This window comes from Myxococcus eversor (assembly GCF_010894455.1).
Classification (GTDB): Bacteria; Myxococcota; Myxococcia; order Myxococcales; family Myxococcaceae; genus Myxococcus; species Myxococcus eversor.
The window spans coordinates 229011-342983 of sequence record NZ_JAAIXY010000003.1 but is presented as its reverse complement, the minus strand read 5'-3'; the positions used below and the strand labels follow the sequence as shown (position 1 = coordinate 342983).

Sequence of the window (113973 nt, the reverse complement as noted above, 5' to 3'; positions counted from 1 at the left end):
CGCGCGCCCGATGATGGAGGCCGCGCCTCCCGTCGTGAGCGACACCTCCACGGTCGCGCTGCCGCCCGGCTCCAACGCCACCCGCGCCGAGCCCGTGCGTCCGTCATGCGTCTGCACGTGCACCTTCACCACCTGCCCGGGCGCGTCCCTCATCTCGAAGGTGTCTCCACTGAAGCGCCGCGTGGACGGGGCCAGCGGTTCCCACGGCAGCTCCTCGCCGGTGTCCTCCGTCAGCCGCAACGTGAAGCCCGCGGGCACCGCGCCACCACGCGCCACCACCTTGCCGCGCAGATGGGCCGCGGGTGAGAGACGCAGGTCCACCAGGCCCTGGCCCTCGCGCACAGAGGGCAGTCGCACCACGCGCCCTCCGTTGTGGGCCACCAGTTCCTCCAATGGCGGCGCGCCCGAGGGACGCGTGGGGATGGCGAACGTCCCGTCCTCGTCCGCATGCACGCGCATGGTGAAGGGCATGCTCCCGCCCTGCACCGCCGCCACCACGGCGAAGGGACTGGGCGTGCCGGAGGGCTCGCGCACCGTGCCGGAGATGCCGCGCTCCTCCACGAGCACCAGGTCCTGCTGCACGGCGCTCCCCGCGTTCACCGTCACGCTCGGGTCGTCGTCCTGAAAGTAGATGAAGCGCGCGCGAGGCAGCACCGCGGTGAGCTGGTACACGCCCGCCGGCAGCTCGAGCTGATACAGGCCCGCCGCGTCCGTCTCCGCCCACGCCAGGTCCGACGTGCCACCCGGAGCGCCGCGTGGCACCGCGCGCACCACGGCGGGCTCGGACAGGGGCTCGCCCGAGGCCTGTGTCACGCGTCCCTGCACCATGCCGGACTCCGTCAGCGTCAGGTCCACGCGCGTGCGCACGCCGGCCTTCAACGTCTCCATGCGGCTCGTCCAACCCTGCGAGCCATCTCTGCGCGCGCGCACCGACGTCGGTCCGGGCAACAGCCCGCTCAGTGTGTACGCGCCTTGCGTGTCCGTGCGCGTGGTGCTCGCGGCGCCTCCGCCCCTTCGCGGTTGGGCGCGCACCTCCGCGCCCGCCACCGGCTGCCCACTGGGATTGAGCACGACGCCTTCGACCTCGGCCGTGGCCGGCTCCAGCTTCACATCGAGCGTCCCGGGCGCCCCCTCGGTCACCACCACTCCCTCATGCGTGGCGCTCGCGAAGCCCCGCGCCCGCACCGTCACGTCGTACTCCCCGGGCGGCAGGGCCAACTGGTAGAGGCCCTCGCCGCTGGACGTCGTGCGGCCCAGCTCGCCATCGGCGCCCGAGGGACTGACGACCACCACCGCGTCACGCACCGGCGCGCCATCGCCCGTCGACACCACCTGCCCGGTCAGCCCGCTCGCCGCGCCCAGCCTCACGGTGAGGCCGCGCAGCGTCTGGCCCGGGGCCACGAACAGCGTGCCGGGCACGCGGCCCAGGGTGTCGCCATGTCGCGCGGTCACCACCCAGTCACCTCCGCCCACCTCGAGCGCGAAGCCGCCGCCCTCGCTGGTGGCGGTGTTCACGGGCTCCCTCCCTCCCGACGCCGTCACCTGCGCGCCGGAGACGGGCTGGCCCTGCGCGTCCACCACGAAGCCCTCCAGCGTGCCCGCGCCCCACAGCCCCACCACCAGCTCTCCCTGCTGGGGCACATGGAGGAAGCGCAGCGTGCGGCGGCTGTAGCCCGGTGCCTCGGCCGTGAGGCCATAGCGGCCCGGCGCCAGTCCGGAGAACTGGAACTGGCCGCGCCCGTCGCTCGTCGCCGTCACGGCCTCCTCCGCCATCGTCGCGGGCTCCGCCCAGGCGATGGCGGCTCCGGGATACGGATGGAGCGTCACCTCCGCCAGCGGCACCGGCTCGCCGCCTTGTTCCTCCACGGTGCGGCCCTGGAGCGTCACACCCGCGCTCAGCGTCAGCTCGACGGACGTCTCCGACTCACCCGAAGGACGCGTGGCCTCGCGGCGCGCGGGCGCATGGCCCTGCGCGCGCGCGGACAACAGGTAGTCACCGGGTCGGGTCGGCAGTCGCAGCGTGCCGTCCTCGGCCGTGACGCCCTCGCTCGCGAGCCGCCAGGAGTACGGTGAAGTATCGGCGCGGTTCATCGCCTCGTTGCGCCAGGCCCGCACACTCGCGCCCGGCACCGGACCCGAGGGCCCCACCACTCGCACCACGAAGGCGCCTTCCTCGGCGGCCGCGGGCTCGTCACGAGCCGTCGTGGCCGACACGGGCTCGGCGCGGGCGACGAGGCCTCCGACGTTGGCGGTGGGACTCGCGTGGAGCCCCGAGGGCGTCGGGTGGGACGGCGCGCCGGGCCTCGGCACGCGGAACCAGAGCAGCAGCACCGCGCCAATGGCGAGCAGCGCGGCGAAGAAGAGGGGACGGTGGGACCGCAGGCGCATGTTGGCTCGTCCTCGGGAGGACGCCAGCGTAGGCCAGCCTGGGTCATTTCGGAATTATGCGGGAGCGGGGGCGTAGACGCGCAGGGCCGCGGGGGCCACCTCGAAGCGCATGGGCGTCAGGCCGACGAGCTCCCCGTCCGCGTTGACCTCCTGCGCCGGAGTCGCCTCGACGTACAGCCGCACGGCGCGCAGCGAGGTGACGGCGGGATTCTCCCCATGCTCCCCGCTGCGGACCGCCAGCGCCACCCGCGCGAGCGTGGCCAGGTCCTGGAGCTGCCCCAGGCCCGTGCCGTCACGGCCGGACGTCGTCGAGGGCGCGGAGACGGCGTAGACGTGCAGCCGCCGGTCATCCAGGCGCGCGTCGGGCGCCACCATGTTGCCGGCGCCGTGGTACAGCCCGTTGCCCACCACGAGCTGCAGCACATCCAGCTCCAGCTCCTGGTCATCCGCCTTGATGCGGATGCGGAAGGGGCGGAGGTCCTTCGCCTCGGCGGCGGCGGCCACCGGATAGGCCAGCTTGCCCGCCCGCTGCTTCAGTTGTTTCGTCAGGCGCCGCGCAATCGCCGAGGCCAGCCCCAGGCTCGCCGCGTTGAGGAACGGCCGCCCGTTGGCCAGGCCCACGTCCACGCGCGCGGTGTAGCCCCGAGCGATGACGTCACACGCGGACTCCACGTCGGGCTCAATCCCCAGCGAGCGCGCGAAGTCGTTGCCGGTGCCCAGCGGCAGCACGCCCAACGTCACGTCGCGTCCCAGCAGGTGCGCCACCACGCCGCTCAGGGTGCCGTCTCCGCCGCCGACGATGATGCGGCGGGTGCCTTTGCCCAGCACCTGCTCCAGCACGCGGCGCAGCCGTCCGCTTTTCGACAGCGCGTGGCTCTCCGCCACGATGACACCGCGCGAGGCGAGGGCGGCCCGGGCAAGCGCATAGGCCTCCCGGCCCGAGCGCGACTGCGTGTTGACCACCAGGGCCGCGGGCCCGTCGTCCGGGGCCAGCCGGCGTGGAGGCTCGATGAGCGCGGGTTCCAGGGGGACCTCCTCCTTGCTGCGTGCGGGAAAAGGTGTGCACTCGGAGTCCAAGGGGCCAGCGGGCCCCGGGGGATGACGACCGAAAGCCACCAGCCAGTCGAAGCGCCGAGGCCCGGAAGAGGGCAACCTGGGAGACGAGGGGTTCAGTCCTCCGCGTCGCGTCCCTCGATGATGCGGCGCTGGATGTCCTGGCGCAGCGCCAGGGCCTCCTCGGTGCTCAGGCGGCCGTCGCCGTTGGTGTCATACGTGGCCAGCAGCGTCGCGCGGCGCTCCTGGGCCGCCTCCACGCGGTCCGCGCGCAGCGCCACGCGCTCGCCCGCGTCGAGCACGCCGTTGTCATTCGTGTCGTACGTCACCAGCCGCTCCTGCCGCCGCGTCTCCCACCGGGCGCGCCGGGCCACCCGGGCCGCCTGCCGCTCGGACTCGTCCAGCGAGCCGTCGCCGTTGGCGTCGTGCTGCTCCAATCGCTCGGTGCGCAGGCGCTGGCAGCGCGCCTCCATCGCATCCACCATCGCGACGCGCTCCTCGCTGGACAGCACGCCGTCGCCGTTCTCGTCGAAGGCCCAGCGCACGCGCCAGAAGGCCCAGTGCCGCGCGCGGCGGCCGAGCTGCGCCAGGCGGGGACGCAAGCTGTCGCGCCGCTCACCCACGTCCGCCTTCAGCTCGCGCAGCTCCCGCACGTTCAGCTTGCCGTCGCCGTCGTCGTCGTACTTCTCCACCACCACCTGGCGGTACGCGCTGAAGTCGCACGTCTTCCCGTCGTCGGTGGGCTCCGTCTCCAGGCCTGTCACGTCCTCGTCGGCCATGGCCTCGCGCTGCGAGGCGTCCGTGTCCGCCACCGCGTCCGCGCCCAGCGCGCCGTCTTCCTCGGCGGCGGTGAGATAGGACGCGGCCTCGCCCACGTACTGCGTGGTCTCGTCCGGCGCGTCATCGCCACAAGCGGCGAGCCCGAAGGGCAGGGTGAAACACAGCGCTGCGGCGAGGATGCGACGGTGAGCGGTGATTCGGTTCATCGGAAGGGCTCCAGGTTCGAAGTGCGGCGGTGTCCGGCCTCGCTTTGCTGAAACCCGGTGCGTCAGAAGAAGTTGCGGCGGTGGACAGCGGTGGGTGTCCCGCCCCTTCCCGGCGCCAGGGGCGCTGCACACCTTTCAGGCACGGCCGGCTGCATGCCGGCGGAGCACGAAGCCTGGAGGTTGCCGCATGGCACGAGGAAGCAAGGCGAAGTACACGGCGAAACAGAAGCGGATGGCCGCGAAAATCGAGAAGGGCTACGAGAACCGGGGCACGTCGGAGAAGAAGGCCGCGGCGAGGGCCTGGGCCACGGTGAACAAGGCCACGGGCGGTGGGATGAAGGGTGGCTCCGGCAGCAGGGCGAAGGTGGCCCGACGCCGTCCCCTGGTGAAGGCCGCCGCGAAGAAGGCCGCGAGAAAGCGCACCGCCGCGCAGCGCTCCGCGTCGGCCCGCAAGGCGGCGGCCACGAGGAAGCGCAACAAGCCGGTGCGAGCCACGCGCTCCGGGAGCAAGTCCACCGTGCGTCGCGCGGCGGGTCGCCGGGTCACCGCGCGTCGCGGCTCCACGAGCACGCGCGCCAAGAGCGGCACGGCGCGAAAGAGCACGCGGAGCGTCTCCAAGCGCGGCGCCAGCAGGCGGACCTCGCGCGGCTCGCGCAAGTAGGGCGTGAGCGGCTCCGTGCCCCCTCCCCGGTGACTTTCGGGGTGGGGCGCGGACGCCCTGCTGCTTCAGCGGTTCTCTTCGTCCTTGGAGGCCGGCGGCGTGGCGCCGGGTCCATTCCACGGCCAGTCGACCGAGGAGTCCTCGGCCAGCCGCAGCAGCTCCGAGGGGTCCTTCACCAACAGACGGCAGCCCGCGGCGCGCAGGTCCTCCGGAGAGAAGCCTCCGGCCAGCATGCCCACGGTGGACAGGCCCAGCTTGCCCGCGGCGAGCGCGTCATACGGCGTGTCGCCCACCACCACCGTCACGTCCGGCGCGGGACGGCCCAGCCTGGCCAGCGCGCTCTCGAAGATGTCGGGGTGGGGCTTGCTCTTGTCCACCTCGTCCTTGCTCGCCTTCGTCTCGTACAGGCCGTCGATGCCGCACAGCCGCACGTAGTGCTGCAGCTCGTCGTCGTTGGCGCTGGAGGCCAGGGCGATGCGCCGCCCGTGCTGACGCAGGCGCTGGAACAGCTCCCTCACGCGAGGAAACGGCCGCACCTTGGGCAGGAACTCCTTCAGGAACAGCTTGGAGCGGTACTCCTCCAGCTCCTTGCCGAAGCGCTCCAGCTCGTCGTCGTTGAAGAAGACGGGAATGAGCTGATCCGCGCCCTTGCCAATCTGACTGCGTACGTGTGCGAACGGGAAATCCCTGCCGAAGTGCAGGAACGCGCGTCTCCACGCCTCGGCATGCTCGTCCACCGAGTCCACCAGCGTTCCATCCACGTCGAAGATGACGTTCTCCACCATCGCGCGCCTCCCGGGCCAAAGTGGGGACGCCCCGGGTGGCGGTCAACCGCCCGTGGGTGGGTTCTCCGCAGGCGCCTCCACCAGTGTTCGTGTCTTCACATCGTAGCCCTCGGGCGGCATGAGGGTGAAGGCATCATTGGGAGGGGGGCTGTTCAGCTCCACACGTCCCAGCACCGTCTCGCCGATCTTCCGCCCGCCCAGCCACCGGGTGAGGCGCTTGGGGACGCACAGTCCCAGGGCCGTGTCGCAGTGCTCCTCCTCCATGCGCACCTCCGCCTCGGTGCCGTCCGGCGCGCGCGAGCGCTTGTCCAGGAAGTCGAGCCCCGGCCAGCGCAGCACGTACACCAGCGCCATGCCCTCGGCCTCGCCCCCCAGCGTGGCGGTCAGCTCCACGGCCTCCTGGGCGCGGGGGTGCTTCACGCGGCGCAGGGTGGCGCCCCGGGAGAGCAGCGGCGCGCGGAAGCCCTCCGGCGTGAAGACCCCGAAGGTCTCCGTGAGGAAGCCCGCGAGCTTCGCGGGCGGCAGCTCCGACTTGAACGTGGTGAAGCGCTTCTCGCTGTCGAGCTGCTCGAAGAGGTGGGTGCCGTCCCACGAGAAGATGCGCGTGGGCGGCGTGCCCAGCGTGCCGCGCATGCGCTGGGGCGCGCGGTAGTCGTAGGTGAAGGGGACCGCTTCCTGGCCCTCGTCCTTCACCGTGCCGGCGAGGTGATAGCCGGAGAGCTTCGCGTCGCGCTCCGCCAGCCGCTGCTTCACCTGCCCGGCGAGCGCCGCGGTGTCGTCCGTCTTGCGTGAGCAGCCCGCGAGGGCGAGGAGGACACAGGGGGCGACGAGGCTGGGGCGCATGGAATGAGAAAGTGGGTCAGGAGGGGGGCTGAAACGCAAGGAGGCCCTCCTGTCGCCAGGGGGCCTCCCGAAAGGTGCCGCCGTGAGGGCCGGCCGCCTGACTACTTCACCGCCACGCCGGTGGCGGAGGAGGAGGTGATGCCGATGATGGTGCCGAACAGGGCGTAGATGCCGTGACGGGGGGTGGTGCTGGCCGACTTCAGGTCGACCTTGGACGCGCCCATCGCCTTCGCCTCGGCGATCAGGAGCTTGTTCACCACGGTGTCCAGGTCGCTCTGGACGATGTCGATGATGTGGAAGATGGCGGTCAGGCCCAGCGCGTTGGTCTGGATGACGGCCACGGCCTCACCGTTGGCCGCGATCTCGGTGCCGGAGACAACGGCGCTCTCGACGCTGGTGCAGCCGATGAGGCTCGACGCGGCAACGGCGGACAGGATGAGCTTCTTCATGGTTTTCCCCTCGTTAGGATGTTGCTTGGATGGTGGTCGAGCACTCCCAGGAAGAGAGCGCCCGTCCGTTTGATTGGGACCGCAAGCGGCGGGGTTCGTACCAGATGTCGACTCCATGTCAAGGTCCGTCCGGACACACTGTACGCCCGTCGGTAGAGCGCGCTCGCGTTGCAATGCACATCTCGCCTTGCTAGCCCAACCCCGAGGCTCCTGAATGGACATCGTCCCCGCCGCACGTCCCGCGCCCCGGTACTGGCTTCACCTGCTGCTGCTGCTGCTGACGGTGGTGACGACCTTCACCTCGTACCTGCTGTACTTCCACTTCCAGCGGCCCTACTCGCCGGACGAGGTCTCCACCGAAGCGGCGCTGCGCGCGCTGTCGTTCAGCCTGTCGCTGCTGGCGATTCTGGGCACCCACGAGATGGGCCACTACGTGCTCGCGCGCCTCCACCGCGTGGACACGTCGCTGCCGTACTTCATCCCGCTGCCGGTGCTGGGCGTGGGCACGCTGGGCGCCGTCATCCGCATCCGCGACCGCATCCCCCACCGCAATGCGCTGGTGGACATTGGCGCGGCGGGGCCGCTGGCGGGCCTGGTGGTCGCGCTGCCCATCCTCTACTGGGGGCTTTCGCACTCCACCGTGGTGGACGCGCCCCAGGTGCCTTCCCAGTTCCCCGGCGAGGCGTCGCTGTGGGTGTATGGGAAGGATTTGTTCACCTGGGTGATGGCGAAGCTGACGCACGCGCCCGCCGCGCCGGAGGAGACGTTTCATGGCGTACAGACCCTGTTTGGTGACAGCCTGTTGATGCAGGGGCTGACGTGGCTGGCGTTGGGGCCCCTGCCGGAGGGCAAGGACGTGCTGGTTCATCCAGTGGTCATCGCGGGCTGGTTCGGTCTGCTCGTCACGCTGCTCAACCTGATGCCCATGGGGCAGCTGGATGGCGGGCACCTGGCGTTCGCGCTGTTGGGCCGTCACGCGCACTGGGTGGGGCGCGCCATGGCGGCGCTGCTGTTGTTCCTCACGCTCTTCGTCACCGCGTCCTGGGGGCTGTGGCTCCTGGTGACGAGCAAGGTGGTGGGCTTCGGGCATCCGGAAGTGGTGGAGCCGCTGGAGCCGCTCAGTCCCTCGCGCAAGCTCATCTGCGCGCTGTGCCTCTTGGCCCTCATCGGCTGCGCGATGCCCGTGCCGCTGCGACAGGTGGTGACATGAAGTTCCAGTGTGAAGCCTGTGAGCGGCTCATCCCCCTGGAGTCCTTCCGGATGGAGGGGGGCGGGCTGGTGGTGCAGTGCCAGCGCTGTGGCGCGGAGAGCCGCGCGCGCGCGTCGTCGCAGGTGGTGTTGTCCAACGAGGGCTCGGGCTCGTCCCAGTCCGCGTCGTCGGAGGATGCGTCCTCGCCGTCCCTGCCCGCGCGCGCCAGTTCGCCCGCCCTGCGCGTGGTGCGGGGCGCGACGGTGCCCGTGACGCTGGACGACGAGTCGCTCTTCACGCCGCCGCCGGGACACTGTCCCAAGTGCGTGTCGTCGCGGCGGGAGGTGGACACGTCCTGCGCGCAGTGCGGGCTGGTGTACGCCAACTTCCTGGCGGAGGACCACCAGCCCTCGGAGGATTTGAGAGGGGCCTGGCGCTCGCTGGCGGAGCGTTGGGAGGAGTGGGAGGCGCACGACAGGCTGCTGACCCTGGCCATGGGACGCGGGGAGCTGGCGTCGGCGGGGCGGCTGTATCGCGTGCGGCTGGCGCGGGCGCCGGACGACGCCGTGGCGCACCGGGCCCGGGAGGAAGTGGTGCGCCGGGCCACCCTGGTGGTGCCCACGGAGGTGGAGCCCTCGGAGCTGTCGGCAGGCAAGCGGCGGCTGCGCACGGCGGCCATCGCGGTGCTCTCGCTGGTGGTGTTGATGCTCTTCGCGTTCGTCATCCAGCGCGTGCGAATGCTCCTGTCGGGCGAGCTGCCCTGACGCGGTGGGCGGCGCCTCTTTCGTGGGGCGGCCGGCCATGCGGGCGAGGGGCGTGGACAATGGACGGAAACGGGCCTGGGGCGCGACTGGCTGCTATCGTCTCGGGCTGCTCCCGCGAGGCTCGCCACTCCCGATGACGCTCCCTGTCTCTCCGTCACTCACCGTCGACAGCCTGCTCGGTCCGGGGGGCGCGCTCCAGGTGGCCCTGCCCGCGTACGAGCACCGGCCGGAGCAGCTCCAGATGGCGCGCGCCGTGGAGCGGGCCTTCGCGGAGCGCAGCTACCTGTTGGCGGAGGCGGGCACGGGCACGGGCAAGACGCTCGCCTACCTGGTGCCCGCGTTGTTGTCGGGCCGCCGCGTCGTGGTGTCCACGGCGACGAAGACGCTACAGGACCAGATCTTCTTCAAGGACCTGCCGCTGCTGCGCGAGAAGATGGGGCTCACCTTCGAGGCCGCGTACCTCAAGGGGCGCAACAACTACCTCTGCCTGCACCGCTACGGGGCCTTCGCGAAGGAGCCGCAGTTCGGCTCGCGCGACGAGGCCCGGTACTGGCCCAAGCTGAAGGCCTGGGCGGAGGACACGCAGACCGGGGACCGCAGCGAGCTGGACCTGCCGGAGTCCTTCAGCGCGTGGGCGCGGCTGTCCACCACGTCCGAGACGTGCGTGGGCACGCGCTGCCCGCTGTACGAGACGTGCTTCGTCACGCGCATGCGCAAGCGCGCGGAGAGCGCGGACCTGCTGGTGGTCAACCACCACCTCTTCTTCGCGGACCTGTCGCTGCGCAGCTCCGGCAAGCGCACCGAGGGCGTGCTGCCGTATTACGAAGCCGTCGTCTTCGACGAGGCGCATGCGCTGGAGGACGCGGCCAGCGGCCACTTCGGCGTGGGCGTTTCGAACTACCGGCTGGAGGAGCTGGCGCGCGACGCGGTGGCGTCGTTGAAGGAGGACGACTCCAGGCACGCGATGTTGCGCGCGCTGACGGCGCGGCTGCGCACCGGCGCGGATGCGTTCTTCGCGCAGGCGCCCCGGGCGCTGGGGCTGTCCGGCAACGAGGCGTCGGTGGCGTTGCAGCCGGAGACGATGGGCAAGCTGTCCACGGCGCTGGAGGGTGTGCGCGAGGGCCTGGCGGCGCTGTCCGCGTTCACCGCGGGCGAGCGCGAGCCGGAGCTGGCCGCGATTACGCGCCGCGCGGACGAGCTGGAGGAGCAGCTCTCCTTCCTGGAGAAGGCGGAGTCGTCGGACCACGTGTACTGGGCGGAGCAGCGCGGCAAGGGCCTGTTCCTGCGTGCCAGTCCGATTGACGTGGCGAAGGAGCTGCGCGAGCGGATGTACGGCGCGCTCGATACGGTGGTGTACACGTCCGCGACGCTGGCGGCGGAGAGCCGCTTCGACTTCTTCGCCCGGCGGATGGGGTTGTATGGCGAGGATGGCCAGACGGTGACGCGCGTGCGCACGCTGGCGGTGCCCAGCCCGTTCGACTATCCGCGCCAGTCCGCGCTGTACCTGCCCACGCACCTGCCGGACCCGAGCGCCCCGGGCTTCATCGAGGCGGCGGCGGAGGAAATCGTCCAGCTCTGCGAGGTGACGGGGGGCCGGGCCTTCGTGCTCTTCACCTCGCTGCGCAACATGGTGCGCGCGTATGAGCTGGCGGCGGGGCGGCTGCCGTACCAGGCGCTGCTCCAGGGGGAGCGGCCCAAGCAGCAGTTGCTGGAGGCGTTCCGCGACACGCCGAGCGTGCTCTTCGCGGCGCACAGCTTCTGGGAGGGCGTGGACGTGCCGGGAGACGCGCTCAGCCTGGTCATCATCGACCGGCTCCCGTTCGCCTCGCCGGGAGACCCGCTGGTGGCCGCGCGAATCAAGCAGCTCCAGACGCGAGGGGAGGAGCCCTTCGAGCAGTACCAGCTCCCCCAGGCGGCGCTGGCCCTGCGTCAGGGCTTCGGGCGCCTGATTCGGACCCAGTCCGACAAGGGCATCGTCGCGATGTTGGACCGGCGCATCCTCACCAAGGCGTACGGGCGTGTCTTCCTGGACAGCCTCCCCGACGCGCGGCGGCTGGACGACCTGGTGGAGCTGAGCCGCTGGTTCAACGGCCCGGTGCGCCCGGTGCGAGCCTTGCGTTCGGTGGAGTGAGCCGGGTTTTTTCGGGCGAAATTGCCCGAGAATCCGGCTCGGTTCGTATGCCATCGGCCGGGTCTGCTGCCCACGGCCGTCCTCGCACCCCAGAGCCCTGACGTGGACTGTCCGGTCCTTTCATTCCCGCGCCTCGTCCTGTTCGCCGCCGTGGCGCTGGTGTGTGCGTGTGAGCCCATCTCGCTGTCTCCCATTGCGTCGGACCCGGCGGACTCGGGCTCCGGCTCGGACGACGGGGGCGACGGTACGGGGGGGAATGACCCGGATGGAGGTGAGGAGCTCGGTGCTCCGGACGGTGGGGGTCCGATTCCGGAGGACGCGGGAGTGGACGGTGGGCCGCGAATCCCCCGTCCCCCGCTGGGCGATGGAGGGGTGGATGCGCGGATGACGGAGTGGAACACCTGCGTGTGGGGGTGGCAGTCGCGGACGGTGCTTCCGCTGGGGAACGACCGGGGTTATCCGCAATTCGCGCTGGATGCGGACGGCGAGGCGTACCTGGTCGAGTACACCGGCGAGGTCCTGCGGGTGGTGACCACGAAGCCCTGGCGCGTGTTCGCCGACATGGAGGTCGTGGGAGGGCAATGGTGGTTGGGTGGCATCCGGGTGGATGCGTCGGGTGACCTCCACCTGGCCCTCAACCCGCGGTTCGATGACCTGGTGGCGGTGGTCCCCACCGATATCCTCCACCACTCCGAGGGCCGTTGGGAGCGTGTTCGGCTGTCGAGTGGTTGGGTGCGCGCGTTCGACCTGGATGCGTCGGGGCGGTTCCATGTGCTCTCGCTGGTGGATGCCGAGAAGCATCGAATCAACTACGTGCAGGGTCGCATCGGTGATGTGACGGTCGTCGACACGGGCCTCGAGCTGGGCGTGATTTTCACCCACCTGTCGATGCGCGTGGATGCCCGGGGCAAGGTCCATGTGACGTATGAGGGTGGGGCCTCCGCTGGCCGTCCTGTCATCTATTACGCCACGAATGCCTCGGGGACCTGGGTGAAGGAGCAGGTCGCCGCCGAGGGGGCGTTGCCGGTCATCGCGGTGTCGCCAGCAGGGGTGCCGCATATCCTCTGGGCGAGTGTGGGCGTCGTGAGTCTGAGCACTCGGAGTGCCGAGGGGGAGTGGTCCACGACCGTGCTTCCCTTCGAGGGGGGCGGGGAGATGAGGATCTCCTCGTCGGGCGTGGTGCATGTGCTGCGCAATCTGGGAAGGCAGTTGGAGTATCGCAACAACGCGCAAGCGGGTTGGGTGGCGAACACGGTCGTTGCTCGGGAGGCCAGTTCCCTGAATCTGCCCTTCCATGACTGGGCCCTGGAGGTGGACGCCCGGGGCCGCGCGCATGTCATGTACTCCGAGCTGGTCGAAGACGGGGTGCGAATGCTCCGGCGCATCGGCTATTCGCGGCAGTGTCCGTGAGCGTCAAGGGGCATCGCGAAGTCGCAGGCCCACGCGCGCGAGCAGCGGCGGCCCCAGCGTGTCCACTCCCGCGCGGCCCGCCAGGTACTCGCGGTCGAAGAGGTTCTCCACCGCGGCGAACAGGTCCACCTTCCAGAAGAGGCGCCGACTGACGGCGGCGTCCACGACGAGCGCTCCACCCATGCCTCGCTCGTTGAGGTCATCCTCGAACTGAGGACCGGTGACGCGCAGTTGCACGGTGGCGGTGACGAGAGATGGGTCCTCGAACGTGAGGCTGGCGGCGCCTCGGTGTCTGGGGTCTTGCGCGAGCTGTCTGCCGACGAGCGCCGGCTGTCCGGGCGCATCCGTGACGGTGGGGTCCACGAAGGTGTACCCGAGGAGCGCGGTCCACCGGCGCGACAATCTCCAGTCGAGACTGGTCTCCACTCCGCGCACGCGGGCCTTGCCCAGGTTCTGGCGCTCACGGCCCGAGCCATCGGGGAGCGTGACGTTCGTGATGGGGTCCTCGAGCACGTTCCAGAAGCCGGTGACGCGGGCGGTGAGCGTGCGAAGGGGTTCGACTTCCACACCGGCCTCCGCGCCCCACAGGCGCTCCGCGCCGAGGTTCGCGTTGGCGGCGGTGAACACGGTGCCGACCTGGAAGGGACGATAGAGCTCGTTGAGCGTCGGTGCGCGGAAGGCCCGATACCCGGAGGCACGCAGCGTGACAGCGTCCCAGGGGCGCAAGCGCACGCCCAGCCGTGGACTGAGCTGGTTCTCGGTGCGGTCCTCGAAGGGCGTGGTGTCCACTGTGCCGCTGGCTCGTTCGACTCGCTGAAGTCCTTGGGTGTTTCGCCAGACGTCGAAGCGGAGCGCCGCGGACAACTCCAGGGCGGAGGTGATGGCGTAGAGGTCCTGGAGGAACACGCCACCGGTCCACTGCGTGCCGCCAGCATCGCGGGCGAGGACGGTGTCCGGAGTCTGCGTGGGCGGGAAGAGTTGCTCGCGGGAAGTGCCCGCCATGCGTCGGGCATCGAGACCGGCGGAGAGCTGATGGGTGCCTCCCGCGTTCCAGCTCGGAGCCGTCCACACGAGCGAGGCGCCCTGGTCATCCGCGGGGACGTCCTGGGACGCGGCGAGGGACTCGGCGGCGCGGTCCTGGGCGACGCGGGCGCGGTTCTGTTCGAAGCGCAGGGCTCGGCCGAAGAGGTCCAGGGAGAAGGTGCCCAGCGTGTCGGTCTGGAGTCGAGCACCCGCGCCGAACTGCGCCAGCTCCACGCGAGCGGTGGTGAAGCGGGTGCCGCCGTTCTGGTTCTCACGGAAGAGGTTGGCGCGAGCGGACAGCGTCAGTGCATCGGAGGCCTGGGCTTCCACGCGGCCGTTGAGGACGACGTGATTGCTGGGCGTGTCGCTGTCGATGGCACCGCGCTGGCCTGGGGTGACGATGCGGTAGCCGTTGCTCGTGAGCAGCTCGGTCTCGACGGCGGCGGCGATGGCCCCCCAACGTTGGGCTCCGCGTGCGGCGAGGAGACCGGTGTCGCGGTTGCCGTAGGAGACGTCCGCGTCGAGTGCCGGGCCGGTGATGGGCCGAGAGATGAGCTGGACGACGCCGCCGAGCGCGGAGCTGCCATAGAGGGCGGAGCCGCCACCGGGGACGACCTCGATGCGCTCCAGCCCGAGCCGAGGCAGCGAGCGCCAGAAGACCCATCCACCGAGCGGGTCGTTGACGGGAACGCCGTCCAGCAGGACGAGGGTACGAGAGACGCCGGACGGAGCAAGGCCCCGCAGGTTGAGGCCCTGGGCAGTCGGGTCGGAGACGAGGCTCGGCGTGCGGCGGAAGGTGGCGACCGAGGGCAGGGAACGGACGAGGGTGTCCTGCGTCAGCGTGGGACTGCGATCGATTTCTTCACGAGGGAGCACCACGGTGGTGGCGGGCACATCTCGCACGGGGCGCGGAAGGCGCGTGCCCGTGACGACGGTGCGTGACGATGCGCTTGTCTCGTTTGGCGGTACTGCGCTTGATGGCGCCTCAGAGGAAGCGGGCACATCGGCGACGGGACGAGAAGGCGCTTCAGGCTGCGAGGGGGCCTCGGCGAAGGCGCGGGAGGCCGCCTGCTCCATGGGCGCATCGACAGCGACACGAGGGGACGTCTCAGGCGCCGTGGGTACATTCTCGGCGGGCCGCTCCGGAACAGGCGTGGAGGGGCCGTCGGAGCTGGTGGTGCGAGTGCGCGACTCAGGAGACGAGGATGGGCCGATGACGGTGTTCCGCGCGCCGGGCTCCGTCGTCGTTGTTCCGGTGTCCGGTGTCTGGGCCCAGGCCAGTGAAGAGAGCAGAACCCAGGGAACCACGAGCCGATGAGGCGATGACGGGATGCGTGACGACCTGCGCGACATGTCTGACGGTTCCCTTTCGGTCCTGGCGCTCTCGGCGCGTCAGTATGTCCCCACCTCGTATACGGGCGACCGCTGAGCGTCATGGGGCGAATCGAGGCCGAGAGGTATCGTCCAGTTCGCAACGCGTGAGGGGGCGGTTCGGATGTGTGGTCAGGACGTGCTGGAGCGGGCTTCACACCCGCGAGGCGGAGTGATGCGGGTGCTCGCCGCGCGGAGACTCAATGACAAGGACTGCGCGGTCTCCCTCGAGGTGACCGGGTCACATTACGAACTCGTGGCCGAGCGCATCTGGGAACCCGAGGAGGGGATGGGACTGGCGTTGAGCGATTTCTCGCCACCGCGTGTCTTCGCCGACCTGCCGCTCAGCGCGCGCCAGGTTCGTGAGCTGGTTCGCGCGGCGGTCCTCACCCACCGGGGTGAAGCCCTGCCGTTCCCACTGGAGGTTCCCGAGTAGCGAGCAGGCGAGCTCTCACCCGCTCGTGTCGCGCGGTGCGAGGCCGCGCACGGTGTGCACCGCGGTGTCCACCTCCGCGAGGATGCGACGCGCGTGGAGCAGGAACACCTCTCCGGCGGGCAGCAGGCTCATTCCCTGTCGCGTGCGCTCGAAGAGCGGCGTGCCGAGCTCATCCTCGAGTGCGAGGATGTGGCGGCTCAGGGGCGGCTGGGTGAGATGGAGCCGGCGGGCGGCGCGGCCCACGTGCCGCTCCTCGGCCACCGCGACGAAGGACTGGAGGTGGGTGATGCTCACGGCCCCAGGTTAGCGCGATCGCCCCTTTCGCGCACCCCCGCCCCCGGGCGCGATACCGAAACAGCATTGGACGCTGAAGGCCCCCGGAGACACCTTGGCTCCCCATGGGAACTCCATTGTTCAAGGGCACCGAGGTGGAGCGTCTGCGTCTCGCGGGCGCGGCGGCGGCGGGCACGCTCGCCTGGGTCGCGGGGAAGCTGACGCCGGGCATCTCCACGGGGGACATCAACGAATGGGTGCGCGAGGACACTGCTCGTCGAGGCGGCACACCCAGCCAGCTCGGCTACCACGGCTTCCCCGCGACGGTGTGCACCAGCCGCAACCACGTCGTCTGTCATGGCGTCCCGAATCCGCACGAGAAGCTGGCGCTCGGGGACATCATCAACGTGGACGTCACCACGTGCCTGGACGGCTACCACGGAGACACGTCGGCCACGTTCTGCATCGGTGAAGTGTCCGATGATGCTCGGCACGTGGTGGACGTGGCGCGTCGGTGTCGTGATGTGGGCGTCTCCGTCGTGCGTCACGGTGCTCGGATGGGCGACATCGGCGCGGCCATCCAGGAACTGGCGGAGCGGGAAGGGTGCAGCATCGTTCGGGAGTTCGGCGGGCACGGCATTGGACGCTCCATGCACGCGCCGCCCCACGTGCCCCACTTCGGCACGAAGGGCACGGGCATCACCCTGCGCTCCGGCATGGTGCTCACCATCGAACCGATGGTGAACCTGGGCCGCCCCGAGATTCGAATGCTCTCGGACGGTTGGACGGTGGTGACCGATGACGGCAGCCTCTCCGCGCAGTTCGAGCACACCATCCTCGTGACGCGCGAGGGCTGCGAGGTGCTCACCCCGTACCCAGGTGCATACCCCCTGATTCCATCCGCCTCCCCTCCGTCACAACCCGAGGCCCGCTGAGTCGAGCCAGCTCACGGGCCTGTTCAGTGATGCACCCTGGATGCACTGTCGCCGTCACTCGCGCTGAATCCCCCGAGCCTCCGGCTGTTTGATGCCGACGGGAATTGAGGCTAGACGTGAGGCCTGCGAGTGGGGACCGCATGCGCGCACGAGGCGACCAGGTCGGAATCGGGAGTGTGGTGCTGGGCGTCGTCCTGCTCGCGGCGGGAATCCCCCTGCTGGTGCCTAGGCACCTGTTGCGTGAGGACTCCGCGGCCGTGAGCCAACGGGAGCCGAACCCGGTGGCTCGGCTCGAAACACCTCCTGTCCCGCGCAAGGATTCACAGGAGTCTGTTCTTCACGTCGAACAGGTCCAGGGCCCTGGTGGCCTCACGGTGGAGGTGGCGACTCCCGCTCCCGCGACGTCTCCGCTGACGCGGTTCGCGAAGGACGCGTTGGTGCCACTGACACCGGACGAGGAGGCCTTGCTGCGCGAGGAGCCCGTCGACGACCTGGCAACGCTCGTGACGCGAACGGAGCGAGCCTTCCAGGACGCGAGCCCCGAGACGCGTGCGCGCCAGGAGCGGCGCTATCTCGCCGCGCTCAACCTCGTCGCGAAGGTTTCCGCCCCACCGGCGGAAGACACGCACGCGAGGGACCAGGACGCGCGCTACCAGCAGGCGCTCGCGCGAGAGCAGGCGAAGTGGAGAGACCTCTCGCCCGAGGAGCAAGCGCGCGCGCAGGAGACCTTCAAGGAGTGGTTCTTTCAGGGGGAGCAGAAGCGATGAAGTCGTTCATGGGGGCGCTTCGCGCGGTGTTGCTGCTGGCGCCGATGATGGCGTGGGCGGGACCGCACTACGTGGCATCGCGGGACTGGGGCAGCTTCATCTGGCTGAGCACCTGGCTCGACGCGGGACAGACGTACACCTTCGAGACGCGAGACCTGGCGGGCTCCGCACCCGACACCGTGTTGCACGTGCTGCGCGACAGGAGTGGCTGGAGCCAGGTGGCCGTGAGTGACGACTGCCAGGGAAACACGCGCTCGTGTGTGACGTTCGTCGCGCCGGACTCCGGCTACTACCGTGTCTGGGTGCGCGCCTACGCGGAGGGGCGCGGAGGCACGGCGAGCCTGTATCGCAACGGGACGCTGCTCCTGTCGCAACAGCCCTTCGGCGGCGTGCCGCTCCTCTTCGCGTGGAATGCCAAGGACACCTTCAGGGCCTCGGCCACGAGCCCCGGCGGAGGAGACCATCTGCTCTTCCTGCTGCGCTCCAATACCGAGTACCTCCAGCACGATGACGACAACGGGCCGAAGTACTACCCGCTCGTCACCGCGACGAGCGCGCAGAACGTCGGCACCCAGCGCGTGGTGGTGGGGCGCTATCCGGGCAGCGCGGGCACGGCGACCTTCGTCCACGACGAGGAACTCTGGTCCACCATCTTCGATGACAACGACGGTGACGAGGACGGGCTCTCGGACTCGCTCGAGCCGCTCATTGGCCTGAGTCCGAACAACGAGGACTCGGATGGGGACTCGATAGCGGACACGCTGGAGGTGTTCGGCAACGACGGCTTCTCCTTCTCCGAGTGGAGCAGCCCCACGGCGAGAGACCTCTACGTGGAGATCGACTGGATGCAGCACCCGACGAACCCGTACCTCACTCGGCAGCCATACGCGGGACTGGCGGCGGACGCGGCGGCGGTGTTCGCCCAGGAGACGGGCGGGAGCGTGCGACTGCATGCCTTCATCGACAGCGTGCTGCCCTGGTACGAGGTGGTCTGTTACGGGAGCTGCCCTGGCGGCGTGGACTTCTACGCGCTGAAGCAGAGCGCCTTCTCGTCAGCGAATCCGGAGCGTCGGCCGTACTTCCATTACGCGATGTGGGCCAACCGGCACTCGAGCCTCACGAGTTGCTCCTCCGGCAAGGCCGAGCTGCTGGGCAATGACCTCATCATCAGCATGGGCTGCTTCAGCAGTCCGAGCATCCAGGAGCAGCGCGGCACCTTCATCCACGAACTGGGCCACAACCTGAACCTGGACCACAACGGCAATGACGTGGCGGGGCAGTACAGCGTGGTGCACGACAGCGTGATGAACTACCGCTACCAGTTCGCGGGCGTGAGCAACTCCGGGTGGCACTCGTACTCGTTTGGAGACAACGGGTGCGCGGCGTGTGGTTCGTCACCGAAGGCGGAGTGTGTCGACTGTCGCGATGGTTTCCTGGGCTGCGGCTTCCCGGGCTGCGGCTCCTGCGACTGTGACGTGGGGGAGTGGGGCTCTCTGGAGCTCGACTTCTCCGACGATGGCGACGCGGATGACGGCGCGGGCCGTGGCTCGAAGCGCTCACTGATGACCCGCTATGTTCCGGACGACAAGGGTGGCCCCGCGCGCTTCCAGCCGAGGGTTCCGCACGAGGAGTCCTCACTGGTGAGACGGCGTGACGACGTCCGCCGCAAGCGGGAGCGGCTCATGTCACGAGGCCGCGTGGAGGGCCGCGACTTCCATGTGTCGGCGGATGGAACGCTGCTGTACGCGGAGTGCCTCTGACCGCGACGGTCAGGTCACGACCGGTACCAGGGATGCGTCAGGTTCGTCGGGAGCAGGGTGCCCCAGCCCGCGTCAATCACCACCGGTCCCCGGCCCGGCTTGCCGTAGACGTCCACGGGGGCATCCGCCACCCCATGGTCGAAGGGGTACTGGAGTTGAGCGCGTGTCGTCATTCGGGTCCTTCCTCGGACGGGCGAGAGTAGGTGGGGAGCACCGTGACCGAAAGCCGCGAAGCAGACCTGCCTCCGCATCGCTGGCCTCCCCTGACCAGAAGGGCGAAAGTCGGCGGAGGCGGAGGGCACTTGCCCTGCAGAGGAGCACGTGATGCCGAAGTCGGAAGGACCACACCGGCTGGGTGCGTGGAGCTGTGCGCTGGGGTTCTTGCTGATGCACGGTGCCTGCTGGCTTCGCCCCGAGCCTCCCGCGACGGACGCGGGCTCTGCTGTCGCGGCGCGGTCCGAGCCCCCACCGTCTTCAGCCCCGGGCGGGGTTCGTGAGCCGCCCGCTGGTGGCCTCGCTCCGTCCGCCGTGGCTTCGCGTGACGCCAGGCTCGCGGTGCCCTCGTCCGCCGATGGAATCACGGTGTCGGGCATCTCCGCGGAATCGACGCCGGATGGAGGCACACGCGCTGCGGAGTCACCTGGCCTTCTCGCGTGCGCGGAAGTCTGGCGCGCGGCCCGGGTGGACGTGGCTTTCAAGGAGACGCCGGAGACGCGCTCCATCCAGCGCACGGGCCCACGGCTGGAGCGACGGTTCACCGTGGCCCGACAGCTCAGAGGTGCATACCGCCATGGGGACCAGTGGGCCTCGGTGCTGGAGTACGAGGCAGACGAGACACGCGGAGGCGTGAGCTACGGACTCACCGTTCCAGAGGTACTGGCGGACCTGACGGGACGGACCGTGGGCTGGGCCAGCCACCGCGAGCCCGCGAGCTGCGTCTCCAGCGACGGAGAGCATCCCGAACTCCTCTCGGGCGACACGCTCCGCGACGCGGACGGAGGGCTCTTGCTTCTCACGGTACCGAGCGCGCCCATCACGCCAGAAGGCGAAGTCCTGCTGCCCACGGGACTGGTGCCGGAGCTGCGAGTCCGGTGGGAACTTGCCGGCTGCGAGCGCCGAAAGGACGCACGCACCCGGGGCGCACGGCTTCGGTTCGAGGATGCCCGGAAGCGTGGCGCATCACCCGTCACTGTCTCTGTTGGAGAGACGAAGCGACTTCTGCTGGGAGGTGTCCGCTACGAGGTGCGCGTGGCGAGAGCGCAGGCGGACGCTTCGGACCGCTGTGGACAGGCGGTGTTCACAGTGTTCCGAGAGGGGCTCCGCGAGGAGTTGTAGTCTTCCCGTGCCTCGGGAGGCCGCGCGGACACGTCGATGCTCAGTCGACCCCGTACACTCGGCTCGGGGTTCCTTCATAGTCGGTGATGCGCTCGAACCGCAGCCCGAGTCGCTCCGCGACGCGGAGGGACGGTGCATTCTCCGGATGGATGATGGCGACGAGGGGCACATCGGGGAGGTGTCGCCGGGCCTGCTCCACGGCGACGCGCGCGGCTTCCGTCGCATAACCCAGCCCCTGGGTCCGAGGCGCGAAGCGATAGGCGAGGTTCAACACCGTCCGACCCTCGAACAGCTTGTGGCGCACGCCGCAGACGCCCACGACGACGCCCGGTGTCTCTCGTTGCTCCACGGCCCAATACCCCACGCCGTGTTTCGCCCAGTCACTCAACCACAGCGCCAGCAGCTCTCGCGCGGCGTCCAACGAGCGCAATGGGCCGGAGGGGTTGAAGCGAGACGTCTCCGGGTCGCCATGGAGTGTGAACACCGCGTCCAGGTCGGTCTCGCGAAACGGCCGAAGCAGCAGCCGTTCCGTCGTCGTGCTCTCGAAGCCGTGAATCATGGCCGGCATCTTGTTCCGAGGTGCCCGCGCTCGCCACGGGAGTTCTCTGGGGGCCAGCGGTGCACGCGTCCGCACGGGAGGTGGGTCAGCTTGGGCTTGGGGATGGCGGCGAGCGTAGCGGTGAGGTCACCCCCCAGGCGATGAAAGACCTGGAGAAAGAAGAGCGTCGGGAGTTGGGTAGACGCACCTGTCCGCGAATCACTCTTCCTGGACGTCTCCGGCCGGCTGTCGAAGCCGAGGTCATCCAGGAAGGAGAGCACGTCATGCACGCCAAGCAGCAGGCGAGGGGCGTTGCATCCGTGGAGGACTACATGGCGCTGGCCGTCGCGCCCCCACTTCACGCTCCATCCCGAGGCCGTCGCATGCTTGAGATAGCCGTTGAAGGACTTCTGACCGGTGGGAAGTCGCAGCAACTCGCGCAGGAGCTGCGCCAGCACACCTCGGTCGTGGATGGGCTGGCTCTTCTGAGGGCCGCGCCGGAAGTCCCGTCGCGACAGCTCCACGGTGCTCAGGAAGTGCTCCACGCCTTTCAAATGAGAAAGCGCGTGATGCCCGATGAGACCTGGAGGAAGTGCTCCTCTCACCAGCCCCAGTCGCAAGTCGCGAGGCTGCTTCAGGGTTCGTCGCTTCGCCCACCGGATGAAGGGGTTGACCTTGTCGGCCTGACGACGCCAGAACACCACCCCTCTCATGTCGGAGGAGGAATCGTCATCCAGCTCCGCGCAGTCCTCGGAGAGCTCGGGGGCTCGGATGAGCTGGGCGATCCGGGTGCTGCTCGTACGGCGGGCGCGCCGACTCACGTTCACGCGATTCTTGCGCGCCTCCCGACGGCTGGTGGAGGGCAACAGGCTGCGTGCCATCTCGAAGGCCTTGTCTTCGCCGTAGCGCATCGGGTGTCTCCCTTGAGCGTCAGCGACGCGAGGGCTTCCCACTCCTGACTGGAGGAGGGTGAGGACACCCCTACCGACAGGAGCCCGCGGATATTCTGTGCGGGCGACTACGCCTTCATCGACTCCGGCAGCACCCAGTCCGGTTTGAGGCGCTGGATGACCTTGGCCAGGTTCTCCTTGTCCTGGGCCTTCTCCAGCGCGGCGTCGGGCGTGATGATGTTGTCGCGCACCAGCCGCTCCAGGTGCATGTCGAGCGTCTGCATGCCCTGGCCCTGGCCGGCCTGCATCTTGGACGCAATCTGGAAGACCTTGCCCTCGCGAATCATCGCGGCGATGGCCGCGCCGCCCACGAGGATTTCCAGCGCCGCCACGCGGCCCTTGCCGTCCGCCGTCTTGATGAGCTGCTGCGCGACGATGCCCGCCAGGCTCTCCGCCAGCATGCCGCGCACCTGCTGCTGCTCGTCCGCCGGGAACGAGTTGATGATGCGGTCGATGGTCGCCGGCGCGCTGTTGGTGTGCACCGTGGCGAACACCAACACGCCGAAGCTCGCCAACTGGAGCGCCAGCTTCATCGTCTCGTTGGTGCGAAGCTCGCCGATGAGGATGACGTTCGGGTCCTCGCGGCCCGCCGAGCGGATGGCCGTGGCGAAGCTCGACGCGTGAGGCCCCACCTCCCGGTGCGTCACCTGCGCCCGAGCGGACTCGTGCACGAACTCCACCGGGTCTTCAATGGTGAGGATGTGCGCGGGGCGCGTCTGGTTGATGTGGTTCACCATGCCCGCGAGCGTCGTGGACTTGCCGCTGCCCGTGGGGCCCGTCACCAGCACCAGCCCGCTGCGGCGCTCGGCCAGCTTGCGGACGATTTCGGGCGTCTTCAGGTCGTCCAGCGTGAGGACCTTGCTGGGGATGGTGCGGAACACCGCCCCCAGGCCCGTCTGCTTGTAGAAGTAGTTCGCGCGGAAGCGGGCCTTCGTCCCGTAGCCATAGGCGAAGTCGAGGTCCAGCTCCTCGAGAATCTGCTGCTTCTGCGTCGGGTTGATGAGCTCGAACAGGAGCCCTTCGACTTCCGGAATCGTGAGGGGCTCCTCGCGCAGCGGCGTCAGCTCGCCACGGATGCGGCCCATGGGGGGATAGCCGGTGCTCAGGTGCAGGTCGCTGCCCTTCTGCTCCAGCAGCATGTCGAAGAGCGCGGCGATGCGCGGCGTGGTGCTCATCTCAGCCCCCCTTCCTTCCCATCAGCGAGCCCATCTTGCTGAGCAGCCGGGCGCTGTCCTGCTGCGTCTCCGGCGCCGACACGGCCGTCGTGCCCGGCCGCTTCCCCGTCACCACCGCCTCCAACTCGTCCGGGTTGTCCACGAAGCCCTTGGCCACTTCCAGCTTCACCTTCTGCGCGCGCACCAGGTCCGCCATCGAGTCCTCGAAGCGGATGATGCCCAGGCTCTTGCCGCGCTGCTGGAGCGAGGGAATCTGGTACGTCTTGTTGTCGCGGATGAGGTTGCCCAGCGCCACCGAGCCCGGCAGCACCTCCGCCGCGGCCACCATGCTCTTGCCGTCCGCGCTCGCCATCAGCCGCTGGCTGACGATGAGGCGCAGGCCGCTCGACAGCGACAGGCGCACCTGCTGCTGGTCCGCCGGCGGGAAGAGGTCGATGAGCCGGTCAATCGTCTTCGCCGCGCTCGGCGTGTTCATGGTGCTGATGAGCAGGTGGCCCGTCTCCGCGGCGGCCAGCGCCATGCGCACCGTCTCCGTGTCGCGCAGCTCGCCCACCACGATGACGTCCGGGTCCTCGCGCAAGCTGCCCTTGAGCGCGCTGGCGAACGTCCTCGTGTGCGCGCCCACTTCGCGCTGGCTGATGAGCGCCTTCTTGCGCGGGTGGACGAACTCCACCGGGTCCTCCACCGTGAGCACGTGGTGGGACGTCTCGCGGTTGATGAGGTCCACCAGCGCCGCCAGGGTGCTCGTCTTGCCGTGGCCGGACGGGCCCGTGACGACGATGAGGCCCTGGTGGTGGTGCGTCGCCTTGGCGATTTCGACAGGCAGCCCCAGCGACTCCAGCGTGGGGATGTCGCGCGCAATCACCCGGAAGGTGCCCTTGAGGCCCGTGCGGTGGCGCGAGACGTTGACGCGAAAGCGCCCCATCTCCGGTGAGTCGAGCGAGAAGTCACAACTGCCCTCGCGCACGAGCACCGGGCGCAGTCGCTCCGGCACCACCGGCATCAACATGCCCTCCACCCGCGCCGCATCCAGCGCGCCGCCCTGGGGCACCAGCTCTCCGGCGAGGCGGAAGAGCACGGGGCGCTCGGCCACGACGTGCACGTCGCTGGCGCGGCTGCCGCGCCCCTGCTCCAGCACGATGGCCAGGTCCCTGGCCCCTCCCGACATGCGCGACGTCGCCAGCGAGCGCGCGGCCTCCTGGGCACCCGTGGGCGCATACCCGGCGCTCTGCGGCGCGGCGGCGGGAGCCGAAGGCGCTGGGGCATATCCGGGCGAGGGAGCGGCGGTCGGCGCGGGCGTATACCCGGCGCCCTGGGGCGCGGCGGTGGGCGCGGGCGCATACCCCGCCGAGGGAGCGGCGGCGGGGGCGGGCGCATACCCGGCCGATGGCGCGGCATACCCCTGGGCGACGGGGGCGGCTCGTGTCGCTGGAGCCGGAGCGGCGGCGGGCGGGGCCGCCGCGGGCGCGGTGGAGGCCTCCGCCGCGCGAGACAGTCGCAGGTGCATCAAGTCCCCTCGACGCACGGCGGCAATGGACAGCGAGCCCAGGCCATTGGCGTTGACGGACCAGTTGGAGGGCGAGTCGGAGACGCTGGATGCGCGCGCGACTCCCACCATGGCCTGGAGGGCTCGGACGACGTCGTCCGTCGTCACGGCGGCGGGGTCCACCGGCTCGTAGCCGTTGCTGCCGCGAATCATGGGAGGACGCCCGGTGGCCAGGGTCAGCTCCGTCACTCCGGGCCGCGACAGATGGCGCAACAGCTCAGCAAGGGGTTTCATGCGGATTCGAACTCGAGCTGTGACAGAGCGCGGAGCGCGGGGGACCGCAGGATAGTCGACATTGGCGCAAAAGCGCCCACCCCCTGGACGTACGTCCAACGCATCGCCGCGCGCGGTGGGCTCCACACCCACCCCGTCGAGGCAGAGAGTCGACACCTGCCTGGATGTGAAATGTGAGAGGGGGACTCCGGGGCCCAAGGGCCCGCTCGGAGCGGTGGCGGCGGGAGGCGCACGGCCCCCCGCCAGCCAGGGGCGCGCGAACTACAGCTCGCGGGACATCAGAAGCCGGAGCTTGCCGGACTTCTTGGACACCACCGTGGCCACGGTGGTGAAGCCCGCCTTGCGGTAGAAGCTCACCGCGGGGGCGTTGGACGGGTCCACTCGCAGCGCAATCGTCTTGCGGTACATGTCGCGCGCGGCTCGGAGCGCCTGCTCCAGGACCACGGCGCCCAGGCCCTTCTTGCGCAGCTCCTGCTTCACCACGATGTTGCGCAGGTACGCGGCGCCGGGCACCGGGCCGTCGCGCTCCACCGTGACGTAGCCGACGATCTGCGTCTGCAGCTTCGCCACGTGGATGTAGGGCTTGAGCTGGGCCAGGGCCTTGAGGCTGTCTTCCTGCGTCTCACCCCGGCTCTTCCAGGGTTCGGAGCTGGCGCGCAGGGCCGCCACCGCCGTCATGTCCTCGTCGGTGGGCAGGGTGAACTTCACCGCCGCCGTCAGGTCATTGGGGAGGCCCACCGCCGCTTCCAGCACCGGGGCTGGGGCCATCTCCACGCCCGGGTCCACCTGCTTCATCGTCATCGCCATCTCCTCCGTCGCTCTGCGATCCTAACCGCACCCCCGCCACCGGTGCACGCGGTCATTCCGCGCACATTGTCTTCCCAAGTGAGGAGATTGCCTCCCCCGTGGATGTGAGGGCCGGATTCCGGTCAACCCGAGCATGGCCCGTCCCATTCCAAGGATGGGCATCGCTTCCACGGCTGGCACCCAGCCGGCCTTCCGCGCCGGGCGCCTTCCCACTATAAAACCGGGGTCGTCGTTCACGGAGGGCTGGCCTCCTCATCCCGACCCCGCCCGCCCGAGTCACCCTTGCAACTCAACCACGCCCAGCGAGAGCTGACGCTCAAGATCGTCTACTACGGGCCCGGACTCAGCGGGAAGACGACCAATCTGCGCCAGCTCCATGCCCGGGCGTCGCCGGAGGTGCGGGGCCGGTTGCTGACGGTGGACACGCACGACGACCGGACGCTGTTCTTCGATCTGCTGCCCGTCTTCTTCTCCACCTCGTCCGGCTTCAAGGTGAAGGTGAAGCTCTTCACCGTGCCCGGCCAGGTCATCCACAACGCGACCCGCCGTATCGTCCTCCAGGGCGCGGACGCGGTGGTGTTCATCGCGGACAGCCGGCACGGCGCGACGGCGGAGAACAACGCCTACTGGCGCAACCTGCAGGACAACATGAAGGAGAACGGGCTGGACGTGGACCAGGTGCCCGTCGTCATCCAGTTCAACAAGAGGGACCTCCCCGACGCGCGCACGGACGCGGAGCTGGAGGAGGCGCGCAAGCGTGGCGGCGAGGCCGTCGTCGGCGCGGTGGCGCTCAAGGGCGAGGGCGTGCTGGAGACCTTCCACGCCGTGGCGCAGGCGGCCTACCGGCGGCTGGATGCCCGGGCGCACCTGGCGCGCAACGTGGGGCTGACCGAGGCGGAGTTCCTCTCCCAGGTCTTCGGGCGGATGGACCTGTCGGGCACCACGCTGGCCGGCCGCTACACCGCGGTGGGGCGGGACGAGCAGTGGGGGGGCGGGCGATGAGCGGCTATCAGGGCGCCCCGCCACCGGAGGGCTCGAGCGGTTCGCGCCGCGAGTCGGTGCTCCAGCGCCGCCTGTCGCTGGGCGAGATGTTGGATTTGCCCTCCTTCTCCGAGGTGGTGAGGAGCTTCAGCGAGCTGTACCGCGTGGGCATCAAGGTGCTGGACGCGCGCGGCACCAAGCTGGCCGACGTGAAGGTGGGCCACGGCGACTTCTGCGCCTACGTCTTCTCCTTCCCGGACGGCCGCTCGCGCTGCACGGCGACGGTGGCGCGGGTGAAGGACGGCCCGGTGCTCCCGATGCAGGGCGCGCGCGTGGCGCAAGGCGACGGCGCGGAGGAGGCGGGCCTCATCGCCCTGCCGTGCTTCACCGGCCTGCGCTACCTGGTGATGCCGGTGCGCTGGGAAGGCGACTTCCTGGGCCGCGTCATCCTGGGGCCCTTCACGCCCGAGGAGCTGGGGGACTTCCCCGACACGCTCACGGATATCTCCGGCCTGGAGCTGACGCGGGCGCAGGAGCTGGTGGCCAAGGTGCGCCGCGCGCCCGAGCGCACCGCCGCGCAGGTGCTCACGCACTTCGGCCAGGTGCTCGCCGCGCTGGTGGCCAGCGGCCACCGCACGTACCTGACGACGCAGCTCCACATCGAGGCGATGCTGGAGACGCACCGGGAGCTGGAGGCGCAGAACTCGCGGCTGGCGCAGGTCAACACCCGCCTCAAGGAGCTGGACCGGCTCAAGTCCACCTTCCTGGGCACGGTGAGCCACGAACTGCGCACGCCCCTGGCCTCCATCATCGGCTACTCGGAGATGCTGGCCGAGGGGCTGGCCGGCATGCTCAACCCCGAGCAGCTGCTCTACGTGCGCACCATCGTCGAGAAGGGCGAGTCGCTGCTCAACCTCATCTCCTCCATCCTGGACCTGAGCCAGATTGAGGCCGGCAAGCTGCGGCTGTCCATGGGCCCGGTGGACCTGGCGGGCGTCATCCAGACGGCGGTGTCCACGGTGATGCCGCAGGCGCAGCGCAAGGGCGTGGAGCTGGAGGTGCGGCTGCCGCCCCTGCCCAGGCCCCGGCTGGCGGGAGACGGTGACAAGCTGCGGCAGGTGCTCATCAACCTCCTGGTCAACGCGCTGAAGTTCACCGCCTCCGGAGGCCGCGTGTCCGTGGTGATGTCGGAGCCGGGCCCGCAGGAGCCGCTGGGCCTCTCCGGCTATCGCATCAGCGTGGAAGACACCGGCGTGGGCATCCGCGAGGACCAGTTCGAGCGCATCTTCCAGAGCTTCTATCAGGTGGACGGCAGCTCCACGCGCGAGCACGGCGGCGCGGGGCTGGGCCTGGCCATCGTCAAGAGCCTGGTGGAAGGACACGGCGGCAAGGTGTTCGTGGAGAGCGAGTTCGGACGGGGCTCGCGCTTCACGGTGGTGCTGCCCATGCAGCCGCCCATTCCGGAGCACGGACTGCTGGCCGTGTCGGCGCCCCTGCCGGAGATGCCGCCGGGGCCTGACCGCTTCTGACGCGTCAGGTCGCTTCCGGACGTCACGCCGCGCGAGACGTGTCCGGGAGCGCTCGCCCGGCGCACGCAATCCCCCCAGGAAGTGGCGCGCGAGCGTATTGTCCGCGCCCATGCTCACCGGACGTCCCCCCGCCGCCTCCTATGTGCTCATCGATGCGGAGAACATCGACTGGGCCGTGTCCAACGTTGTCGGCCGCAAACCCGAGTCACAGGACCGCGTCCAGTTCGACCGGCTGGTGGCGTTCTGCGAGAGCTACTTCCCGGCGCCCGTGCGCTGCATCGTCGTGCTCAACGCGCGGGGTGAGCAGCTGCCGGACATGATGATTGGCTTCATCCGCGCGCTGAAGTCCGCGGGCTGCGAGGTGGCGCTCCTGTACGGACGGCAGGACCAGAAGGTGGTGGACCTGGGCATCCTCAAGCTCCTGGAGTCCATCCGCGTCCAGCGGCCCAAGGCGGCGGTGGGCCTGGCCAGCCACGACGGCGGAGACTTCGCCGAGGCGCTCAAGCCCATGCTGGAGGAGAAGCGGCAGGTGGCCGTGCTCGGCCTGCGCGAGTATGTCAGCCAGCGCTTCCGCGACCTGGTGCCCTCGGGCCTCAAGATTGTCGACCTGGAGCTCAACGCGAAGGTGTTCCAGCGCCCGCTGCCCCGCCTGCTGCCCGTCAACGTGGATGAGTTCGACCCGCTGATGTTCGTGTAGCGGCCCGCCGCGAGCCGCGAGGCTCCAGGCTTCGAGTGCGCGGGCACGAACAGGTGCCCGCGCGTCCCGTCCCACGGCGAGCCGCGGGGCACCCCCGTCGGTCCATCCACTCCTGGCTTGCGAATGGTTAACGACGGCGTTAAATATTGCCCGTGAAGGAAACGAAGTTCGTTCCCACGGGAGACGGGCCATGAAGAAGGTTCCAGAGGGCTGCGCGCGCATCACCCCCGGGCTGTTCTATGTGGATGCACCGGCCGCCATCGACTGGCTGGAGAAGGCCTTCGGCTTCCAGACGCGGCTGAAGGTGGAGGGCGGGCCGGGCGTCGTCGTCCACTCGGAGCTCGTCTTCGGCGAGGGCGTCATCATGGTGAACTCGCTCAGCTCGAAGTACCCGGCGCGCACGCCCACGGCGGCGGCGGGCACCAGCGCTGGGTACCTCATGCTCTACGTGGATGACGTGGACGCGCACTGCGCGCGGGCGAAGGCCGCGGGCGCGAAAATCACCCGGGAGCCGGAGACGACGAACTACGGCGACGACTACTGGACGGACCGGGGCTACGGCGCGGAGGACCTGGAAGGCCACGCGTGGTGGTTCTCCCAGCGCGTGAAGGGCTGAAGCTTCGGAGCCTTGAGCCCATGGGAGCCGCCCGACGTCTCGACGACACCTTCGCCGCCCTGGCCGACCCCACCCGCCGGGGCGTCATCGACCTGTTGCGGGAGCAGCCCCGGCGCGCCGGTGAGCTGGCCGCCGCCTTCGACATGTCGCCCCCGGCCATGAGCCGGCACCTGCGAGTCCTGCGCAAGACAGGCCTCGTCGAGGAGGACGCCGTGGAGGACGATGCCCGCGTCAAGCTGTACCGGCTGCGGCCCGAGCGCTTCTCGGAGCTGCGCGCGTGGCTCGACGAGGTGGAGGCCTTCTGGGGGGACCAGCTCCAGTCGTTCAAGGAACACGCCGAGCGCACGCGCGGCAAGAAGCGGCCCTGAGCCGCCCCGCGAGGTCCGACGACATGACGATGGAGCAGACCGCCCGCGTGACGACCTTCCTGGAGGTGGAGCCAGACGTCGCCTTCACCGTCTTCACCGAGGAGACCGACCTCTGGTGGCGCCGGGGGCCGCGCTTCCGGGGCTCCCACGCCGCCGACAGCGTGGTGCGCTTCGAGGGCGGCGCTGGAGGCCGCCTGGTGGAAGAGGACGCGGTCGGCGTGTTCGAGATTGGCCGCGTGCTGACGTGGGAGCCCGGCGCGAGGCTGCGCTTCGAGTGGCGCGGCCGGAACTTCGCTCCCGGCGAGCTCACCCAGGTGGACGTGCGCTTCGAGCCCGCCCAGGGGGGCGGCACCCGCGTCGTCCTGGAGCACCGCGGCTGGGAGGCCCTCCGTCCGGACCACCCCGTGCGCCATGGCCAGGAGGTCTCCGCCTTCCTGGCGATGATGGGCATGTGGTGGGGAGGCCTCGCCACCGCGCTCCGCTCCCAGGCCGCCAAAGCGATACCCCCCGGGCGACAGGGATGAAAACCGTCAGGCCATAGTTTTTTAGCAATACTGACTGCGAGTGCGTATGCTGTTGAGCCTCCAACGCAGGGGGCGACAGTCATGGCGGATTATCCGTGCTGGCACTGGAATCGTGTCTTTCTTTGGCTGCTGCTCCTGGGAATGGCCTGTACCCAGTCCCCGGTGGGAGGCGGCGTCGAGGCGCCTCCGGCGGAGAGCCTGAGCACCCAGGAAGCCCGCGCTGTGACGTCCTCCTACGTGGACCTGCGGCTGCGCGTGGGGCGGGGCGTGGCCGTGGGCCGCACCTGTGGCGCCGCGAACGAGGTGACGCCCGCGTGCGGCGGCGGCAGCGGCCCGGACATGAGCTTCCACTTCATCGCCCCGTATGACGGCGCCTACACCTTCGTCACGGACCCGACCGACACCACGGACTACGACACGGTGGTGCAGGTGACGGACTGGAACAGCAGCGCCTCGCTGGGCTGCAACGACAACGCCTCGTCCTCCACGCTCACGTCCTCCGCCGTCCTCAACCTGGCGCGCAACCAGGAGGTGCGCATCACCGTGGACGGCAAGAACGGCTCGTGCGGCCGCTTCATGCTCAACATCCACGTCGTGGAGTCCGCCTGCGGCCCCTGCAACACTCCACCCGGGCCCTGCCACTCCCCCTATGGCGTCTGCTCGGGGGCGACGTGTGTCTACGAGCCCCTGGCCGCCGGCGCCTCCTGCAATGACGGCAATGCCTGCACCCTCAACGACAAGTGTGGGGCGACCGGGGCTTGTACCGGGACGACGGTGGGCTGCAACAGCCCGCCCGGCACCTGCTACGCGAGCCCCGGCACCTGCAACCCCGCCACGGGCGTGTGCTCCTACGCGGCGCGTCCCGCGGGCACGTCGTGCAGTGATGGCGACTCGTGCACGAGCGGGGACACCTGCCACGGCGGGGCCTGCTACAGCGGCCCCCAGGTGTGCTGCTCCGGTGGGGGCGTGCTCTGCAATGGCATGTGCTGCTCCCAGGGGGACTACTGCATGGGGGGGACCTGTCGGCCCAGGTGCCTGGCGCTGGACGTCGTGCGCACCCCGGAGAATCAGATGATTCCCGCCTGTCCCATGGAGGTGTTCTGACAGCCCTTGCGTGCCGTTGAGACGCACCGGTGCGTACGGATTGAACGCGCTGCATTGTTTTGTCTCGCGCCCTGGCCGCGTACCGGGAGAACGCACCCCGCGTACGCCTGGGACGCCAGAGGGGAGTGCAGTCCTGACGCACCCAGGGTCAAAGGCTGTGTGTCGCGGGTACTACGTATCTGTGTACGCTTGAACTGGCTTATGTGGGTATTGTGGCTATTCCGATTATGTCTTGTAATTATTTGTTGAATCCTTCATAAGGGCGCGCGCTGCACAGAAGTGGTGAAACCAGTTGTGTCAATTCGAAGAGGGGGAGTTCATGGACAAGCGCGTGCGGCGCTCGTGTCTTGCTTTTGCATCGATTCTGGCTCTGGCGGGCTGTAGCACGCAGGAAGACTTGCTGGAGGCGCCCGAAACGCCCCAGCCCGCGCGGACCACTCCACTCCACTCCGAGCGCGCCGGTATCGGCCTGCTGCATCAGTCGGGTGACAAGTCGCAGATGACCGGCGTGTCGGTGAACACGTTCCGCTCCCTCATCGTGACGGAGACGGCCATCCTCGCCAACTTCCCCATGCGCGACGTGTTCACCCAGCTCGCGGCGCAAGCCAACGGCTCGGGCGTGACGGCGCTGTCGCTCTTCCGCCAGCTCTGGGACACGCAGAACAACAGCCCGGGCCTCAACCAGGGTCAGCACTGCAACGACCAGACGGTCAGCGGACAGACCCTGTTCAACAGCTTCCCGTACCAGTGCCGGGCCCAGGAGGGGACGCAGGCCACCCAGGACCCGTTCACCAACCCCAACCTCGCCACCGGGTACAAGGCGGTGGGGCTGTTCAACCGCTTCGACCTGGCCCCCGCGGACGGCGCCAACTGCGGTGAGTACCGCATCGTCTTCGCGCGCAAGTCGGGCGAGACGAACGTCCTGTCGCGCAACTTCATCATCTTCGAGGGCGTGCTGCCCAACCCCCATCTGGACGAGGGGCTGGACGGCTGCCTCCCGGTGGCGGAGTTCTGGTCGGGACTTTCGAATGACCCGGACGCCAACTCGCGCTCGGCGAAGCTGCGCACCTTCTACTTCCAGGGCCTGCCGGGCTTCCGTCCCGTCGTCCACATCGACAACTACGGCGCGGACCCGGCCACCATCGCGGGACAGATTCGCACCAACCAGTTCATGCAGAGCAACTGGCTCTTGCGCGAGTTCAAGCTGCAGAAGACCTGCGGCGTGGGGGGGACCTGCACCTCGCTCAAGGCCATCATCTCCACGGACAAGGTGAACCCGTTCGGTGGGCTGTTCAACCCGGCCTCCACCCACGCCCGCGCGACGGACTTCCGCTTCTTCTTCGAGAGCCAGGTGGAGGCGCTGGCGCGCAACGACATCAACCTGTTCAACATGGACGTGCAGGACCAGTTCAACGGCGGCCAGAGTGACGCCCAGGGCGGGGAGAACAACTACACCGGCCAGTTCGGCACCGGCACGTCCGCGCTGCGCTCGCTGATTCAGGCAGAATTGACCCGCATCGGCAGCACGCTGACGCCCGTCAACATCGTCGCTCGCGCCAAGGCGCTGTCCTGCGCCGGCTGCCACGAGCTGAGCAACAGCAACCCCCTGGGTGGCGGCATCACCTGGCCCAACTCGCTGGGCTTCACCCACGTCAGCGAGCTGACCGACGCCAACGGGCCGGAGGGCATCCGCTTCCGCATCTCCCCGGCGCTCACGGACGTCTTCCTGCCTCACCGCAAGGCCGTCTTCGAGGAGTTCCTCAACCGTCCGCGCCCGTGCCACCACGTGTGCAGGCCGGGCAATCCCATCCCGACGACCTGCTCGCCGTGCGCGGCGGCCGTGTGCGAGGGCGACCCGTTCTGCTGCACCGGAAGCTGGGACTCCATCTGCGTGGACCAGGCCCGGGATATCTGTGAGCTGGCCTGCAACTAGCCACGGCGGGACGCTCGCGCGTCCCCTGGGGTCCAGGTCGTGAATCGAGCAGCGGGTCAGGGCAGATGTGCCTGGTCATGAGTCTTCAAGGGCTCCCTCCTCGTCGCTGAGGAGGGGCCCCGTTTCAAGAGAAGTCGTCTCGCGCGTTGTGGTTGTCGTTGGCAAAGGCAGTCCACTGCAGCAGAGGGGGTTACACATGAAGCCGTACTCGCGTTTCTCGGTGCCTGTTTTCGCGGCCCTGCCGCTCGTCGCGTTCGCGACGTCTGCCTGGGCCGGACCGTTGCGCTCCCCGGACCGGGGGTTGGATGGCGCGACCCTGGTGGAGGATTCGCAGTACATGCATCGCGTCCTCGGGGAGAAGTCCCCGGTGATGGGTGACGGTATCGCCATCGACCTGGCCGACCCGGGCCAGTACCGCTTCGTGATGAACCGCCTGCGTGGCTCCGGGAAGACGGCCAGCAACTCGCCCAAGCTCTTCACCCGGCTGGGGTTGGCGCGCGAGAAGGCCCTGGCGCGCAAGTCCGCTGGCAAGCAGGAGCTGGGCGCGACCCTGGTGAACAACTGGGGCTGTGACCACTTCCTCAGCATCTCCCGCGGCACGAACGCCGGCATGGTGCGCACCTACGAGAGCAACCCGTGGGCCGCGTGTGTCAACGGCGCCAGCTACGTGTACACGGACATCGTCGCGTTCAACTCGAACAACGCGGAGACGCAGACCTCGGTCGTCGACTCGGCGTCCGGCGAGGAGTACGCGGCCGGCCAGAGCTTCGACGACGTCATCGTCCGCCCGGCCATCCCCATCAACATGGACCGGCAGGTCGTCCTCGACTCGATGATGATCGCCATGAACGAGGACACGGGCGAGGAGGTCGTCACCTTCGCGCGCGGCAAGTCCAGCACGACGACGGGCGGCGCGGACCTGTCCATGGACCACCCCCGGCTGTCGGTCCCCACGAGCGGGAAGATCGCCACGGAGTTGTGTCAGATGCGCGGCGGCATCGACTGTGACTACGCCGCGGTGGGCAACACGCTGGCGCCCTCGGGCGGCAGCACGCCGACGAGCATCGCGCTGCGCAACACCGCCATCACCGCGAGCTGGGTGGGAGATGCCACCAACAACTTCGCCGTGACGCCGCCCTGGGACTTCACGCACGTGTACGTGCCCACCCAGTTCACCTTCAACGGGGGCAGCAAGGCCGGCGTCGCCTGCATCATCAAGGAAATCCTGGAGGGCTCGAAGGTCCGCCTGGTGAAGCCCATCACCGGAGGTACCTGCATCACCGAGACGTCCCTGAGGAACGTGCTGCAGAGCTCCATCAACAGCCAGACGGCCAACGTCAAGCTGCTGGCGGACTTCTCGCGCGAGACGCCCACCGCGGGCCTCGTGGAGGATTGCCGGGGGCAGACCATCATCAACCAGGCGGTGGAGTACGTCATCACCGTGAGCACCAAGGTGAACTGCGGCACCCCGACGAACACCTACGCCACGGTGACGGTGCGTTCGATGAGCGACCCGCGCTACCGCTACGGCGTCATGGTGTGGAACAGCTGCATGGCCGAGGGCACGAAGGTGGTGCTGGCCGACGGCAGCGTCGTCAACGTGGAGGAGGTCAAGCGCGGCGACCGCATGGTGACCAACGACAAGGGCGAGACGCTGACCGTGCGCGACATCCAGGTCGGTGGCGAGCTGGAGCCGATGGTGAACCTGCGTGACGACAAGGGCCACGCGGTGAGCCTCACCGACAAGCACCCGGTCATCATGGCGGACGGCAAGCCCGTGGCCGCGGGCAAGCTGAAGGTCGCCGACCGCGTCAGCACCCGCGACGGCGTGGCCACGCTGACGTCCGTCACCCGCGAGAAGTACGCGGGCAAGGTCTACAACTTCAGCCTGGGCACCAAGGAGGAGCTGGCGCGCGCGGGCAAGGGCGCCAACACGCTGTTCGCCAACGGCTTCCGCGTGGGCGACAACGCGATGCAGGGCGAGCTGACGGCCCCCGTGGCCGACTCCCGCCAGGTGCTGGAGCGTCTGCCGGCCTCGTGGCACCAGGACTACAAGCACTCCGCGTCGTTCGTGGCGGGCCAGCGCTAGTCCCGCGGTTCGCGGTGAAAGAGCTTCCGGGCCTGCTCCCAGGAGAAGGCCCGGACCCGGCGCCCCACCCGCGGCTCATCGCGGGTGGGGCGTCCGTTTGTCGAGACAACAGGTCAACCCGGCGATGGCAGGAGCGCGGATGCGAAACACGGTCGTCATGAGCGTGCTGGTGGTGGGACTGGGACTTTCGGCGTGCGGAGAGAACCCTCCCCAGCCGCCGCCTCCCAACTTCTGTCCGGAGCGCCCCGCCCGCCAGGAGCCGAAGCCCGGTCAGGCGCCGCTGCTGGTGCGCGCGCGCCCCCGGCACCAGGAATGGCCGGCGCGCCGCGACCTGGCGCGCGTGACGGTGTCGGCGCTGGCCCGGCCCCAAGACGCGGGAGAGGTGGGCGTGGAGGGCAGGGCCTGGTGGGCCTCGCCCTGCTTGCTGGGCACGCCGGGCCTGGAGACGGCGACGCCCCAGGTGGCGGTGGCCGGGGATGGCCACGCGATGTCGGTCTGGACGGAGAACGACGGCGTCCACCAGGCGCTCTGGTTCAGCGAGTACGTGCCCCAGACGGGTTGGACGTCCGGCGCCGCGGTGGGGCTGTGGCGCGACTTCCCGGAGGGCGTGCTTCGGGTCAGACAGCCGCAGCTGGTCGCCGACGGGTACAGCCGCATGCTCGCGATATGGCTGCAGCAGGAGGGGCCCGGGGCGGAGCAGATGTGGTTCTCCCTGCACACGCGCGGCGAGGGGTGGAGCAAGCCGGAGCGCGTGCTGACGCGCCCGCCAGGGGACGCGACGGACCTGGAGGTGGTTCGCGACGCGGCGGGCATCGTCACGGCCGCGTGGACCCGGTTCGACGGGGATACGTTCAGCGAGAATGTCTGGGTGACGCGGGGCTCGCCCGAGACGGGGTTCGAGGACGCGCGCCGCATCGACACGCCCACGCCGGGTTTCTCCCTGGAGCCCCAGGTGTCCGTCAGCGATGACGGACACGTGGCGGTGGGGTGGACGCGGTTCGACGAGGTGGAAGGCATTGGCATGACCTGGTTCAGCCGGTGGACGCCCGCCGGGGGGTGGAGCGCCGCGGAGCGCGCCAGTGCGGACGGCGTGGAGTCCTTCTACGCGGAGCCGCTCGCGGGCCCCGGAGGCGCGGTGCTCGCGCTGTGGAGCTCGCTGGGCCCGGTGAACGTGGAGCTGTGGGCGCGGCCCTTCGTGCCCGGCACCGGTTGGGGCGCGCCCCAGCGGGTGGAGGACGCGCTGGGCACCTCCGGCATGGCCCAGGCCAGCCGGGAGCGGGGCGGCCGGGCCATGGTGGTCTGGCCCCGCGTCCGGGCCGGCTTCACCCGGCTGTCCGCCCAGCCCTATGACTTCGCCCATGGCTTCCGCGAGCGCCAGGACGTGGACGCGCAGCCGCTCACCCTGGGACAGGCCCAGGACCCGCAGGTGGTGTCCCTGAGCCGCACCCATGCGCTCGTCGTGTGGTCCCACCAGATGGCGGGCGGCCATCGCATCGCGACCAGCCGCTATACCCTCAACCAGGGATGGGGCAGGGCGTTGCTGCTCGACACGGCGCCGACCGCGCAGAGCGGCCTGCCGTGGCTCTCCGTGGGCCCCACGGGCGTGGGCGTGGCCACGTGGCTGCACCGTGGCGAGGTGCCGGGCCTGGGCGTCAGCGTGTTCCAGTAGCTGTCAGCACGCGCGCGTTGCCTCGGAGCGGCGGCTGGTCTTTCCTGCCGGGCGATGCCTGGTGAGTTCGACTTCATCCGCCGCTTCCTCCACCACTTCCCCAAGGCCCGCGTGCCGGTGGGGCCGGGGGACGACTGCGCGGTGCTCGCGCCCTCGCGCGGCGCGCTGTGCGTCACCACCGACGCGGTGGTGGAGGACGTGCACTTCACCCGCGCTGGCTTCTCCCCGGCGGACATCGGCCACAAGGCCCTGGCGGTGAACCTGTCCGACGTGGCCGCCATGGGCGCCACGCCGCGCTGGTTCGTCTGCGCGCTCGCGCTGCCTCGCGACTTCCCTGCCGCCCACCTCTCTGGAATCGCCCGGGGCATGGCCGCGCTGGCGCGCGAGCACCGCGTGGACCTGGTGGGCGGCAACTTCACCTCCGCGCGCGAGCTGTCCGTCACCATCACCGCCACCGGCGAGCTGTCCCGTCCCCCGCTCACCCGCTCGGGAGCCCGGCCCGGTGACTGGCTCTATGTGTCCGGCACATTGGGCGACGCGAGGCTGGGCCTGGCCCACTTGCAGGCCGGGTTGAGGCGCGGCGGCCCCGTGCGCCGCCAGCGCCGCCCCGTTCCGCGCGTGGCCCTGGGCCTGCTCGCGTCGCGCTTCGCGTCCGCTGCGCTGGATGTTTCCGATGGACTTGCACAAGACCTGGGTCACCTGTGCACCGCGTCCGGCGTGCGAGCGACGGTGGAACTGGCGCGGCTGCCCATGTCGGCGGTGGTGAGGCGGGAGCTGGGCGCGGCGGGGGCGCTGGCGGGAGGCGAGGACTACGAGCTGCTCCTGGCGGTGGCTCAGGGACGCGGCCGGGCATTCGAGCGGGCGTGTGCTCGGGGCGGGCACGTCGTCACGCGCGTGGGCGTGCTGTCAGAGGGCGTGGGGTGGGTGATCCACGATGAAGCGGGACGCGCGGTGCGCCGGCCGGGCGGGTTCGACCACTTCCGGTAGCATCCCGGGTGGATTGACCCTGCCCCCTGGCAAGGCTAAACCCAGGTCGCTTCCGTACCTCCCCTGAAAGCATCCCGTGCGCCGTCCCCTACGTGACGACACTGCCCCAGGACTGACTCCTCGTCGCGAGCCCATGCAGCGGCTGCTGCGCGCCGTGGACGGGCCACGTGCGACCAAAGAGGTCTCGCTCCGCCAGGTCATCTTCAACGGCTATGTGATGCTGGGGTTGATGCTCATCGGCTGGATGTTCCTGGCCGACGTGACTTTTCGCGAGCTGTGGCCGGATGCCGCGTGGTGGATGAACTACCTGGTGCGAGGGGGCGTGGCCCTCTTCCTCACCCTCACCGCGGCGTTCCTGCTGCCTTCCTGGCTGGTGCGAATCACCCGCGTGAAGGTGCTCAGCCGCTCCGCGTATGAGATTTCGCAGGGTGACTTGTCCAAGCCGGTGGCCGCCGAGGGGGGCCGCACGCGCGACGAAATCGACGAGCTGACGGGCGCCATCATCCGCATGCAGGAGAACCTGCGCGAGCTGGTGGGCAAGATTCAGGAGACGGCCAAGAGCGTGGCGGACACCGCCATCGACCTGCAGCGCTCGGCGGAGAACGTCAACGGCTCCACGGAGGAGGTGGGCTCGTCGATGAACATCATCGCCGGGGGCGCGGAGTCTCAGTCGCAGCTCGTGTCGAAGGCCTCCAAGGTCATCACGGAGATGGCCAGCAGCATCCAGCGCGCGACGGGCAGCGCCGAAGACGCGGCGCGCACCACGGCGGAGACGAGCAGCGCGGCGGAGGACGGCTCCAAGGCGGCGCGGCTGGCCGGCGAGAAGGTGAAGAAGGTCTTCAACCGCATCGAGTCCGCCAGCCAGCAGGTGTTCGCCTTCGGCGAGAAGACGCAGGAGATCTCCAAAATCGTCGACGCGATTACCCAGGTGGCGCAGCAGACGAACTTGCTGGCGCTCAACGCGACGATTGAAGCGGCGCGCGCGGGTGAGTACGGCCGCGGCTTCGCGGTGGTGGCCGACGAGGTGCGCAAGCTGGCGGAGAGCGCGGGCCGTTCCGCCGAACAGATTTCCAAGCTGGCGCGGGACATCTCCGGACAGTCCACCTCCGTGGTGAGCGCCATGAAGGAAGGCATCGCGGAGCTGGCCGAGGGCCGCGAGGACCTCACCAACATCGTGCGCAGCATGGGCGCCATCACCGACACCATCCGCAAGGGTTCGGAGAAGGTGCACCTCATCTCCGAGAGCACCCGCGAGCAGCACAAGGGCAGCGAGGAGATGGTGAAGGCCATCGAGGAGATCAAGCTGGTGGCGCGCAACAACGCCGCCTCCACGGAGGCCATCCAGTCCGTCATCCAGGAGCAGACGGCCGCCGTGTCGCGGATGACGTCGCTGGCCAGCGAGCTGACCAACCTGTCCGTCGAGCTGCAGAGCGTGGTGCGCAGCTTCCGTCTGGGGCCATGAGCAAGTCCTCCGCTTCATCGTCCGATGCCGCGCTGCGGGCGGCGGAAGTCCGCCTGCGCGACGTCATGCTGGCGCTTCCCCAGGTCACCGAGGAGTTCCCCTGGGGCCACCGCACCGCCAAGGTGAAGGGGAAGATGTTCGCCATCCTCGTCCTGGACGAGCGGGGGCTGCACGTCACCACCAAGCTGCCCCAGTCCAACGAGGCGGCGCTGATGCTCCCCTTCGCGGAGCCCACCGGCTACGGCCTGGGCAAGAGCGGCTGGGTGACGGCGCGCTTCGCCGCCGGCGAGGTGGCCCCGGTGGAGCTGTTGTCGCTGTGGATTCGGGAGAGCTTCAACGCCGTGGCGCCCAAGGCGCTGACGGATGGAGGCAAGGGCGCGAAGGCGCCGCGTTCGTCCCAGGTGAAGAAGTCCACCCCGGTGAGGAAGAAGGCCGTCCCGGTCGGGAAGAAGCCCACGTCGGTGGCGAAGAAAGTCGCGTCCGGGTCGAAGAAAACCGTGGCGAAGAAGGCGGCGCTCCGGGTGAAGACGCCCCGCACGGCGCGGCGCGGCACCAGCTCGCGACCAAAGCAAAGCTGATACAACACGACCTCTGTGCGGCACGTCATCTTCCGGGTGGAGAAGGAGCGCTACGGGCTGCCACTGTCGGCGGTGCGGGAGGTCGTCGTTCCCCCGGAGCGCTTCACCCGTGTTCCGCGCGCGCCTCCGGCGATAACGGGAGTGATGAACCTGCGGGGCCGGGTGGTGACGGTGGTGGAGCTGCGTCAGCTCCTGGGGTTGCCGGACGGTGCCACGCCACCGTCCCGCGTGGTTCTGCTGGACCGGGGCCGCAGGGATCTGGGACTGTTGGTGACGGACGTGGATGGAATCGAAGCGGTGGAGCGGGTGAGCGCGGCGCCGGGCAAGTTGACGCCGGCCATCCGTGGCGTTGCTCGGTTGGGCGGCCTGGGAGTGACCGTGTTGGATCCCGAGGGACTGGACGCCGCGGTGGTTGCCTTGTTCACCCATTCCAAGTGAGTAGCCCCCTGGAAAGCGCGGGTGATAGTGTCCGCGCTCCTCTAGGCTAGGCGATTCGGAGGCGGAGTTCTTCACATGGCTAAGAAGGTCCTGGTCGTCGACGATGCCATCTTCATGCGCAACATGATCAAGGACATCTTCGCGTCTGGAGGGTTCGAGGTCGTCGGCGAAGCGGCCAACGGTCTGGAGGCCGTGGAGAAGTACAAGGATTTGAAGCCCGACCTCACGACGATGGACATCGTGATGCCCTTCAAGAGCGGCATCGAGGCCACGCGGGAGATCATCAAGCACGACAGCAGCGCGGTGGTCATCATGTGCTCCGCGCTCGGGCAGGAGAGCCTGGTGATGGAGGCCATCGAGGCGGGTGCCTCGGACTTCATCGTCAAGCCGTTCCGCGCCGAGGACGTGCTGGCCGTGGTGAAGAAGGTCCTGGGAGAGGCGTGAGCGGCATCGCCTCCGGGCGGTCTCGCTTCGCTTCCTGACGAGGTCGGGCCATGACGATGGACATGTCCCGCTACCTGGGCCTCTTCATCTCGGAGGCCACCGAGCACCTCGAGGCGCTCGGGCGGGACCTGGTGCAGTTGGAGCGTGAGGGCTCCTCGAGCGCGGTGGACTCGATGTTCCGCCACGCCCACTCGGTGAAGGGCATGGCGTCGTCGATGGGCTTCGAGCCCATCGCCATCGTCGCGCACCGGGTGGAAGACCTGGTGGACGCCGTGCGGCAGGACCGTGGCCGGCTGGACCGGGACCTGGTGGACCTGCTGCTGAGTGCCTCGGACACGCTGCTGGCGCAGGTGCGCGCGGTGGCCGAGGGACGCCCCCCGGATGACGCGGCGGCGCTGCTCGCGCAACTGGGGGTCCGCGTCACGGCGATGACGGGCCATGCGCCCACCGCCACCCGCGTCGCCAAGGTCACCGTGAACAAGCCCGAGGACCCCGAGGGTGGAGGGGACTCCGGCTCGGGCTCGTCGGGCAGCGGTGGTGGCGCGGCTCCTGCGTCGGGTGCTGGCACGGACGGCAGTGGTGGCGGTGCGGGCTCCGGCGGAGGCACGTCGTCGGGCAGTGGTGGCGCGGGCTCTGGCGGAGGCACGTCGTCGGGCAGTGGTGGCGCGGGCTCTGGCGGAGGCGCGTCGTCGGGTACGAGCGGGTCCTCGGCTCCCGTGACGGACAGTTCCCCGGGTGGAGCGCCGGGCCCGGGAGGCGACACACCTCCGGGCAATGGCTCGCAGGGAGCCGTTTCTCCGGACGCGCCACCCCGGCTGACGGTGACGGAGAACGGCGCTGGAGGCGTGCGCGAGGTGCTGGGCATCGGCGCGCCTCCGTCCTCCGGCAATGGCCATGTCGCCACGGTGACGCCGCCGGTGCTCACCGAGGCGCAGGTGGCGGACCTGGGGACGGCGCTCAAGGCGGCCTCCACCGGCCCGCTTCCCGGAGAGGCTTCCGCCGACGGTCGCGCCACCCAGCGCTGGGCGGTGCGGCTGCGCATCTCCCCCACGTGCCAGGTTCCCGGCGTGCGCGCCTTCCTGGTGCACAAGCGGCTCACCAACCTGGGCACGCTGGTGGACCTGCGGCCCGCGCTGGAGGAGCTGAAGGCCGGGCGCATTCCAGACGGCTACATCCAACTGGAAATTGAAACGTCCGTGGGCGAGGCGGGCATCCAGGCCTCGCTCAAGAACGTGGCGGAGGTGGACGTCGTCTCGGTGAAGCCGGCCGTCGCCATCGCCCTGCCGGTGGTCGTCCCCACGGCGACGTCCGAGGGAGGCCGTGTCGCGGGTGACTCCTCGTCGCGCACGGTGCGCGTGCGCACGGAGCTGCTCGACTACTTCCTCGACACGGTGGGCGAGCTGATGCTCGCCACGGCGCGCCTGCGCGAGGTGGGCAAGGTGCTGCCGGAGACGGTGCGGCCCGTGCTGGACGAAGGCGTCTACCGGCTGCACACGCTGGTGAAGGACCTGCACGACAAGGTGATGTCGGCGCGCATGACGCCGCTGTCGCTCATCACCGACCGGTTGCCCCGCGCGGCGCGCGACATCGCCCGGCGCAAGGAGCGCGAGGTCGACCTGGTCATCACCGGCGCCGAAATCGAGCTGGACCGCGCCATCCTCGACGAGCTGTCGGACCCGCTGCTGCACCTGTTGCGCAACTGCATCGACCACGGCCTGGAGTCCCCCGAGGAGCGCATCGCCGCGAAGAAGGGCCCGCGCGGGCGCGTGCTGGTGGCCGTCAAGCGCGCCAGGGACCGGGTCATCATCGAGCTGGAGGATGACGGCCGGGGCATGAACCCCGCGAAGCTGAAGGCCGCGGCGGTGGCGCGCGGACTGCTCCCCGCCGAGGTCGCCACGCGACTGACGGACCGGGAGGCGTTCATGTTGTCGTGCCTGCCCGGCGTGTCCACGGCGAAGGACATCACGGACATCTCCGGCCGGGGCGTGGGCATGGACGCCGTCAAGCGCGTGGTGGAGAGCGTGGGCGGCACGCTCGAAATCGACAGCGAGCCGGGCCGGGGCACGCGCTTCACGCTGCGGCTGCCGCTGACGGTGGCGGTGGTGCACCTGCTGCTGGTGGAGGTGGGGGACGAGGTGTTCGGCCTGCCCATCGCCAAGGTGGTGGGCGCCACGGAGGCGGACGGCGACGCGCTCAGCCGCAGCAGGGAGACGGCGCTCTTGCCGCATGGCAACTCGCTGTTGCCCGTGCACGCACTGGACACGCTCGTCGGGGTGCCGACGCCGGGCATGCGGGGCGTCAGGCCCTTCGTGGTGATGGAGGGTGACTCTGGCCGGGTGGCGCTGGGCGTGGACCGGCTCCTGGGTCAGGAGGAAGTGGTGCTCAAGCCGCTGTCCCGGCCGTTGGATTTGTTGCCGGGTCTCTCAGGTGTGACCATCCTCGGAAGCGGCCGTCCGGTCTTCATCCTGGATGTTCCGAGGTTACTCTCCGCGTGAGCTTTCCCGTTCCCAGCGACGCGCAGCTCGATGCCCTGCGCGAGGTGGCCAACATCGGCTGCGGCCATGCAGCCAACGCCCTCTCCCGGCTGATGGGCGGGCGCCAGGTGGACCTCTCCGTCCCCCGCGTGGTGCTCACCGGCCCGTCGGACGCGGCGGGGTTGTTGGGCGGTGACTCGCCCGCGGTGGCGGCCTGGCTCTCCATCACCGGCGGGCTGCGGGGCGTGTTGATGCTGGCGATGCCGCTCGCGGACGGGACGGCGCTGGAGACGCTGCTGTTGGGCGGGCAGGAGACCGGGCAGGCCGAGCGCGACAGCGCGGTGTCGGAGGCCGCCAACATCGTCGCGAGCGCCTGCCTGTCCGCCATCGGCAAGCTGACGTCGTGGCGGCTGATGCCGTCGGTGCCCACCCTGCGTCGGGACTCGGCGCGGGCGCTGGTGGACGCGGCGGTGTCCCAGGTGGAGGGCGACGCCAGCCGGGTGGTGGTGCTGGAGGCGCGCTTCATGGCGGCGGCCAATCCCCCGGTGAGCGGGCAGCTGCTCCTGGTGCTGGAGCGGGAGAGCTCCCGGGCGCTCCTGGCGCGGCTGGGCGTGTAGCCCGTTTCAGGGTAGACGGGCCCCATGGATGAGAAGGCGCTGAAGCTGCTCCTGGGGAGCGTGAAGTCGGGCCGCGTCTCGGTGGATGCCGCCGTGGGCAAGCTCAAGGATTTGCCCTTCGCGGAGCTGGGGTACGCGACGCTCGATACCCACCGCAACCTCCGCTTCGGCTTCCCCGAAGTCGTGCTGGGCGAGCCGAAGACGGTGGAGCAGTTGTTGGGCATCGTCGGCGCGCTGGTGGAGCGCAAGCAGACGGTGCTGGTGACGCGGCTGCAGCCGGACAAGGCCGAAGTCCTGGTGTCGCGCTTCCCCAAGGGGCTGTACCACCCGGTGGCGCGCATCTTCCATCTCAAGCAGGGCAAGGTGCGCTCGGGCAAGGTGGCCATCGTCACCGCGGGCACCAGCGACATCCCCGTGGCGGAGGAGGCCGCGGTGACGGCCGAGGCCATGGGCGCGGAGGTGCGGCGCGTCTACGACGTGGGCGTGGCGGGCATCCACCGGCTGCTGCGGCGCCGGGAGGAAATCCAGGAGTGCCACGTCGCGGTGGTGGTGGCGGGCATGGAGGGGGCGCTGGCGAGCGCGCTGGGGGGCCTGGTGGGCATCCCCGTCGTCGCGGTGCCCACGTCGGTGGGCTACGGCGCCAACTTCAAGGGCCTGTCCGCGCTGTTGGCGATGGTGAACTCGTGCGCCTCCAACGTGGCGACGATGAACATCGACAACGGCTTCGGCGGAGGCTTCTACGCGGCGCTCGTCTCCCGCACCAAGGGGCGGCGGTGAGCACCATGCGACGCATCCTCTACCTGGAGCCGGTGGGCGGCATCGCCGGGGACATGTTCCTGGCGGCGGGCATCGACCTGGGGCTCAAGCCCGAGGCGATTGAAGCCGCGCTGCGCGGCCTGAGTGTCCCGGGGTGGAAGCTGGCGGTGAGTCGCGCCGTGCGCCACGCCATCAGCGGCACCCACCTGGATGTGGTGCTGGACACGCGCGAGGCGCACCCGCACCGCGCCTACGCGGACATCCGCCGCCTCATCGAGTCCGCGTCCACGCTGTCGCCTCGGGTGAAGGAGCGCGCGCTCGCGGTGTTTCGCGCCATCGGCGAGGCCGAGGCGAAGGTGCACGGCGTCTCCATCGACGACATCCACTTCCACGAGGTGGGCGCGGTGGACTCCATCGTCGACATCTGCGGCGCGGCGGTGGTGCTGGAGTTGTTGGGAGACCCGGAGGTCCACGCGGCGCCGCCCCCGCTGGGCAGCGGCTCCATCCGCGTGGCGCACGGCACCATGCCCATTCCGGTGCCGGCCACGCTGGAGCTCTTGCGCGACGTGCCCGTGCGCTTCGAGGGCGTGGGCGAGCTGACGACGCCCACCGGCGCCGCGCTGCTCAAGGTGCTCGCGCACATTGGCCACCCGCCCGACTTCATCGTGGAGAAGGTGGGCTACGGCGTGGGCACCAAGGACTTCAAGGACCGGCCCAACGTGCTGCGGGCGTCCCTGGGTCGCATGGAGGCTGCGCGCTCGGAGGGCCTGTGGGTGGTGGAGGCCAACCTGGACGACGCCACGCCGCAGTTGCTGGGGCACCTGGTGGAGCGGCTGCTCGCCGTTGACGCGCTGGATGCGTGGATTACGCCCGTGGTGATGAAGAAGAGCCGCCCCGGGCACCTGTTGAGCGCGCTGGTGGAAGGCGGCTTGCGCGACAAGGTGGTGGACACGCTGCTGCGCGAGTCCACCACGCTGGGCGTGCGCTACCACCGCGTGGAGCGACAGGCGCTGGAGCGCGACTGGGTGGAGGTGGAGACGCCGTGGGGCCGGGTGCGCGTGAAGCGCGGCCTGCGCGACGGCGCCGTGCTCAATGCCCACCCCGAGTTCGAGGACTGCCGCCGCATCGCCGAGGCCGCGGGTGTCCCCCTCAAGCAGGTGGTGGCCGCGGCCCTGGTGGCGCTCGGTTCTTCCTGAGCTGAAGCGCGCTGTCACCCGAGGCCGCGAAACCCTCGCGGCCCACTGTTCCTACGACCGAAGCCGCGTGGCCCCGAGGAGTCCAGGTCCGGGGTGCCGCCCTTCGCCAGCTCGGATGGAGCGGACACCCTGGCCCCTCATCGCCAGCGCCCGAGCCGTGTCCTCCACGGGGTGAACAGCAGGACGAGGAAGCACATCATTCCGAGGCCTATCCAGCGCGCGTCGCCTCGGCCGAAGCGCATCAGCATGAGCGCCCCCCCGACATAGGACACCATGACGAGACACCGCCCGAGCGTCGAGGGCATCAACGCCAGCAGTCCCGTGCCCAGGGTGGAGTGACGCGCGAGGATGCGCCACGCGCCGTGCTTCTGCTCCTCCTCGCGCAGCTTCTTCAGGAGGAACGCGTAGCGCTCCGCATCCTCGCGGCGCTCCTGCTCCAGTCGCTGGAGCCCGTCCTCCCGTTCGATGCCACGCTGCTTCGCGCGCTGCTCCCGATGCTCGCGCGCGAGCTGCTCCCTGTATTCAAGCTGCTCGGGCGTCCCCAGGTCGGCGCCGCACTGCTGGCAATACTTCGCGAAGCGGCCGTTGTCCGACGCGCAGACGACGCAGCGGGGAAAGTCCGGCCCGTCGTCCTCCGACGTCTCCGGCCGGTGCTCCAGCACCACGGGAGGCTGGGCCTTGAAGCGCTCCAGGTGCGCCTCCGGGACATCACCCTGGGGCAGCGCGCCGCGCTCGGCGATGTCCTCGAAGCGGCGCCCTCCGTCTTGAAGCTGGGGCGGCAGCTCCTGCTTCCCTCGCTCGCCCCGGTCCTTCTCCAGGTGGAGGAAGCGCGACAGCTTGGAGCTCATGTCGCCCTCGGGGGCGGGGTTCTCGCGGACGAGGCCGGACGCGTGCGGCCTCTCGCCCAGTCGCGCGACCGGCGAATCTCGTCGTGCATCGTCACCGACAAGGGGAAGGTGTCCCGGATGGTGCGCACCAGGTGCTGCTGCGCCAGCTCGGTGTCCTCCGCGAAGGCCTCATAGAGGCCGGCCACCACCACCTGCTCGATTTCGGCGCCGCTGAAGCCCTCGGTGAGCGTGGCCAGCTCCTCCATCGAGAAGCCCTCCGGCGCCCGCTTCCGCCGTCGCAGGTGGATGCGGAAGATCTCCTCTCGCTCGGCCTGCTCGGGCAGGTCGATGAAGAAGATTTCGTCGAAGCGCCCCTTGCGCAGGACCTCGGGCGGAAGGCCGTCGATGCGGTTGGCCGTGGCCACCACGAACACCGGCGCCGTCTTCTCCTGGAGCCACGTCAACAGCGTGCCGAAGACGCGCGCCGACACGCCGGTATCCCCCGCGCCGGAGGAAGCCACGCCGGACAGCCCCTTCTCGATTTCGTCCACCCACAACACCACCGGCGCCACGCTCTCCGCCACGCGGATGGCCTTGCGCAGGTTCTCTTCGGAGGAGCCAATCAGCCCGCTGAAGATGCGGCCCATGTCCAGCCGCAGGAGCGGCAGGTTCCAGTGCGCCGACACGGCCTTCGCGGTGAGGCTCTTGCCACAGCCCTGCACACCGAGGAGCAACAGTCCCCGGGGCTCGGGCAGGCCGAACTGGCGGGCCCGCTCTCCGAAGGCCGCGGTGCGCTGGCTGAGCCACCCCTTGAGGTTCTCCAGCCCGCCCACGTTCCCCAGCGTCTCCTCGGGCGGGTAGTACTCGAGCAACCCGCTCTTGCGAATCACCTGACGCTTCTCGTCCTGGATGCGCTTGATGTCCTCGGGGCCCAGCTTGCCGTCATGGGCAATGGCCTTGGCGAACGCGTTCTCCGCCTCGGCCATCGTCAACCCCAGCGCCGCCTTGATGAGCTGGTCGGCGTGGTCCCTCGACAGGTCGATGGTGGCTTTGTTCGTCCGCCGCACCACCGCGACAATCTCTTTCAAGAGCTGGAGCAGGTCGTTGTACCCGGGCATCGGCACATCGATGACCGAGATTTCCTTCTCCAACTCGACGGGGATGAGCAGGGTGGGCGACAGGAGGATGACGGTGGTGAAGGTGCTCTTGAGGAAGTGCGCCAGCTCGCGCAGGGCGCGCACCACGCCCCGGTCCTCCAGATAGGGATGGAAGTCCTTGAGCACCACCAGCGCGGGCTCGCCCAGCTTCTCGATGGCGGCCATCGCGTCGATGGGGTTGCGCGTGTCCTCGGGCAGGGGCGCGGTGCGCGAGGTGCCCACGCTGCGCAGGCCCCGGGTGATGGACCAGGTGAAGAGGGCCTTGCCGTGCGCGCGCGCCAGCTCCGCGAGGATGGCGTCCACGCGGTGCTCCTCCCACGACACCAGGTAGAGCAACGGGTAGCGGGCCCGCACGAGGATGTCGAGCTCCTCGAGCCACGGCTCGGCGGGGCGGGGGACGCGGGCGCTGCCGGGAGAGAAGGACGACATTCGTCCGGTACTTTAGTGGGCACCGCGTGGAAGCGAAAACGCGGGTGCCCACGCAATGGCTTGGGTCCGACAGGCCTCGACTAGGGCTGGCTCGGCGCGATGACGGTGAAGGCGGCTCCCAGGGGGTCCGTCACCACGCAGAAGCGGCCATGGGGCGAGTCGGTGGGCTTCACGTGGACCTTGCCGCCCGGCGCCACCTTGCCTGCCCCAACGGCCCGGAGCGAGGGTCCGCCGTCACGATTCGTCCCTCACTTCACCGAGGAGGAGTCCACGTGCACCCTCCGGCGCTCCTCGTGGGAGCGGAGCGCCGCCGCGATGACCTCCTGCACCATGGCGCCGTCGTCCAGGGTGGCGAGTCCGTCGCGGGGCGCGCCATGTAGCAGGCCGAGGAATCGGCGCGCGCCTTCCTCGTGGGCGAGAGCCCAGGGCTCGGGCTCTCCGGAGCGGGGTTCGACGCCGGGGGCGATGTCCTTCCAGGCGCCGTGCTCGAAGGCTCGCACCGGAGAGATGCACCAGCCTTCGCGCGATGGCACGTAGCCACCGGAGAAGCCCACCTCCCAGTCCTGGCCGAGCAGCGTCCAGCCCCCGTGGATGCCCGGCTCCGGACAGGCGACGTGCGTGAGCACCATCACGGCACCGGAGGAGAGTCCCACGTGAAGCGCGGCGGTGTGCACGGGGCGGCCGGAGAGCGTGGCCTGCACCCAGACGGGGGACTGTCCCGTCAGCCACAAGGCCGCGTCGATGACGTGGGAGAGGCCGCCCCAGTCACCGGACTCGCCCGTGCGAGGAGCGTCCGGGAGCTCGTCGGCGACGGGCATGAAGCCGTTGCGCAGCGTGAGGACCAGGTGGCGCACGGGGCGCCCTTCGAGCCAATGCTTGAGGGCGCGAAGCGGCGGCAGCATGCGATAGGGGAAGTTGACGGCGCTGGGAGTCGAGGCCTCGCGGGCGCGGCGTGCCAGGAGGCGTGCGTCCTCGACGGTGCGAGCCAGGGGCTTCTCGCACAGCACCGGGCGACCGGCGTCCAGGGCGGCGAGCACGTGTTCGGCGTGCACCGCGTCCGGGCTGGCGACGACCACCGCGTCCACGGCGGCGCACAGGTGCTTCACGTCCGTGGTGGCCAGGGGAATGTGCTCGTGCTCGGCGACGGCGCGGGTGGCCACCGGGTCGCGTCCGCACAGGGCCGCGATGTCCGCGCCCGCCGCGCGGAAGGCTCCCACGTGCATGCGCCCCCACTTCGTCCCGATGATTCCGATGCGCGTCATGGTGGTACAGCCTGCCAGAGACAGTGGGCTCGGCGTGCATCCGCGTCCGCCAGGGACATGCGATGCTATCCGCGCAGCCCGGTCTTCACGTCCGGGCGCGCCCGAGACGAGGCCCCTTGATGCAGCCCGTGGTTCCCCTGACCTCGACGCCCTCCGCCGACTTCGTCGCTCCGTACTTCGCCCCTGTGCGAGGCACGCGCGTGGAGGCGCGCACGCCGTTGATTCTCGCGGCGGTGCTGGCGCCCATCCTCATCGCCACGCTGTTCCTCAGCCCCGCGGGAAAGCTCAACTGGCTCCTGGAAGTGGGGCCCGGGCTCGTCGGCATGGCCGTGCTGGCCGCCACCTTCCGCCGCTTCCCCATGTCGCGCTGGGTCTACGTCTGCGTCTTCCTGCACGTGCTCGTGCTGACGTACGGCGGCTACTACACCTATGCGCTCACACCCCTGGGCGACTGGGCGAAAGACACCTTCCACCTGTCGCGCAACCCCTACGACAGGCTCGGCCACTTCGCGCAGGGCTTCTTCCCCGCGTTCATCATCCGCGAGGTGCTCCTGCGCGCCACCCCTCTGCGTCGCGGCGGCTGGCTGAACTTCCTCACCGGCTCCGTGGCGCTGGCCATCAGCGCCGTCTACGAACTGCTGGAGTGGTGGGCCGCGCTCGCGCTGGACCCCGCGGGCGGCGACGCGTTCCTCGGCACCCAGGGCGACATCTGGGACGCCCAGTGGGACATGTTCCTCGCCCTCTGCGGCGCCATCATCGCCATGGCCGTCTTCGGCCGCGCCCACCTGCGAAGCGTGGAGCGACTGGTGACCCGCGCGAAGCTCACATCCACTTGAGCGAGTAGCGCCGCACCGTGTTCCGGGGCGTCATCTTCGCCTCCGTCACAATCTTCCCGAAGCCCATCAGGAACCCCCGGAAGGTGCCCAGCAGCAACGGGGCCGGCAGGCGCGAGCCACTCTCCAGCTCCGCCGCCAGGGGCATGAAGGCCACCGTGCGCGTGGTGTCCGTCGCGGGCAAATCCTTCACCATCGCGCGCAGCACCGAGTCGAAGTCGCCGAACACCTTCTCCACCGAGTCGAACCCCCGCGCCCGCGCCAGCGGCAGCGTGCGCATCGCCGAGCGCTGGGCGATGGCCTCCACCGCCCGGTCTCCCAGCGCCACGTGCAGCTCCCCCGTCATGCGCACGTAGTCCTCCCACGCGTACCACGTGTCCTCACGCATGCTGTTGATGGTGCGCTGGTGCGCGGGAAAGCGCGAAGACGCCGCCGTCATCGCGCCGAGGATGGCCTTGAACCAGGCGCCCTGGATTTCGCCGGACATGAAGTACTCCCCCTGACTGGGAAGCACTCCACCCGCGTGGGCTCGCGCGAACCAGGGGGGAACCCACACGGGCGTGCACGGCACGACGCTCGCGAGCGTCGAGGACAGTCTTCCGTCTCCCGGTGGATGCTCCGCGCGTGCTGCGCAGGACACCCACCCCCGGAGCGCGCGCTACGCGGGCAGCCGCACCTGCACCCGCGTGTGTCCCGGCTCGGAGAGCACGCGCACGTCGCCGCCGTGCCGCTCGACGATGCGCCGGCTGATGTCCAACCCCAGCCCCGCCGCGTTCGGCTTCGTGCTGAAGAAGGGCTCGAAGATGCGCGGCATCAAGTCCCTGGGAATCCCAGGCCCGTCGTCCGCCACTTCCGCCACCACCTGCCCGGCCTCCGTCCAGGTGCGCAGCTTCAACGTCCCGCCGCGCTCACCCAGCGCCTCCAGCGCGTTGAGCACCAACTGCGTCCACACCTCGTCCAGCGCGGCACCCTCCGCGCGCAGCTTCGGTGCCTCCCGGTCGAACTGTCGCTCCACGGTGACGTGGCCGCCCTCCAGGCGGTGGCGCAGCGCGAGCAACGCGTTCTCCAGGCCGTCGTGCACGTCCACCTCCGTGGCCGGCCTCCGGTCGATGAAGCTGTACGCCTTCACGCCCTCGACGAGCGAGGAGACGCGGGCACTGCCGCGCTCGACCTCCGCCAGCAGCACGTCGCCGCTCACCGCGGCCACCAGCCAGGAGAGCGTGTCCCGCAGCAGCGCCTCGCCCACCCGGCGCGCCACCGAGTCCAGCCACTCCACGTCCAGCCCGGAGGCCACCAGCGCCGGCGCGACGTCCCACGCGTCCGACATGCCGCGAAGCTCCAGCCACGTACCCACTTCCTCCTCGCGCCGCGTCCGCGCGAGCGGCTCCAGCGCGGGAGTGGCCCGGCCCCGGTCGGCGGCCTCCCGAGGCAGCGCGAGCAACGCGCCGCGCTGCGCCGAGGACAGGCCGTGCTGCCCCAGCGCCATGGCCCGCGCGGACACCAGCCGCAGCGTCTCGCGCAGCCGCGTCGCGCTCCGGTTCGCCGCCGTCGCCGGATTGCCCAGCTCCGGCGCGAGTCCCGCCACCATCTGCCCCGGCGTCGCCGGACCGGGCTGCTGGGTGGACACCACCTCCTGCGGCTGGGTGCGCTGGGCGGCGACCTCCATGAGCCCCCGTCCCAACGAGGGCGCCAGGCGCAGCAGCTCCCAGAAGGCGGCGGGCTCCAACCTCAGCAAGCGCACGTCCGTCTGCGCGTGGCCGGTGGTGGGGTAGGGGGAGTTCAGGAAGAGGATCAACTCTCCGAAGATGTCGCCCGCGTCCAGCGCGCCCGTGGGGGCCACCTGGTCTCCCACGCGGCGGGACCACACCGTGCGCCCTTCGAGGATGACGGACAGGCCGTCGGCGGGGTCTCCCTGCGCGGCGACCCGAGTCCCGGCGGCGAAGTGAAGCTGGCGCCCATGACTGGCCACCCAGTGGAGCTGCTCGTCGCCCAGCCGGGAAAACAACGGTACCCGGCGCAGCGCTGTGACGATGTCCTCGCTTCCCATGTCCCTTCGGATGCTGCCTGGGTCCGAGGAAGGGTGTCCATCTCCGGATGACCCCGTGGCCCCGGAATCGACATGGACTCCGGGATGCAAGCGCTGTACGCGCCCGGCGCCTTCGGGCCCTTGGGGTGGCTTTCCGTGACAAAGGAGCAGGCGGCCACCGCCCGCCTGTCCGGCTCCCGGTCGCCGCATGTCAGGCAGGGTGGCGGACGACGGAGCGCGCGAGGAAGCGGGACTCGCCGGCGGGACGCAATGTTGGGGGAACCCTCGCACGAAGGAGCTCCGCATGGACTCGCACGCCGCTCCCCCTCCGCGCATGGAGGACCCGGCGGCCCTCTTCCTGGCGGAGCTGCGCACCGTCTCCCTCTTCACCGACGTGGACCCCGAGGAGGCCGAGCGGCTGCGCGCCGAGGCCTCGTACCTGGAGCTCCAGCCCCAGGACTGGCTGGCCCACGAGGGAGAGGCCGCCGCCTTCTTCCTCATCCTGAAGGGAGAGCTGCGCATCACCCGGACGATGGGCGGCGTGGAGATGCTCGTCTCCGTGTTCCGGGCTGGAGAGTTCTTCGGAGAGGTGCCGCTGCTGCTCGGCCAGCGCTTCCTCGCCAGCAGCCGCGCCATCTCCGAGTGTCGGCTGGTGCGGCTCAGCCACCAGGCCTTCTGGCGGATGCTCGCGGATTGCCCCACGGCGAACCGGGAGATTCTCCGGACGATGGGCGAGCGCATGAAGACGCTCCAGTCCATCTCGCTCCAGCAGGAGAAGCTGGCGTCGCTCGGCACGCTGGCGGCGGGGCTGGCCCATGAGCTGAACAACCCCGCGTCGGCGGTGATGCGCGGCGTGCGCGAGCTGGGGGAGCGGTTGGGTGAGCTGCCCTCGCTGGCGCTCTCCCTGGACTGTCGCACGCTGTCCGAGCCCCAGGTGCGGGCGCTGGAGTCTCGCGCCTCGTTGGAGCCCGTCTCCCGCAGTCCCCTGGACCGGGGCGACGCGGAGGACGCGCTGGCGCGGTGGCTGGGCGCGCGCGGCGTGGAAGACGCGTGGGTGCTGGCACCGGAGCTGGTGGAGGCGGGGCTGTCGCTGGAGCGACTGGAGCACGAGCTGGAGTCGCTCCAGGGCGACGTGTTGAAGGGCACGCTGCGCTGGGTGGCCGCGACGCGGGGAATCGCGGTGCTGCTCGACGAGGTGGGGCAGGCGGGGGGACGCATCGCCGCGCTGGTGAACGCGGCCCGGGCGTACACGTACCTGGATGAAGCGCCGCTGCAACGCGTAGACGTGCACGAGGGGCTGGAGAGCACCCTGGCCGTGCTGGGCCACCGGCTGCGCGGGGTACGGGTGGAGCGGGACTACGACCGGAGCCTGCCGACCATCACCGCGTACGGCACGGAGTTGAACCAGGTGTGGACCAGCCTCATCGAGAACGCGGCAGATGCCATCAAGCAGAACGGCGGAGGGACGCTGCTCTTGCGCACGCGCGGCGATGGGGACCACGTGGTGGTGGAGGTGGTGGACGACGGGCCCGGCATCCCCGAGGAAATCCTGCCCCGCGTCTTCGACCCGTTCTTCACCACGAAAGGCGTGGGCGAGGGCACCGGCCTGGGGCTGAGCGTCACCCACCGCGTCGTGTCCACGTTGCACCGGGGCGAAGTGGTCGTCACCTCGCGGCCGGGCGAGACGCGCTTCCGGGTCCGCCTGCCCCTTGAGCTCGACGGGGCCTTCATCCCCGAGCCCGCGCGTCCACGCGCGTCCGAGTCCACGCCACGACGGCCCACGGAGCTGGAGGCGCTGCGCGGCGCGTAGCCTCTACGCGGACGGTGGCTGCTCCAGCGGCAGCCTCACCTGGAAGGACGTGCGCCCGGGCTTCGACTCCACGCGCACGTCGCCGTGGTGCCGGTCCACGACGATGCGGCGGGTGATGTCCAGGCCGAGTCCGGTGCCATGCCCCATGGGCTTGGTGGTGAAGAAGGGCTCCCAGATGCGCGGCAGCAAATCGGGCGGGACGCCGGGCCCGTCGTCCACCACCTCCACGAGCAGGAAGCCGCCGTCCTTCGCGGTGCGCACGGTGAGGTGCCCCTTGCCGCCCATGGCGTCGATGGCGTTGTCGACGAGGTTGGTCCACACGTGGTTCAGCATGCCGGGCAGGGCCTGGACGCGCGGCAGCTCGCGGTCGTACTCGCGCTTCACCTCGACGCCGTGCTTCAGCTTGTAGTTGAGCAGGAGCAGCGTGTTCTCCAGGCCCTCGTGCACGTCCACGGGCTCGGGCTGCTCCTTGCCCGCGTGGGTGTAGGACTTCACGGCGCCGGCCAGCTCCGACAGGCGCGTGGTGCTCTGCTTCACCTCCGCGAGCAGCGCCCGCGTGCGCACCAGCGCCTCCAGCCACGCGAGCGAGTCCGGCAGCGCGTCGGCGGGGAGCGCCTGGGCAATCGCCTCCAGCTTCTCCTGGTCGATGGCCGCGTCCAGCAGCGTGGGGGCCAAATCCCACGCGTTCACCACGCCGCGCGCGTCCATCCACGTCGCCAGCGCGTCCTCCGCGTCACCGCGCGTCAGCGGGTCCATGTCCCGGGTGGCGCCCCGGCCCTGGCTCTGTCGGCAGGTGCGCAGCAGCAGCAGGCGCTGGGCCTCCGTCAGCTTCCAGCGCTCCAGCGCCAGCGACAAATCCTCCTGTGCGTCCATGGCCAGGGTGAGCTGCTCGGTGGCGCGGCGGCCCGCGGAGGCGGGGTTGTTCATCTCGTGCGCGAGTCCCGCCGCATGGCGCCCGAGCGCGGCCAGCTTCTCCTGGCGCAGCAGCGTGCCTTCCAGGCATCTCAGCCGTTCCTGAGGCTCCATCACGTCCGCGGACACGTCACACCTCACTCAGGTATTGGTGGATGAAGGAGATGGCGATGGAGCCCTCGCCCACGCCGGACGCCACGCGCTTGATGGAGGCATGGCGCACGTCGCCCGCGGCGAAGATGCCCGGCACGCTCGTCTCCAGGAGGAACGGCGGACGGTCCGGCTTCCAGCCCTTGGGGCGCTGGCCTCCGGGCATCAGGTCCGGTCCGGTGAGGACGTAGCCTCGAGTGTCCCGGGCCACCAGTCCGTCCAGCCACTCCGTCCGGGGCACGGCGCCAATCATCACGAACAGCGTGCTGGCGGGCACGGTGCGCTCGGGCTGTCCCCGCGTCGTCAGGGTGACGCGCTCCAGGTGGGTGCCGCCCTCCACGCGCGTCACCTCGGTGTCGAGCAGCACGGTGACGTTGGGCAGGGAGCGCACCTGCTCGACGAGGTAGTGGGACATGCCCCTGTCCAGCGAGTCACCGCGCACCACCAGCGTCACCTGGCGGGCGAACTGCGCGAAGTAGAGCGCGGCCTGTCCCGCCGAGTTGGCGCCGCCGATGATGAAGACGTCCTCTTCCTTGCAGGACACCGCCTCCGTGCGCGACGAGCCGTAGTAGACGCCCGCGCCGGTGAGCGCCTCCATGCCGGGCGTCTCCAGCTTCTTCCACTGCACACCCATGGCGAGCAGCAGCGCGTGACAGCTCAGCTCCGTCCCGTCCGCCAGGGTGACGATGCGGTATGGGTCCTCCACGCGCAGGCCGCTCACCTCCTGGGGCGTGAGGATTTCGACGCCGAAGCGCGCCGCCTGTGTCACCGCGCGCCGCGCCAGGTCCGCGCCGCTCAGGCCCGCGGGGAAGCCCAGGTAGTTTTCGATGCGCGAGCTGGTGCCCGCCTGTCCGCCCGGCGCGCTGCGCTCCACCATGACGGTGCTCAGTCCCTCGGAAGCGCCGTACACGGCGGCGGCGAGCCCCGCGGGGCCTCCGCCGATGATGACCAAATCGTAGAAGGGCTTGGTGGCGCGGACCTTCAGGCCGATGCGCTCGGCCACCTCCAGCGTGGACGGGCCCATCAGCCGCGTGCCATCCGGGAAGAGGACCAGGGGCAGCTTCTCCACGGCCGCGCCGCCGGCCTGGGCGAGCAGGAGCCGGCCCTCGTCGCTGCCCTCCACGTCGAGCCACTGGTAGGGCACCTGGTTGCTGCCCAGGAAGTCCCGCAGCGCGTGGGAGCGGGGGGCCCAGCGGTTGCCCAGCACGCGGATGCCCTCGAAGGTCGGCGGGTGGTGGGCCCACCACTCCTCCAGCAGGTCCGTCAGCACCGGATAGAGGCGCTCCTCGGGAGGCTCCCACGGCTTGAGCAGGTAGTGGTCCAGCCGCACCTCGTTGATGGCGTGGATGGCGGCCTGCGTGTCGGCGTAGGCGGTGAGCAGCACGCGCCGGGCCTCGTCGTAGAGCGTCTTGGCCTGCTCCAGGAACTCCACGCCGGACATGCCCGGCATGCGCTGGTCGACGAGGAAGAGCGCTATCGGGTCTCCGCGCAGCCGCAGTTGCCGCACCGTCTCCAGCGCGGACTCACCGCGGTCCGCGCTCAGCACGCGGTACTCGCGGCCGTACTGACGCCGCAAGTCGCGCTCCACCGCGCGCAGCACTTCCGTGTCGTCGTCCACCGCGAGGATGACGGGCTTGGCCATGCGGTTCGCTCCCCCTTGGGAGAGAACGCACCGGCGCGGTCAGGTTCTCCAGGCGAGGGGACGGGGCCTATGTGGACTGCTCGGAGCCCGGGCGTCAGCGAGCGCCCGTGAGGTGGACTACGGCGGGCACGCGGCCGCTTCGTCGTTGTTTTCGATGACGCGCTCGTCGAGGGCGCCCGTGTGGACGGCCTCCGCGAGCCGCCTGGCCCGACACGAGGGAAGCCACGTGTTGCCGGTGACCATGAAGCCGACGCGGACCTGGGCCAGCGAGTCGAGCCGAAGCTCCGTGAGGCTTGGATTGTCCCGGACCGTCAAGCCGTCCACCTCGCGCAGCCCCTTCAGCCCCGCCAGGGTCGGCAGGTTCGTGTTCCCATCCGCGTAGACGTAGCTGACGACGGTCAGTCGCTCCAGGCCCGACAGGTCCACCAGGGAGCGGTTGTTGGCGATGGCCAGCTCACCGCGGATGCTCTGCAGGGCGCTCAGCTCCGTGACTTGAAACAGCCTCGCGTTTCCGATGATGCGGAGGTGCGAACCCACGTCCCTCAAGGACCGCATGGGGCCGACGACCGACAGGTTGCTGTTGCCCTCGATGGTGAAGCCCCCCACCCGGGAGAGGTTGGGCAGCTCCAGGCGCTTGAGCTGAGGGTTTCCCGACACCTCGAAGTCGCTGCCGACGGTCTGCAGGTTCTCCAGCAGGGCGGAGTCCTCCAGCGCCTCGTTGCGGACGAGGGAGACGTTGGCTTGCGCGGTCCGCAGCTTGCGCAGCCCGGCCAGCGTCTGGAGCGAGGGGTTGTCGACGACGGAGAGTGACCCGACGAAGGTGACCTGCGGCAGTGGAAGGTCTCTCAGCGCCGGATTGCCCGAGATGAGCACCGTGCCCGTGATGCTCTGGACGAAGGTGAAGCTCCCCGCGCTGTCGAGGAGGGCGTTGTCCGTGATTTCAAGGCCCTGCCGAGGGGCGAGGGCGCTCGTCCCGGCCAGGGAGAACAACTGGGCGTTCCGCTCCACCTTCAGGGTCCGGCCCACCGGGACCTCGCGACTCGGAGGGAAGGCGGCGGGGCCGAACGTCAACGAGGTCAGTTGAGGGTTGCGGGCGATGAGCAGGTCATCCCGGACGAAGCGAAGCCCGGGGATGGCCACGCGCACGAGCAGCGGGTTGTCGTGGATGTCCACGGAGCCCTCCACGAACTCCAGCCCGGGAAGCACCACCTCCGTGGCCACCTGCGAGGAGATGATGAGACCTCCCCGGATGTGGGAGATGTTCTGGAGCGCGGCGACGTCCGTGGCGTCGAGCAGTTCGTAGGGGCCGTCATGGGTGGCGGCGGACCGACACACGTAATGCCGGGCCAGGACCTCCAGCTCCTCCAGCACCCCGTTCTTGTCCTCGTCTCCGCCGTAGGCCACGGCCATGCCGCCAGCGGGGCAGTTCACACCGGGCGCCTCCGCATGCTGGCGTGTCAGGATGGGCACCCGCGGGTTGCAGATGTGGCTCGCGGCGCGAAGCTCGTCGTCGTCGAGGGTGCCGTCCCGGTCCAGGTCAGGTCCCGACTCCACGGCATGGATGTCCGTGGAGCCGCACTCACTGCCTCCTCGCGTCCCGAGCAACACCACTCGCGTGAGCACCGTCTCGGGCTCCAGGCAACCGTAGACCTCGCGGGTGATTTCGTCGTCGGACAGGATGCCGTCCTGGTTCGTGTCGTTGCCCGCGTGCGTCAGTTGTCCGCCCAGTGGACACGCCGCGCCCGGAAGCACGGCCCTGGTGCGCACCAGCACGCCGGGGAAGGTCGTGGCGCAGACGTACTCGGTGGCCGTCACCTCGGCGTCGTCGAGCACGCCATCCCAATCCGAGTCGATGCCCGTCTCCACCGCGTGCCCGCCGTGCTCGCACCGCGTGCCCACCGGCTCCTCCCGCGTGCGCTGCGCGACGCGCGGGGGGCGCTTGTCGCAGAAGTACTGGATGCTGGCCGCCTCGTCGTCGGACAGGAGCCCGTCGTCATTCGCATCCGGCCCCGCGAGCAGCGCCTCACCTCCATGCTCACAGTGCTCGCCGGGCGGCTCCGGCTCCTTGCGGGTGAGCGTCGCGTGAGGCGCGAGGAAGTCGTCGATGCGAATCGCATCACAGCCTCCGAGCAGGAGCAGCGGTACGGCCCAGGTCCATCGCATCGAAGGTGCTCCTCGTCGCTTCTCATCGCGCATGCTGCTCCCGTCGCGCGGACTCATGGACAGGGAGCCTGGTCGTCGTTGCCTTCCACGAAGAGCAGGTCCGGGCGGCCCGTGTAGACCCGTCCGGCGAACGCCTGAATCTGGCAGGTGGGAAGCCGCGGGTTGTTCCGGGCGGCCAGATAGCCGGACACCTGTCGCACCGGGTCCAAGCCCAGTTGGGTCAGGTGGGCGTTGTCCTCCACCATCAGCGTGTCGATGGTGCGCAGCTTCGTCAGCTCGTTCAGCGTGGTGAGCGAGTCGCAGTCGTTGACCGAGAAGCCTCGCAGTTGCTCCAGGTTCCCCAGCCCATGCAGCGCGGTCAGCCTGGGATTGCCGTAGAGCGCGAGCCACGGCCCGTTCACGAGTGAGGTCATGGAGCCGATGGTCTCCAGCTTCGCGTTGGCGTCCACCGAGATGCCCGTCTCCACGCTCCGGAGGGTGGTCATTCCTCCCCACACCGTCATCGCGTTGTTGCGAGCGAAGAAGATGCTCCCGGCATGCCAGAGAGAGGACAGGCCGTAGGAGGTGACCATCCCCGCGTTCTCCCTCACCTGCAGCTTGCCGGAGACGACCTGGAGTGACGACAGGCCCGCGAGGTTCAGCAGCATGGGGTTGCCCTGTACCAGCAGGCCTCCGCCAATGGACTCCAGCCGCGTCCCCACGAGTGTCGCCAGGCTGGCGTTGTCCTCGATGACCACGTCTTCGTTCACTCGCGCCAGGGTGGCCAGGGGCAGCCTCTCCAGCGCGCCATTGGAGGAGATGCTCAGCGACCCTTCAAGGAACTCGATGGACTGGAGTCCCAGGCCATTGAGCGGATGGGTGAGGGCGGCGTTCCCCTTCACCTGGACATTGCGGCGAGGAACGACGGACCGCAGTCCGTCCAGGCTCTTCAGCCGGGCGTTGTTTTCGACGGTCAGGTCCCGGGACACCCACAGCCATCCGGCTCCGCCTCCGCCGACGGTCAGCGTCTCCAGCGCATCGTTGCCTCGAATCGTCAGCCCCTCGCCGACGAAGCGCAACCCGGGCGCCTCCATCCGCGTGAGGAAGGGATTGCTCTCGATGACAACGGCGCCGTCGACGACCTCCAGCGAGGGCAGCTTCGCCTGCGCCAGGGTCGGACTTCCGTTGAAGAAGAGGAGGTTGCCTCGGATGCGGCTGATGCCCTGGAGCACGGCGAGGTCCGTGTCGCGCTGGACCAGGAAGTCGCCATCGAAGGTGCGCCCGTCCTCGCAGAGGACGTTGGAGATGAGGACCTCCAGGGCGTCCAGTTGCCTGTCGGCGTTCTGGTCCATGCCCGCGAGGACGCGAGTACCTCCCACCGCGCAGCGGGCACCGGGAGGCTCCCAGTCCAGCTCCACCCGCAGCAGCGGCTCCTGGGCGCAGGTGCTGAGGGTAAGCCTCACCTCGTCATCGTCGAGGTTCTTGTCGCCGTTCTCGTCGGGTCCCGCGTCGACGAGGATGTGCGTGGTGGGCTCGGGACAGGCGACGAGGGACGGCGAGGGGACGCGCACGCGCGAGAGGATGGGCGCGTCGGTGACCTTCCAGCAGGAGTACACCTCGCGGTCAGTCTCCTCCGCGTCCAGGACGCCGTTGCCGTCCGTGTCTCGACCGGCGCGGGTGACTTGCCCGCCTCCCGGGCAGCGTGTCCCGAAGGGCACCGGCTCCATGATGACCACCAGCTCGGGCAGGGTGGAGCAGTGGACCTGGGTGCTCGTCACCTCGTCGTCGTCGAGCGCGTCGTTCGTGTTGGTGTCCATGCCCACGAACACCACCTGTCCTCCCAGGGGACAGCGCTCACCCGGAGGCTCCACGACGGTGCGCGAGAGCGGGGGGAACTGCTTCAGCAGCTCTCTCAAGCGGAGCGCTTCACAGCCCGTGACCCAGGGCAGCAGGGCCAGCAGCCAGAACACTCTCATCGAAGGCGTCCTTCAACGGGCGACGCGTCCAATCCTGTCAGCCCATCGGGAGGGGGCGCGCAGGTGGGAGTGTCGTCGTTGCCCTCGATGGTTCTCGTTATCCCGTTGAACACCCGGTTCGCGAAGAGGTTGGCCATGCAGGTGGGCAGCGCCGGGTTCCCGATGATTTCCAGCGTCTCGTTCACTCGCTGGAGGCCGTCCAATGAGAGCCGCTCGAGCGCGGGATTGGAGTCCACCTTGAGCTTCGCCAGCGTCCTGAGGTGGTTGAGCCCGTCCATGTTCCTGAGCGACGCGTTCCCCGTCACCTCGAGTTCTTCCATGCTGGAGAGACGGTCCAACCCCGACGGGTCGTTCAGCGAGTCGTTCTGCGCGAGCGTCAGTCGCGGCAGGTAGACCAGGGACGGGAACCTCCCCAGGCGCGCCAGCGCCTTGTTGCGCATCAGGTCAAATCGGCCAGGGATGGTCATCAGCCGAGGGAAGTCGCAGGCCGCCAGGACGTCGTTGTCGGCGACGTGCAGCCAGCTCACGGTGGTGAGTTCGCCCAGCCCCGCCGTGGAGACCAGGGAGTCGTTGTCCGTCACGTACAGACCCTCTTGAATCGTCCGGAGCACGGGCAGGCCCGTCAGGTCGGTCAGCGAGCCGTTCCGGTGGATGGTGACGGTGTTGCCCACCGTCTCCAGGCGAGTCAACTCCAGCCCCACGAGCGCGGGGTTCTCGTTGATGGCGATGGAGCCTCCCACGCGCAGCAGGGCCCGGAAGGGCAGCCGGGTCAGCTGCTCGTTGCCGATGACGTCGAGCGAGCCGGGCAGCTGCGTCAGGTGCCACGAGCCCGGGTCCGTGAGCGAGTCGTTGTCGAACAAGGACAGGTTGCCCCGGGGCTGCACGGATTTCATTCCGTCCAGACTCGCGAGCTTGGGGTTCTGCTGCAGTTCGAAGTCCCCCTCCACCCACAGGATGTCCTGCTCCGTCGGGCCTCCGAGCGTCAGCGTCACCAGCTCTGGATTTGTGTAGAGGCTGACGCCGCCGCCCACGAAGCTCAGCCCTTCCAGCTCCAGGCGCGTCAGGGCCGTGTTGCCCCCCACGAACAGCGGGCCCTCCACCGCGACGAGCGAGGGCAGGACGATTTCAGGCAGCGCGGTGTCCTGGATGTTCAGCGTGCCCTCGATTCGGGAGAACGCGCGCAGCACCTCCAGGTCCACCGCGTCGCGCAGGAAGTAGTCGCCGGTGAACGTGTTCGTCGAGAGGCACACGTAGGTGCGCGTGGCCACCTCGGAGTCCTCGAGCGTCCCGTTGCCGTTCGCGTCGGTGCCCACGTTGAGGCGCGTGCCGCCGGAGGCGCAGCGGGCCCCGGGGGGCTCGATTTGCAGGCGCACGCGGACGGTCGACGCGGGCGCGCAGACGGCGGTCTGTGCGCGGCGCTCCGAGTCGTCGAGCGCTCCGTCGGCATCCAGGTCGGGCCCCGCCTCCACGAGGGAGGTCCCCTCGTCACAGGCCAGGGGATACGAGTCCACGTCACTCACCCGGTACACCACCGTCGAGGACTCCCGACAGGTGATGGCGCTCTGGGAGACCTCCTCCGCCTCCAGCTCCCCGTCGCCATTCACGTCCAGGCCCGCCTCGACGAGCTCTCCGCCCAGCGGGCACGTGGTTCCCGGGAGGAGCGTCCGCGTGACGACCAGCACCTCGGGCAGCGCCCGGTTGCAGTCGTAGTCGGTGGTGCGGACCTCGGTGTCGTCCAGGACGCCGTCGCTGTTCGTGTCCAGGCCCGTGAGCACGCGACGTCCACCGTGCTCACAGATGTCACCGGGGGGCTCTGCCTCGAAGCGGGACAGGGGCTTGTGCTGGAATAGCTCCAGGTCGATGGCGTCACAGCCCGAGGCCAGCACCAGCAGCGTCATCCAGAGACATCGCATCACGAGCGCTCTTCCCCTGGTCCGGACGCCGTCAGCGCCTCAGCCCCAGCTCGATGCCGAACATCCGGTCCCACTGGTCGTCACCGTCCAGCGTGACGCGGTCCGCGGCGACCGTGGCCGCCAGTCTCAGCTTCAGTCCGAAGAGCCGCCCCGCCACGCCCGCCGCCGCGTGCGTCGTCAGCAGCGTCGGATCTCCCATGCGCCTGGCCTTCGACGTCACGCCCAGCACGCCCCAGCCGAGCCCCGCCTCCAGGAACAGCGGCGTGCGCACCCCATCCCGCAGGCCCAAGAGCCCCTGCACCGTGGCGCGGTGGGTGCGGATGCCCTCGAACGCCACCGGCATCAGCGAGTAGGAGGCGCGCGCGCCGTAGTACAGGTGAGGCCAGGTGTCGCTGCGCCAGGAGAGGCTCGGGCCGGTGGAGAACGAGCCCAGCCCCAGCGGGGCCTGGTGACCCAGGAGGCCCACCTCCCACGACGGCCAGGGGGAGGGGCTGGATATCGCGAACCGCCGGGACACGAAGTCGCCGCCCGCGGCCGGAGGAAACGCGCGGGAGAAATCCACCGGCACCAGCCCCGCGGCCGCCACGTACTGGTCATAGAAGTCCTTGTCGAGCGGCATGGCGAACAGGCCGCGACGCAGGGCTTCCTCGGCGGGACCGCGCTCCTGCAGCTCGCGCGGCTTGAGCTCCGGCAGCACGTCCTGGGACAGCTCCGCCAGCGTGACGCGGGCCTCGCTGGTGGGCGTGCGCAGCCAGTACACCTCGCGCTCCGGCAGCCGCAGCATCACGTACTGGTCCTCGGAGCGCCGCACGTCCGCCAGGCGCCGCCCGTCCGCGTCCTCCACGGAGAGGCGCGAGTGCCCGAAGCCGGTGGACAGCGCGAGGCTGGGGCCGCTGGGGGCCTGTCCGACGAGGGGACGGCGGGGCGCGCCGGTGGGCGCGAAGGCGTGGATGCTCAGCCGCGCGGGCAGGCCCTTCACGCCCTGCAGCGACGCGGAGACGAACGCGCCCAGCTCGCTGTACTCCACCTGTCCGTCGCCGTTGATGTCCGCGGCGCCCAGGAGCCCCGAGCGCGCCACGTGGCTGAAGACGCCCGCGCGGATGCGGGACCACTCGTGCGTCTCCCCGTCCTCGCTCTCCGCGAAGAGAGCGCCCACGGTGGGCCGGGTGGCCAGTTGCTCGCGCGCGAGCATGCCGCGCAGCTCCGCCAGCACCGCCGTGTCCGTCTGTCCGCCCCGGCTCCCCACGACGCCGGAGGCGCGGCAGGCGTCGACGATGAGGTGCACGTAGTCGGCGCCCAGCGGGTCCACCACGTCGGCGTAGAGGCTCGCCTTGTCCAGCCGGCCTCCGGCCAGGGTGAAGTAGGCGCGGCCGGCTTCATCCGTGTTGCCGTGGCCCACGTACACCACGAGCACGTCCGTCTCGCGGCCGGCTTCGTCGTCGGCCAGGCTGGCGGCGCGCAGGCGGGCCACCTCGCGCTTCACCTCGTCGGGCGTGGGAGGGCGCGCGCCCGCGAGCACCGGCCGCGCGCCCGCGAGCGTGGCGGCATCCGGGTCCACCAGCAGCGTCGTCTCCACGCCCAACCGCTGGAGGGTCTCCGCCCACAGCACGCCGTCATCGTCCGCGAAACGCAGCGCGGGCAACGACGGGTCGTCGCTGCCGTTGTGGGCAATCACGAGCGCTCGGCGGACCAGGGCTTCCGCCGAGGCGTCGCGAGCGGCGAAAAGCGCGGCGGCCCCGAGGAGCACTCCCAGTTTGTTCATGGTCCTTCCTCTACCCTCAGCGCCTGCTTGAGCACCACTGCCCCCCCCGTCTCCTCCCCACGCAAGGCCGCCAGGGCCGCGGACGGGCTGTCGGCGAACGCCGCGGTCACCTCCGCCTCACCCACCGTCTCCGGAAGCGGCACCGTCAACTCCAGGGGCGCTTCCTTGCCTGGCGCACCGGACAGCACGAAGGGACCGGCGGTGAGCTCCGCGCGCCGCGTGCCTCTCACCTGGACGGCGATATGCGTGTACGGCGCCTGTCCGCCCGCGGCGAAGGCCAGCATGGCGCCAGCCGGGCAGGCTTCACCCGAGTGCAGCTCCCGCAGCGGCTGGCCCGGGGTGGCGCAGAAGATGCGCAGCGCCACGCCAGGGGGTGGGGTGCCCAGGCCCCGGGCACGGAACTCGTCCGTCAGGGCGGGCGTCAGCACCATGGCGGCGACGACCGCGGTCAGCGCGCCCGCGAGCGCCACCATCGACGGCCACCGCGAGGGCACGGACAGGGGCTCCGCCGCCGCGAGCGCCGCTTCCAATCCACCTTCCGTCAGCGCGAGCCGCTCCATGGAGGAGGGCGCGTCCAGCGAGTCCTCCAGGGCGCGATGGGCCTGGGCCCAGCGTTCATAGAGCGGGCCGCACCGGTGACAGACATGGGCGTGGCGCAGCAGGCGGGCGGCCTGGGGCGCGGGCAGCTCTCCCTGGGCCCAGCGCGGCAGGCTGGCGTCGATGTGTCGCTCGTACCACCTCATGATGGGATGCTCCCTATTGCGCACAGGGCCAGGGTGGCCAGGATGACGCCCAGCTCCATGCGCCCAGGCTCGGCCGCCGTGTCCAGCCAGCCCGAGGACTTCAGGTGTTCGGTGAACTGCGTGCGCAGTCGTCGCTCGCGCACGCGAACCTCGCCTCGGGTGAGTCGGAGCTTTTCGGCGGCGGCTTCCTGGGACAGCCCGTCCACGAACCGGAGCTGCGCCAGGGCACGACCTTCCTCGGACTGCGTCTCCAGGAAGCGGCGCACCAGCGTCCGGACCTCGGTGCCGAGCGCCTCTTCCTCCGGGCTGCGCCCCTCGTTGGGCAACTGGCTCAGCTCCGGTGCTTCGTCCAGCGACACGGCTTCCCGCGACACCCGTCCCGACGCGCGCATCAGGTCGATGGCCGTGGAGCGCGCCACCGTCAGCAGGAATCCCAGGTACGGCCTCACGCCGTCATAGGCCTGCCGCATGTTGGGACGAAACGCGCGCACGAAGGTCTCCTGATGGGCCGCGTCCAAATCCAGCGCGGACAGGGACACGGTGCGCGTGGCCCCTCCGTCCGCGCCCACGGAGAAGCGCCGCGAGAGGTAGCGCAGCACCTCCGGCGAATAGACGCGGTACACCTGCGTGAGGACGGACGAGTCCCCACGGCGGAAGGACTCCAGGACGGAACGGTCATTGCCTGGCAGCACGGTCTCTCCGACCCCACGCGAACCGGCTCGGGCCCGATGCCCGGCCAGCCGTCACCCTTGAAAGGGATACGGAGCCTGCGCGCGAAATGGGTTGTGCACCTCAACGAAGAGGCGCCGAATTCCTTGCGGCGCGTCCCGGAAATAGTTGTCGGGACGCGCTTTTATGGGCCCGAACTATTTTCTACGGCTCCACCTTGGGAGTGGGGCCGGGGACACCCGGAAGCCCGCATGGTCTGCCCGGAGCAGGCTCCAGGGAACCCAGGGGTGAGGGGGGCCCCTGGTAGTCCGGGCCGTACCAGCTCTCGATGAAGCGGATGGGGCCGACGAGGTGGGCGTTGAAGTCCTCCAGCTCCTCGGCGGGCACCCACAGCTCCTGGTGCTGCCGGGCGCCCACCGTCTTGACGGGGTAGCGGGCGAGCCACGCGGCCTCCACGTCGAAGGCGGTGACGAAGCCCACGTGGCCGGAGCCCGGGTCTGGAGCGTTCCAGTCCCGGGCAATCTGCCGCGCGGAGTCCACGTTCATCACCGGGTAGAAGATGGGCTGGTCCGGCAGCCGGGGCGGGAAGCCACGACAGTCGCGGGCCAGGACGAGCTGCGCCTCCTTGAGACCCACCGGGCGATACAGCGTGAGCGTCTCCACCATGCCGTGTCTCCTTGCCGGCGGCTCAGAACGCCGAGCCGTTCACGCGGGTGCCGGGAGACGCGCCCGAGGAGGACAGCGTGTTGTGCGGCACCCAGCTCCCCGCGGCTGAGCCGTCCGGGCTGCGGTTGTGGGAGATGCCCTGGGTGGCGTCGTCGTACCTGCTCTTGTCCTGCTCGGAGCCGTCCGGACGCAGGAGGAAGGCGGTGTCGCCGGAGCTGCCGGTGTTTTTGCCCCGGTTGAAGCGCAGTCCATCGCCGCCATTGGCGTAGGCGACGTTGGGCACGCCCGAGGGCACCGCCGACGCGCCGGAGTAGACGGTGTAGACCTTGCCCGGTTGGAGCATCGTGCCCCCCGGGAAGACGTGGCGCGCGGGCTTGTCGCCCCGCCGCGACTCCTCGTCGTGGATGGAGTAGCCGCCCAGGTTCACGGCGGTGGTGCCGGTGTTTCGGACCTCCACGAACATTTTGTCGAAGTCCACCGTTTCGGTCCCCGAGACGTTGTTCGGGTGGGGCAGGTACTCGTTGATGAACAGCGTGGGCACCGGCCGGTTCACGACGAACACGCCGTCGCTCCCATCGGTGAAGGTGGCGTCCTGTGCGTCGCTGATGCGCACCCGCGCCGTGGCGGACTCCACCGAGGGCACCGTCCAGGTGTACGTGGCGGGCGTCGCGGGCACGGACGCGGCGATGTCAGTCCACGTGAGCCCGTCATCCAGGGAGTACTGCAACCGCACCGTGCTCACCCCGGCCGACGTCCAGGTGATGCCGACCGTGTCGCCCGCGCCGAACGACTCGCCGCCGTTGGGCGCGGTGAGCTTCAGGCCGCGCGCCACCACCTGACCGAAGTTGTAGCGGCTGATGATGGGGTAGTGGTCCGACGTGGTGGAGCCGTAGCTGGGGAGGGTCGGCCGAATCACGGCCGCCGAGTTGGAGACGTAGTTCGCCAGCATCTCGTTGCTGACGAGCTGGTGGTCGATGAACGTCCTGAAGCTCACCGTGGAGGCGACGCCCTGCAGCGACATGGCCTGGGTGACGAAGGTGTAGCGCTCCGTGTCGTTCACGAAGTTGCGGTAGGGCGTGTCGAACTTCTGTCCCCCCGTGCCGGGGTTCGTGGTGGTGGACTCGTCCACGTCGTCGTTCCAGTCACCCACCACCATCACCCGCTGCGTGGGCAGGTTGACGTCCAGGTACCCCTTGAGATGCTGGCCCGCCGCGAGCCGCCGCGCGTAGTCATCCGCGGTGGCGCTGGCCTTCATGTGCAGCACCAGCATGGTCAGGTCCACGCTGGAGCCGCCCCGGCTCACGCGCAGGTCCACGCGCAACGGCGGCCGGCCGGCGAAGTCGTAGTCGTACTCGCCCAGGACGATTTGAGCCTGGCGCACCTCCACCAGCCCCGTCCTGTAGAGCAGGCCCACCTTCTGCTCGTTGAACGAGTAGGAGTCGGAGCCGAACGTCACCACGGGGTCATTGGCCAGGAACCCCGAGTAGCCGGGCAACTGGGTCTTCAGCGTTTCGAACTGCGCCGTGTTGACCATCTCCCCCAGGCCCCACACGTCCACGCCCGCGTCGCTGAGCACGGTCCGCACGTTGGCCAACTGGAGCGCGTCGTCCGCCGGGTCCTCCGTGGGCGAGCCGAACCACTCGATGTTCCAGTTGCCCACCGACAGGGGGAAGCTCGTCGGAGGTCCTCCGTCCGGGATGACCGTGCTCGGCTTCACCTCCACGGAGAAGCGGCCCTCCACCCTCACGCCGCTGGCGTCCTCCACCCGCAGGGTGAAGGTCTGCGTGCCCGTCAGCTCCGCCACGCCCGTCACCTCTCCGTCCTGCGTCAGCGACAGGCCCGAGGGCAGCGAGCCCTCCACCACGGAGAACTTCAGCGGCAGCCGCCCGCCCGTCACGCCGAAGGTGTGCGTGTAGCCGTTGCCGGTGAACGCGGCGAGCGGCGCGGTGTTGGAGAGCAGCGGCGCCGGCCACACCTTCAAGCTGTACGTGTGCGAATCCTGGCTCTTCTCCACATCCCGCACGCTCACCCGGAGGGAGAACTCACCGGAGGCGCTCGCGGGGCCGGTGAGCTTCGCGTCGGCCGAATAGAAGGAGAAGCCCGGGGGCGGCTCCGTCTCCAGCGTGTAGTTCAGGGGCGCCGTCCCTCCGGTGGCCGTCAGGCGCGCCTCGTACGTGGCGCCCACCGTGGTGTCGGCCAGCTCGGTGGTGGGGAACTTGGGCCCCCCGCCGGGGTCCTCGTGATTGCTCCCCGGACAGGCGCTCAAGAAGGCCAGGACGACGAGTGCCCCGGCGGCGCGGACGAAAGACATGGGTGTGGCTCCAACAGGTCGGGCCCTCGGCCGGGCCCCGCATTTGAAACGAGACACTCTAGCCAAATCCTTGTTGCGCGACGATGACGGCCTCGAACAGGGACAGAGCCGGCGGACGTCGCGCCGCGTTGGAACGGCAATGGCCGCCAGCGTCGTCCGTGACATATTCAAGAGAGTCGCGGGAACCATGGGGGGCTCTGCCGCCGCCCGACGAGAGGACACGCTCAATGGCCGAGAAGTGGGACAAGCAGTTGATGGAGTTCCTCAAGCGCACCGGTGACGAACTCAAGCGCACGACCGACGACCTTCGCGGCGAGGCGCAGCGCCTCCTCAAGGAGGTGAAGGACCCGGACAAGCAGGCCAAGGTGAAGGAAGGCCTGGAGCAGCTGCGCACCTGGGCGGCCAGCAGCACCAAGGTGGCGGCGGAGAAGATTGAAACGGCCGTGCGCCAGGTCGAGGGCGCCGTGGAGCGCGCCTTCCACCAGGAGGGCGAGGCCACGGCCAGTCCCCCCGCCAGCAAGAAGGCCAAGGGGGCCAAGGGCGCCTCCTCCCGCGCGAGCCCCGTCGAGCCCGCTCCCACGGAAAGCCCGGCTCCGAAGGCCGAGCCCCGCGCCGCGAAGAAGGCCGCGGGCACCAAGTCCATCGGTCGCGCCAAGGCCAAGAAGGCGGGCGGGCAAGCAGCGAAGAAGGCCGCTCCGGCTTCCAAGAAGACGATGGGCCGCGCCAAGAAGCCCACCGCCTGAGCGTGAAGTTCCACTCCGCCTGAAGCGGGCCCGCACAATCGTGAGGCCCGGATTCCGTGAGTCGTTCCCGGCTGTTGGAACGGTGTGCGGCGCGTGAGATAGTGCGCGCCGTGGCCGGCTCCAGCGAAAAGGACAGCATCCAGGCGGAAATCGGGCAGGACGTCATCGACGCGGCGGTCCGCAGCGTCGAGCGTCGAATGGAGGATGACGAGGTGACCGTCATCGAGGTGGAGGCCCCCCAGGCCGCCGCCTCCGACGAGGACCTCGCCGCTTCCCCCGAGCTTTCCGTGACTTCCGATGACCTCGTGGCGACTCCGGCGACAGCCGAAGAGGTCGCCGCCCTGCGCGCGGAGGTGGAATCGCTCAAGGCGCAAGTCGAGTTCAGCCAGGCCAAGGGCCGCGAAACCATGGACCGGCTGCGCGAGGCGCACGAGCGCGCGAAGGAAGCGCAGGACCGCATGGTCCGCGCCGCCGCGGACCTGGAGAACTACCGCAAGCGCGCGCAGAAGGAGAAGGAGGAGGTCCAGCGCTTCGGCTCGGAGAAGCTGCTCAAGGACCTGCTCCCGGTGTTGGACAACCTGGACCGCGCGCTCGAGGCGGCGGCCAAGTCCACCGACATCGACAGCTTCCAGAAGGGCGTGGCCATGACGCGCAAGTCCTTCGAGGACACGCTCGGACGCCACGGCGTGAAGTCCTTCAGCGCCAAGGGACAGCCGTTCGACCCGCGCATGCACGAGGCCATCCAGCAGGTGGAGACGGCGGACGTGCCCGTGGGCCACGTGGCCTTCGAGGTGGTCCGCGGCTTCTTCCTCAACGAGCGGCTGGTGCGTCCGGCCCTCGTCGTCGTCGCGCGAGCACCCGAAGTCGCGCCCGTCGTCGAAGCCGCGTCCGCGGTGGAGACTCCATCAACCACGCCGCCCGAGGCCGTGGAGGCGCCGTCCTCGCGGGACGGTGAGCCGCGCGCCGAGGCACACGTGCCGCAGTCGGACAGCACTTCCGGGGGGAGTCAGTAAGCATCATGGGCAAGGTGATTGGAATCGACCTCGGGACGACCAACTCGTGCGTCGCCGTCATGGAAGGCGGCGAGCCGGTGGTCATTCCCAACAGCGAGGGCAGCCGCACCACGCCTTCGATGGTGGGCTTCACGGACTCCGGTGAGCGGCTGGTGGGCCAGATTGCCAAGCGGCAGGCCATCACCAACCCGGAGAACACCGTCTTCGCGGTGAAGCGGCTCATCGGCCGCAAGTTCGACTCGCCGGAGGCGAAGAAGGCCATCAGCGTCAGCTCGTTCCGGGTGGCCACCAGCCCCAACGGCGACGCGTGGGTGGAGATTCGCGGCAAGGGCCACAGCCCGCCGGAGGTCTCCGCCATCATCCTGATGAAGATGAAGCAGACGGCGGAGGACTACCTCGGCGAGCCCGTCACCGAGGCGGTCATCACCGTCCCCGCCTACTTCAACGACAGCCAGCGCCAGGCCACCAAGGACGCCGGCCGCATCGCCGGCCTCAACGTCCTGCGCATCATCAACGAGCCCACCGCGGCGGCGCTCGCCTACGGCCTGGACAAGGTGAAGGACGGCGGCACCGAGCGCGTCGCCGTCTACGACCTGGGCGGCGGCACGTTCGATATCTCCATCCTGGAGCTGACCGCCGGCGTCTTCGAGGTGAAGAGCACCAACGGCGACACGTTCCTGGGCGGCGAGGACTTCGACCAGCGGCTCATCGACTACCTGGCCAAGCGCTTCGCCGAGCAGAACAACGGGCTCGATTTGCGCAAGGACCGCATGGCGCTGCAGCGGCTCAAGGAAGCCGCCGAGCGCGCCAAGCACGAGCTGTCCAGCGCGCCGGAGACGGAGGTGAACCTGCCGTTCATCACCGCGGATGCGTCCGGCCCCAAGCACCTCACGGAGACGGTGGACCGCTCCACGTTCGAGGCGCTCGTCGCGGACCTCATCGACCGCACGATTGAACCCTGCAAGATTGCCCTGAAGGACGCGGGCCTGAGCGCGCAGCACGTCAATCAGGTGCTCCTCGTGGGCGGCATGACGCGCATGCCCCGCGTGCAGCAGAAGGTGCGCGAGTTCTTCGGCAAGGAGCCGCACAAGGGCATCAACCCGGATGAAGTCGTCGCCGTGGGCGCGGCCATCCAGGGTGGCGTGCTCAAGGGCGAGGTGAAGGACGTCCTCCTCCTGGACGTCACGCCGCTGTCCCTGGGCGTGGAGACGGCGGGCGGCGTCTTCACCAAAATCATCGACAAGAACACCACCATCCCCTGCAAGAAGAGCCAGGTGTTCTCCACCGCGGTGGACAACCAGCCGCTGGTGAGCGTGCACGTCCTCCAGGGCGAGCGCGAGATGGCGGCGGACAACAAGACGCTGGCGCGCTTCGAGCTGGTGGGCATCCCCCCGGCGCCGCGCGGTGTGCCGCAGATTGAAGTGTCCTTCGACATCGACGCGAACGGCATCGTCCACGTCAGCGCCAAGGATTTGGGCACCGGCAAGGTCCAGCAGGTGCGCGTGGTGAGCAACTCCGGTCTGTCGGAGGCGGAAATCCAGGGGATGATTTCCGACGCGCAGGCGCACGCGACCGACGACAAGAAGAAGAAGGAGCTGGCGGAGCTGCGCAACAACGCCGACGGCCTCATCTACACGACGGAGAAGAGCCTGGAGGAGTACGCCAGCCTCCTGTCGGAGAAGGACCGCGAGGAGATTCGCACGGACCTGGAGCGCCTCAAGGGCATGCTCAACACCTCCGACGCGGTGGCCCTCAAGGAGTCCTTCCAGCGCCTGGAGGGCAGCGCCTACCGCATCGCCGACGCCATCTATACCGGCCAGGCGAGCTGAACGAGCACCCCCGGATTCCGGACGGGGGGCGTGCAATCATCTCCACGCCTCTTTCGTAGCGTGAAGCACCCCCTGTCCGTTCCGAGGTCGTGAGTCATGGATCCAGTCGAAGCCGTGGTGATTACGTCGGTGGTGGCGATGACGGTCGGCATCCCCTTTCTCGGGTTGACGCTGCGCTTCTCGCTCAAGCCGGTGCTGGAGGCGTTCATCCGGCTGCGCGAGGCCCAGCTCGGCCAGCACCCGGACACGGCGATGCTGAAGGCGCGCGTGGCCCACCTGGAGCACATGCTGGAGATCCACGGCCTCATCGACGACCGCCGCGCCCTGCCGCTGTCCTCGGCCTCCTCCGAGCGGGTGTCCAGTAGCGTGTCCTTGAAGGACCGCGAGCGCGTCTAGCGGCAACCCCAGACTTTCCGGGGAAGCGCGTGCGGGTGTGTAATGGGCCCGTGGAATTCCCTTCGTTGGAGACAGAGGTCGCGTTCCTGCGCGGCCTGGTGGCGGTTCATCGAATGTCGGACGACATCCTGGAGGACTGCCTCCAGCGCGGCCTGACGCTGGACGCGGGGCTGGATGTCTTCCTCACGCAGTGCGCGCGCATGGTGCACGCGCCCGCGGGCTTCGTGTCCCTGCGAGGCACTCGCGGGCCGGTGCTGACGCGGGTGCTGGGCGATTTGGGCGCGGACGTCTTCGAAGCCGCCAACTGGCGAGGGCCGCACCGGCTGAAGAACGGGCGGATGCTGTTCTGCACCCGGCTGAAGCTCGGCAAGCTGGAGCTGGGCGGCCTGGGGCTGGCGGTGGACGGCGCCTTCGAGGATGGCGGCGGGCTGGTGATGAAGCTGGTGGAGGCCATCGGCGAGCAGCTCGACACGGCAGTGCTGGCCTTCCTGGCCCTGACGGACGGGCAGGGGCCCCTGGAGCGGCTGGACGAGCTGTCGCTGGACGACACGCCGGTGCCGCGCGGGCGCATTGGCAAGTACGAGGTGCTGACGCCCCTGGGCACGGGCGGCATGGCCCAGGTGCTGGTGGCGCGGGCGCGGGGCCCGGAGGGGCTGGGGCGGCTGGTGGCCCTCAAGCGCATCCTCCCGCACCTGACGGCGGACCCGGCCATCGTCCAGCAGTTCCTGGACGAGGCGCGCATCGGCCTGCGGCTGTCGCACCCCAACCTCGTCCACGTCTACGACTTCGGCGAGGCGCAGGGCGCGTACTTCATCGCCATGGAGCTGGTGCGTGGCGTGGACCTGGACCGGCTCCTGCGCGCGCACAAGGGGGCGCTGACGCCCGAGCAGGCGGCGGCCATCGTCGTGCAGGCGCTGCACGGATTGCACGCGGCGCACCTGCTCAAGGGCGAGGACGGCAAGCCGTTGCACCTGGTGCACCGGGACTTGTCCCCGCACAACCTGATGGTGGGCTTCGACGGTCAGGTGAAGGTGCTGGACTTCGGCGTGGCGAAGGTCCGCGCGCAGCGGACGATGACGCTGCCGGGAATCGTCAAGGGCAAGCCGCTGTACATGTCCCCGGAGCAGGCCCGGGGGCAGCGGTTGGATGCGCGTAGCGACTTGTTCGCCATGGGCCTCATCCTCTACGAGGCGCTCACCGGGCGGCGCGCGTTCGACCGGGGCGACGAGCTGGTCTCCATGCAGGCCATCTGCGACGAGCGCCTGACGCGGCCCGACACCATCTCCCGCCCGCTGTGGGAGGTGCTGGAGGTGGCGCTGGCCAAGTCTCCCGCGGCGCGCTTCGCGAGCGCGCAGGAGATGGCGGAGCGGCTCGTGGACGTCGTCACGCCCGCCAAGGACACGGAGCTGTCGCGGTTGATGGCCCGGCACTTCCCGGACCGGCTCCGGGAGCTGAACCGGCTGGACCGCACGGAGGCGGGCGGCCGGCCGTTGATGGCGGCGGCGACCTCCGGAGCGATGCCCCCGCAGGAGGACATCGACACGGAGCCTCGCCCCGCGCCCCAGAAGAAGGCGGCGCGCTGATGGGGGCGGACGCCCGGCCCCACTCCGGAAGGAGCGGAGCCCGGGCGGCCTGACCCGGGCGTCGCCTCAGGAGCGGCGCAGCGACGGGTCGTCGTCGGGGGCGTTGAGCGTGCGGGGGGCGTCGACCTCGCCCTCGGTGCGGATGTCCACGTTCTCGTGGCGCACCCGCTCGGTGATGCGGCGCTCCTCCTCGACGACGTCCTTGTGGATGACGACCTCCTCATCCAGGACCGAGCGCTTGGTGATGTCCACCTCTTCCGCATGGAGCGGGACGACGATGGTCTCCTCCTTGAACGTCGCGCCCACCGCGGGCCTCTCCGTCGTCACCGCCCGGCGCTCCACGCGGACCCGCTCGTGGCGCAGGGGGACCTTGACGACTTCCTCCTCCTCCACCACGTCCTTGTGCACGCGCAGCTCACCCGCCTGGGTGTCGCGCTTCTCCACGGACAGCTTCTCCCGATGGACGGGGATGGAGATGTCGTCGTCCCGCCGCAGCTCCTTGTCCAGGCGCGAGTCGGTCCTCTTGAGGTCGGTGTCCGCCCTCATGTTGGCCGAGTAGCTGGCGTCCGTGCCCAGGTTGGCGCTCGGCAGCGGCGTGACGGTGCCCCGGGAGATGTCCGGGTCCCCGTTGCGTACACGGGTCTCCGTCTTCGTGGTGCGCTCGGAGGCCAGGCCCATGGCCCCGGCCGCCATGCCCGCGCCGGCGGTGCCCTTGGCGCGCTCGGCGTCGGAGACCTGTTGGAGGGCGTCCTTGCCCCGGTTCAGAATCACCTCCCCGTCGCGAATCTCGCTCACCTCCGAGAACGCGACCCGGTAGTCCTTGGGGAAGAACAGACCCCTCTCGATGTGGAATGCGTCGTCGCCGATGGCGAAGACCTTGCCGAGCTTCTCGTTGTCGATGCTGCGTACGGCCATTCCTTCCCTGACATCCTTGCGCTGGAACATGGCTGGCTCTCCTCCTGCTGGCTGGATGGAGGGCGCGGTCCACCTCTCCATCAACCGGAAGGTGGGAACAGGTCCGGGGATGAACAGTGCCATGGCGACATGCGCGCGAGGGGCTCGGTCCCGTGGTTGCCCCCAACGGGGCTGCTTGCCCCCGCCCGGCGTGTGGCGGTCGCTCCGCCGCCGAAAAGCCTTCCTCGCGGGGCGCGGCTCGTGGCGCCCCCGGTGGGCGCGTCATGCGCGGTGTGGGACGGGTGTACCGGACGCCCGCTCTCCCCCTGCTCTCCCACGGTGAGTGGGGTCTTTGTGGCCCGTGACGCGCCGCACGGAGGGTACGTGAGCGGAGGGCCTGACTGGCAGCGCGCTTGACCCATGGAGAGGGCTCCCCTAGAAAACCGGGGCTTTGACTCGCAGCACCCCCTGTTGAGGAGGATTGCTCCCCATGCGACGCCTTGCCCCGATGCTGCTCGCCGCGCTCGCCGTCATGGCGGCGGCCTGCGAGAAGAAGACGCAGCCCACTCCTTCCGGCGAGGCTGGCACGCAGGCCGCGCAGGGTCAGTCCGGGAGCACGGCGACCGGGACTCCCGCCGCGGGCTCCGACACCATCCTGCTGGGCCAGGTGGGCGCGCTCACCGGTGGCCAGGCGACCTTCGGCATCTCCACGCGCAACGGCATCGAGCTGGCGCTCAAGGAGGCCAACGCCGCGGGCGGCGTGAATGGCAAGAAGCTGGCCGTCCGCGTCTACGACAATCAGAGCAAGCCGGAGGAGGCCGCGCAGGCCGCCACCCGCCTGATTACGCAGGACAAGGTGGTGCTCATCCTGGGCGACGTGGCCTCGTCCAACTCGCTGGCCATGGCGGAGAAGGCGCAGGCGGCGGGCGTGCCCATGATTACGCCCTCGTCCACCAACACCACGGTGACGCAGAAGGGCGACTACATCTTCCGCGTGTGCTTCATCGACCCGTTCCAGGGTTTCGTCATGGCGAAGTTCGCCCGCGAGGACCTGAAGCTGGGCAAGGTGGCGGTGCTCCAGGACAACAAGAGCGCCTACTCCATCGACCTGTCGGACGTCTTCACGCGCAAGTTCACGGAGATGGGCGGCAAGGTCGCCACCACGGAGAGCTACAGCCAGGGCGACACCGACTACCGCGCGCAGCTCACCGCCATCAAGAAGACGCAGCCGGACGGCATCTACGTGCCGGGCTACTACAGCGAGGTCGGCGTCATCGCGCGCCAGGCCCGCGAGGTGGGCCTCAAGGTTCCGCTGATGGGCGGCGACGGCTGGGACTCCGAGAAGCTCTTCGAGCTGGGCGGCAGCGCGATTGAAGGCAGCTACTTCTCCAACCACTACTCGCCGGACAACCCGGACCCCCGCGTGCAGAAGTTCATCGCCGACTACAAGGCGGCGTACGGCGGCGTGCCGGACGCGCTGGCGGCGCTGGGCTACGACGCGGCCCGCGTGGCGGTGGAGGCGCTCAAGCGCGCCAAGGATTTGAGTGGCCCCTCGGTGCGGGATGCCATCGCGAAGACGAAGGACTTCCCAGGCGTGGCGGGCACCGTCACCCTGGATGACAATCGCAATGCCGTGAAGTCCGCCGTCGTCCTCAAGGTCGGGGACGGCAAGACGCAGTATGTGACGACCATCTCTCCCTAAATGGCGCAGCTTCTCCAGCACCTCATCAACGGATTGGCCGCCGGAACCATCTACGCGCTCGTCGCGCTCGGCTACACGATGGTCTACGGCGTCCTCAAGCTCATCAACTTCGCCCACGGCGACGTCATGATGGTCGGCGTCTACATGGGCTACGCCACCGCCTTCGCGATTGGACGCGAGGCGCGCGGCTCGTTCCTGGGCATCGCCGCCGTCTTCGCGGTGGCCATGCTCGGGTGCGCGCTGTTCGGCTTCCTGATTGAACGCTTCGCCTACCGCCCCCTGCGCGAGAAGCCCCGACTGACGGCGCTCATCACCGCCATCGGCATCTCCTTCGCGCTCTCCTACGGCTTCCAACTGGACATCGGCTTCCTGCCGGGCGCCAGCCCCCGCGCCTTCCCGGAAATCATCGAGCCCAAGGAGTGGATCATCATCGGCGACCGGGACGTCGTCGTCTGGAACTGGCAGGTCATCAGCTTCCTCATTGCCGTAGGGCTGATGGTGGGCCTGCAGTACCTCGTCTTCGGCACGCGCTTTGGCCGGGCGATGCGCGCCGTGTCCTGGGACCACCGGGTGGCGGCGCTGATGGGCATCCCCACCGACCGCGTGATTGCCCTGACGTTCATGCTCAGCAGTGGCCTGGCCGCGGGCGCGGGGCTGCTCTACGCCATCAAGGACACGTCGGTGAGCCCGCTCATGGGTCTGTACGTGGGCCTCAAGGCCTTCGTCGCCGCGGTGATTGGCGGCATCGGCCACGTGCCGGGCGCGGTGGTGGGTGCGCTGGTGTTGGGGCTGGTGGAGGAGTTCGTGGTGGGCTACGCGGCCAGCACCTGGCGTGACGCGGTGGCCTTCGGCTTCCTCATCCTGGTGCTGCTGGTGAAGCCAGGAGGCCTGTTCGGCCGGGTCGCCGCGGAGAAGGTGTGACGATGCAATCCCCCGCGCTTCCCGTCCCCGAGGCACCGTCCCTCGTCCCTCCCGCGCTGCGCGGCATCCTCCCGCTGCTCATCGCGATTCCCACGCTCGCGCTGTTCCACTGGTCGCTCACCGGCTCCGACTTCGCCACGTATCTGTTGTCCGTCGTCGGGGTGAACATCATCCTCGCGGTGAGCCTCAACATCGTGAACGGGATGACGGGCCAGTTCTCCATCGGCCACGCGGGCTTCATGGCCGTGGGCGCGTACATCGCGGGCTACACCTCCCTGCAGCTCAAGGAGGTGGCGCTGTCGTTCCTGCCGGTGTCGGCCAGCGACCAGGTCCTCTTCATGCTGGCCTTGCTCGTCGGGGGCGTCGCCGCCGCGCTGTGCGGCTTTTTGGTGGGCCTGCCCTCGCTGCGCCTTCGCGGCGACTACCTGGCCATCGTCACGCTGGGCTTCGGCGAAATCATCCGCGTCTTCGTGCAGAACACGGACGCGTTCGGCCGCGCGCTGGGCCTGTCGGGCATCCCCCAGTACTCCAGCCCGGGCATGGTGTTCTTCTGGGTGTTCCTCGTCGTGCTGGCGGCGCGGCGGCTCGCCGGCTCCAGCCACGGCCGCAGCCTGTGGGCCATCCGCGAGGATGAAGTGGCCGCCGAGGCCATGGGCGTGGACACCACCGGCTACAAGGTCCGCTCCTTCGTCTTCTCCTCGTTCTTCGCGGGCATCGCCGGCGGCCTGTTCGCCCACTTCGTGCCCATCATCAACCCCGGCTCCTTCACCTTCGTGCGCTCGATGGAAATCGTCGTCATGGTGGTGCTGGGCGGCCTGGGCTCCACCACCGGCGCTGTCGTGGCGGCCATCTTCCTCACGCTCTTGCCCGAAGGCATGCGCTCGCTGTTCGGCGCGCTGGGCACCGAGGGCAGCCTGGCGCAGCGGGTGGACCAGATTCGCATGCCCATCTACGGCCTGCTGCTCGTCGTGCTGATGCTGTCGCGTCCCCAGGGCCTGTTCGGCACGAAGGAGATCTGGGACGTCCTGCCGCGGTGGCTGCCTCGCAAGCGCAGGGGGCTCGCGTGAGCGCGAACGCACAGCCGGTGGCCCCCGCCTCGCCAGACACGAAGTCTCCTCCCGCGCTCCTGCGGGCGGATGGGGTGAGCATCCAGTTCGGCGGCCTCAAGGCGCTGACGGACTTCCACCTCTCCATCCAGCAGGGCGACCTCCTGGGGCTCATCGGCCCCAACGGCGCGGGCAAGTCCACCGCGTTCAACGTGCTGACCGGCGTGTACCAGCCCTCCCAGGGTCAGGTGCTGGTCCGGGACACGAAGGTGAACGGACGCAAGCCGCACCAAATCAACCTGCTGGGCGTGGCGCGCACCTTCCAGAACATCCGCCTGTTTCGCGCGCTCACCGCGCTGGACAACGTGAAGGTGGCCTGCCGCGCGCAGACGGCGCTGCACCAGTCCCGGCTGGGGCTGGGCGCGAAGCTGGTGAACGCGGGCCACAACTACGCGGACTGGTGGAAGGCGCTCCTGCTCACCCCGTCCTTCCAGCGCGAGGAGCGGCGGCTGACGGCGCAGGCCGAGCACCTCCTGGAGGTCATGGGCCTGTCGCACCGCCGCGACGAGGAGGCGCGCAACCTCCCCTACGGCGAGCAGCGCCGGCTGGAAATCGCGCGTGCGCTGGGCAGCCAGCCCCGCGTGCTGCTGTTGGACGAGCCCGCCGCCGGCATGAACACGCGCGAGAAGGCGGACCTGATGGTCCTCATCCGCAAGCTGCGCGACGACTTCAAGCTGGGCGTGCTGGTGATTGAGCACGACATGAAGCTGGTGATGGGCATCTGCGAGCAAATCACCGTGCTGGACCACGGTGAGACGATTGCCCGAGGCGCTCCGGCCGAGGTGCGAAGCGACCGGAAGGTCATCGAGGCGTATCTGGGTGACAGCTACCTGGAGAGCCACGGAGGAGCGGCGTGAGCGACGCGCAGGTGAAGATTCTGGGCGAGCGCCAGGCCTTTGCTCCCCTGCTGACGGTGGAGGGCATCAAGGTCCACTACGGCGCCATCCAAGCCCTCCGGGGTGTGTCGTTGTCGGTGGGCAAGGGTGAAGTCGTCGCCCTCATCGGCGCCAACGGCGCGGGCAAGACGAGCACCCTGCGCGCGGTGAGCGGCATGCTCAAGGCGAGCGCGGGCCGCATCCACTTCGGCGGGCAGGAGACCACGTCCCTCAAGGCGCACCAGCTGGTGCCCCGGGGCATGGCGCACGCGCCGGAAGGGCGCGGCATCTTCCCCAACCTCACCGTGCTGGAGAACCTGGAGCTGGGCGCGTACCTGCGTCGGGACACCGCGGACATCCGCGCGGACATGGAGAAGAACTTCACGCTCTTCCCCGTGCTCAAGGAGCGGCGCAACCAGATGGCCGGGACGCTGTCCGGCGGAGAGCAGCAGATGCTGGCCATCGCCCGCGCGCTGCTCAGCCGTCCCCAGCTGCTGCTCCTGGACGAGCCCTCGCTGGGCCTCGCGCCCCAGGTGACGGAGACCATCTTCCGCACCCTTCGCGACGTGAACAAGGCGGGCGTCAGCGTGCTCCTCGTGGAGCAGAACGCCCACCTGGCCCTCAACTCCGCCCACTACGGCTACGTGCTGGAGACGGGCGAGGTGGTGATGGCCGGCCCTGGCAAGGCGCTCCTGGAGAGCGCGGAGGTGCGTCGCGCCTATCTGGGCGAGTAGTCTCCCGGAAGGCCGATTTTCCGCCTCCGGGCGCACTGTGTCCGTCCTGCCGCCGACGGTTCCGGGGTCCTGGTGACACCTGGAAACTGGCGGGGGATGGAATCTCGGGTAGTCAGAAGTCGAGCAGTTCGTCTAGCGTCGTCCGACGCACCGCGTTCAAACCCTCCCAAAACTCATTTCAGGAAGCGCGCCCATGCCTTCGTTGTCCCGCCTCCTTGCCTCCATTGCCACCCTCGCGCTGATTTCCCTCGCGTGCGTCAGTCAGCAGAAGACCGACAGCAGCGCCAACTCCGGTGAGGCGTCGTCCACGATTGAGGAGCTGCCCAACGAGGGTGGAGAGACGGGCGGAGACCCGGCGGCCTCCGCGGCCCCGCAGCTCACCGACGTGAGCGCCGAGGAAGGCTTCAACGTCAAGATGCCGGGCCAGCCCCAGGTCCAGCGCCAGAAGGTCAACATCCCCGCGGGCGAGGTGTCCACGGCGGCCTACTCGCTGCAGACGCCCGAGGGCGTCATCTACTCGGTCAGCATCGCGGACTACCCGGAGAAGGTCGTCGCCAGCCGGCCGCCCGAGGCGTTCCTGAACGAGGGCCGCGACGGCCTCACCAACCAGCTCAAGGGCACCGTCAGCAACGAGCAGGAGCTGACGCTCGACGGCTACCCCGGCAAGTCCTACACGGTGTCCTCGCCCAACGGCGAGGTGCGCGCGCGCAACTACCTGGTGGGCCCGCGCCTCTACACCATGCTGGTGCTCTTCAACCCGAGCATCGGCGCTCCGGCGGCGGACGGCTTCCTCGGCTCGCTCCAGCTCATCAACCCGCCTCCGGCCGTTCAGCGCGCGGGTGCCGCGGGCGCCGACGCGGGCGTGGGTGACGCGGGCGTGGGCGCGGAGGGCGCCGCGGTCGAGGCGACTGCTCCCGACGCGGGTCCGGTGGACGCGGGCGTGGCCGCTCCGGCGAAGAAGCGCCGCACGAAGTAGTCTCGCGGGCTTCGAGGGTGCACGGCCGCGCTCGCGTGAGCGTGCACCCGCTGACAGGCGCCCCGTTCACTTGAGAAGGAATGGGGCGCCCCGTGGGTGCGGGGCGGCTTCCTTCTTCGCACTGTCGCCCACATTGTCCCCCCTGGGCTTTCAGGGAGGGATTCATGACAGGGCTGGCTGGGGCCTTGCTCGCCGCGGTAGTGGCGGCGGGCGGCTCGGCGCTGGTTCCGGTGAGCGGGGGCAATGCCCTGACGCTCCCGGCGCAGCGCCACATCGTTCACGTCGACACGGGTGGAAGTCGTCCTCCCAGCCTCCTGGTGGCCATCCAGCACGGTGGCTCGGAGGGCAGGGGGCTGGTCCTGTACCGCTCCGAGGACGGGCTGCGCACCGTGCGGCGGGTGGGGGACATCCAGCCGGACTCCACGCACACGGACCGGGCGGAGCTGGTGGCGGTGGGGCGGGACGTGGCGCTCGTCTATTCGTACGAGGGCCCGCAGCTGGCGCCCTCGCGGCGGCATGACGTCTGGTTCCAGTGGTGGCGCTACCAGTCCTCGGCGGACACGTGGCAGCCGGAGCCGGCGGTGCGCGTGCTGGACGCGGCGGATGACAGCACGGGCTACTCGCGGGCGCTGTTGACGCGCGACTCGAAGGGGCGCTTCTGGGTGCAGGCCTTCCGGGTGGAGGTGGATGGCGGCTCCACCGCGGTGGTGGCGGTGTCCACCAACGGCGGGCAGGGCTTTGGGGCGCCCCAGGTGCTGGACAGGGTCAACCGGCGCGGCGGCGGTCGCTTGCTGAGCGTGGGGACGAAGCTCGTCTTCGTCTACGCCATGCATGACGGCTTCGTGCCCACGCGCATGCGCATCCGCTCCGACGCGGACCCGGTGGACACGTGGGGGCCGGTGCGCGAGGCCTTCTCCGAGGGCATCTACCATGGCGCGGCGCTGAGCGCGGTGGCGGACGGCAAGGGTGGCATGCACCTGGTCTACAAGGACGAGACGGAGCGGCTGTATTACCGGCGCTTCGACGGGACGTCCTTCGGGCCGCGCAAGCTGGTGGAGGGCACGGGCGACTGGGCGCTCCAGGCGGCCACCACCCGCGTCGGCGACACGCTGTACATCTTCTACAACCGCATGCGGGTGCTCAATCAACACACCGAGCTGCGCGTGCGCGTCCTCGGGGCGGACGGCGGCCTGGGCGACGCGGTGACGCTCGCCGGAAACGTGACGTTCAAGGGTTATCCCAACGCGGTGGACGTGCTGCCGGAGGGCAGCGCCGAGGCGCCGTGTCTGTACGGCGAGGCGGTGGACGCGAGCTCGCGAGGCACCGTGTCGCGGGTGGCGATGGCGCTGGACGAGCAGCCCTCTGGAGACCCCTTCACGCTGGAGCTGGTGCGCGCGGGCGCGAGCCACGAGCTGCTCGCGGTGGATGGCGCGGGCACGCTGTATGGACTCGCGGCCGGCGGCGACCGCTCGCGGTTGATGGCGAGCACGGATGGAGGGGTGAGCTGGGCCGCGCGCGGACAGGGTGGGGGAAATCTATGGACGCTGGCGGCGATGACGAACGGGACGCTGGTGGCGGTGGCCAGCCACGGCGGCGCGTACTCCCTCCAGCGCTCCACGGATGGCGGGCTGACGTGGAAGGACGAGGTGAGCCTGGGCAGCTACCGGGCGATGGGGCCGCGCAGCTTCGCGGAGCTGGGCGGCGCGTGGTTCTTCCTCGAGTACCAGACCTTCACCTCGGCCTCCGCGCCGGTGCGGGTGTGGGCGAGCACGAATGGCGGAGCCACCTGGTCCGTGCGCTCCACGCTCACCGCGCACCGGCATGGCTATGCGCTCGTCGCGGACCCGGTGACGGGGGCGCTGTGGGCGATGATGGGCAGCAACAAGACGCAGGCGGCGGTGCTGCGCTCCACGGATGGGGGACGGACGTGGACGACGGTGCTCCAGGGCTACGGGGCGAACGCGGTGGCGGGCGTGGCGATGGCGGATGGCTCGTTGCTGCTCGGGCAGTCCACGTTGTTCGAGCCCGAGCATCCGAAGCTGCTGCGTCTGTATGCGGATGGCCGGGTGAGTACGGTGCGGGAGTTGCCGGGGCCCGCGTACTCGCTGGTCGCCGCGCCCGGTGGTGGCTGGGTGCTGGGGACGGCCTGGTCCAGCGCGGGGGACGTGCAGGCGCCGGGTGACGTCTCCGCCCGACTCTTCACCAGCGGAGATGCGCGGACATGGCAGGAGGCGCGGCGCCACGAGCGGATGAGCGGGGCCGACCTGGCGCGCGCGGACGTGTGGGGCGTGTTGCCCTCCGGGGAGCTGGTGGTGCGGATGGAGAACGTGAGCGGCTTTGGAAGCGCGGGGAATGGTTTCCAGGTGCTGCGCATCAAGCGCTGATCGGGTGGGTGGGTTAGACCTTCCGGTGCGCGGCGCGAGCACGCCGCCGGGAGGCTGGCATGTGGGATCCGTCGCAGTACACGCGCTTCCGGGATGAGCGGAAGCGGCCCTTCTTCGAGCTGTTGTCGCGGGTGGACGCCGACGCGCCGACGCACGTCGCCGACCTGGGGTGCGGGACGGGGGATTTGACGCGCGTGCTGGCCGAGCGGTGGCCCGGCGCGACGGTGTACGGCGTGGACTCCTCGGTGGAGATGGTGGAGGAGGCGCGCCGCCGTCCCGCGCCGGGCACCGTGCGCTTCGAGGTGGGAGACCTCGCGGGGTGGACGCCTCCCGTGCCGCTGGACGTGCTGGTGTCGAACGCGGCGCTGCACTGGGTGCCGGACCATGTGGCGCTGATGGGGCGACTGGTGGAGAAGCTGGCGCCGGCCGCCGTGCTGGCCTTCCAGGTGCCGGCCAACTTCGATGCGCCCTCGCACCGGCTCGTGGACGAGGTGAAGGCGCTGCCGCGCTTCGCCCGGACGCTTGCGCCCGTGAGGAAGCGGCCCGTGGAGACGCTGGAGACGTACGAGTCGCTGCTGGCGGGGCAGGGGATGACGGTGGATGCGTGGGAGACCACGTACCTGCACCTGCTGCCGGGCGAGGACGCGGTGTTGCAGTGGCTGTTGGGGACGACGCTGCGGCCGGTGCTGGCGGCGCTCGGCACGGAGGAGGGAAAGGCGTTCCTGGACGAGCTGGGGCCGCGCTTGCGCGGTGCGTACCCCGCTCATGCGCGGGGGACTCCGTTCCTGTTCACCCGCCGGTTCGTGGTGGCACGGCGCGGCGGGTGAGGCCCTGGGTGACTACGGCCAGGCGGGCCAGCGGTAGATGCGCCCGTTGTTGCCCACGACCCAGAGGTCGTCGGGGCCCGTGCCCGTGATGTCGTTGAGCTGCGTGATGGGGTTGGTCGAGTGGATCTGCGTCCACGTCGTGCCGGTGGCTCGGTAGATGTGGCCGGCGGCGCAGGTGGCGTAGGCGGACCCGGCGCCGAAGGCGATGACCGAGGTCAGTTTGTGGGTGTTGGGGAAATCCTGTTTGACCCAGGCGTTGTCGCCGAGCTTCCTCAGGACGGTCCCTGAATCACCCACCGCGAAGGCGACCTGGTCGTTCACCACCCAGACGCCTTGGAGGGCGCGCGCACTCGAGTTGTTGGTCTCCGCGTTCTCGGAGGCCCACTCGTTGTTGCTGGGGTTGAAGCGGTAGACGCGTGCCCCGTTCGAGGGACCGCCGACCAACAGCAGGCGGTTCGGGCTGGTGCCGTGGACGTCATAAACGAAGCCGATGGTGTTGGTGGGCGCGTTGTATTCCACCGTGCCCTCGCCATTCCAACGGAAGGCCGAGCCCTCGTTGGCCGCGGAGCTGCTGGCGGCTCCGTAGAGAGTGAGGACGTTGTCGGTCCTCAGTCCCACCAGCCCATGGACCCGGTTGTTGTCATCATGGGTCTGGGTGCAGCCCGAGGCATTCAGCTCCTGGTAGGCCTTCTTGCCGCCCTCCGCGCCAAACCATCCGCGACCGTTGGTGGGGTCGGCCCAGACACTGCGCCATTCCGTGTCGTTGGCGCCACAGCCCGCGGTCACGACGGTGAAGGCGGTTGCTCCTGGGGCCATCCGCGCGCGACGGTTGTCTTCACCCCCGACCCAGACGCCGCCACGGGTCCAGGACGAGGCCGAGTACCAGTCCCTCGCGCCCCCGTTGCTCACGTCCCTGCTGGTCCAGGCGGGAGCGACTCCACCCGGGCAGACGCTCTGGGCCTCCTTCTGGCCATCGCAGTCGTTGTCCAGGTCGTCGCACAGCTCGGGCGCGCCGGGATAGGTCCGCGGGTTGCCGTCGTTGCAGTCCGTGTTGTTCGCGACGTAGGGGCCCTCGGGCTTCACGCAGGACTGCACGGCGCCAGTGGTGCTCCCGAAGCCGTCACCGTCCTCGTCCAGGGACCAGAACGTGGCCACCGAGGACGTCACGCACTCCACCGCCGTCTGGATGCCGTTGCACTGGTTCGTCCCAGGGCACTGGAACGAATCCGAGCACGACATGTTGAGCGTGGGGAAGCCCTCGTTCAGTTCCCCGTCGCAGTTGTTGTCCACGGTGTCGCAGAGGTCGGTGAGCCCCGGACGGATGTTGGGGTTCGTGTCGTTGCAGTCATCTGGAGTGCCGTTGACGTAGCCGGTGGGCGTGTTGCCGCAGACGACCAGGGGCACGGAGTCCTTCTTCCCGTGGCCGTCCGCGTCTTCGTCCCGATACACGTTCCTGCTGGGCGGGGTGTCGCAGTACTGGACGCGGTCCGTCAGGTTGCAGCGGAACACACCCACGCAGTCCACCGACGCCGTGCAGGCCTGACCCAACTGGAAGTAGTCCGTGTCGCTGACGCCATCGCAGTTGTCGTCCATGTCATTGCACAGCTCCGTCACTCCGGGATTGATGCCAGGCACATCATCCCGACAGTCGGTGCCGCCGCTGCTGACCGAGACGTAGCCATCCTGGTCCTTGTCCTCGGCCTGAAGGGACAGCGTGACGGACGGCACGGTGTCGACCGCTACCGTGACGAGTTCGCTGTCGAAGACCACCGCCTTCCCATCGCAGGACTTCTCGAAGGCGGTGGCCCGCACCTCCACGGACGCTCCCCAGTCCAGGGGCGGCACCAGCGCCACCGTCATGCTGCCACCGTCGGCGCGAGTCCCTTTCACCTCCGCGTCCACGACGTCCTTGACGCGCCGCTTGTCGCTGGCCACGTCGAGCGCCTCCACTCGGAGGCATCCCGGCAGGAAGCGGTCGTAGGTCACCGTGATTTTCACGGCGCCCTGGGTGACCTCCTTCTTGCAACCGGCGAGGAGGATGAGGGGGATGGCGAGCAGGAGTCGTCGCATGCCCCGAATTGTACCCGTGCTTCCGGGCCCGGCTCACCTTCTCCGCGTCGGGGTTGAATACACCCGTGGATATTCAAGGCCCCGGGGCGCGCTCGCTCGGGAAATCCGAGTGAAGCACCATCAACCGAGAATCACGCGCGAGGCTGGCGGGCGTTATCAGTTCCTGCTCCAGCGGAACCTGGGTGCCGTAGCGCTGTCGCATCTGCTGCTCCAGACCCGCGACGTCGAGCGAGCCCAGCGTCTCCAGGGTGCCGTATTCCACGCCGGCGCCCCGCGCGTACGCCTTGCGCACCAGCTCCGAGCAGTACATCGCCTCGTCGCCCCAGCCGAAGAGCCAGTCATACGGCTTGCCCAGGTGGGCCTTCGCGGCATCGAGCGCGCGCTGGCGTTGCTCGACAGTCAGTCCCTTGGGGCGCAGCACGAGGATGTGGCCCTTCACGCCGCGCGCCTTCCACTTCGCGAACGGGACGCGCTGCACCGGCTGCACGGCCTCCACCACGAAGATGCCTTGCTTCGTCACCTCCACCAGCCCGACGTGGGACAGCGGGCTGTGCGTGGCCGCCTGGATGGCCTTCGACTGCCGCGAGCGCGACGTGTGCAGGACGACGTCCCCCGTCATGAGATTGGCCTCCAGTCCCTCCCGAGGCGCGGCGACCGCGCCGAGTCCCCACAGCCACACCCCCCACAGCACGAGCCACCGCATGGACCCTGTCCTTTCCAGCGCTTGTCGCGCCAGCGCACGCTGAGTGCAGTCCCGATGCCAGTGTTATGCGGAACGCGTCAGCGGCACTTCGGCCACGCGGTGGTACTCCGGGCCACGGCTCTCGAAGAGGACGAGCCGGTCCACGCGTCCCTCACCGAGGTCCGTACCGGACAGCGCCTTCACGCACTGGAGCAGCGCCGGGTCTCCAGAGGACGCGGAGCTCCGGGCCAGCGTCAGGTGGGGCGCGTAGTCGCGGTACTCCGACTCGAAGCCGAGCGGCAGCAACTGCTCCGCAGTGTCCGCCTGGAGCGCCTTGAGCGCGTCGGTCTCTCCGTGCACGTCCGCCCAGAGCACGCGCGGATGCGTGGGTGTCCCGAAGGTGCCGCCTTCGCCCACCGACAGTGTGAACGGTGCATGCCGGGGACCCACCGACGCGAGCGCCTCACGGATGGCGGGCAGTCGCGAGGACTCCACTTCGCCCAGGAACACGAGCGTGAGGTGCACGCCTTCGACTCGCACGAAGCGGGCGTGGTTGGCGAGCTGTCGCAGCCGCTTCATCTCGGAGGCGACCCGGGCCTCGATGGTGGCCCCCAGCGTGACGGCGGTGAACAGGCGCATGACTCAGGACTTTCTCGCGGACCGGCGCGGCCAGAGCGCGTAGGCCCAGAAGGGGATGAAGGCGAGCAGCTCCGCGCCGACGACGTACAGGCCGCGCGACGACAGCATGCCCGCGCCGATGGGTGACACCGGCAGGGGACGCACGGGGGCGAACAGCCGCGCGTTCGAGAAGGGCCACAGCAGCGCCGCGCCCAGGCCACCATCCGTCAGCGAGTCCAACAGCCCGTGGCTCGCCACCGCGAGGAACGCGAGCCCACCCCAGCGTCCCACAGGCGCTTTCGCCCACTTCGCCACCGCGGCCACCATGAGTGCCACCGCCGCCGCGAACACGAACGAGTGTGACGCGCCCCGGTGTCCCCACGGCGCCGCATAGGGAATGCGGAACACGAAGGCCACCACGTCCGCGTCCGGGAGCAGGGCCAGCATTGAAAAGAGAGCCATGGAGGCGAGCAGTCGACGGGTCGACCCGCCGTTCGCCTCGTACCGCCCCAGGGCCATGCCCACCGCCACGTGACCGATGCTCGCCATGAATGACCTGGGGCGGAAGATACCGCAGGCGGGCCTGGAGGCTCGCATGCCGGTGCGTCCCTGGAGGGTGGTGGTGGGGTGGGCTAGCGTAGCGGGTTGATGCGGATGCTTTCCCATGTCGAGGAGACGCTCCAGCGACGCTTGGAGGGCTGGCGCGCGCAGGTGGGCGAGTGGCTCAACCGGGTCCGCGCGGCGGGCGCGGCGAGCTGGCTGGTGATGTCGTGGCTGTTCGACTGGCGCACGCCGATTGGAGTGCTCGCCGCGTACCTGGCGCTGGCGGTGCTGCTGTGGGCCGGCGCGCGGCGCTTCCCCCGGCTGGGACGGCGTCCGGCGCTCGGGCTCGTCTTCCTGGACATGCCCGCTGTCTTCGCCCTCCAGTCATTGGCCATCGGCACGGCGGGCAACGACAACGCGGTGCCCACCGCGCTCCTGACGCTGGGCGTGTACATCGTGCTCGTGGTGCTGGTGTCGCTGGTGACGCTGTCGCGAGTCATCGTCGTGCTCGCCACGGTGGTCGCCATCGGCCTGGAGAAGATGCTGGTGTTCCAGGCCCAGGTGGAGTGGCAGTCGTTCCTGCCGGGCATGGTGCTGGTGCTGACGCTGGGCGCGCTCGCGGCGGCCTTTATCAGCCGGCAGGTGCTGGGGCTGGTGACGCAGGTGGCGCAAGAGGAGGTGCGGCTGGAGCGATTGGGGCGCTACTTCTCTCCGGAGGTCGCCCGTCAGATTGCCCAGCACGGCACCGAGGCCGGACGCGGCGAGCACCGCGAGGTGACGCTGTTGTTCTCCGACATCCGAGGCTTCACCTCCATGTCCGAGCGCCTGGACAGCCCTCAAGTCGTGGCCCTGCTCAACGAGTACCTGTCGCGCATGGTGGACGTGGTGTTCCGCCATGGAGGCACGCTCGACAAGTTCATTGGCGACGGCATCCTCGCGTACTTCGGCGCGCCGTTGGATTTGCCGGGGCACCCGAAGGCCGCGGTGGCGTGTGGGCTGGCGATGCTGGAGGCGCTGGAGACGCTCAACGCGGAGCGCGTGGCGCGCGGTGAGGAGCCGCTGCGCATCGGCGTCGGCATCCACACGGGGCGCGTCGTCGTGGGGGACGTGGGCAGCTCGCAGCGGCGCGAGTACACGGTGATTGGCGACGCGGTGAACCTGGCCAGCCGGATTGAAGGGCTCACGAAGAAGGTGGGCGTGCCCATGCTGGTGTCGGAGGCCACGCGCCGCTTCTGCCAGGACGACGCGTCCCTGCGCTTCGAGCCCGCCGAACTCCTGCCCGTCGCGGGCAAGGCCGAGCCCGTGGCCACCTTCGTCCCCGGCAAGCAGGCGCTGCGCGAGGTGGGCTGAGCGGACGCGGGCCGAGCGGGGAGGCTCGATGCCCCCGTGCTCACACCTGGATGTCCCGCGCTCCCTCCGGTGACAGGAGGAGTGTCACTCATGGCTCAGGGATATTCGTTGAACATCGGTTTGAACTCGGTGGACCCGGCGCACTACGCGGGCTGGGATGGAACGCTCACCGCCTGCGAGGCGGACGCGGAGGACATGGAGTCCATCGCGAAGGAGCGGAAGTTCTCCACGGTGCGCAAGGTGCTCACCCGGGACGCGACGCGGGGCCGCATCCTGAAGGAGCTGGACGAGGCATCCCGCGTGCTCCAACCCGGGGACTTGTTCCTGCTCTCGTACTCCGGACACGGCGGGCAGCTCCCGGACCGCAACAGCGACGAGTCGGACGCGCAGGACGAGACGTGGGTGCTCTTCGACGGAGAGCTCATCGACGACGAAATCCACTTCGCGCTGTCCAAGCTGAAGCAGGGCGTGCGCGTGTTGATGTTCTCCGACAGTTGTCACAGCGGCACGGTGAGCCGGGTGGCGTACTCGGCGCTGAGGAGCAGCGGCAGCCTGGAGATGCTGGCGGACACGCTGCATGACCCGTCGCCGGGGGAGCGGCGCTTCAAGGACCTGCCCACGGCGATTGCCCTGCGCACGTACCGGGACAACAAGGCCTTCTACGACGACATCATGGCGGGCCTGCCGAAGGAGGACCCCATCGCCAGGACGAAGGCGACGGTGCTGCTCATCTCCGGGTGCCAGGACAACCAGCTCTCCAGCGACGGAGCCTTCAACGGCCTGTTCACCGCGAACCTGCTGCGCGTCTACAACAGCGGGAAGTTCCGGGGCAGCCACCGCACGTTCCACCGCCGCATCGTCCGGCGCATGCCGCCGATACAGTCGCCCAACTACTCCATCGTCGGAGTCCCCAGCCGCGAGTTCGAGCGGGAGACGCCCTTCGAGGTGTGACAGAGGGCCGAGGGGGGACTGATGGAGTCCCTCCACGGCCCTCGTCGTGAATCAGTGCTCGCGCGAAAGGCTCAGTACGCCTTGGAGAACACGATGCGGCCCGGCGAGTCCTCACCGGTGACGACGCACTTGCCCGGCTCCTGCTTGAGCGCGAAGGGGCGGTTGCGCGTGGTGAGGCCCGTCTCCTCCTTGATGCGCGCCTCCACCTTGGCGTCCAGGTTCCAGTGGGCGAGCAGGAAGCCCGCGTCCGCCTTCTCCTTCATCTCCTCGTAGGAGTTGACCTCGAAGGTGTGCTCGTCGCGGAACGTCTTGGCCTTCTGGAAGAGGTCCTTCTGCATCTGGTCCAGCATGGACTGGGCCTTGGCGGCGGCCTCGCCCAGCGGGATGAACTCCTTCACCTTCAAGTCGCGGCGCACCATGACGCAGGTGCCCTTGGCCAGGTCCTTGGGGCCAATCTCGATGCGCACGCAGGTGCCCACCAGCTCGTGCTCGAAGTACTTGAAGCCGGGGCCCTTGCTGTCGTCGTCGTCCACCACCACGCCCAGGCCGGACTTGCGCAGGTCGGCGGCGAGCGCGTGGCTCTTCTCCAGGACCTGGGCCTTCTCCGTGTCGGACGCCTTGCCGAAGATGGGGATGATGACCACGTGGGTGGCGGCGAGCTTCGGCGGGACGATGAGCCCCGAGTCATCCGAGTGGGTCATGATGAGACCGCCGATGAGGCGCGTGGAGACGCCCCAGGACGTCTGCCAGACGAAGTGCTCGCGGCCGTCGCGACCCTGGAACTTGGTGTCGAAGGCCTTGGCGAAGTTCTGGCCCAGGTTGTGGCTGGTGCCGGCCTGGAGCGCCTTCTTGTCCTGCATCATGGCTTCGATGCTGTAGGTGCGCAGGGCGCCGGCGAACCGCTCCGACTCCGACTTGCGGCCCGTCATCACGGGCATGGCCATGTAGTCCTCGGAGAACGTGCGGTAGACCTCCAGCATCTGGAGCGTCTCCTTCTCCGCGTCCTCTTCCGTCTCGTGACAGGTGTGGCCTTCCTGCCAGAGGAACTCGGTGGTGCGCAGGAACAGGCGGGTGCGCATCTCCCAGCGCATCACGTTCGCCCACTGGTTGATGAGCAGGGGGAGGTCCCGGTAGCTCTGCACCCATTTGGCGAAGCTGCGGTTGATGATGGTCTCCGACGTGGGTCGGATGACGTAGGGCTCCTCGAGCTTGGCGCCGCCCGCGTGGGTGACGACGGCGAGCTGGGGGTTGAAGCCCTCGACGTGCTCGGCTTCCTTCTTGAGGTAGCTCTCGGGGATGAGCAGCGGGAAGTAGGCGTTCTTGTGGCCCAGGTCCTTGAACATCTTGTCCAGGACGCGCTGCATGTTCTCCCACAGCGCGTAGCCGTTGGGACGGATGACCATGCAGCCCTTCACGTCCGAGTAGTCGGCGAGCTTCGCCTTCTGGACCAGGTCGACGTACCACTCGGAAAAGCCCTTCTCTCGGGGCGTGAGCTTATCGGCCATGTGCTGAGCACCTTTTCAAAGTCGTTGAAAGAGGACGGTTGCCTACGCTGGGGCCACCCGGAAATCAACGCTCCCGTCGTCCCAGGACGTCCCTCGGCTCGTCCCCGGACAGGTCGTTCACGCTGTGGGGGCCTCGCATGGGACACGAAGCAGGTGGTGGTGTGTCACGGAGACGTACGGGAGCAGGGTGCGCGCGAGGCACGGCGCGCGTCGTTCCGCCGGCTCGCGGGCCGAGGCCGCGCGGGCGGTACTGCTATGAAGGGGCCTCATGGCCCGTTTCCTTTCTCCAAGCACCAGCTGGGTGAAGTGGGGTGGTAGGTATGCCTACCTGCTCCTGCTCGGGGTGGGGATCGGGTGCGCTGCCTCTCGGCGGTACTACCTGCACTCGGAGTTACCGAAGCTGGAGAAGGACGACGCGCTGACGATTGCTCCGGGGCCCTGGCCCGAGGTGCCAGCCGTGGTGTCGGAGGTGGCCAGTGTGCCCGATGACCTCGTGCTGCCGGCGCTCCACGCGTTGATGGCCTTGCCGGGCGCGATGGGCGCCTGTGATGCGAACAGCCAGCGGCCTCGTGCGGATGCCTCGGAATATTGCCTCGCCATCTACCGGACTCCCGAGGATTGGCGCGTGTCGTGGCCCATCCGGAACACGCAGCGTTCGATGGATGCGTGCGTGCCACCCTTCGGTGGCGTGACGGATGCGGACTTCCAGGGGGAGCTGCCTGTCTTTGGTTATGCCCACAACCATCCATGTGGAACGGGCATCAGCGGCCAGGACCTGTCCGTCTGGCCTTTCGCCAAAGTGGGAGATGGCGCTTGGACCATGGTGGCCTACGGCACCACTTCGAGTGGGAAGCTGGCCCGTGATTCCAACGGACAATTGATTCCCGCGTGGGGTTGGCTCGTGACCGGATATCCGTCCGCGCCTCGATAAATGGAATCAGGTGGGCGAGGTGTACGCGTGGGATGATGCGACCCATCGCTGGCGGTTCGAGGCCACTTGTCGTCCGCGTCCTCCCAGCTCCTTCCTGCCTGGGGGAGCCTTGCCGGACTGTTCTTCGTCGCCGCGTCCGTAGAAGGTGCGCCATGCCCAATCCGCAGCTCGTCATCCTGTTCGTCTCGCTGCTGGCAGATGGTGGCGCGCTCCCTCCTCGCGCGGATGCCGGGGAGCTGGACGCGGGAGTTCGTGTCGTCGCGCCAGGACCTGCGCGGGCCGACGCGGGGACGACGGATGCCGGGTTCGGAGCCAGGTCAGCCATCCCCTGGCCCGAGGAAGAGCTTCAGCCGTTGGCCACCCTGGATGGGTCCGCGGTCCTCGCCGCGCATTCCGTGCTGACGCAGGTGCTGAAGCACTTTCCCAAGGAGGCCGGGCGCTCGTGTGCGTTCTCACCCCGCGCCTTGGAGGTGCTCGTCGCGCGCAAGGACGATTGGCACTTCGTTCGCGTCAACCGACGCGTGGACCTGTGCCCGGGATTTGGCCCCGGCGTCCAACTCGAGACCGACTGGTTCGAGCTGTACGCGGTCTCTCCTGATGGACGCGTGGAGCGGTATCCGTATCACCCGTGAGCAGGCAGGCATCACGGGTCGCCGCGGACCCTTTGTACCGGGAATCTGGAGTCGTCTCGCGGGGATGCAACGCGAGCGTCACACCCTGGGGGATGCTGGGAAGCGTTGGCGCATCGCGCTATGTAGTGCTCTCCATTTTTCCACGGGTGTTCCCACCTGGAGGCTTCATGCGGTCGATTCTTCCGTCTCTCGGAGTGGCTGGTGCGCTGACGGCGTGCCTCGTCTCCGGCTCCGCCTTCGCCTATGCCACTGGCCAGACGGGCTACAGCGGCAAGGACAGCTCGCTGACGTGCGCGAGCTCGATGTGCCACTCCATCGGTGGCGCCGTGCCCACCGTGTCCATCGAGGGCCCCGCGACCCTGGAGCCCGGCCAGACGGGCACCTACGCCTTCGTCATCACCGGCGGCCCCGCGGTTCGCGGCGGCTTCGACGTGTCCCTGGATGGCGCGGGCACCCTCAACCCCGGCACCGGCTCGAAGAAGGTCTCCGGCGAGATCACCCACACCCAGCCCAAGCCCTTCACCAGCGGCACCGTGCGCTTCGACTTCACCCTCGTCGCCCCGTCCACCGGCACCACGCTCACCCTGTTCGGCGCGGGCAACTCGACCAACGGCAACGGCGAGGACACCGGTGACGCCTCCGCCGTCACCACGCTCAAGGTGAAGGTCGGCGACGGTGGCGGTGGTGGTGAAGAGGACGACGGCGGTGGCTGCGCCGCGGCCGGTGGCGCGCCCCTGCTGGGCGCCGTGCTGATGCTGCTCGGCGCGCGTCTGCGTCGCCGCGACGCGTAAGCGGTCGGCTGCTCCTCAATCAGGCACCGAGGGGGCGGGGAGACAGGGGGCGACGGAGCGGCCTAACATCCCGCCCTCGCTCTCCATGCACCTCCGCCTCCTCTCCCTGCTGCTCGTGCTGGGGCCGTTCGCGTGTGCGACAGGCCCCGGTCTCCTGCCCCCGGAAGTCCCGCTCGCCGCCGTGCACCGCGAGCCGGGGACGCTGCGGGTGATGACCTTCAACATCCAGTCCGGTGCCCGAGGCCTGGACGGCGTGGCCCGCGTCATCCGCGCCTCCGTGCCGGACCTCGTCGCGCTCCAGGAAGTCGACGTCGGCTCCACGCGCGCCGGCGGCATCGACCAGGTGGAGGCCCTCTCGCGCCTCACGGGCCTGCCTCACCGCGCCCACTTCCGCACCACGGACCTGCACGGCGGCGCCTATGGCCTCGCCATCCTCTCGCGCTTCCCGCTGGAGACGCTCGCGCAGTACCCGCTGCCTGTGCCCTCGGGCTCGGAGCCGCGCACGCTCGCGCACGCCGTGGTCTCCGTGGATGGCCGCGAGGTGAGCGTCTACCTCACGCACCTCATCCGCCGCCCCTTCAACAACGCCACGCGCCTGCGCCAGAGCGCGTACGTGGCCCGATTGCTCGCCCAGGACTCCCGGCCACGCCTGCTCCTGGGAGACCTCAACGACGACCCGGACTCGCACTCGGTGCGCCTGCTCCGCCGTGACATGCGCGACGTCGTCGCCGCCACTGGTGGAGCGAGGGGCACCTACCCGATGCCCCTGTTCCTTCCCACGCTGCGCATCGACTACGTGCTGGCCTGCGAGGCCTTCACGCCCGTGGCCAGCCGCGTGCTGAAGGTCTCCGCGTCGGACCACTACCCCGTTGTCGCGGACCTTCGGCTGGACGTGCTGCCTCCCGCCGCCGCGGAAGGTCAGCTCACGTTGAAGCGATAGAGCACGTCCGGGTCTCCCCGGGTGTAGCCCTTGAGGACCTCGTGCTTGAGGTCCTTCGCGCCGAGCACCGTCAGGCCGCCCCACGCGAAGCCCATCACCGACAGCTCGAAGTACACGTGCGGCTTGGGCACCTTGATGATGTGCAGGTCCGTGTGGCCCTGGCCCGGCAGCACCTCCAGCTCGCCCTCGGTGAAGTAGCCCTTCCAGATGCCGGGCGTGAAGAAGAGGAAGCGGCGGAAGTCCCCGGGGCTGAACATCGCCTTGAGCTGACCCTGGCCCAGCGCGTACTCGGCGGACTTGATTCCGAACTGCCACCACGCGTTGGGGTCTCCTGAGTAGAAGCGCTGGAGCAGCTCCTCGTTGAACCGCAGGAACGCGTCCACCGGGATTCGCGTGACGGGGAGGATGGGCAGGGTGAAGACGGGCTCGCGCTTCTTGATGTCCGCGATGAAGTCCTTCCACGCCTGCTCACCGTGGGACTGCACCGCCATCTGCTGCCGAGCCAGGAACGCCACGCCTTTGACTTCCATCCGTGTCCTCCACTGCCAGACCCCGCGCGGGGCCGCGCTCGGGGGATTCCGTCCCGGCTTCCCCGGGAAGGATAGGGTGCGACAGCGTCGCTCGCAGACGACGCCCGCCTGCTATTCGAGCTGAAGACCGCAGTCGGCGCAGGCGCCCGCGACCAGGGGCGCCACGGTGCCGCAGGCGGGGCAGGGAGGTTCACCGTCCTCCGTCGCGGGCAGCACGAAGGGCGAGGCGCCGTCCGCCAGCACGCCTTCGCGCTGGATGCTGTCCATCCAACGTTGCTGGAGCAGCGTCGCCACACGCACGCCGTCCTCGGGACGCACCAGCACCTGGAACTTCGGGCTGCACCCGGGCTTCGCGCACGCCTCGCGGTGTACCAGCGCGGGGACGTCCGCCTCCAGACATGCATCGACCAGCCGCCGGGCGTCCGCCAGCGCCATCTCCGCGCACGGCACCAACTCCGCCTCGGCCAGCACCTTCGTCACTTCGTCCTGGGTCATCACCCGGGGGATTGGAGCCCACGCACGGGCTCGCCGTCCAGCGGCGCGCCATCTTCTCGGACCTGAGGGCACCTCGCGCTCGTCCTGTCGCATCCCCACCCTGCCGTCGCTTCCTCGAGTTTCCATGAGGCGGGTGGGGGCACGACGCGATGTCTCATGGCGCACGGGGCTGGGGAGCCTGCTGGGCGTGGGTGTTGCTGGCCGTGGCCTGCGAGCGGCCCGAGCAACTGGCGGCTCCGAGCCCCTCCGTGGAGGCGCCGCCCGCCGCCGCGAGTTCCTTGAAGGAGAAGCCGCTGACGGGAAGGACGCGCTGGCTGCGCTCGCTGACCGGCGCGGGACGGGAGAGCGCCGCGGGGCTCGCGCACGACTCGCGTGGCAACGTGGTGCTGGCGCTGAACTCGGAGGCGGCGGTGGCGGACCTCTTCGGGCCGCTGCTGGTGCCAGGCTCCGGTGCTCCCTCATCCCAGCGGTTCGGGGTGGCGAAGTACGGCACGGGCGGCGAGCGGATGTGGTCCACTTCCCTGCCAGGCTTCGCGGAGGCTGTCACCGTCAGCTCGCGCGGGCATGTCCTCGTCGCGGGTCGCAATCCGGAGGGCGCGGACCTGGGCGGCGGGCCGCTGCCAGCGGGGCGCTTCCTGCTCAAGCTGGGGCGGGACGGAGACTTCCTCTGGGCTCGGAGCCTGGGGGCGCTCGGCGTCTCGCCCGACTTCGTCCTCCGGCGCGTGGAGACGGACCTGCTGGGCAACGTGGTGCTGGCGGGCACGCTGCCCGACGCGAAGCTCGGCGGAGTCCCCGCGCTGGTGAAGGTGGACGCGAAGGGCGGCTACCTGTGGACGTATGCGCACGAGGAGCCGGGGGAGGCCTCGGGCGTGGCGGCGGACCCGGAGGGACACCTCTACGTCACGGGGTTGCTGCACCCGCCGCGCTCGCCGGTGGCGCTCGACTCGCAGCCGTTCCTCGTCAAACTGGACGCTCGCGGGCGGGCGCAGTGGGAGCAGCGGCTCGACACGGGGGCAGGTGGGGCCACCGGGGTGGCGGTGCATGGCAACCGCGTGCTCGTGACGGGTGCGTTCTTCGCGCCGCTCACCTTCGAGGCGCGGACGCACGCGGCGGAGCCGGGTGGCAGCGAGGCCTTCGTGGCAGCGTTCGACCGCGAGGGCACCCCGCGCTGGCTGCGGACCTTCGGCTTCGAGGGACTGGACCTCGCGACGGACGAGGACGACGGCGTCACCGTCGTGGGCCGCTACGCGCACGGTGACGATTTGGGCGCGGGCCCCGTGGTCGGTGCACCGGGCGGCGCCCTCAACCTCTTCCTGGTGAAGCTGGACCGCGTGGACGGCGCGTTGCGCTGGGCGAGGGGCTTCCCGATGGCGCCATCGGGGGATGGGGACTCCTTCGCGGAGCGCTGCTTCGTCTCGTCGTCGAGGAAGGGCGCGAGTGCGCTGCTGGGCGCGCGTCGCTCCTCGATGGACTTCGGGACGGGAGTGCTGAGCGAGCCCGAGGGCGGGGGGCAGGAGCTGTTCCTCGGAGGCTTCGAGCCCTGAGGAAAATCGGCGAACGGGGCGGCTCGCGGGTAACGTGGAGCGCGTGCCTCCAACTTCGCTGAGGGCGCGGCCGGGACGCGCGCGTCGACTCCTCGTGGTGTCCGTGGGCGTGGTGACGTGTGGCGTGTTCGGCCTCGCGTGGGCGGTGGACCGCTTCGGGCAGCGCGAGCGCGTGGAGTCCTCCGACGCCGTGGTGGTGCTGGGCGCGCGTGTGCTGGCGGGAGGTGTCCCGTCCGGAGCGTTGCGGGCACGCACGGAGAAGGCGGTAGAGCTGTACCGACGTGGCGTGGCGCCCAGGCTCGTCTTCTCCGGAGGCGTGGGCGTGCATCCACCCTCGGAGGCGCGGGCGATGCTCGCGCTCGCGATGAGGTTGGGCGTCCCCGAGGAGGCGTGCGTGCTGGAGGAGGAGAGCCACTCGACGGACGACAACGCGCGGCTGACGGCGAAGCTGCTGCGTGAGTTGGGCGCGCGGCGCGTGGTGGTGGTCTCGGACCCGTATCACCTGCTGCGCGCGCGACAGTATTTCCGGCTCAATGGCTTCGAGGTGAGCACCAGCCCCGCGCTGGAGACCGAGCGCAACCTGCACTGGGTGGACCGTTTCTACTGGACGGTGCGCGAGGCCATCGCGCTGTTGCTGCATCCGCGTGTGCTGTGGGCTCGCGCGCCTGGGGACGGAGCGGCTCCGGCTCCCTGAACGTGGGCCGCGTCCATCCGCCGCGCAACGTGGACGTCGTCACGATTCTGGTGCTGTGAGTTCGCAGCTCGCGCCGACCTCCGGCACGGTCCGCCGCGCCACGTGGACGTCGTCACGACTCTGGCGCAGTGAGTGCGCGCAGCTCGCGCCGACCTCCGGGAACTGCCACGCGCAGCAGCACGGGCTCTCCCGGCGTGGACTCCTTCAGCACGCGCGCCAGGTCCGTCGCGCGGCGCACCGGCTGACCGCCCGCCTCCACCACCACCATGCCCGGCATCAGCCCGGAGCGCTCGGCGCTGGAGCCCGGCACGACGTCCGTCACCAGCGCGCCCGCGCGAGGCAGCTCCTGCGCTCGCGAGAGCCTCGGGTCCATGTCCGACAGGCTCAAGCCCACGCGCTGATGCGGCGGCTCCGCGTGCTCCTCCGGCGGCTTGCGCGAGGCCACTCCCTCCAGGTCCGGCCGCGTGCCCAGCTTCGCCTTCAGCTCCGTCTTCTTCCCATCGCGATAGACGGTGAGCGGCAGCTCCGAGCCCGGCGCCTTGAGCGCCACCGTGCGCGTGAGCGCGCGACCCGAGGCGATGGGGCGTCCTCCCGCCGCGACGATGATGTCATCCGGCTTCAGGCCCGCGTCGGCGGCCGGCGTGCCCTCGTTCACCTCGGTGACGATGGCGCCCTCCTCGCCCTTGGCCACGCCCAGCGCTCCGCCCAGGTCCGGCGTCAAATCCTGCACGGCGACGCCCAGCCAGCCCCGCGTGACGGCGCCCTTCTTCTCCAACTGCGGCAGCAGCTCCTTCACGAGTGAGCTGGGCACGGCGAACCCGATGCCGGAGCCCTGTCCGATGATGGCGGTGTTGATGCCGACCACCTCACCGTGGAGGTTGAACAGCGGCCCGCCGGAGTTGCCCGGGTTGATGGCGGCGTCCGTCTGGAGGAAGTCGTCGAACGGCCCCACCTGGATGTCACGGGCCTTGGCGGAGAGGATGCCCACGCTGACGCTGGAGGCGAGCCCGAAGGGGTTGCCGATGGCCACCACCCAGTCGCCCACGCGCAGCGCGTCCGAGTCTCCCAGCTTCACCACCGGAAGCCCCTTCACGTCGCCCTGGAGCTGGAGCACCGCCACGTCCGTGAGCGGGTCCGTCCCCAGCACCTTCGCGTCCATCTCGCGCCCGTCGGGAAACTGGACGCGTATCTCCGTGGCATCCGCCACCACGTGGTTGTTGGTGAGCACCAACCCCCGCGCGTCGATGACGAAGCCGGAGCCCAGGCCCTGGCGCGGGCCTTCGTCACGCGGGTCCTCGAAGGGAGAGCCAAAGGGCATGCCGGGCATGCCTCCGCCGAACGGAGAGCTCCGCCCATCTCCATTCCACGGAGAGCCGGAGCGCGAGCGACGCGCGGGGGCGGCCTCGCGCACCTCCACGTTGACGACGGCCGACTTCACCGACTCCACCAGCGGCGCGATGGACGCGAGCGCCCCGCGCATGTCCGGCGGCATCGGCTGCTTCGCGGGAGCGGCGCTGTCCGGGGCCACCTCGGGCGAGGGCGTGGCGGCGGACTCCTGCTCAGCGGTTGGCGGAGGAGCGGGCTGGGCTTCGTCCTGCCCGCGGCGGCAGCCCGCGAGTGTCAGGACCAGGCCCACGGCCACCGCGCGTCTGCTTGCTTTCATCGCGTGCCTCCCCTCGCATCAACGCCGCGCTGCCATGGTGCGGAAAGTCGTCCATCGGATGCGCCGGGCCTCGCCGGGCACGGAAGGACGCCGCGTGTCACTTGAGGTGGGGCGCCTCGGGAGAGAAGGCACGAGGAAGCGGGCCTTGCTCGCCCGCTCCACGGGCTTCAGGCCGAGCGCTCGCGGGCCGTCGTCGCGGCGCTCGGAGGCCCCAGCGTGTCGATGCGGCGCAGCAGCTTCTCCAGGATGCGGAAGAGCGCCTTGCGGTCCACGCCGTCGAGGATGGAGAGCAACTGGCCCATGCCCTGGGTCATGAAGCGCTCGAGCCGCTGGTAGGTCTGCATGCCCTCGGGCGTGAGGCGACAGCGGACCACGCGACGGTCGGCCGCGCTGCGCTCGCGCTGCAGGTGGCCCTCGCGCTCCAGCCGGTCGACGAGCCCGGTGACGGTCTTCTCGGTGACGCCCAGTCGGCGAGCAAGCTCGCCCATCGTGAGCGAGCCATCCTGGCCAAGCCAGAGCAGCGCATGCACCTGCGGGGCCGTGAACTGGAGCTGCTCGCAGGTGCTGGCGATGGGGTCACGGAGCGAACGGCGCCGGCCCAGCGCGAGCAGAAGCTGCTGGAGCTTCAGCACGTCCGCCGAGATGTCCTCATCCTCTTTAGGGTGGATATTCCGTGACACGGAGTATGGCTTAGCGGGCAGGGCCCCACGGGTCAACCCGTTGTCACGGCGTGGGCAGCCGTGCGGACAATGCGCTCCCCATCGGGGGGAGCTAAAGGAGCGTCCAGGAGTGCGTACCATGTCCAGGCTGTGCGTGCTGTCCCTGATGCTCGTGGCGGGGCTCGCGAGCGCGGAAGAAGGCCTCGTCTTCGCCGCCGCGAGCACCACGGATGTGCTCCAGGAGTTGAAGCCCGCCTTCACCGCGGCCACCGGCCATTCGGTGGTGTTGGCGCCAGGCTCGTCCGGAGACCTGGCGCGTCAAGCGATTGCGGGGGCTCCCGCGGATGCCTTCCTCTCGGCGGACGTGGCGAGGATGGAGGCCGTCCAGCAAGCGGGTCTGGTGCAACCCGGGACGCGAGCCGACCTGCTGTCCAACCGGTTGGTGGTGGTGGTGCCGGTGGACTCGAAGCGGAAGCTCGCCGGGCCCGAGTCGCTGAAGGGACTGAAGCGGTTGGTGTTGGCGGACCCGGCCATCGTCCCCGCTGGGGTGTACGCGAAGGCGTGGCTGGAGAAGGTGGGGCTGTGGAAGGACCTGGAGTCCAAGGTCATCCCAGCACTGGATGTGCGGGCCGCGCTGTCGGCGGTGGAGGCGGGCCGCGTGGACGCGGGTGTGGTGTATGCGACAGACGCGGCGCAGTCGAAGAAGGTGCGAGTGGCGTTCGAGGTGCCCCAGGCGGACGCGCCCCACATCGTCTACCCGGTGGCGGCGCTGACGAAGGGCAAGGCACCCGAGGTGGGGAAGGCCTTCGTGCGCTTCCTGCAGACGGAGCCCGCGCGCGCGGCCTTCCGGCGACATGGCTTCATCGTGCTCGCGCCGGATGCGGGGAAGCCCGCGAAGTGACCGACGACACGACGGGGCTGGTGCTGTTCACGGTGAAGGTGGCGGTGGTGGCCACGCTCATCATCCTCCCGCCTGGAGTGGCCGCGGCGTACGCGCTGGCGCGCTGGCGAGGACCAGGGCGGGGCTTCGTGGACACGGTGCTCGCGCTGCCGTTGGTGCTGCCGCCGACGGCGGTGGGCCTGGTGCTGCTGGAGTTGTTGGGCCGCAATGGTCCGCTGGGGCGGATACTGGATGCGGTGGGCGTGGAGGTGGTCTTCACGCCTGGGGCGGTGGTGCTGGCCAGCGCGGTGATGGCATTTCCCTTGTTGGTGCGCTCGGCGCGTTCGGGCTTCGAGGAGGTGGACCCAAGGCTGGTGGCGGTGGCGCGTACGCTGGGGGACACGCCGGCGCGAGCGTTCTTCCGGGTGACGCTGCCCCTGGCGTGGCGCGGCGTGGCGGTGGGCGCGCTCCTGGCGTTCTCCCGCGCGCTGGGCGAGTTCGGCGCGACGGTGCTGGTGGCGGGGAACATTCCCGGACGCACGCAGACGCTGTCGCTCGCCATCTTCCAGCACACGCAGTTGGGGCAGGACGCGCGAGCGCTCCAGTTGGCGGGCATCGCGGCGTTGCTGGCCTTCGTGGCGGTGTACGCCACGGAAGGGCTGACGCGCTGGCGGGGACGGCGGGTGCGCGCTTGAGCCTGGAGGTGTCCGTGAGCTTGGGGCTGACGCGTTGGCGGGGACGGCGGGTGCGCGCTTGAGCCTGGAGGTGTCCGTGAGCTTGCCGCTGGCGCGCTTCGCGCTGGAGGTGGACGTGCGGCTGGAGGGCGCGTCGGTGGCGGTGATGGGCCGCTCGGGCTCGGGGAAGACGTCGCTGCTGGAGGTGCTCGCGGGGCTTCGACGCGGCGCGCGCGGGCGAGTCGTGGTGGGAGGGCGCGTGCTGTTGGACAGCGCGGCACGCGTGGACCTGGCGCCGGAGGCTCGGCGCATGGGGTACGTGCCGCAGGACGCGCTGCTCTTTCCCCACCTCACAGCGGAACAGAACGTGCGCTATGGCGCGCGCGCGGGCCGGCCGTCGCGCGTCGACGAAGCCGTGGCGCTGCTGGAACTGGGGCCCATGTTGCACCGCTATCCGGCCACGCTGTCGGGCGGCGAGAAGCAGCGCGTGGCGTTGGCGCGAGCGCTGGCCACGGACCCGGCACTGCTGTTGCTCGACGAGCCGCTGGCCGCGCTGGACGTGACGCTGAAGGAGCGCGTGCTGCCGTACCTCTTGCGCGTGCGGGACGAAGCACGCGTGCCGATGCTCTACGTGACGCACCAGCTTGGCGAGGCGCGGGTGCTGGCGAAGGAAGCCCTGCTGTTGGAAGACGGGCGCGTGCGCGCGGCGGGGCCCGCGTCCGAGGTGCTGGGTGCCTCCGCACGCGGACTGCTGGCCTCTGAAGCCGAGGGCGAGGAGAACATCCTCGAAGGCGCGCTGGAACGAGTGCCCGAGGGTGGCACCCGGTTGCGAGTGACAGAGGGTCTGTCGCTCTGGGTCCCCGACGCGCCGGAACTCCCGCCAGGCACGCGCGCGGCCTACGCGGTGCCGGCCGAGGACATCCTCCTGTCCATGGGACCGCTGTCGGGAGTGTCAGCGCGCAACGTGCTCGCGGGCAACGTGGTGGGTGTGGAGCGCGTGGGGGCAGGGGAGGCCGCGGCCACGGTGGACATCGCGGGAACGCGGTGGGTGGTGCGACTCACGGAGGCCTCGGTGCGTGAGCTGGGCGTGGCTCCGGGAGTCCGCGTGCACCTGGCGGTGAAGACCTCCGCGTGTCGCAGGCTGCGATGAGCCGCGAAGACAGTGCCGCTGCCCACCCCCAGGGTGACGAGACACCGGACAAGGTGTCCCATCCCCTGGAAGCGGGCAATCACATCACGTGCTCAGTGCAGGCGCTGGTAGAGGACGTCGAGGAGTGAGCCGTCGTCGCCGCTCAGCTCCCAGAACATCGCGCCGCCCAGGTTCTTGCTCAGGATGTAGTCCGACTTCGAGTGGAGCGTCTGCGGGTCGTCATACGCAATCCACACCTGGGTGGACGGGCTGTAGACGTAGGCCTGCTTTGCCTCGGGGTGGATGAACTTGGAGTACCCGGAGCCGGCGCGCTCGTAGTTGGCCTTCACGTCCTTGTAGTCGAACACGCCCGTCAGCCCGGACTGGCCATCATCCCAGGTGCCGCGCGTGGGCACGCCATTCTGGAACAGGCCGTTGTTCACGTTCGGCACGCCGCCCCAGCCACGGCCGTAGAACGGAACGCCGACGACAATCTTGTTCGGCGCGACGCCCAGCTCGAGCATCTTCGCCACCGAGCCATCCGTGTAGAAGCCCGTGCTCGCGCCCGGGTCATTCGTCACGCGGTTGAGCGCCGAGTGGAAGTTGACCGTGCTCTCGAAGGAGCCGTGATAGTCGTAGCTCATCACGTTGATCCAATCGAGGATGTTGGACAGGTTCTTCGTCTCCTGCTGGTTGGCGAGCAGGGCCGGCGAAGCGCCCGTGGCGATGGTGAGCAGGTACGGCTTGCCCGTCTGCGCCGTCACCGCGTTGAGCTGGCTGCGGAACTCCGCCATCAGCGCCGTGTAGTTCTGCTTGTCCGCCGGGTTGTTGGTGTTGCCGGGCAGGCCGCCGCCCACCGGGTACTCCCAGTCGATGTCGATGCCGTCGAAGACGCCGGTGCCATTCACCGGGTCCACGCCGGGGTACTGGCCCTTGATGAACATGTCGACGCAGGACTTCACGAACGCCGTGCGGGACGCCGCGGTGGCCGCCACCTGCGAGAAGTACTTCGACCACGTCCAGCCGCCGACGGAGATGAGGACCTTGAGGTGCGTCTGCGTCCGCTTCAGCTCCTTGAAGGCGCGGAAGTTGCCGCGCAGCTGCCCGGGGTCCCACTCGCCCGTCCAGCCGCCGCCCTTGTCGATGTCCGCGAACACGTCACCGAGGACGCACTTGCCATCCGCGGAGATGTTGGAGAACGCGTAGTTGATGTGCGTCAGCTTGGCCGCGGGGATGTTCGAGACCTGGTAGTTGCGGCCGTAGATGCCCCACTGGGTGAAGTACCCCACGATGCGCTTGCTCGTGTTGCCACCGGGAATGGCCACCGTGACAGGGACCTCGCGAGTCCCCACGTTGCCGGCCGCGTCGAAGGCCCGGAAGATGTAGTTGTAGGAGCCGTTCTGCGCGGCGCTGGAGAAGCTGCGCGTGAAGCTGTTGCCCGTGGAGACGACGGTGCCGTTCTCCAGGAGCTCCACCCGCGTCACACCCACGTTGTCCGAGGCGGTGGCCGTCAGCGTGACGGAGCCCGCGGCGGTGATGTTCGTGGCGCTGGCGGTGAGCGTGACGGTGGGCGCGGTGGTGTCACCGGGGATGGTGATGGCCACCGTGACGGGGACCTCGCGCGTGCCCACGTTGCCGGCCGCGTCGAAGGCCCGGAAGATGTAGTTGTACGTGCCGTTCTGCGCGGAGCCGGAGAAGCTGCGCGTGAAGCTGTTGCCCGTGGAGACGACGACGCCGTTCTCCAAGAGCTCCACGCGGGATACGCCCACGTTGTCGGTGGCCGTGGCCGTCAGCGTGAGCGAGCCCGGCGCGGTGATACGCGTGGTGCTGGCACTGAGCGTGACGGTGGGCGCGGTGGTGTCGCCGCCTCCCGCGGGCCCCAGGTCCAACCACAGGGACGCGACGGCAGGAGGCGTCCAGTCCGCTTGCGACGTGTGCGCCTGACGGCACTGGTAGAGCCGACCACCGTAGGTGACTTGCGTGCCCACCGAATAGGCGACGCCCACCGACCACTCCGTGGCGAGCGGGGCCTTCATCACGCTGCCAGGGCCCTCGCCCTGCGAGGAGGAAACGTCCTGCCCGCAACCGCCAGCGGACAGAGCTGTCACCATCAGTCCAATGAACCACTTGCTGCGACGCATGCTTGCTCTCCTCGGTGCGAGCCCAGGGCGCACCACGCGTCGTCCACGCGTGGTTGGCTCGGGAACCCGTTTCCAGGAAGGAGGCTTGGACCTATTATTCCGGGTTAATGCCTCGCGGCATTCCGAGGAGAAATCGGTGTGAGGCTTTGCGGTGGACGGTGTGGATGGAAGAACACGCGCTCACCGGAAGCAAGGCCTGTATGGCCTCAGTGCCACTGTTCGTTTCCACCCACCCACGTGGCCTGCACGGAGAGGTCCTCGCGCAGCAGGGTGAGGTCCGCGCGGTATCCGGCGGCGAGCCTGCCCAGTCGCCCCTCCAACCCGAGCGCCTGGGCGGGGTAGAGGGACGCCATGCGCAGGGCTTCCTCCAGCGGGAGGCCGAGCAGGCGGAGGCAGTTGCGCACCGCCGCTGACATATCGATGTCCGCGCCCGCCAGCGTTCCGTCCTCCGTCACGAGCCGGCCGTCCCGGCGCAGGATGGTGAGGCCGTACAGGGTGAAGGTGGACTCTTGGGTTCCCACGGGTGGCATCGCGTCCGTGACGAGAATCACCTTGCCGGGGGGCTTGGCCTTCAAGAGCTGGCGAAGGTTCGCGGGGTGGACGTGGTGGCCGTCGACGATGACGCTGCACCACGCCTCGTCCGCGCTGAAGCCCGCCTGGACGGGTCCGGGTTGGCGGCCCAGCACCGGAGGCATCGCGTTGAACAGGTGGGTGAAGCCGCGCACGCCGGCCGCGACGGACTCCATGGCGCGCTCGAAGCTCGCCGTGGTGTGGCCCGCGAAGAGGACCGCGCCGGCGTCACTGAGGCGTCGCAGGATGGCGTCCTCCACGCACTCCGGCGCCAGCGTCATCAGCAGTCGTCCGCCCGCGCAGGACAGCTGTGCCGCGAGCGCGGTGAGGGACTCGAGGTCGCTCGGCTCCGGCTGGCGGATGTAGCGCGGCGCGTGAACGCCGGGGCGCTCGGGGCTGATGAAGGGGCCTTCCAGGTGGATGCCGAGCACTCCGCCACCGGGACGGGCCATGGCCTCGGATGCGGCCGCGCAGGCGCGCGTGGTGAGGTCGGGTGTGTCGGTGATGAAGGTGGGGAGCAGGCCGGTGGTGCCCGTGCGCCGCATCGTCGCGGCGATGGCGAGCGCGGCGTCGACGGTGGGGGACTCGTTGAACAGGACGCCGCCCGCGCCGTTGACCTGGAGGTCGATGAAGCCAGGGGCGAGCAGGGTGTCCGAGGGCAGCGTGCGCGGGGTGATGCCCACGGGGGCGTCCTGACGCGGGACCACCGCGACGATGCGCTCGTCGTCCAGCACCACCGCGTGCCCGTCGAGAACGCCCTCCCCGGTGAATACGCGGGCGCCCAGCAGGACCTGCGTCATCTCGGGGTCTCCATCACCCCCGGGTCGAAGAGCTCGGCTTCGTGTGTGTCCACCGACATCACTCCTCCTCGGGTCGAATCCGCTGGATACCACCATGAGCCGCACAGTGCTGTCCGCATGATGGACAGAATGGTTGCTCGCCTGTCCGGTGTGGCGGAGGGCTTCACGGGGACCGTTCGATGGGAGCACGGTCGCGTGCCGACGCTTCGACGAACTGGAGCCAGGAGACACAGGCGGACCGAGGCCGGAGAACAGCGGCATCCGGAGGCCTCTCGATATCGAGGGACCGCTGAGGGGGCGGCGGGCCTGCGCGTGGCCCGCAGGCATCCGCATGTGCCTCCGTGGCCAGCATGTCTGGTGATGCTTCAGCGCTCGGCGACGCTTGGGATTGAACAACCCGCCGTGTGAACCCAGGCCTGGGGGTTGTTTCCTGGCGTGTGCCTCACAACTCCGTGGAGCGCTTTCGTTGAGCAAGCGCCTGGGCTGTGCCCCCGTGTACGGAAGAGGAGTCAGGTGATGCGGAGATTGCGGACGAAGACAGTCACGCTCGGTGTGGTCCTGCTGGGCTGGGTGGTGCTCTCGGGCTGCGGGCAACCCGAGGAGGGCGTGGCGCCCGAAACGCACGGAGACGACGTGGGCCGCCCCATGGCATCCCAGGAGGCCGTGGGTCCGCCGAGCGTGCGCGCGTGGCAGGTGCTGGACCCGGGCCTCATCTATCGCGGCAACACGCGCTCCTCGCGCATCGCACGGGACAGCGCGGGCAACGTGCTCACCCTGGCGAGCTACTGGCGAAACGGCTCCGAGCGCACGCTGGAGTTGCTCAAGCTGAACCCCTCCGGGCAGGAACTCTGGCGCAAGGTCTTCGCGTGGCCCGTGGCGCAGCTCCAGCCGGCCGAATCCGACTTCTATTCGTTCCCGGACCTGGTGGTGGATGCCTCCGACAACATCCTCCTGGCGGGCCACGCACCGGAGACGATGGACCTGGGCGATGGCGCGCTGGGCAAGCGCTCATTCGTGGCGAAGTTCTCTCCAGCGGGGACGCTGCTGTGGAAGAACGCCCTGTGTGACGAGCTGGGCATCCGCGCCGTCGCGGTCGACTCGCAGGGCGCGGTGTGGCTCGGAGGGCAGGTGGGCCTGAACTGCAACGTGGGTGGTGGTGTCCGGTGGCTGCTGGATGTCCCAGGGTGGCAGGGCTACATCGCGAAGTTCGACGCGAATGGCGACTACGTCTTCGACCGCGCGATAGGTGGCAAGGGCGACCGCGTGGAGGTCATGGACCTGAAGACCTCCTCGGACGATGGCATCGTCGTCGTGGGGTGGCGCTATGTCTTCAACCGCGGTCCGGACCGGGTGGCCTTCGTGTCCAAGTTCGCCCGGAACGGTCCGCACCGCTGGTTCCACGAGTACCCCGAGGCCACTGGCGGCTTCCACTCCGTCGCCGCGCTCGGGGACGACATCGTCGCGGTGGGCAGCTATTCGGGGACCATGCGCTTCAAGGGACAGGACTACCCGGGAGGCATCTGGGGACGTGGCAACATCGCCGTGTACTCGCTCACCGGAGAGGAGCGCTGGATGACGCTGCTCGGGGGCTGGGTGAAGGACGTCTCCACGGGCCCGCTTGGCATCGCGGTGCTGGGCGCGTGCGACGCCACCTGCCCGCCGCCCGAGGTCCAGTTCGGCGGAACGGATGGAGTCCTCGGGCTCTACTCCCCGACGGGAAGTCGACTCTGGGGCGTGGGGCTCGGGCCCTTCCACGGCGTCGCATCGGAGCTGACGTACCACCCCACGGGCGAGGTCTCCCTCACGGGGAACGTGGACGTCGATACGTCGTCGACGCCGTTCAGCGCGAAGCAATCCATCCAGCGACTGCGGCCCCAGTAGCGCGCGGCGCCTCCTCGCGTCAGAAGCGACCGCCGAGTCCGAACGAGGCCCTGTCCTGGACGACGTTCAGCGTGGGCGCGAGGCCCAGGGGAAGCGTGAGGCTCCTGGGCATCCTCGCGGCTGCGCGCGGCCGCCGGGTCCACTCCGATTCGATGGCACAGTCGTCGTCCCACTCGTCGCATGTCGGCTGCGTGTCGCCAGAGCCAAACGTCGCCAGGACCACAATCCCGGCCAGGGGGGCCAGGAGCAGCATGTATCCGCACCTGTCATGGCCATTGAGGCACAGGTAGGTGGCACCGATGAGCCCACCTCCGGCGACGACCAGTGCCAGGCCCAGGGCTACCGGAGACGTGGAGGTCTCGTCCGAGGTGTCGCTGGTGCTGGTGTCGAGTCCTCGAACGCCGTGGAACCTCAGCAGGGCGTACCGCTGGGACATGCGAGTGTCCCGCAGCCGCGCGGAACGTTCTCTCACAGGGAAGTCGAAGGGACGGGGTTTCGCGCTGACGACACCCGGTGAGAGAACCAATGCAGCGAGCACCACGAAGCCACACAGATGCCTGTTCATGAAGTCCGTACCCACACGTGGCGCCGGCCAGCCACGAGGGGCACGCAGAGCAAGCCTCATGCCCCATCAAGCCACGAGGAGCGATGATGCGGCTTCATGCGCAAGGTGTGCAGCGCGCTGCACACGGACCGCGACAGCGTGGGCGCGGTCAGGGGGACGCGCCTGCTCGGCCTGGGCCTGTCGTGCCTCCAACTCGCGGTAGTGCTCGGCGAGGACGTCGAAGGCCTGCTTGCGCTGGCCCGTCTCCGAGAGCAGCCCCTTGCGATTCCACCCCTGCTGGTAGACGGGACGTTGTCTCCGCGGCGAGCGGAAATCCTTCAGCACCCACGGCACCATGCCCCTGCGCACCGCATTCCGCGCAAGGAGTCGCATCGTCCATCGAGCGCGGCCCTCGGGCGGCGATGCACAAGCCATCGCTACCATCTCGCCAGCCTGCTTCTCCGATAGGAAATGACCAGCCGACCAGAATAGCATCCGTCGCATGCTCAAAGGACGATTGCTGCTCGCTACCCTCTTCTTGGGTCTCTCCTACCCCGCCATCGCAGAAGACGAACTCGTCGACCCCGCGTGGCAGCAAGCCGCGAACAGAGCATGTGGAAGCGGACAGACTGCCAAGCCAGACTTCAACAAGGTGGACTATGAGGTTTGCAGCAATGTTCGTTGTTCTGACGCCCAGGGAAGGATGACGAAGACGGTCACTCTCGCGGACGGCTCGCCATGTAAGTATACTTTTATCACGGCCCCTCCCTTTCCAACCTTCCCTGGCACTTGTTCTAGGGGCCAGTGTCAGGTGAAGGGGGGGCTGAATCGCTAACAATAATTGAGACTGGAGCAGTCGCCCAAGGCAGCGGGCCCATCCATCCTGATTCTTGTTCGGCTCTCATCCTATAGTCGCCGTTCGGGAGAGAGCGCAGTCGCCCTCCCCCCTGTATCAGGGAAGAAGTCGCCTCGGCTGACGACGAGGTGCGCACCTGGACTGCGCGGCACCGACACATGACGTTGTGCCTGGTGGCACACGTCTTCCTGGCTGCCGCGCGCGCCATGGCCAACCTTCCATACCAAGCCGTTGCCAGGCAGTGTCACTACCGGACCCGAGAGGCGCCGAGCGAACTACAGCTGTAGGACTGAGCTCATGGGCACTGGCCTCGGTCAAAAGCATCTCGTTTCAGCGTCAGGGCGTGGTGCGCGCCTGTTCGGCCTGGGCCTGTCGTGCCTCCAACTTGCGGTAGTGCTCGGCGAGGACGTCGAAGGCCAGCTTGCGCTGGCCCGTCTCCGAGAGCAGCCCCTTGCGATTCCACCCCTGCTGGTAGACGGGGTGTTGTCTCCGCGGCGAGCGGAAATCCTTCAGCACCCAGGGCGACAGGCCGCGCAGTGAGGGCACCTTCTCGCTCATCGCGAGCGTCTGCCGGTGGTACTCGGCCTGGAACTCCTCGGAGAACTTCCGCTTCAACCCAGGCTCATGGAATCCCGCCTGCGCGTCGGCTCCGAACTCGGAGAAGATGAGCGGCTTGCCCGTGTCGTTGCGCCAGCCGATGCCCGGAAGGTCCGCCAGCGCGTCGTCGGAGTACCAGCCGTTGTAGGTGTTCACCGCCGCGACGTCGAGGTGGCTCACCAGCGGGTCCTTCACCACCATCACCGACTGGCCCTTCTCCTGGACACGGTCGATGAGCAGCGCCGCGGTCACCAGTCGCGTGTCGTCGAGCGCCCGGGCATCCGCCGCCAGTCGCGCCAGGAAGGCATTGCGCGCGTCGCTCACCGGCGTCTCGTTGGCCACGCTCCAGAAGGCGATGGAGGCGCGGTTGCGGTCCCTCAGGATGTTCTCCGCGAGCATCCGCCGCGCCGTCTCCAACGTCTCGCCCCGGGCGAAGTTGACGCGCCAGTAGACGGGAATCTCGCTCCAGACGAGCAGCCCCATTTCATCCGCCATGCGAGTCATCACCTCCGCGTGGGGATAGTGGGCCAGCCGCACGAAGTTCCCATGGAGCCCGTGCTTCACCTCTCCGAGCAGCGCGCGCGCCGCGCCGGGAGTCATGGCCCGCGTGGGGTGCTTGCCCAGCTCTTCTTCGTGCAGGCTGATGCCGCGCAGGAACACCGGCTTGCCGTTGAGCAGGATGTCGTGGCCCTTCACCGCCAGCGTCCGGAAGCCGATGCGGTCCACCAGCCGATCCTCACCGGCCTCCACCGCCACCTCGTAGAGCGTGGGCTGCTCGGGACTCCAGCGCTTCAGCGCCGAGGGCTCCACCGCATCACCCGTCCAGCTCCCATCCGCGCCAGTGCGTCCCTTCAGCGTCAACGCGAGCGCGGGGACGTGCACCCGCACGTCGGAGCCACCGGCCTTTTCACCCTGGAGTCGCACCGTCGCGCGCAGCCGTCCGTCGTCGCCCAGCCGCACCCACGCATCATCGATGTAGGTGGCGGGTGTCAGCACCAGCCGCACGGGCCGGGTGATACCGCCATAGGTCTCCCAATCCGTGACGGTGGGCGGCACGGTGTCGTTGGAGCGGACGGAGTCGACGCCCACCGTCACCTGGTTCTCTCCCGTGCGCAAAAGCGACGTCACCTCGAACGCGAAGGGCGTGAAGCCTCCCTCGTGCGTTCCCACGGGCTTGCCATTCAAATACACGCGCGCCACGTAGTCGGCGGCGCCGAAGCGCAGGAACGCCCGCTGTCCCGGGGCCTTGGTCGCGGTGAACGTCCGCTGATACCAGACGAGGCCGTCGTAGTAGCGCATCGTCTCGTCGTGGGAGATCCACGAGCCGGGCAGGTGGACGACGGGCGAGCGCTGCATGTCGTACTCATAGAGCGCCATGGGGTTCGCGCGCGTGAGGACATCGACATCCACATCGTCATAGCGCCGGTGCCCGGGCCCGGCCTCCGCGCCATGGAAGCCCGCGAGCCCATCCCGGTACGGGTCCACGGACCAATGCCATGCACCCGACAAATCCTGTCCGGCACGGGCCTCCACGTTGACCAGCACGGGGCCGACCCGCGCGGGTGTCTGGGAAGGTGCACCCGCGAGGGCTTGCGTCGCCAGTCCGACAATCACGGTCATCCCTCCGCATCGTTGCTTGAGCCACCGTCCCAGCATTGTCATGCTCCGTGATTGCAAGCGTGTCCTCCACGCCTCGGCACGCGTCGCGAGAGGCGCAGGCTAGGCAGGGAGGGTCGCCCCTGTCGAACACAGGTGCGGGTCCGTCATCCGAGTCCCCGAGGTCGGGGCCACCCCTCATCCCGTAAGTCCTTCCCGAGGG

102 protein-coding genes (1 of these 102 cut by a window edge) are annotated in these 113973 nt (G+C 69.6%); 57 read left to right on the top strand and 45 right to left on the bottom strand.

Annotated features, from left to right (window positions below):
- From G4D83_RS08250 to G4D83_RS08240, 3 genes are all read right to left on the bottom strand, one after another.
- Positions 1 to 2388, bottom strand: the 5' portion of a protein-coding gene (locus G4D83_RS08250; RefSeq protein WP_163864130.1) for a carboxypeptidase regulatory-like domain-containing protein. 492 nt of this gene lie to the left of the window's left edge; 2388 of the gene's 2880 nt are visible here — the first part of the coding sequence; it begins with the start codon at positions 2386 to 2388; the stop codon falls past the left edge of the window.
- A 54-nt stretch (positions 2389 to 2442) separates the two neighbouring features.
- Complete coding sequence (locus tag G4D83_RS08245; protein ID WP_163864359.1) at positions 2443 to 3354, bottom strand: lipid kinase; 912 nt, start codon at positions 3352 to 3354, stop codon at positions 2443 to 2445.
- Positions 3355 to 3557: 203 nt separating this feature from the next.
- Positions 3558 to 4427, bottom strand: coding sequence for an EF-hand domain-containing protein (locus G4D83_RS08240; protein WP_163864129.1), 870 nt, complete (start codon positions 4425 to 4427; stop codon positions 3558 to 3560).
- Positions 4428 to 4614: 187 nt separating this feature from the next.
- Here G4D83_RS08240 and G4D83_RS08235 point away from each other — a divergent pair, with 187 nt between their 5' ends.
- The gene (locus G4D83_RS08235) at positions 4615 to 5088 is read left to right on the top strand and encodes a transcriptional regulator (RefSeq protein WP_163864128.1); all 474 of its coding nucleotides are present in this window, start codon (positions 4615 to 4617) and stop codon (positions 5086 to 5088) included.
- Between the two features lie 65 nt (positions 5089 to 5153).
- On the opposite strand, the gene G4D83_RS08230 is transcribed toward G4D83_RS08235, so the two are convergent.
- The 3 genes from G4D83_RS08230 to G4D83_RS08220 form a co-directional block, all read right to left on the bottom strand.
- Positions 5154 to 5873 carry an HAD family hydrolase gene (locus G4D83_RS08230; RefSeq protein ID WP_163864127.1) on the bottom strand — a complete coding sequence of 240 codons (720 nt, stop codon included), beginning with the start codon at positions 5871 to 5873 and terminating at the stop codon, positions 5154 to 5156.
- A 42-nt stretch (positions 5874 to 5915) separates the two neighbouring features.
- On the bottom strand, positions 5916 to 6716 hold the full coding sequence (locus tag G4D83_RS08225) for a hypothetical protein (protein WP_163864126.1): 801 nt from the start codon (positions 6714 to 6716) through the stop codon (positions 5916 to 5918).
- A gap of 101 nt (positions 6717 to 6817) precedes the next feature.
- Positions 6818 to 7165: a hypothetical protein gene (locus tag G4D83_RS08220; RefSeq protein ID WP_163864125.1), complete on the bottom strand. Its 348-nt coding sequence runs from the start codon at positions 7163 to 7165 to the stop codon at positions 6818 to 6820.
- 214 nt (positions 7166 to 7379) lie between these two features.
- Between G4D83_RS08220 and G4D83_RS08215 the strand changes: the two genes are divergently transcribed.
- The 4 genes from G4D83_RS08215 (at position 7380) to G4D83_RS08200 (ending at position 12659) form a co-directional block, all read left to right on the top strand.
- Entirely contained in the window at positions 7380 to 8375 is a 996-nt protein-coding gene (locus G4D83_RS08215) for a site-2 protease family protein (protein WP_163864124.1), read from the top strand.
- Entirely contained in the window at positions 8372 to 9118 is a 747-nt protein-coding gene (locus G4D83_RS08210; protein ID WP_163864123.1) for a hypothetical protein, read from the top strand. Before G4D83_RS08215 ends, G4D83_RS08210 begins: the two co-directional genes overlap by 4 nt.
- Positions 9119 to 9251: 133 nt before the next feature.
- Positions 9252 to 11249 carry a DNA repair helicase YoaA gene (locus G4D83_RS08205; RefSeq protein WP_163864122.1) on the top strand — a complete coding sequence of 666 codons (1998 nt, stop codon included), beginning with the start codon at positions 9252 to 9254 and terminating at the stop codon, positions 11247 to 11249.
- A gap of 102 nt (positions 11250 to 11351) precedes the next feature.
- Complete coding sequence (locus tag G4D83_RS08200) at positions 11352 to 12659, top strand: hypothetical protein (protein ID WP_163864121.1); 1308 nt, start codon at positions 11352 to 11354, stop codon at positions 12657 to 12659.
- A gap of 3 nt (positions 12660 to 12662) precedes the next feature.
- Here G4D83_RS08200 and G4D83_RS08195 read toward each other — a convergent pair whose 3' ends face one another.
- A complete protein-coding gene (locus G4D83_RS08195; protein ID WP_240356207.1) occupies positions 12663 to 14585 on the bottom strand; it encodes a TonB-dependent receptor in 1923 nt (640 codons plus the stop codon).
- 214 nt (positions 14586 to 14799) lie between these two features.
- Between G4D83_RS08195 and G4D83_RS08190 the strand changes: the two genes are divergently transcribed.
- Together G4D83_RS08190 and G4D83_RS08185 are read left to right on the top strand one after the other, a co-directional pair.
- The gene (locus tag G4D83_RS08190; RefSeq protein WP_163864119.1) at positions 14800 to 15000 is read left to right on the top strand and encodes a hypothetical protein; all 201 of its coding nucleotides are present in this window, start codon (positions 14800 to 14802) and stop codon (positions 14998 to 15000) included.
- A 228-nt stretch (positions 15001 to 15228) separates the two neighbouring features.
- Positions 15229 to 15489, top strand: coding sequence for a hypothetical protein (locus G4D83_RS08185; RefSeq protein WP_163864118.1), 261 nt, complete (start codon positions 15229 to 15231; stop codon positions 15487 to 15489).
- Between the two features lie 15 nt (positions 15490 to 15504).
- Here the strand turns inward: G4D83_RS08185 and G4D83_RS08180 are convergent, their stop codons facing one another.
- Positions 15505 to 15783 carry a LysR family transcriptional regulator gene (locus tag G4D83_RS08180; protein WP_163864117.1) on the bottom strand — a complete coding sequence of 93 codons (279 nt, stop codon included), beginning with the start codon at positions 15781 to 15783 and terminating at the stop codon, positions 15505 to 15507.
- 104 nt (positions 15784 to 15887) lie between these two features.
- Here G4D83_RS08180 and map point away from each other — a divergent pair, with 104 nt between their 5' ends.
- The 3 genes from map (at position 15888) to G4D83_RS08165 (ending at position 19224) form a co-directional block, all read left to right on the top strand.
- Positions 15888 to 16697 carry a type I methionyl aminopeptidase gene (gene map, locus G4D83_RS08175; RefSeq protein ID WP_163864116.1) on the top strand — a complete coding sequence of 270 codons (810 nt, stop codon included), beginning with the start codon at positions 15888 to 15890 and terminating at the stop codon, positions 16695 to 16697.
- A gap of 140 nt (positions 16698 to 16837) precedes the next feature.
- The gene (locus G4D83_RS08170) at positions 16838 to 17464 is read left to right on the top strand and encodes a hypothetical protein (protein WP_163864115.1); all 627 of its coding nucleotides are present in this window, start codon (positions 16838 to 16840) and stop codon (positions 17462 to 17464) included.
- Complete coding sequence (locus tag G4D83_RS08165) at positions 17461 to 19224, top strand: zinc metalloprotease (protein WP_163864114.1); 1764 nt, start codon at positions 17461 to 17463, stop codon at positions 19222 to 19224. Before G4D83_RS08170 ends, G4D83_RS08165 begins: the two co-directional genes overlap by 4 nt.
- A gap of 14 nt (positions 19225 to 19238) precedes the next feature.
- Here the strand turns inward: G4D83_RS08165 and G4D83_RS08160 are convergent, their stop codons facing one another.
- Positions 19239 to 19397, bottom strand: coding sequence for a hypothetical protein (locus tag G4D83_RS08160; RefSeq protein ID WP_163863861.1), 159 nt, complete (start codon positions 19395 to 19397; stop codon positions 19239 to 19241).
- Positions 19398 to 19548: 151 nt separating this feature from the next.
- Between G4D83_RS08160 and G4D83_RS08155 the strand changes: the two genes are divergently transcribed.
- Complete coding sequence (locus G4D83_RS08155) at positions 19549 to 20559, top strand: hypothetical protein (protein WP_163864113.1); 1011 nt, start codon at positions 19549 to 19551, stop codon at positions 20557 to 20559.
- A gap of 40 nt (positions 20560 to 20599) precedes the next feature.
- Here the strand turns inward: G4D83_RS08155 and G4D83_RS08150 are convergent, their stop codons facing one another.
- The 5 genes from G4D83_RS08150 to G4D83_RS08130 all read right to left on the bottom strand — a co-directional run bounded on the left by G4D83_RS08150 (position 20600) and on the right by G4D83_RS08130 (position 25803).
- Positions 20600 to 21118, bottom strand: coding sequence for a GNAT family N-acetyltransferase (locus G4D83_RS08150; protein WP_240356206.1), 519 nt, complete (start codon positions 21116 to 21118; stop codon positions 20600 to 20602).
- Positions 21115 to 22008: a hypothetical protein gene (locus G4D83_RS08145; RefSeq protein WP_163864111.1), complete on the bottom strand. Its 894-nt coding sequence runs from the start codon at positions 22006 to 22008 to the stop codon at positions 21115 to 21117. Before G4D83_RS08145 ends, G4D83_RS08150 begins: the two co-directional genes overlap by 4 nt.
- 107 nt (positions 22009 to 22115) lie before the next feature.
- Entirely contained in the window at positions 22116 to 23222 is a 1107-nt protein-coding gene (locus G4D83_RS08140; protein ID WP_163864110.1) for a type IV pilus twitching motility protein PilT, read from the bottom strand.
- Position 23223: 1 nt separating this feature from the next.
- On the bottom strand, positions 23224 to 25002 hold the full coding sequence (locus tag G4D83_RS08135) for a type IV pilus twitching motility protein PilT (protein WP_163864109.1): 1779 nt from the start codon (positions 25000 to 25002) through the stop codon (positions 23224 to 23226).
- Positions 25003 to 25263: 261 nt separating this feature from the next.
- Positions 25264 to 25803: a GNAT family N-acetyltransferase gene (locus G4D83_RS08130; RefSeq protein ID WP_163864108.1), complete on the bottom strand. Its 540-nt coding sequence runs from the start codon at positions 25801 to 25803 to the stop codon at positions 25264 to 25266.
- A 288-nt stretch (positions 25804 to 26091) separates the two neighbouring features.
- Here G4D83_RS08130 and G4D83_RS08125 point away from each other — a divergent pair, with 288 nt between their 5' ends.
- From G4D83_RS08125 to larC, 19 genes are all read left to right on the top strand, one after another.
- Entirely contained in the window at positions 26092 to 26811 is a 720-nt protein-coding gene (locus G4D83_RS08125) for a GTP-binding protein (protein ID WP_163864107.1), read from the top strand.
- Complete coding sequence (locus G4D83_RS08120; protein ID WP_163864106.1) at positions 26808 to 28319, top strand: ATP-binding protein; 1512 nt, start codon at positions 26808 to 26810, stop codon at positions 28317 to 28319. Before G4D83_RS08125 ends, G4D83_RS08120 begins: the two co-directional genes overlap by 4 nt.
- A gap of 109 nt (positions 28320 to 28428) precedes the next feature.
- On the top strand, positions 28429 to 29016 hold the full coding sequence (locus G4D83_RS08115) for an NYN domain-containing protein (protein ID WP_163864105.1): 588 nt from the start codon (positions 28429 to 28431) through the stop codon (positions 29014 to 29016).
- 190 nt (positions 29017 to 29206) lie between these two features.
- Positions 29207 to 29632, top strand: coding sequence for a VOC family protein (locus G4D83_RS08110; protein ID WP_163864104.1), 426 nt, complete (start codon positions 29207 to 29209; stop codon positions 29630 to 29632).
- A 20-nt stretch (positions 29633 to 29652) separates the two neighbouring features.
- Positions 29653 to 30000, top strand: coding sequence for an ArsR/SmtB family transcription factor (locus tag G4D83_RS08105; protein WP_163864103.1), 348 nt, complete (start codon positions 29653 to 29655; stop codon positions 29998 to 30000).
- A gap of 23 nt (positions 30001 to 30023) precedes the next feature.
- A complete protein-coding gene (locus tag G4D83_RS08100; RefSeq protein WP_163864102.1) occupies positions 30024 to 30524 on the top strand; it encodes an SRPBCC domain-containing protein in 501 nt (166 codons plus the stop codon).
- An 81-nt stretch (positions 30525 to 30605) separates the two neighbouring features.
- Positions 30606 to 31628 carry a hypothetical protein gene (locus G4D83_RS08095; RefSeq protein WP_163864101.1) on the top strand — a complete coding sequence of 341 codons (1023 nt, stop codon included), beginning with the start codon at positions 30606 to 30608 and terminating at the stop codon, positions 31626 to 31628.
- 319 nt (positions 31629 to 31947) lie between these two features.
- Entirely contained in the window at positions 31948 to 33561 is a 1614-nt protein-coding gene (locus G4D83_RS08090) for a hypothetical protein (RefSeq protein WP_163864100.1), read from the top strand.
- 196 nt (positions 33562 to 33757) lie between these two features.
- Complete coding sequence (locus tag G4D83_RS08085) at positions 33758 to 35650, top strand: Hint domain-containing protein (RefSeq protein WP_163864099.1); 1893 nt, start codon at positions 33758 to 33760, stop codon at positions 35648 to 35650.
- A 139-nt stretch (positions 35651 to 35789) separates the two neighbouring features.
- Positions 35790 to 37319 carry a hypothetical protein gene (locus tag G4D83_RS08080; RefSeq protein WP_163864098.1) on the top strand — a complete coding sequence of 510 codons (1530 nt, stop codon included), beginning with the start codon at positions 35790 to 35792 and terminating at the stop codon, positions 37317 to 37319.
- A gap of 54 nt (positions 37320 to 37373) precedes the next feature.
- Entirely contained in the window at positions 37374 to 38306 is a 933-nt protein-coding gene (thiL, locus tag G4D83_RS08075; RefSeq protein ID WP_163864097.1) for a thiamine-phosphate kinase, read from the top strand.
- Between the two features lie 133 nt (positions 38307 to 38439).
- Positions 38440 to 39768, top strand: a complete 1329-nt coding sequence (locus G4D83_RS08070) for a methyl-accepting chemotaxis protein (RefSeq protein ID WP_217911948.1) — start codon at positions 38440 to 38442, stop codon at positions 39766 to 39768.
- Positions 39765 to 40346, top strand: a complete 582-nt coding sequence (locus G4D83_RS08065) for an MmcQ/YjbR family DNA-binding protein (protein ID WP_163864095.1) — start codon at positions 39765 to 39767, stop codon at positions 40344 to 40346. Before G4D83_RS08070 ends, G4D83_RS08065 begins: the two co-directional genes overlap by 4 nt.
- 15 nt (positions 40347 to 40361) lie before the next feature.
- Positions 40362 to 40784, top strand: a complete 423-nt coding sequence (locus G4D83_RS08060) for a chemotaxis protein CheW (RefSeq protein ID WP_163864094.1) — start codon at positions 40362 to 40364, stop codon at positions 40782 to 40784.
- Between the two features lie 75 nt (positions 40785 to 40859).
- Positions 40860 to 41228 carry a response regulator gene (locus G4D83_RS08055; protein WP_163864093.1) on the top strand — a complete coding sequence of 123 codons (369 nt, stop codon included), beginning with the start codon at positions 40860 to 40862 and terminating at the stop codon, positions 41226 to 41228.
- Positions 41229 to 41278: 50 nt separating this feature from the next.
- Complete coding sequence (locus tag G4D83_RS08050; RefSeq protein ID WP_163864092.1) at positions 41279 to 43723, top strand: chemotaxis protein CheA; 2445 nt, start codon at positions 41279 to 41281, stop codon at positions 43721 to 43723.
- Positions 43720 to 44319 carry a chemotaxis protein CheC gene (locus G4D83_RS08045; protein WP_163864091.1) on the top strand — a complete coding sequence of 200 codons (600 nt, stop codon included), beginning with the start codon at positions 43720 to 43722 and terminating at the stop codon, positions 44317 to 44319. The genes G4D83_RS08050 and G4D83_RS08045 overlap by 4 nt, the downstream gene beginning before the upstream one ends.
- A gap of 24 nt (positions 44320 to 44343) precedes the next feature.
- A complete protein-coding gene (gene larB / locus G4D83_RS08040) occupies positions 44344 to 45096 on the top strand; it encodes a nickel pincer cofactor biosynthesis protein LarB (protein ID WP_163864090.1) in 753 nt (250 codons plus the stop codon).
- Between the two features lie 5 nt (positions 45097 to 45101).
- Positions 45102 to 46271 carry a nickel pincer cofactor biosynthesis protein LarC gene (larC, locus tag G4D83_RS08035; RefSeq protein ID WP_176434440.1) on the top strand — a complete coding sequence of 390 codons (1170 nt, stop codon included), beginning with the start codon at positions 45102 to 45104 and terminating at the stop codon, positions 46269 to 46271.
- 137 nt (positions 46272 to 46408) lie between these two features.
- On the opposite strand, the gene G4D83_RS08030 is transcribed toward larC, so the two are convergent.
- From G4D83_RS08030 to G4D83_RS08020, 4 genes are all read right to left on the bottom strand, one after another.
- Entirely contained in the window at positions 46409 to 47119 is a 711-nt protein-coding gene (locus G4D83_RS08030) for a hypothetical protein (RefSeq protein WP_163864088.1), read from the bottom strand.
- Positions 47116 to 48684 (bottom strand): AAA family ATPase, encoded by a 1569-nt coding sequence (locus tag G4D83_RS08025; protein WP_163864087.1) that lies wholly within the window; start codon positions 48682 to 48684, stop codon positions 47116 to 47118. The genes G4D83_RS08030 and G4D83_RS08025 overlap by 4 nt, the downstream gene beginning before the upstream one ends.
- A gap of 80 nt (positions 48685 to 48764) precedes the next feature.
- Positions 48765 to 48857, bottom strand: a complete 93-nt coding sequence (locus tag G4D83_RS47185; RefSeq protein ID WP_420826623.1) for a VOC family protein — start codon at positions 48855 to 48857, stop codon at positions 48765 to 48767.
- A 75-nt stretch (positions 48858 to 48932) separates the two neighbouring features.
- Positions 48933 to 49946 carry a Gfo/Idh/MocA family protein gene (locus G4D83_RS08020; RefSeq protein WP_163864086.1) on the bottom strand — a complete coding sequence of 338 codons (1014 nt, stop codon included), beginning with the start codon at positions 49944 to 49946 and terminating at the stop codon, positions 48933 to 48935.
- Positions 49947 to 50065: 119 nt separating this feature from the next.
- On the opposite strand from G4D83_RS08020, the gene G4D83_RS08015 reads away from it, so the two are divergent.
- Positions 50066 to 50782 (top strand): DUF2238 domain-containing protein, encoded by a 717-nt coding sequence (locus G4D83_RS08015; RefSeq protein WP_163864085.1) that lies wholly within the window; start codon positions 50066 to 50068, stop codon positions 50780 to 50782.
- Here the strand turns inward: G4D83_RS08015 and G4D83_RS08010 are convergent.
- Both G4D83_RS08010 and G4D83_RS08005 read right to left on the bottom strand, forming a co-directional pair.
- Positions 50769 to 51266, bottom strand: coding sequence for a hypothetical protein (locus G4D83_RS08010; RefSeq protein ID WP_163864084.1), 498 nt, complete (start codon positions 51264 to 51266; stop codon positions 50769 to 50771). The two genes, G4D83_RS08015 and G4D83_RS08010, sit on opposite strands and share 14 nt — an antisense overlap.
- Positions 51267 to 51437: 171 nt before the next feature.
- Entirely contained in the window at positions 51438 to 52826 is a 1389-nt protein-coding gene (locus tag G4D83_RS08005) for a cyclic nucleotide-binding domain-containing protein (protein ID WP_163864083.1), read from the bottom strand.
- Between the two features lie 283 nt (positions 52827 to 53109).
- Here G4D83_RS08005 and G4D83_RS46770 point away from each other — a divergent pair, with 283 nt between their 5' ends.
- Entirely contained in the window at positions 53110 to 54615 is a 1506-nt protein-coding gene (locus tag G4D83_RS46770; protein ID WP_163864082.1) for a sensor histidine kinase, read from the top strand.
- Between the two features lie 3 nt (positions 54616 to 54618).
- Here G4D83_RS46770 and G4D83_RS07995 read toward each other — a convergent pair whose 3' ends face one another.
- The 10 genes from G4D83_RS07995 to G4D83_RS07950 form a co-directional block, all read right to left on the bottom strand.
- Positions 54619 to 55656 carry a sensor histidine kinase gene (locus tag G4D83_RS07995; protein ID WP_163864081.1) on the bottom strand — a complete coding sequence of 346 codons (1038 nt, stop codon included), beginning with the start codon at positions 55654 to 55656 and terminating at the stop codon, positions 54619 to 54621.
- A gap of 1 nt (position 55657) precedes the next feature.
- Entirely contained in the window at positions 55658 to 57319 is a 1662-nt protein-coding gene (locus tag G4D83_RS07990) for an FAD-dependent oxidoreductase (protein ID WP_163864080.1), read from the bottom strand.
- A gap of 117 nt (positions 57320 to 57436) precedes the next feature.
- Complete coding sequence (locus G4D83_RS07985) at positions 57437 to 59482, bottom strand: DUF7151 family protein (RefSeq protein WP_163864079.1); 2046 nt, start codon at positions 59480 to 59482, stop codon at positions 57437 to 57439.
- Between the two features lie 53 nt (positions 59483 to 59535).
- Positions 59536 to 61437: a DUF7151 family protein gene (locus G4D83_RS07980; protein WP_163864078.1), complete on the bottom strand. Its 1902-nt coding sequence runs from the start codon at positions 61435 to 61437 to the stop codon at positions 59536 to 59538.
- Positions 61434 to 63350, bottom strand: a complete 1917-nt coding sequence (locus G4D83_RS07975; RefSeq protein ID WP_163864077.1) for a DUF7151 family protein — start codon at positions 63348 to 63350, stop codon at positions 61434 to 61436. The genes G4D83_RS07980 and G4D83_RS07975 overlap by 4 nt, the downstream gene beginning before the upstream one ends.
- A gap of 31 nt (positions 63351 to 63381) precedes the next feature.
- Positions 63382 to 65112 carry a caspase family protein gene (locus G4D83_RS07970; RefSeq protein WP_163864076.1) on the bottom strand — a complete coding sequence of 577 codons (1731 nt, stop codon included), beginning with the start codon at positions 65110 to 65112 and terminating at the stop codon, positions 63382 to 63384.
- A complete protein-coding gene (locus G4D83_RS07965; protein ID WP_205522590.1) occupies positions 65109 to 65855 on the bottom strand; it encodes a hypothetical protein in 747 nt (248 codons plus the stop codon). Before G4D83_RS07965 ends, G4D83_RS07970 begins: the two co-directional genes overlap by 4 nt.
- A complete protein-coding gene (locus tag G4D83_RS07960; RefSeq protein WP_163864074.1) occupies positions 65852 to 66547 on the bottom strand; it encodes an RNA polymerase sigma factor in 696 nt (231 codons plus the stop codon). Before G4D83_RS07960 ends, G4D83_RS07965 begins: the two co-directional genes overlap by 4 nt.
- A gap of 181 nt (positions 66548 to 66728) precedes the next feature.
- Positions 66729 to 67190, bottom strand: a complete 462-nt coding sequence (locus G4D83_RS07955; RefSeq protein ID WP_205522589.1) for an ADP-ribosylation/crystallin J1 — start codon at positions 67188 to 67190, stop codon at positions 66729 to 66731.
- 22 nt (positions 67191 to 67212) lie between these two features.
- A complete protein-coding gene (locus G4D83_RS07950) occupies positions 67213 to 69501 on the bottom strand; it encodes a lamin tail domain-containing protein (protein ID WP_240356205.1) in 2289 nt (762 codons plus the stop codon).
- 227 nt (positions 69502 to 69728) lie between these two features.
- On the opposite strand from G4D83_RS07950, the gene G4D83_RS07945 reads away from it, so the two are divergent.
- The 5 genes from G4D83_RS07945 to G4D83_RS07925 all read left to right on the top strand — a co-directional run bounded on the left by G4D83_RS07945 (position 69729) and on the right by G4D83_RS07925 (position 75065).
- Positions 69729 to 70244, top strand: coding sequence for a transcriptional regulator (locus G4D83_RS07945; protein ID WP_163864073.1), 516 nt, complete (start codon positions 69729 to 69731; stop codon positions 70242 to 70244).
- 101 nt (positions 70245 to 70345) lie between these two features.
- Positions 70346 to 71257 (top strand): nucleotide exchange factor GrpE, encoded by a 912-nt coding sequence (gene grpE / locus G4D83_RS07940; RefSeq protein WP_163864358.1) that lies wholly within the window; start codon positions 70346 to 70348, stop codon positions 71255 to 71257.
- Positions 71258 to 71262: 5 nt separating this feature from the next.
- Positions 71263 to 73086 (top strand): molecular chaperone DnaK, encoded by a 1824-nt coding sequence (gene dnaK, locus G4D83_RS07935; RefSeq protein WP_163864072.1) that lies wholly within the window; start codon positions 71263 to 71265, stop codon positions 73084 to 73086.
- Between the two features lie 96 nt (positions 73087 to 73182).
- Positions 73183 to 73482 (top strand): hypothetical protein, encoded by a 300-nt coding sequence (locus G4D83_RS07930; RefSeq protein ID WP_163864071.1) that lies wholly within the window; start codon positions 73183 to 73185, stop codon positions 73480 to 73482.
- A 50-nt stretch (positions 73483 to 73532) separates the two neighbouring features.
- Positions 73533 to 75065, top strand: a complete 1533-nt coding sequence (locus G4D83_RS07925; RefSeq protein ID WP_163864070.1) for a serine/threonine-protein kinase — start codon at positions 73533 to 73535, stop codon at positions 75063 to 75065.
- 66 nt (positions 75066 to 75131) lie between these two features.
- Here the strand turns inward: G4D83_RS07925 and G4D83_RS07920 are convergent, their stop codons facing one another.
- Positions 75132 to 76010 (bottom strand): YsnF/AvaK domain-containing protein, encoded by an 879-nt coding sequence (locus tag G4D83_RS07920; RefSeq protein WP_163864069.1) that lies wholly within the window; start codon positions 76008 to 76010, stop codon positions 75132 to 75134.
- Between the two features lie 439 nt (positions 76011 to 76449).
- On the opposite strand from G4D83_RS07920, the gene G4D83_RS07915 reads away from it, so the two are divergent.
- From G4D83_RS07915 to G4D83_RS07880, 8 genes are all read left to right on the top strand, one after another.
- Positions 76450 to 77661, top strand: a complete 1212-nt coding sequence (locus G4D83_RS07915; protein WP_163864068.1) for an ABC transporter substrate-binding protein — start codon at positions 76450 to 76452, stop codon at positions 77659 to 77661.
- The gene (locus G4D83_RS07910) at positions 77662 to 78582 is read left to right on the top strand and encodes a branched-chain amino acid ABC transporter permease (protein WP_163864067.1); all 921 of its coding nucleotides are present in this window, start codon (positions 77662 to 77664) and stop codon (positions 78580 to 78582) included.
- Positions 78583 to 78584: 2 nt separating this feature from the next.
- Entirely contained in the window at positions 78585 to 79649 is a 1065-nt protein-coding gene (locus G4D83_RS07905; RefSeq protein WP_163864066.1) for a branched-chain amino acid ABC transporter permease, read from the top strand.
- A gap of 17 nt (positions 79650 to 79666) precedes the next feature.
- The gene (locus G4D83_RS07900) at positions 79667 to 80545 is read left to right on the top strand and encodes an ABC transporter ATP-binding protein (protein WP_163864357.1); all 879 of its coding nucleotides are present in this window, start codon (positions 79667 to 79669) and stop codon (positions 80543 to 80545) included.
- On the top strand, positions 80542 to 81297 hold the full coding sequence (locus G4D83_RS07895; RefSeq protein WP_163864065.1) for an ABC transporter ATP-binding protein: 756 nt from the start codon (positions 80542 to 80544) through the stop codon (positions 81295 to 81297). The genes G4D83_RS07900 and G4D83_RS07895 overlap by 4 nt, the downstream gene beginning before the upstream one ends.
- A gap of 193 nt (positions 81298 to 81490) precedes the next feature.
- Positions 81491 to 82273: a hypothetical protein gene (locus G4D83_RS07890; RefSeq protein WP_163864064.1), complete on the top strand. Its 783-nt coding sequence runs from the start codon at positions 81491 to 81493 to the stop codon at positions 82271 to 82273.
- 164 nt (positions 82274 to 82437) lie between these two features.
- Positions 82438 to 84657 carry a WD40/YVTN/BNR-like repeat-containing protein gene (locus G4D83_RS07885; RefSeq protein WP_163864063.1) on the top strand — a complete coding sequence of 740 codons (2220 nt, stop codon included), beginning with the start codon at positions 82438 to 82440 and terminating at the stop codon, positions 84655 to 84657.
- A 59-nt stretch (positions 84658 to 84716) separates the two neighbouring features.
- Positions 84717 to 85484 (top strand): methyltransferase domain-containing protein, encoded by a 768-nt coding sequence (locus G4D83_RS07880; RefSeq protein ID WP_163864062.1) that lies wholly within the window; start codon positions 84717 to 84719, stop codon positions 85482 to 85484.
- A 12-nt stretch (positions 85485 to 85496) separates the two neighbouring features.
- Here the strand turns inward: G4D83_RS07880 and G4D83_RS07875 are convergent, their stop codons facing one another.
- From G4D83_RS07875 to G4D83_RS07860, 4 genes are all read right to left on the bottom strand, one after another.
- Positions 85497 to 87554 carry a MopE-related protein gene (locus tag G4D83_RS07875; protein WP_163864061.1) on the bottom strand — a complete coding sequence of 686 codons (2058 nt, stop codon included), beginning with the start codon at positions 87552 to 87554 and terminating at the stop codon, positions 85497 to 85499.
- A gap of 73 nt (positions 87555 to 87627) precedes the next feature.
- Positions 87628 to 88257, bottom strand: coding sequence for a YiiX family permuted papain-like enzyme (locus tag G4D83_RS07870; RefSeq protein ID WP_163864060.1), 630 nt, complete (start codon positions 88255 to 88257; stop codon positions 87628 to 87630).
- Positions 88258 to 88320: 63 nt separating this feature from the next.
- The gene (thpR, locus tag G4D83_RS07865) at positions 88321 to 88875 is read right to left on the bottom strand and encodes an RNA 2',3'-cyclic phosphodiesterase (protein ID WP_163864059.1); all 555 of its coding nucleotides are present in this window, start codon (positions 88873 to 88875) and stop codon (positions 88321 to 88323) included.
- A gap of 3 nt (positions 88876 to 88878) precedes the next feature.
- The gene (locus tag G4D83_RS07860; RefSeq protein WP_163864058.1) at positions 88879 to 89403 is read right to left on the bottom strand and encodes a metal-dependent hydrolase; all 525 of its coding nucleotides are present in this window, start codon (positions 89401 to 89403) and stop codon (positions 88879 to 88881) included.
- Between the two features lie 99 nt (positions 89404 to 89502).
- On the opposite strand from G4D83_RS07860, the gene G4D83_RS07855 reads away from it, so the two are divergent.
- Positions 89503 to 90747 (top strand): adenylate/guanylate cyclase domain-containing protein, encoded by a 1245-nt coding sequence (locus G4D83_RS07855; protein ID WP_163864057.1) that lies wholly within the window; start codon positions 89503 to 89505, stop codon positions 90745 to 90747.
- Positions 90748 to 90837: 90 nt separating this feature from the next.
- On the top strand, positions 90838 to 91698 hold the full coding sequence (locus G4D83_RS07850; RefSeq protein WP_163864056.1) for a caspase family protein: 861 nt from the start codon (positions 90838 to 90840) through the stop codon (positions 91696 to 91698).
- A 71-nt stretch (positions 91699 to 91769) separates the two neighbouring features.
- Here the strand turns inward: G4D83_RS07850 and proS are convergent, their stop codons facing one another.
- Complete coding sequence (gene proS, locus G4D83_RS07845) at positions 91770 to 93203, bottom strand: proline--tRNA ligase (RefSeq protein ID WP_163864055.1); 1434 nt, start codon at positions 93201 to 93203, stop codon at positions 91770 to 91772.
- Positions 93204 to 93471: 268 nt separating this feature from the next.
- Here proS and G4D83_RS07840 point away from each other — a divergent pair, with 268 nt between their 5' ends.
- From G4D83_RS07840 to G4D83_RS07825, 4 genes are all read left to right on the top strand, one after another.
- Positions 93472 to 94134, top strand: coding sequence for a hypothetical protein (locus G4D83_RS07840; RefSeq protein ID WP_240356204.1), 663 nt, complete (start codon positions 93472 to 93474; stop codon positions 94132 to 94134).
- Positions 94135 to 94286: 152 nt separating this feature from the next.
- Entirely contained in the window at positions 94287 to 94766 is a 480-nt protein-coding gene (locus G4D83_RS45940) for a hypothetical protein (RefSeq protein WP_240356203.1), read from the top strand.
- A gap of 167 nt (positions 94767 to 94933) precedes the next feature.
- Positions 94934 to 95557: an MXAN_6652 family MXYO-CTERM-anchored protein gene (locus G4D83_RS07830; protein WP_163864054.1), complete on the top strand. Its 624-nt coding sequence runs from the start codon at positions 94934 to 94936 to the stop codon at positions 95555 to 95557.
- Positions 95558 to 95642: 85 nt separating this feature from the next.
- A complete protein-coding gene (locus G4D83_RS07825) occupies positions 95643 to 96497 on the top strand; it encodes an endonuclease/exonuclease/phosphatase family protein (protein ID WP_163864053.1) in 855 nt (284 codons plus the stop codon).
- Here G4D83_RS07825 and G4D83_RS07820 read toward each other — a convergent pair.
- Together G4D83_RS07820 and G4D83_RS07815 are read right to left on the bottom strand one after the other, a co-directional pair.
- Positions 96476 to 97027, bottom strand: a complete 552-nt coding sequence (locus G4D83_RS07820; RefSeq protein ID WP_163864052.1) for a hypothetical protein — start codon at positions 97025 to 97027, stop codon at positions 96476 to 96478. The genes G4D83_RS07825 and G4D83_RS07820 overlap by 22 nt on opposite strands.
- Before the next feature lie 111 nt (positions 97028 to 97138).
- Entirely contained in the window at positions 97139 to 97522 is a 384-nt protein-coding gene (locus tag G4D83_RS07815; RefSeq protein WP_176434416.1) for a hypothetical protein, read from the bottom strand.
- Positions 97523 to 97671: 149 nt separating this feature from the next.
- Between G4D83_RS07815 and G4D83_RS07810 the strand changes: the two genes are divergently transcribed.
- Together G4D83_RS07810 and G4D83_RS07805 are read left to right on the top strand one after the other, a co-directional pair.
- A complete protein-coding gene (locus G4D83_RS07810; RefSeq protein WP_163864050.1) occupies positions 97672 to 99066 on the top strand; it encodes an outer membrane protein assembly factor BamB family protein in 1395 nt (464 codons plus the stop codon).
- Between the two features lie 43 nt (positions 99067 to 99109).
- The gene (locus tag G4D83_RS07805) at positions 99110 to 99760 is read left to right on the top strand and encodes a YdcF family protein (protein WP_163864049.1); all 651 of its coding nucleotides are present in this window, start codon (positions 99110 to 99112) and stop codon (positions 99758 to 99760) included.
- 112 nt (positions 99761 to 99872) lie between these two features.
- Here G4D83_RS07805 and G4D83_RS07800 read toward each other — a convergent pair whose 3' ends face one another.
- Together G4D83_RS07800 and G4D83_RS07795 are read right to left on the bottom strand one after the other, a co-directional pair.
- Positions 99873 to 101423: a trypsin-like peptidase domain-containing protein gene (locus G4D83_RS07800; RefSeq protein ID WP_163864048.1), complete on the bottom strand. Its 1551-nt coding sequence runs from the start codon at positions 101421 to 101423 to the stop codon at positions 99873 to 99875.
- Positions 101424 to 101590: 167 nt separating this feature from the next.
- Positions 101591 to 102103, bottom strand: a complete 513-nt coding sequence (locus G4D83_RS07795) for a MarR family winged helix-turn-helix transcriptional regulator (RefSeq protein ID WP_163864047.1) — start codon at positions 102101 to 102103, stop codon at positions 101591 to 101593.
- 118 nt (positions 102104 to 102221) lie between these two features.
- On the opposite strand from G4D83_RS07795, the gene modA reads away from it, so the two are divergent.
- The 3 genes from modA to modC all read left to right on the top strand — a co-directional run bounded on the left by modA (position 102222) and on the right by modC (position 104786).
- The gene (modA, locus tag G4D83_RS07790) at positions 102222 to 102983 is read left to right on the top strand and encodes a molybdate ABC transporter substrate-binding protein (RefSeq protein ID WP_217911314.1); all 762 of its coding nucleotides are present in this window, start codon (positions 102222 to 102224) and stop codon (positions 102981 to 102983) included.
- Positions 102980 to 103657, top strand: coding sequence for a molybdate ABC transporter permease subunit (gene modB / locus G4D83_RS07785; protein WP_163864045.1), 678 nt, complete (start codon positions 102980 to 102982; stop codon positions 103655 to 103657). Before modA ends, modB begins: the two co-directional genes overlap by 4 nt.
- A 76-nt stretch (positions 103658 to 103733) precedes the next feature.
- Complete coding sequence (modC, locus tag G4D83_RS07780; RefSeq protein WP_240356202.1) at positions 103734 to 104786, top strand: molybdenum ABC transporter ATP-binding protein; 1053 nt, start codon at positions 103734 to 103736, stop codon at positions 104784 to 104786.
- 92 nt (positions 104787 to 104878) lie between these two features.
- Here modC and G4D83_RS07775 read toward each other — a convergent pair whose 3' ends face one another.
- Positions 104879 to 106906, bottom strand: a complete 2028-nt coding sequence (locus G4D83_RS07775; protein WP_163864043.1) for a glycosyl hydrolase family 18 protein — start codon at positions 106904 to 106906, stop codon at positions 104879 to 104881.
- Between the two features lie 206 nt (positions 106907 to 107112).
- Complete coding sequence (gene nagA, locus G4D83_RS07770) at positions 107113 to 108276, bottom strand: N-acetylglucosamine-6-phosphate deacetylase (protein WP_163864042.1); 1164 nt, start codon at positions 108274 to 108276, stop codon at positions 107113 to 107115.
- A 516-nt stretch (positions 108277 to 108792) separates the two neighbouring features.
- On the opposite strand from nagA, the gene G4D83_RS07765 reads away from it, so the two are divergent.
- Positions 108793 to 110157 (top strand): hypothetical protein, encoded by a 1365-nt coding sequence (locus tag G4D83_RS07765; protein WP_163864041.1) that lies wholly within the window; start codon positions 108793 to 108795, stop codon positions 110155 to 110157.
- A 19-nt stretch (positions 110158 to 110176) separates the two neighbouring features.
- On the opposite strand, the gene G4D83_RS07760 is transcribed toward G4D83_RS07765, so the two are convergent.
- The 3 genes from G4D83_RS07760 to G4D83_RS07750 form a co-directional block, all read right to left on the bottom strand.
- Positions 110177 to 110593, bottom strand: a complete 417-nt coding sequence (locus G4D83_RS07760) for a hypothetical protein (protein WP_163864040.1) — start codon at positions 110591 to 110593, stop codon at positions 110177 to 110179.
- 195 nt (positions 110594 to 110788) lie between these two features.
- Complete coding sequence (locus tag G4D83_RS07755; RefSeq protein WP_163863860.1) at positions 110789 to 111094, bottom strand: hypothetical protein; 306 nt, start codon at positions 111092 to 111094, stop codon at positions 110789 to 110791.
- Positions 111095 to 111893: 799 nt separating this feature from the next.
- Entirely contained in the window at positions 111894 to 113768 is a 1875-nt protein-coding gene (locus G4D83_RS07750) for a glycoside hydrolase family 2 protein (protein ID WP_205522587.1), read from the bottom strand.
- Between the last annotated feature and the right edge of the window lie 205 nt (positions 113769 to 113973).

Coding starts and splice junctions, on each gene's coding strand:
- G4D83_RS08240 (WP_163864129.1), bottom strand. CDS start 4,427: ATGAACCGAATCACCGCTCACCGTCGCATCCTCGCCGCAGCGCTGTGT.
- G4D83_RS08235 (WP_163864128.1), top strand. CDS start 4,615: ATGGCACGAGGAAGCAAGGCGAAGTACACGGCGAAACAGAAGCGGATG.
- G4D83_RS08230 (WP_163864127.1), bottom strand. CDS start 5,873: ATGGTGGAGAACGTCATCTTCGACGTGGATGGAACGCTGGTGGACTCG.
- G4D83_RS08225 (WP_163864126.1), bottom strand. CDS start 6,716: ATGCGCCCCAGCCTCGTCGCCCCCTGTGTCCTCCTCGCCCTCGCGGGC.
- G4D83_RS08220 (WP_163864125.1), bottom strand. CDS start 7,165: ATGAAGAAGCTCATCCTGTCCGCCGTTGCCGCGTCGAGCCTCATCGGC.
- G4D83_RS08215 (WP_163864124.1), top strand. CDS start 7,380: ATGGACATCGTCCCCGCCGCACGTCCCGCGCCCCGGTACTGGCTTCAC.
- G4D83_RS08210 (WP_163864123.1), top strand. CDS start 8,372: ATGAAGTTCCAGTGTGAAGCCTGTGAGCGGCTCATCCCCCTGGAGTCC.
- G4D83_RS08205 (WP_163864122.1), top strand. CDS start 9,252: ATGACGCTCCCTGTCTCTCCGTCACTCACCGTCGACAGCCTGCTCGGT.
- G4D83_RS08185 (WP_163864118.1), top strand. CDS start 15,229: ATGCGGGTGCTCGCCGCGCGGAGACTCAATGACAAGGACTGCGCGGTC.
- map (WP_163864116.1), top strand. CDS start 15,888: ATGGGAACTCCATTGTTCAAGGGCACCGAGGTGGAGCGTCTGCGTCTC.
- G4D83_RS08170 (WP_163864115.1), top strand. CDS start 16,838: ATGCGCGCACGAGGCGACCAGGTCGGAATCGGGAGTGTGGTGCTGGGC.
- G4D83_RS08165 (WP_163864114.1), top strand. CDS start 17,461: ATGAAGTCGTTCATGGGGGCGCTTCGCGCGGTGTTGCTGCTGGCGCCG.
- G4D83_RS08160 (WP_163863861.1), bottom strand. CDS start 19,397: ATGACGACACGCGCTCAACTCCAGTACCCCTTCGACCATGGGGTGGCG.
- G4D83_RS08155 (WP_163864113.1), top strand. CDS start 19,549: ATGCCGAAGTCGGAAGGACCACACCGGCTGGGTGCGTGGAGCTGTGCG.
- G4D83_RS08150 (WP_240356206.1), bottom strand. CDS start 21,118: ATGATTCACGGCTTCGAGAGCACGACGACGGAACGGCTGCTGCTTCGG.
- G4D83_RS08145 (WP_163864111.1), bottom strand. CDS start 22,008: ATGCGCTACGGCGAAGACAAGGCCTTCGAGATGGCACGCAGCCTGTTG.
- G4D83_RS08140 (WP_163864110.1), bottom strand. CDS start 23,222: ATGAGCACCACGCCGCGCATCGCCGCGCTCTTCGACATGCTGCTGGAG.
- G4D83_RS08135 (WP_163864109.1), bottom strand. CDS start 25,002: ATGAAACCCCTTGCTGAGCTGTTGCGCCATCTGTCGCGGCCCGGAGTG.
- G4D83_RS08130 (WP_163864108.1), bottom strand. CDS start 25,803: ATGACGATGAAGCAGGTGGACCCGGGCGTGGAGATGGCCCCAGCCCCG.
- G4D83_RS08120 (WP_163864106.1), top strand. CDS start 26,808: ATGAGCGGCTATCAGGGCGCCCCGCCACCGGAGGGCTCGAGCGGTTCG.
- G4D83_RS08115 (WP_163864105.1), top strand. CDS start 28,429: ATGCTCACCGGACGTCCCCCCGCCGCCTCCTATGTGCTCATCGATGCG.
- G4D83_RS08110 (WP_163864104.1), top strand. CDS start 29,207: ATGAAGAAGGTTCCAGAGGGCTGCGCGCGCATCACCCCCGGGCTGTTC.
- G4D83_RS08105 (WP_163864103.1), top strand. CDS start 29,653: ATGGGAGCCGCCCGACGTCTCGACGACACCTTCGCCGCCCTGGCCGAC.
- G4D83_RS08100 (WP_163864102.1), top strand. CDS start 30,024: ATGACGATGGAGCAGACCGCCCGCGTGACGACCTTCCTGGAGGTGGAG.
- G4D83_RS08095 (WP_163864101.1), top strand. CDS start 30,606: ATGGCGGATTATCCGTGCTGGCACTGGAATCGTGTCTTTCTTTGGCTG.
- G4D83_RS08090 (WP_163864100.1), top strand. CDS start 31,948: ATGGACAAGCGCGTGCGGCGCTCGTGTCTTGCTTTTGCATCGATTCTG.
- G4D83_RS08085 (WP_163864099.1), top strand. CDS start 33,758: ATGAAGCCGTACTCGCGTTTCTCGGTGCCTGTTTTCGCGGCCCTGCCG.
- G4D83_RS08080 (WP_163864098.1), top strand. CDS start 35,790: ATGCGAAACACGGTCGTCATGAGCGTGCTGGTGGTGGGACTGGGACTT.
- thiL (WP_163864097.1), top strand. CDS start 37,374: ATGCCTGGTGAGTTCGACTTCATCCGCCGCTTCCTCCACCACTTCCCC.
- G4D83_RS08070 (WP_217911948.1), top strand. CDS start 38,440: ATGCAGCGGCTGCTGCGCGCCGTGGACGGGCCACGTGCGACCAAAGAG.
- G4D83_RS08065 (WP_163864095.1), top strand. CDS start 39,765: ATGAGCAAGTCCTCCGCTTCATCGTCCGATGCCGCGCTGCGGGCGGCG.
- G4D83_RS08055 (WP_163864093.1), top strand. CDS start 40,860: ATGGCTAAGAAGGTCCTGGTCGTCGACGATGCCATCTTCATGCGCAAC.
- G4D83_RS08050 (WP_163864092.1), top strand. CDS start 41,279: ATGACGATGGACATGTCCCGCTACCTGGGCCTCTTCATCTCGGAGGCC.
- larB (WP_163864090.1), top strand. CDS start 44,344: ATGGATGAGAAGGCGCTGAAGCTGCTCCTGGGGAGCGTGAAGTCGGGC.
- larC (WP_176434440.1), top strand. CDS start 45,102: ATGCGACGCATCCTCTACCTGGAGCCGGTGGGCGGCATCGCCGGGGAC.
- G4D83_RS08030 (WP_163864088.1), bottom strand. CDS start 47,119: ATGAGCTCCAAGCTGTCGCGCTTCCTCCACCTGGAGAAGGACCGGGGC.
- G4D83_RS08025 (WP_163864087.1), bottom strand. CDS start 48,684: ATGTCGTCCTTCTCTCCCGGCAGCGCCCGCGTCCCCCGCCCCGCCGAG.
- G4D83_RS08020 (WP_163864086.1), bottom strand. CDS start 49,946: ATGACGCGCATCGGAATCATCGGGACGAAGTGGGGGCGCATGCACGTG.
- G4D83_RS08015 (WP_163864085.1), top strand. CDS start 50,066: ATGCAGCCCGTGGTTCCCCTGACCTCGACGCCCTCCGCCGACTTCGTC.
- G4D83_RS08010 (WP_163864084.1), bottom strand. CDS start 51,266: ATGTCCGGCGAAATCCAGGGCGCCTGGTTCAAGGCCATCCTCGGCGCG.
- G4D83_RS08005 (WP_163864083.1), bottom strand. CDS start 52,826: ATGGGAAGCGAGGACATCGTCACAGCGCTGCGCCGGGTACCGTTGTTT.
- G4D83_RS46770 (WP_163864082.1), top strand. CDS start 53,110: ATGGACTCGCACGCCGCTCCCCCTCCGCGCATGGAGGACCCGGCGGCC.
- G4D83_RS07990 (WP_163864080.1), bottom strand. CDS start 57,319: ATGGCCAAGCCCGTCATCCTCGCGGTGGACGACGACACGGAAGTGCTG.
- G4D83_RS07985 (WP_163864079.1), bottom strand. CDS start 59,482: ATGCGATGGACCTGGGCCGTACCGCTGCTCCTGCTCGGAGGCTGTGAT.
- G4D83_RS07980 (WP_163864078.1), bottom strand. CDS start 61,437: ATGAGAGTGTTCTGGCTGCTGGCCCTGCTGCCCTGGGTCACGGGCTGT.
- G4D83_RS07975 (WP_163864077.1), bottom strand. CDS start 63,350: ATGCGATGTCTCTGGATGACGCTGCTGGTGCTGGCCTCGGGCTGTGAC.
- G4D83_RS07970 (WP_163864076.1), bottom strand. CDS start 65,112: ATGAACAAACTGGGAGTGCTCCTCGGGGCCGCCGCGCTTTTCGCCGCT.
- G4D83_RS07965 (WP_205522590.1), bottom strand. CDS start 65,855: ATGAGGTGGTACGAGCGACACATCGACGCCAGCCTGCCGCGCTGGGCC.
- G4D83_RS07955 (WP_205522589.1), bottom strand. CDS start 67,190: ATGGTGGAGACGCTCACGCTGTATCGCCCGGTGGGTCTCAAGGAGGCG.
- G4D83_RS07950 (WP_240356205.1), bottom strand. CDS start 69,501: ATGTCTTTCGTCCGCGCCGCCGGGGCACTCGTCGTCCTGGCCTTCTTG.
- G4D83_RS07945 (WP_163864073.1), top strand. CDS start 69,729: ATGGCCGAGAAGTGGGACAAGCAGTTGATGGAGTTCCTCAAGCGCACC.
- dnaK (WP_163864072.1), top strand. CDS start 71,263: ATGGGCAAGGTGATTGGAATCGACCTCGGGACGACCAACTCGTGCGTC.
- G4D83_RS07930 (WP_163864071.1), top strand. CDS start 73,183: ATGGATCCAGTCGAAGCCGTGGTGATTACGTCGGTGGTGGCGATGACG.
- G4D83_RS07920 (WP_163864069.1), bottom strand. CDS start 76,010: ATGTTCCAGCGCAAGGATGTCAGGGAAGGAATGGCCGTACGCAGCATC.
- G4D83_RS07915 (WP_163864068.1), top strand. CDS start 76,450: ATGCGACGCCTTGCCCCGATGCTGCTCGCCGCGCTCGCCGTCATGGCG.
- G4D83_RS07910 (WP_163864067.1), top strand. CDS start 77,662: ATGGCGCAGCTTCTCCAGCACCTCATCAACGGATTGGCCGCCGGAACC.
- G4D83_RS07905 (WP_163864066.1), top strand. CDS start 78,585: ATGCAATCCCCCGCGCTTCCCGTCCCCGAGGCACCGTCCCTCGTCCCT.
- G4D83_RS07890 (WP_163864064.1), top strand. CDS start 81,491: ATGCCTTCGTTGTCCCGCCTCCTTGCCTCCATTGCCACCCTCGCGCTG.
- G4D83_RS07885 (WP_163864063.1), top strand. CDS start 82,438: ATGACAGGGCTGGCTGGGGCCTTGCTCGCCGCGGTAGTGGCGGCGGGC.
- G4D83_RS07880 (WP_163864062.1), top strand. CDS start 84,717: ATGTGGGATCCGTCGCAGTACACGCGCTTCCGGGATGAGCGGAAGCGG.
- G4D83_RS07875 (WP_163864061.1), bottom strand. CDS start 87,554: ATGCGACGACTCCTGCTCGCCATCCCCCTCATCCTCCTCGCCGGTTGC.
- G4D83_RS07870 (WP_163864060.1), bottom strand. CDS start 88,257: ATGCGGTGGCTCGTGCTGTGGGGGGTGTGGCTGTGGGGACTCGGCGCG.
- thpR (WP_163864059.1), bottom strand. CDS start 88,875: ATGCGCCTGTTCACCGCCGTCACGCTGGGGGCCACCATCGAGGCCCGG.
- G4D83_RS07860 (WP_163864058.1), bottom strand. CDS start 89,403: ATGGCGAGCATCGGTCACGTGGCGGTGGGCATGGCCCTGGGGCGGTAC.
- G4D83_RS07855 (WP_163864057.1), top strand. CDS start 89,503: ATGCGGATGCTTTCCCATGTCGAGGAGACGCTCCAGCGACGCTTGGAG.
- G4D83_RS07850 (WP_163864056.1), top strand. CDS start 90,838: ATGGCTCAGGGATATTCGTTGAACATCGGTTTGAACTCGGTGGACCCG.
- proS (WP_163864055.1), bottom strand. CDS start 93,203: ATGGCCGATAAGCTCACGCCCCGAGAGAAGGGCTTTTCCGAGTGGTAC.
- G4D83_RS07840 (WP_240356204.1), top strand. CDS start 93,472: ATGGCCCGTTTCCTTTCTCCAAGCACCAGCTGGGTGAAGTGGGGTGGT.
- G4D83_RS45940 (WP_240356203.1), top strand. CDS start 94,287: ATGCCCAATCCGCAGCTCGTCATCCTGTTCGTCTCGCTGCTGGCAGAT.
- G4D83_RS07830 (WP_163864054.1), top strand. CDS start 94,934: ATGCGGTCGATTCTTCCGTCTCTCGGAGTGGCTGGTGCGCTGACGGCG.
- G4D83_RS07825 (WP_163864053.1), top strand. CDS start 95,643: ATGCACCTCCGCCTCCTCTCCCTGCTGCTCGTGCTGGGGCCGTTCGCG.
- G4D83_RS07820 (WP_163864052.1), bottom strand. CDS start 97,027: ATGGAAGTCAAAGGCGTGGCGTTCCTGGCTCGGCAGCAGATGGCGGTG.
- G4D83_RS07815 (WP_176434416.1), bottom strand. CDS start 97,522: ATGACCCAGGACGAAGTGACGAAGGTGCTGGCCGAGGCGGAGTTGGTG.
- G4D83_RS07810 (WP_163864050.1), top strand. CDS start 97,672: ATGTCTCATGGCGCACGGGGCTGGGGAGCCTGCTGGGCGTGGGTGTTG.
- G4D83_RS07800 (WP_163864048.1), bottom strand. CDS start 101,423: ATGAAAGCAAGCAGACGCGCGGTGGCCGTGGGCCTGGTCCTGACACTC.
- modA (WP_217911314.1), top strand. CDS start 102,222: ATGTCCAGGCTGTGCGTGCTGTCCCTGATGCTCGTGGCGGGGCTCGCG.
- G4D83_RS07775 (WP_163864043.1), bottom strand. CDS start 106,906: ATGCGTCGCAGCAAGTGGTTCATTGGACTGATGGTGACAGCTCTGTCC.
- nagA (WP_163864042.1), bottom strand. CDS start 108,276: ATGACGCAGGTCCTGCTGGGCGCCCGCGTATTCACCGGGGAGGGCGTT.
- G4D83_RS07765 (WP_163864041.1), top strand. CDS start 108,793: ATGCGGAGATTGCGGACGAAGACAGTCACGCTCGGTGTGGTCCTGCTG.
- G4D83_RS07760 (WP_163864040.1), bottom strand. CDS start 110,593: ATGTCCCAGCGGTACGCCCTGCTGAGGTTCCACGGCGTTCGAGGACTC.
- G4D83_RS07755 (WP_163863860.1), bottom strand. CDS start 111,094: ATGCGACTCCTTGCGCGGAATGCGGTGCGCAGGGGCATGGTGCCGTGG.